General features: G+C 60.0%; 115 protein-coding genes and 1 tRNA gene (2 of these 116 only partly in view). 42 read left to right on the forward strand and 74 right to left on the reverse strand.

All coding sequences use genetic code 11. The features are described 5' to 3' along the window. From rplQ to rpsJ, 28 genes are all read right to left on the reverse strand, one after another. Positions 1-332, reverse strand: partial view of a 50S ribosomal protein L17 gene (rplQ, locus tag I6L34_RS09505; RefSeq protein ID WP_005307999.1) — the 5' portion only. 52 nt of this gene lie to the left of the window's left edge; the window shows 332 of its 384 coding nt (coding positions 1-332); its start codon is at positions 330-332; its stop codon lies beyond the left edge, outside the window. Positions 333-375: 43 nt separating this feature from the next. Further along, positions 376-1365, reverse strand: coding sequence for a DNA-directed RNA polymerase subunit alpha (gene rpoA / locus I6L34_RS09510; RefSeq protein ID WP_005307997.1), 990 nt, complete (start codon positions 1363-1365; stop codon positions 376-378). 25 nt (positions 1366-1390) lie between these two features. Beyond that, a complete protein-coding gene (gene rpsD, locus I6L34_RS09515; RefSeq protein WP_005340600.1) occupies positions 1391-2011 on the reverse strand; it encodes a 30S ribosomal protein S4 in 621 nt (206 codons plus the stop codon). A 39-nt stretch (positions 2012-2050) separates the two neighbouring features. Continuing rightward, positions 2051-2440: a 30S ribosomal protein S11 gene (gene rpsK, locus I6L34_RS09520; RefSeq protein WP_005307993.1), complete on the reverse strand. Its 390-nt coding sequence runs from the start codon at positions 2438-2440 to the stop codon at positions 2051-2053. A 14-nt stretch (positions 2441-2454) separates the two neighbouring features. Next, complete coding sequence (gene rpsM / locus I6L34_RS09525; protein ID WP_005307991.1) at positions 2455-2811, reverse strand: 30S ribosomal protein S13; 357 nt, start codon at positions 2809-2811, stop codon at positions 2455-2457. Positions 2812-2950: 139 nt separating this feature from the next. Then, positions 2951-3064, reverse strand: a complete 114-nt coding sequence (gene rpmJ / locus I6L34_RS09530) for a 50S ribosomal protein L36 (RefSeq protein WP_005319705.1) — start codon at positions 3062-3064, stop codon at positions 2951-2953. Between the two features lie 27 nt (positions 3065-3091). Further along, the gene (gene secY, locus I6L34_RS09535) at positions 3092-4420 is read right to left on the reverse strand and encodes a preprotein translocase subunit SecY (RefSeq protein ID WP_005340602.1); all 1329 of its coding nucleotides are present in this window, start codon (positions 4418-4420) and stop codon (positions 3092-3094) included. An 8-nt stretch (positions 4421-4428) separates the two neighbouring features. Further along, a complete protein-coding gene (gene rplO / locus I6L34_RS09540) occupies positions 4429-4866 on the reverse strand; it encodes a 50S ribosomal protein L15 (protein WP_005340604.1) in 438 nt (145 codons plus the stop codon). A gap of 2 nt (positions 4867-4868) precedes the next feature. Further along, positions 4869-5048: a 50S ribosomal protein L30 gene (rpmD, locus tag I6L34_RS09545; protein WP_005307985.1), complete on the reverse strand. Its 180-nt coding sequence runs from the start codon at positions 5046-5048 to the stop codon at positions 4869-4871. A gap of 6 nt (positions 5049-5054) precedes the next feature. Next, complete coding sequence (rpsE, locus tag I6L34_RS09550) at positions 5055-5555, reverse strand: 30S ribosomal protein S5 (protein ID WP_005340605.1); 501 nt, start codon at positions 5553-5555, stop codon at positions 5055-5057. Positions 5556-5569: 14 nt separating this feature from the next. Next, positions 5570-5923, reverse strand: coding sequence for a 50S ribosomal protein L18 (gene rplR, locus I6L34_RS09555; RefSeq protein WP_005340606.1), 354 nt, complete (start codon positions 5921-5923; stop codon positions 5570-5572). Positions 5924-5932: 9 nt separating this feature from the next. Beyond that, entirely contained in the window at positions 5933-6466 is a 534-nt protein-coding gene (gene rplF, locus I6L34_RS09560) for a 50S ribosomal protein L6 (RefSeq protein WP_005340607.1), read from the reverse strand. Between the two features lie 13 nt (positions 6467-6479). Beyond that, positions 6480-6872, reverse strand: a complete 393-nt coding sequence (gene rpsH / locus I6L34_RS09565) for a 30S ribosomal protein S8 (protein WP_005307980.1) — start codon at positions 6870-6872, stop codon at positions 6480-6482. A gap of 21 nt (positions 6873-6893) precedes the next feature. Further along, entirely contained in the window at positions 6894-7199 is a 306-nt protein-coding gene (gene rpsN, locus I6L34_RS09570; RefSeq protein ID WP_005340609.1) for a 30S ribosomal protein S14, read from the reverse strand. A 10-nt stretch (positions 7200-7209) separates the two neighbouring features. Beyond that, the gene (gene rplE, locus I6L34_RS09575; protein ID WP_005331162.1) at positions 7210-7749 is read right to left on the reverse strand and encodes a 50S ribosomal protein L5; all 540 of its coding nucleotides are present in this window, start codon (positions 7747-7749) and stop codon (positions 7210-7212) included. 13 nt (positions 7750-7762) lie between these two features. Continuing rightward, positions 7763-8080: a 50S ribosomal protein L24 gene (gene rplX / locus I6L34_RS09580; protein WP_005307977.1), complete on the reverse strand. Its 318-nt coding sequence runs from the start codon at positions 8078-8080 to the stop codon at positions 7763-7765. 11 nt (positions 8081-8091) lie between these two features. Next, a complete protein-coding gene (gene rplN, locus I6L34_RS09585; protein WP_005307975.1) occupies positions 8092-8460 on the reverse strand; it encodes a 50S ribosomal protein L14 in 369 nt (122 codons plus the stop codon). 147 nt (positions 8461-8607) lie between these two features. Further along, positions 8608-8856, reverse strand: coding sequence for a 30S ribosomal protein S17 (gene rpsQ / locus I6L34_RS09590; protein ID WP_005307966.1), 249 nt, complete (start codon positions 8854-8856; stop codon positions 8608-8610). After that, a complete protein-coding gene (rpmC, locus tag I6L34_RS09595; RefSeq protein WP_005307965.1) occupies positions 8856-9047 on the reverse strand; it encodes a 50S ribosomal protein L29 in 192 nt (63 codons plus the stop codon). Before rpmC ends, rpsQ begins: the two co-directional genes overlap by 1 nt. After that, positions 9047-9460: a 50S ribosomal protein L16 gene (gene rplP / locus I6L34_RS09600; RefSeq protein ID WP_005340612.1), complete on the reverse strand. Its 414-nt coding sequence runs from the start codon at positions 9458-9460 to the stop codon at positions 9047-9049. The genes rpmC and rplP overlap by 1 nt, the downstream gene beginning before the upstream one ends. Before the next feature lie 13 nt (positions 9461-9473). Next, the gene (rpsC, locus tag I6L34_RS09605; RefSeq protein ID WP_005307962.1) at positions 9474-10187 is read right to left on the reverse strand and encodes a 30S ribosomal protein S3; all 714 of its coding nucleotides are present in this window, start codon (positions 10185-10187) and stop codon (positions 9474-9476) included. 3 nt (positions 10188-10190) lie between these two features. After that, complete coding sequence (rplV, locus tag I6L34_RS09610) at positions 10191-10535, reverse strand: 50S ribosomal protein L22 (protein WP_005319741.1); 345 nt, start codon at positions 10533-10535, stop codon at positions 10191-10193. 10 nt (positions 10536-10545) lie between these two features. Beyond that, positions 10546-10824: a 30S ribosomal protein S19 gene (rpsS, locus tag I6L34_RS09615; protein WP_005307960.1), complete on the reverse strand. Its 279-nt coding sequence runs from the start codon at positions 10822-10824 to the stop codon at positions 10546-10548. A 22-nt stretch (positions 10825-10846) separates the two neighbouring features. Then, positions 10847-11668, reverse strand: coding sequence for a 50S ribosomal protein L2 (rplB, locus tag I6L34_RS09620; RefSeq protein ID WP_005340614.1), 822 nt, complete (start codon positions 11666-11668; stop codon positions 10847-10849). Between the two features lie 15 nt (positions 11669-11683). Next, a complete protein-coding gene (rplW, locus tag I6L34_RS09625) occupies positions 11684-11983 on the reverse strand; it encodes a 50S ribosomal protein L23 (protein ID WP_342690021.1) in 300 nt (99 codons plus the stop codon). Beyond that, positions 11983-12588: a 50S ribosomal protein L4 gene (rplD, locus tag I6L34_RS09630; RefSeq protein ID WP_005340616.1), complete on the reverse strand. Its 606-nt coding sequence runs from the start codon at positions 12586-12588 to the stop codon at positions 11983-11985. The genes rplW and rplD overlap by 1 nt, the downstream gene beginning before the upstream one ends. 17 nt (positions 12589-12605) lie before the next feature. Further along, positions 12606-13238, reverse strand: a complete 633-nt coding sequence (rplC, locus tag I6L34_RS09635; protein WP_005340620.1) for a 50S ribosomal protein L3 — start codon at positions 13236-13238, stop codon at positions 12606-12608. 22 nt (positions 13239-13260) lie between these two features. Then, entirely contained in the window at positions 13261-13572 is a 312-nt protein-coding gene (rpsJ, locus tag I6L34_RS09640; RefSeq protein ID WP_005307944.1) for a 30S ribosomal protein S10, read from the reverse strand. 356 nt (positions 13573-13928) lie between these two features. On the opposite strand from rpsJ, the gene I6L34_RS09645 reads away from it, so the two are divergent. Further along, positions 13929-14843: a DMT family transporter gene (locus I6L34_RS09645; protein WP_005355344.1), complete on the forward strand. Its 915-nt coding sequence runs from the start codon at positions 13929-13931 to the stop codon at positions 14841-14843. A 37-nt stretch (positions 14844-14880) separates the two neighbouring features. Here the strand turns inward: I6L34_RS09645 and envZ are convergent, their stop codons facing one another. Together envZ and ompR are read right to left on the reverse strand one after the other, a co-directional pair. After that, on the reverse strand, positions 14881-16191 hold the full coding sequence (gene envZ / locus I6L34_RS09650) for a two-component system sensor histidine kinase EnvZ (protein WP_021230784.1): 1311 nt from the start codon (positions 16189-16191) through the stop codon (positions 14881-14883). Further along, positions 16188-16910, reverse strand: coding sequence for a two-component system response regulator OmpR (gene ompR, locus I6L34_RS09655; protein ID WP_058056363.1), 723 nt, complete (start codon positions 16908-16910; stop codon positions 16188-16190). The genes envZ and ompR overlap by 4 nt, the downstream gene beginning before the upstream one ends. Positions 16911-17158: 248 nt before the next feature. Between ompR and greB the strand changes: the two genes are divergently transcribed. Together greB and I6L34_RS09665 are read left to right on the forward strand one after the other, a co-directional pair. Beyond that, complete coding sequence (gene greB / locus I6L34_RS09660; RefSeq protein ID WP_005340627.1) at positions 17159-17632, forward strand: transcription elongation factor GreB; 474 nt, start codon at positions 17159-17161, stop codon at positions 17630-17632. Between the two features lie 190 nt (positions 17633-17822). Further along, positions 17823-20132, forward strand: coding sequence for a Tex family protein (locus I6L34_RS09665; protein ID WP_216956685.1), 2310 nt, complete (start codon positions 17823-17825; stop codon positions 20130-20132). 70 nt (positions 20133-20202) lie between these two features. Here the strand turns inward: I6L34_RS09665 and I6L34_RS09670 are convergent, their stop codons facing one another. The 4 genes from I6L34_RS09670 to bioH all read right to left on the reverse strand — a co-directional run bounded on the left by I6L34_RS09670 (position 20203) and on the right by bioH (position 22405). Then, the gene (locus tag I6L34_RS09670; RefSeq protein WP_005355353.1) at positions 20203-20481 is read right to left on the reverse strand and encodes a hypothetical protein; all 279 of its coding nucleotides are present in this window, start codon (positions 20479-20481) and stop codon (positions 20203-20205) included. 85 nt (positions 20482-20566) lie between these two features. Then, positions 20567-21334, reverse strand: coding sequence for a putative metalloprotease CJM1_0395 family protein (locus tag I6L34_RS09675; RefSeq protein WP_058056364.1), 768 nt, complete (start codon positions 21332-21334; stop codon positions 20567-20569). A 1-nt stretch (position 21335) separates the two neighbouring features. Continuing rightward, positions 21336-21569 carry a flagellar basal body rod C-terminal domain-containing protein gene (locus tag I6L34_RS09680; RefSeq protein ID WP_005342675.1) on the reverse strand — a complete coding sequence of 78 codons (234 nt, stop codon included), beginning with the start codon at positions 21567-21569 and terminating at the stop codon, positions 21336-21338. 71 nt (positions 21570-21640) lie between these two features. Continuing rightward, positions 21641-22405: a pimeloyl-ACP methyl ester esterase BioH gene (bioH, locus tag I6L34_RS09685; RefSeq protein WP_075116222.1), complete on the reverse strand. Its 765-nt coding sequence runs from the start codon at positions 22403-22405 to the stop codon at positions 21641-21643. A 38-nt stretch (positions 22406-22443) separates the two neighbouring features. Here bioH and I6L34_RS09690 point away from each other — a divergent pair, with 38 nt between their 5' ends. Both I6L34_RS09690 and nfuA read left to right on the forward strand, forming a co-directional pair. Next, positions 22444-23172, forward strand: a complete 729-nt coding sequence (locus tag I6L34_RS09690) for an amidophosphoribosyltransferase (protein WP_075116221.1) — start codon at positions 22444-22446, stop codon at positions 23170-23172. Between the two features lie 80 nt (positions 23173-23252). Then, complete coding sequence (nfuA, locus tag I6L34_RS09695; protein ID WP_005340636.1) at positions 23253-23831, forward strand: Fe-S biogenesis protein NfuA; 579 nt, start codon at positions 23253-23255, stop codon at positions 23829-23831. Between the two features lie 69 nt (positions 23832-23900). Here the strand turns inward: nfuA and gpsA are convergent, their stop codons facing one another. Genes gpsA through I6L34_RS09710 form a run of 3 tightly spaced genes read right to left on the reverse strand, consistent with a single transcriptional unit; the run spans position 23901 to position 25860 of the window. Continuing rightward, entirely contained in the window at positions 23901-24905 is a 1005-nt protein-coding gene (gene gpsA / locus I6L34_RS09700; RefSeq protein ID WP_058058785.1) for an NAD(P)H-dependent glycerol-3-phosphate dehydrogenase, read from the reverse strand. Positions 24906-24907: 2 nt separating this feature from the next. Next, positions 24908-25378: a protein-export chaperone SecB gene (secB, locus tag I6L34_RS09705; protein WP_042054222.1), complete on the reverse strand. Its 471-nt coding sequence runs from the start codon at positions 25376-25378 to the stop codon at positions 24908-24910. Positions 25379-25428: 50 nt separating this feature from the next. Further along, entirely contained in the window at positions 25429-25860 is a 432-nt protein-coding gene (locus I6L34_RS09710; protein WP_005340640.1) for a rhodanese-like domain-containing protein, read from the reverse strand. A gap of 246 nt (positions 25861-26106) precedes the next feature. Between I6L34_RS09710 and gpmM the strand changes: the two genes are divergently transcribed. Together gpmM and envC are read left to right on the forward strand one after the other, a co-directional pair. Beyond that, the gene (gene gpmM / locus I6L34_RS09715) at positions 26107-27639 is read left to right on the forward strand and encodes a 2,3-bisphosphoglycerate-independent phosphoglycerate mutase (protein ID WP_216956687.1); all 1533 of its coding nucleotides are present in this window, start codon (positions 26107-26109) and stop codon (positions 27637-27639) included. 9 nt (positions 27640-27648) lie between these two features. Further along, positions 27649-29001 (forward strand): murein hydrolase activator EnvC, encoded by a 1353-nt coding sequence (gene envC / locus I6L34_RS09720; protein WP_075116220.1) that lies wholly within the window; start codon positions 27649-27651, stop codon positions 28999-29001. A 132-nt stretch (positions 29002-29133) separates the two neighbouring features. On the opposite strand, the gene I6L34_RS09725 is transcribed toward envC, so the two are convergent. After that, entirely contained in the window at positions 29134-29784 is a 651-nt protein-coding gene (locus tag I6L34_RS09725) for a Qnr family pentapeptide repeat protein (RefSeq protein WP_047436515.1), read from the reverse strand. 89 nt (positions 29785-29873) lie between these two features. Between I6L34_RS09725 and I6L34_RS09730 the strand changes: the two genes are divergently transcribed. Continuing rightward, on the forward strand, positions 29874-30881 hold the full coding sequence (locus I6L34_RS09730; protein ID WP_075116219.1) for a substrate-binding domain-containing protein: 1008 nt from the start codon (positions 29874-29876) through the stop codon (positions 30879-30881). An 84-nt stretch (positions 30882-30965) separates the two neighbouring features. Here I6L34_RS09730 and I6L34_RS09735 read toward each other — a convergent pair whose 3' ends face one another. Genes I6L34_RS09735 through I6L34_RS09745 form a run of 3 tightly spaced genes read right to left on the reverse strand, consistent with a single transcriptional unit; the run spans position 30966 to position 33919 of the window. Further along, positions 30966-31607 carry a bifunctional 4-hydroxy-2-oxoglutarate aldolase/2-dehydro-3-deoxy-phosphogluconate aldolase gene (locus tag I6L34_RS09735; protein WP_005342660.1) on the reverse strand — a complete coding sequence of 214 codons (642 nt, stop codon included), beginning with the start codon at positions 31605-31607 and terminating at the stop codon, positions 30966-30968. Positions 31608-31616: 9 nt separating this feature from the next. Beyond that, a complete protein-coding gene (gene edd, locus I6L34_RS09740; RefSeq protein ID WP_075116218.1) occupies positions 31617-33413 on the reverse strand; it encodes a phosphogluconate dehydratase in 1797 nt (598 codons plus the stop codon). Further along, positions 33410-33919: a gluconokinase gene (locus tag I6L34_RS09745; protein WP_005340649.1), complete on the reverse strand. Its 510-nt coding sequence runs from the start codon at positions 33917-33919 to the stop codon at positions 33410-33412. Before I6L34_RS09745 ends, edd begins: the two co-directional genes overlap by 4 nt. 245 nt (positions 33920-34164) lie before the next feature. Here I6L34_RS09745 and gntU point away from each other — a divergent pair, with 245 nt between their 5' ends. The 4 genes from gntU (at position 34165) to I6L34_RS09765 (ending at position 41440) form a co-directional block, all read left to right on the forward strand. Further along, positions 34165-35505: a gluconate transporter gene (gene gntU / locus I6L34_RS09750; protein WP_019445052.1), complete on the forward strand. Its 1341-nt coding sequence runs from the start codon at positions 34165-34167 to the stop codon at positions 35503-35505. A gap of 150 nt (positions 35506-35655) precedes the next feature. Then, the gene (gene pssA / locus I6L34_RS09755) at positions 35656-37005 is read left to right on the forward strand and encodes a CDP-diacylglycerol--serine O-phosphatidyltransferase (protein WP_216956689.1); all 1350 of its coding nucleotides are present in this window, start codon (positions 35656-35658) and stop codon (positions 37003-37005) included. A 189-nt stretch (positions 37006-37194) separates the two neighbouring features. After that, positions 37195-39264, forward strand: a complete 2070-nt coding sequence (gene recG / locus I6L34_RS09760; protein ID WP_216956691.1) for an ATP-dependent DNA helicase RecG — start codon at positions 37195-37197, stop codon at positions 39262-39264. Between the two features lie 58 nt (positions 39265-39322). Then, complete coding sequence (locus I6L34_RS09765; RefSeq protein WP_216956693.1) at positions 39323-41440, forward strand: AsmA family protein; 2118 nt, start codon at positions 39323-39325, stop codon at positions 41438-41440. Between the two features lie 54 nt (positions 41441-41494). Here the strand turns inward: I6L34_RS09765 and I6L34_RS09770 are convergent, their stop codons facing one another. Beyond that, positions 41495-42403: a bifunctional GNAT family N-acetyltransferase/hotdog fold thioesterase gene (locus I6L34_RS09770; protein ID WP_058056376.1), complete on the reverse strand. Its 909-nt coding sequence runs from the start codon at positions 42401-42403 to the stop codon at positions 41495-41497. 51 nt (positions 42404-42454) lie between these two features. Here I6L34_RS09770 and I6L34_RS09775 point away from each other — a divergent pair, with 51 nt between their 5' ends. After that, a complete protein-coding gene (locus I6L34_RS09775) occupies positions 42455-43135 on the forward strand; it encodes a spermidine synthase (RefSeq protein WP_058056377.1) in 681 nt (226 codons plus the stop codon). Here I6L34_RS09775 and dtd read toward each other — a convergent pair. From dtd to I6L34_RS09800, 5 genes are all read right to left on the reverse strand, one after another. Then, a complete protein-coding gene (gene dtd, locus I6L34_RS09780; RefSeq protein WP_058056378.1) occupies positions 43124-43561 on the reverse strand; it encodes a D-aminoacyl-tRNA deacylase in 438 nt (145 codons plus the stop codon). The two genes, I6L34_RS09775 and dtd, sit on opposite strands and share 12 nt — an antisense overlap. A gap of 83 nt (positions 43562-43644) precedes the next feature. Next, complete coding sequence (locus tag I6L34_RS09785; protein WP_005340664.1) at positions 43645-44517, reverse strand: virulence factor BrkB family protein; 873 nt, start codon at positions 44515-44517, stop codon at positions 43645-43647. Positions 44518-44693: 176 nt separating this feature from the next. Then, positions 44694-45935, reverse strand: coding sequence for a malic enzyme-like NAD(P)-binding protein (locus tag I6L34_RS09790; RefSeq protein ID WP_216956695.1), 1242 nt, complete (start codon positions 45933-45935; stop codon positions 44694-44696). Positions 45936-46190: 255 nt separating this feature from the next. Then, complete coding sequence (locus tag I6L34_RS09795; protein WP_058056380.1) at positions 46191-47417, reverse strand: aromatic amino acid transporter; 1227 nt, start codon at positions 47415-47417, stop codon at positions 46191-46193. 168 nt (positions 47418-47585) lie between these two features. Then, positions 47586-49019 carry a DUF2867 domain-containing protein gene (locus tag I6L34_RS09800; protein ID WP_058056381.1) on the reverse strand — a complete coding sequence of 478 codons (1434 nt, stop codon included), beginning with the start codon at positions 49017-49019 and terminating at the stop codon, positions 47586-47588. A 167-nt stretch (positions 49020-49186) separates the two neighbouring features. On the opposite strand from I6L34_RS09800, the gene I6L34_RS09805 reads away from it, so the two are divergent. Next, entirely contained in the window at positions 49187-50278 is a 1092-nt protein-coding gene (locus tag I6L34_RS09805) for a hypothetical protein (RefSeq protein ID WP_216956697.1), read from the forward strand. Between the two features lie 63 nt (positions 50279-50341). Here the strand turns inward: I6L34_RS09805 and priA are convergent, their stop codons facing one another. Next, on the reverse strand, positions 50342-52549 hold the full coding sequence (priA, locus tag I6L34_RS09810) for a primosomal protein N' (RefSeq protein WP_216956700.1): 2208 nt from the start codon (positions 52547-52549) through the stop codon (positions 50342-50344). 147 nt (positions 52550-52696) lie between these two features. Here priA and rpmE point away from each other — a divergent pair, with 147 nt between their 5' ends. Next, a complete protein-coding gene (gene rpmE, locus I6L34_RS09815) occupies positions 52697-52912 on the forward strand; it encodes a 50S ribosomal protein L31 (RefSeq protein WP_005340673.1) in 216 nt (71 codons plus the stop codon). A 100-nt stretch (positions 52913-53012) separates the two neighbouring features. Here the strand turns inward: rpmE and I6L34_RS09820 are convergent, their stop codons facing one another. Continuing rightward, positions 53013-53663, reverse strand: coding sequence for a chromophore lyase CpcT/CpeT (locus I6L34_RS09820; RefSeq protein WP_021230765.1), 651 nt, complete (start codon positions 53661-53663; stop codon positions 53013-53015). A gap of 122 nt (positions 53664-53785) precedes the next feature. Further along, positions 53786-55639, reverse strand: a complete 1854-nt coding sequence (locus I6L34_RS09825) for a methyl-accepting chemotaxis protein (RefSeq protein ID WP_075116210.1) — start codon at positions 55637-55639, stop codon at positions 53786-53788. A 146-nt stretch (positions 55640-55785) separates the two neighbouring features. On the opposite strand from I6L34_RS09825, the gene rraA reads away from it, so the two are divergent. Beyond that, the gene (gene rraA / locus I6L34_RS09830) at positions 55786-56271 is read left to right on the forward strand and encodes a ribonuclease E activity regulator RraA (RefSeq protein ID WP_005340678.1); all 486 of its coding nucleotides are present in this window, start codon (positions 55786-55788) and stop codon (positions 56269-56271) included. Between the two features lie 270 nt (positions 56272-56541). Here the strand turns inward: rraA and I6L34_RS09835 are convergent, their stop codons facing one another. The 3 genes from I6L34_RS09835 to I6L34_RS09845 form a co-directional block, all read right to left on the reverse strand. Next, positions 56542-57216, reverse strand: a complete 675-nt coding sequence (locus tag I6L34_RS09835) for a 7-cyano-7-deazaguanine/7-aminomethyl-7-deazaguanine transporter (protein ID WP_058058771.1) — start codon at positions 57214-57216, stop codon at positions 56542-56544. A gap of 159 nt (positions 57217-57375) precedes the next feature. Beyond that, positions 57376-57663 carry a DUF3630 family protein gene (locus I6L34_RS09840; RefSeq protein ID WP_058058770.1) on the reverse strand — a complete coding sequence of 96 codons (288 nt, stop codon included), beginning with the start codon at positions 57661-57663 and terminating at the stop codon, positions 57376-57378. A 10-nt stretch (positions 57664-57673) separates the two neighbouring features. Next, positions 57674-59101: a YdiU family protein gene (locus I6L34_RS09845; RefSeq protein WP_058058769.1), complete on the reverse strand. Its 1428-nt coding sequence runs from the start codon at positions 59099-59101 to the stop codon at positions 57674-57676. Positions 59102-59206: 105 nt separating this feature from the next. Here I6L34_RS09845 and I6L34_RS09850 point away from each other — a divergent pair, with 105 nt between their 5' ends. Then, positions 59207-59509, forward strand: coding sequence for a cytochrome c (locus I6L34_RS09850; RefSeq protein ID WP_005340687.1), 303 nt, complete (start codon positions 59207-59209; stop codon positions 59507-59509). 67 nt (positions 59510-59576) lie between these two features. Here I6L34_RS09850 and recQ read toward each other — a convergent pair whose 3' ends face one another. Continuing rightward, a complete protein-coding gene (gene recQ / locus I6L34_RS09855) occupies positions 59577-61412 on the reverse strand; it encodes an ATP-dependent DNA helicase RecQ (RefSeq protein WP_216956702.1) in 1836 nt (611 codons plus the stop codon). Positions 61413-61545: 133 nt separating this feature from the next. Between recQ and I6L34_RS09860 the strand changes: the two genes are divergently transcribed. Together I6L34_RS09860 and I6L34_RS09865 are read left to right on the forward strand one after the other, a co-directional pair. Beyond that, positions 61546-62010: a thioesterase family protein gene (locus I6L34_RS09860; protein ID WP_042054246.1), complete on the forward strand. Its 465-nt coding sequence runs from the start codon at positions 61546-61548 to the stop codon at positions 62008-62010. 124 nt (positions 62011-62134) lie between these two features. Then, entirely contained in the window at positions 62135-62662 is a 528-nt protein-coding gene (locus I6L34_RS09865) for a hypothetical protein (RefSeq protein WP_005356927.1), read from the forward strand. Positions 62663-62922: 260 nt separating this feature from the next. Here the strand turns inward: I6L34_RS09865 and I6L34_RS09870 are convergent. From I6L34_RS09870 to I6L34_RS09910, 9 genes are all read right to left on the reverse strand, one after another. Further along, a tRNA-Pro gene (locus tag I6L34_RS09870) sits at positions 62923-62999 on the reverse strand. Positions 63000-63154: 155 nt separating this feature from the next. Then, entirely contained in the window at positions 63155-63859 is a 705-nt protein-coding gene (locus I6L34_RS09875; protein WP_216956704.1) for an MOSC domain-containing protein, read from the reverse strand. A gap of 45 nt (positions 63860-63904) precedes the next feature. Further along, entirely contained in the window at positions 63905-64747 is an 843-nt protein-coding gene (locus I6L34_RS09880; protein ID WP_031227712.1) for an ABC transporter permease subunit, read from the reverse strand. After that, on the reverse strand, positions 64747-65652 hold the full coding sequence (locus I6L34_RS09885; RefSeq protein ID WP_005340703.1) for an ABC transporter permease subunit: 906 nt from the start codon (positions 65650-65652) through the stop codon (positions 64747-64749). The genes I6L34_RS09880 and I6L34_RS09885 overlap by 1 nt, the downstream gene beginning before the upstream one ends. Continuing rightward, positions 65649-66803, reverse strand: coding sequence for a polyamine ABC transporter ATP-binding protein (gene potA, locus I6L34_RS09890; RefSeq protein WP_005340704.1), 1155 nt, complete (start codon positions 66801-66803; stop codon positions 65649-65651). The genes I6L34_RS09885 and potA overlap by 4 nt, the downstream gene beginning before the upstream one ends. A gap of 78 nt (positions 66804-66881) precedes the next feature. Continuing rightward, positions 66882-67967, reverse strand: a complete 1086-nt coding sequence (locus I6L34_RS09895) for a polyamine ABC transporter substrate-binding protein (RefSeq protein WP_058056390.1) — start codon at positions 67965-67967, stop codon at positions 66882-66884. Between the two features lie 119 nt (positions 67968-68086). Beyond that, complete coding sequence (locus I6L34_RS09900; protein ID WP_081043449.1) at positions 68087-69184, reverse strand: extracellular solute-binding protein; 1098 nt, start codon at positions 69182-69184, stop codon at positions 68087-68089. A gap of 53 nt (positions 69185-69237) precedes the next feature. After that, on the reverse strand, positions 69238-70599 hold the full coding sequence (locus I6L34_RS09905) for an aspartate aminotransferase family protein (RefSeq protein ID WP_144715679.1): 1362 nt from the start codon (positions 70597-70599) through the stop codon (positions 69238-69240). Positions 70600-70875: 276 nt separating this feature from the next. Next, entirely contained in the window at positions 70876-72207 is a 1332-nt protein-coding gene (locus tag I6L34_RS09910) for a glutamine synthetase family protein (protein ID WP_088868211.1), read from the reverse strand. A gap of 479 nt (positions 72208-72686) precedes the next feature. Here I6L34_RS09910 and I6L34_RS09915 point away from each other — a divergent pair, with 479 nt between their 5' ends. The 9 genes from I6L34_RS09915 to malZ all read left to right on the forward strand — a co-directional run bounded on the left by I6L34_RS09915 (position 72687) and on the right by malZ (position 80974). Beyond that, complete coding sequence (locus I6L34_RS09915) at positions 72687-73073, forward strand: TraR/DksA C4-type zinc finger protein (RefSeq protein ID WP_005356952.1); 387 nt, start codon at positions 72687-72689, stop codon at positions 73071-73073. A 147-nt stretch (positions 73074-73220) separates the two neighbouring features. Beyond that, on the forward strand, positions 73221-74078 hold the full coding sequence (locus tag I6L34_RS09920; protein ID WP_042081792.1) for a hypothetical protein: 858 nt from the start codon (positions 73221-73223) through the stop codon (positions 74076-74078). A 62-nt stretch (positions 74079-74140) separates the two neighbouring features. Then, positions 74141-74587 carry a DUF962 domain-containing protein gene (locus I6L34_RS09925; protein ID WP_216956706.1) on the forward strand — a complete coding sequence of 149 codons (447 nt, stop codon included), beginning with the start codon at positions 74141-74143 and terminating at the stop codon, positions 74585-74587. A 26-nt stretch (positions 74588-74613) separates the two neighbouring features. Next, positions 74614-75108 carry a CreA family protein gene (locus I6L34_RS09930; protein WP_047436441.1) on the forward strand — a complete coding sequence of 165 codons (495 nt, stop codon included), beginning with the start codon at positions 74614-74616 and terminating at the stop codon, positions 75106-75108. Between the two features lie 74 nt (positions 75109-75182). Next, positions 75183-76172, forward strand: a complete 990-nt coding sequence (locus tag I6L34_RS09935; protein ID WP_005340720.1) for a 2-hydroxyacid dehydrogenase — start codon at positions 75183-75185, stop codon at positions 76170-76172. Positions 76173-76276: 104 nt separating this feature from the next. Continuing rightward, on the forward strand, positions 76277-77638 hold the full coding sequence (gene yegD / locus I6L34_RS09940) for a molecular chaperone (protein WP_118854446.1): 1362 nt from the start codon (positions 76277-76279) through the stop codon (positions 77636-77638). A 165-nt stretch (positions 77639-77803) separates the two neighbouring features. Continuing rightward, positions 77804-78220, forward strand: a complete 417-nt coding sequence (locus I6L34_RS09945; protein WP_005340725.1) for an META domain-containing protein — start codon at positions 77804-77806, stop codon at positions 78218-78220. A gap of 88 nt (positions 78221-78308) precedes the next feature. After that, the gene (locus I6L34_RS09950) at positions 78309-79139 is read left to right on the forward strand and encodes an HDOD domain-containing protein (RefSeq protein WP_058059399.1); all 831 of its coding nucleotides are present in this window, start codon (positions 78309-78311) and stop codon (positions 79137-79139) included. 5 nt (positions 79140-79144) lie between these two features. Next, positions 79145-80974, forward strand: coding sequence for a maltodextrin glucosidase (gene malZ, locus I6L34_RS09955; protein ID WP_005356962.1), 1830 nt, complete (start codon positions 79145-79147; stop codon positions 80972-80974). A 99-nt stretch (positions 80975-81073) separates the two neighbouring features. Here the strand turns inward: malZ and I6L34_RS09960 are convergent, their stop codons facing one another. After that, the gene (locus I6L34_RS09960; protein WP_058059398.1) at positions 81074-81607 is read right to left on the reverse strand and encodes a cobalamin adenosyltransferase; all 534 of its coding nucleotides are present in this window, start codon (positions 81605-81607) and stop codon (positions 81074-81076) included. Positions 81608-81696: 89 nt separating this feature from the next. Further along, the gene (locus tag I6L34_RS09965; RefSeq protein WP_216956708.1) at positions 81697-82839 is read right to left on the reverse strand and encodes a DUF5610 domain-containing protein; all 1143 of its coding nucleotides are present in this window, start codon (positions 82837-82839) and stop codon (positions 81697-81699) included. A 170-nt stretch (positions 82840-83009) separates the two neighbouring features. Between I6L34_RS09965 and trmA the strand changes: the two genes are divergently transcribed. Beyond that, positions 83010-84143, forward strand: a complete 1134-nt coding sequence (gene trmA, locus I6L34_RS09970) for a tRNA (uridine(54)-C5)-methyltransferase TrmA (RefSeq protein ID WP_139735457.1) — start codon at positions 83010-83012, stop codon at positions 84141-84143. A gap of 67 nt (positions 84144-84210) precedes the next feature. Here trmA and I6L34_RS09975 read toward each other — a convergent pair whose 3' ends face one another. The 6 genes from I6L34_RS09975 to I6L34_RS10000 form a co-directional block, all read right to left on the reverse strand. After that, entirely contained in the window at positions 84211-85944 is a 1734-nt protein-coding gene (locus I6L34_RS09975; RefSeq protein WP_216956710.1) for a methyl-accepting chemotaxis protein, read from the reverse strand. A 51-nt stretch (positions 85945-85995) separates the two neighbouring features. After that, the gene (mglC, locus tag I6L34_RS09980) at positions 85996-87006 is read right to left on the reverse strand and encodes a galactose/methyl galactoside ABC transporter permease MglC (protein WP_005342585.1); all 1011 of its coding nucleotides are present in this window, start codon (positions 87004-87006) and stop codon (positions 85996-85998) included. A 16-nt stretch (positions 87007-87022) separates the two neighbouring features. Next, positions 87023-88543, reverse strand: coding sequence for a galactose/methyl galactoside ABC transporter ATP-binding protein MglA (gene mglA, locus I6L34_RS09985; protein WP_041234376.1), 1521 nt, complete (start codon positions 88541-88543; stop codon positions 87023-87025). 53 nt (positions 88544-88596) lie between these two features. Continuing rightward, a complete protein-coding gene (gene mglB, locus I6L34_RS09990; protein ID WP_005340747.1) occupies positions 88597-89583 on the reverse strand; it encodes a galactose/glucose ABC transporter substrate-binding protein MglB in 987 nt (328 codons plus the stop codon). A gap of 276 nt (positions 89584-89859) precedes the next feature. Further along, positions 89860-92919 (reverse strand): beta-galactosidase, encoded by a 3060-nt coding sequence (locus I6L34_RS09995; protein WP_216956712.1) that lies wholly within the window; start codon positions 92917-92919, stop codon positions 89860-89862. A 189-nt stretch (positions 92920-93108) separates the two neighbouring features. Next, entirely contained in the window at positions 93109-94116 is a 1008-nt protein-coding gene (locus tag I6L34_RS10000) for a substrate-binding domain-containing protein (protein ID WP_041915397.1), read from the reverse strand. Between the two features lie 201 nt (positions 94117-94317). On the opposite strand from I6L34_RS10000, the gene galE reads away from it, so the two are divergent. From galE to bacA, 5 genes are all read left to right on the forward strand, one after another. After that, a complete protein-coding gene (gene galE, locus I6L34_RS10005; RefSeq protein WP_216956714.1) occupies positions 94318-95331 on the forward strand; it encodes a UDP-glucose 4-epimerase GalE in 1014 nt (337 codons plus the stop codon). 60 nt (positions 95332-95391) lie between these two features. Beyond that, the gene (locus I6L34_RS10010) at positions 95392-96450 is read left to right on the forward strand and encodes a UDP-glucose--hexose-1-phosphate uridylyltransferase (protein ID WP_216956909.1); all 1059 of its coding nucleotides are present in this window, start codon (positions 95392-95394) and stop codon (positions 96448-96450) included. Then, the gene (galK, locus tag I6L34_RS10015; protein ID WP_216956716.1) at positions 96447-97595 is read left to right on the forward strand and encodes a galactokinase; all 1149 of its coding nucleotides are present in this window, start codon (positions 96447-96449) and stop codon (positions 97593-97595) included. The genes I6L34_RS10010 and galK overlap by 4 nt, the downstream gene beginning before the upstream one ends. After that, complete coding sequence (gene galM, locus I6L34_RS10020) at positions 97592-98581, forward strand: galactose-1-epimerase (protein WP_058059579.1); 990 nt, start codon at positions 97592-97594, stop codon at positions 98579-98581. The genes galK and galM overlap by 4 nt, the downstream gene beginning before the upstream one ends. A 114-nt stretch (positions 98582-98695) precedes the next feature. Beyond that, a complete protein-coding gene (gene bacA, locus I6L34_RS10025) occupies positions 98696-99511 on the forward strand; it encodes an undecaprenyl-diphosphate phosphatase (RefSeq protein WP_005355537.1) in 816 nt (271 codons plus the stop codon). A gap of 66 nt (positions 99512-99577) precedes the next feature. Here the strand turns inward: bacA and I6L34_RS10030 are convergent, their stop codons facing one another. The 3 genes from I6L34_RS10030 to I6L34_RS10040 form a co-directional block, all read right to left on the reverse strand. Further along, positions 99578-100273 (reverse strand): ChrR family anti-sigma-E factor, encoded by a 696-nt coding sequence (locus tag I6L34_RS10030; RefSeq protein ID WP_216956719.1) that lies wholly within the window; start codon positions 100271-100273, stop codon positions 99578-99580. Then, entirely contained in the window at positions 100266-100835 is a 570-nt protein-coding gene (locus I6L34_RS10035) for a sigma-70 family RNA polymerase sigma factor (RefSeq protein ID WP_005355542.1), read from the reverse strand. The genes I6L34_RS10030 and I6L34_RS10035 overlap by 8 nt, the downstream gene beginning before the upstream one ends. 140 nt (positions 100836-100975) lie before the next feature. Further along, positions 100976-101542 (reverse strand): LON peptidase substrate-binding domain-containing protein, encoded by a 567-nt coding sequence (locus tag I6L34_RS10040; protein WP_100652269.1) that lies wholly within the window; start codon positions 101540-101542, stop codon positions 100976-100978. A 310-nt stretch (positions 101543-101852) separates the two neighbouring features. Here I6L34_RS10040 and argS point away from each other — a divergent pair, with 310 nt between their 5' ends. From argS to cysG, 8 genes are all read left to right on the forward strand, one after another. Further along, positions 101853-103598 carry an arginine--tRNA ligase gene (argS, locus tag I6L34_RS10045; RefSeq protein ID WP_216956721.1) on the forward strand — a complete coding sequence of 582 codons (1746 nt, stop codon included), beginning with the start codon at positions 101853-101855 and terminating at the stop codon, positions 103596-103598. Between the two features lie 3 nt (positions 103599-103601). Beyond that, on the forward strand, positions 103602-104447 hold the full coding sequence (locus tag I6L34_RS10050; protein WP_005340771.1) for an SPOR domain-containing protein: 846 nt from the start codon (positions 103602-103604) through the stop codon (positions 104445-104447). Between the two features lie 187 nt (positions 104448-104634). After that, entirely contained in the window at positions 104635-105168 is a 534-nt protein-coding gene (gene hslV, locus I6L34_RS10055) for an ATP-dependent protease subunit HslV (protein ID WP_005340772.1), read from the forward strand. 79 nt (positions 105169-105247) lie between these two features. After that, positions 105248-106576 (forward strand): HslU--HslV peptidase ATPase subunit, encoded by a 1329-nt coding sequence (gene hslU / locus I6L34_RS10060; RefSeq protein ID WP_033136355.1) that lies wholly within the window; start codon positions 105248-105250, stop codon positions 106574-106576. Positions 106577-106840: 264 nt separating this feature from the next. Continuing rightward, positions 106841-109387: a nitrite reductase large subunit NirB gene (nirB, locus tag I6L34_RS10065; protein WP_216956722.1), complete on the forward strand. Its 2547-nt coding sequence runs from the start codon at positions 106841-106843 to the stop codon at positions 109385-109387. Then, positions 109387-109704 carry a nitrite reductase small subunit NirD gene (nirD, locus tag I6L34_RS10070; protein WP_041202829.1) on the forward strand — a complete coding sequence of 106 codons (318 nt, stop codon included), beginning with the start codon at positions 109387-109389 and terminating at the stop codon, positions 109702-109704. The genes nirB and nirD overlap by 1 nt, the downstream gene beginning before the upstream one ends. 57 nt (positions 109705-109761) lie before the next feature. Next, positions 109762-110574 carry a nitrite transporter NirC gene (gene nirC / locus I6L34_RS10075; RefSeq protein ID WP_216956723.1) on the forward strand — a complete coding sequence of 271 codons (813 nt, stop codon included), beginning with the start codon at positions 109762-109764 and terminating at the stop codon, positions 110572-110574. 12 nt (positions 110575-110586) lie between these two features. Continuing rightward, positions 110587-111788 carry the 5' portion of a siroheme synthase CysG gene (gene cysG, locus I6L34_RS10080; protein ID WP_216956724.1) on the forward strand. Its footprint extends 199 nt past the window's final position, so the window shows 1202 of its 1401 coding nt (coding positions 1-1202); the start codon lies at positions 110587-110589; its stop codon lies beyond the right edge, outside the window.

Below are 111788 nucleotides of genomic sequence, written 5' to 3' on the forward strand. Positions count from 1 at the left end.
GCCATAGGGGCGTTGTCGCCAGCACGGAAACCGCATTTCAGAATGCGAGTATAACCGCCGGCGCGCTCCAGGTAGCGCGGGCCCAGTTCATTGAACAGCTTAGCCACGATCGCGTTGTCGCGAGTGCGGGCAAATGCCAGACGACGATTAGCAACGCTATCAGTCTTGGCAAGGGTGATCAGCGGTTCAACTACACGACGCAGCTCTTTTGCCTTAGGCAGAGTCGTCTTGATGATCTCATGACGAACCAGGGAGCTGGCCATGTTGCGGAACATAGCCTGACGATGGCTGCTGTTCCGGTTCAGTTGACGACCACTCAAACGATGGCGCATGACCTTATCCTTCTAACTAAATCTGTGAAACCCGTAATCTGGATTACTCGTCAGCGATGCTGGCGGGCGGCCAGTTCTCAAGGCGCATGCCAAGAGACAGACCACGGGAGGCCAACACGTCCTTGATCTCAGTCAGGGACTTCTTACCGAGGTTAGGAGTCTTAAGCAACTCAACTTCGGTACGCTGTACCAGATCACCAATATAGTGGATAGCTTCTGCCTTCAGACAGTTCGCAGAACGAACTGTCAGCTCCAAATCATCGACAGGACGCAGCAGAATCGGATCAAACTCGGGTTTCTCTTCTTTCTTCTCGGGCACGCTGACATCGCGCAGATCCACGAAGGCTTCCAGTTGCTCAGCCAAGATAGTGGCAGAACGACGGATGGCTTCTTCAGGATCCAGAGTACCATTGGTCTCCATGTCGATAACCAGCTTGTCCAAGTCGGTACGCTGTTCCACACGTGCTGCCTCAACATTGTAGGCAATACGAACGATGGGGCTGAACGCGGAGTCCAACAGCAGGCGACCAATAGGACGCTCTTCATCATCGTTGTGAACACGAGCAGAAGCAGGCACATAACCACGACCGCGCTGAACTTTCAGGCGCATGCTGATTTCAGCATTGGCACCCGTCAGGTGGCAGATTACGTGCTCCGGGTTTACGATCTCGACTTCATCACCGTGAGTGATATCACCAGCGGTAACGGGGCCTGTTCCAGACTTGGTCAGGGACAGAGTTACCTCGTCCTTGCCTTCCAGCTTCACAGCGATACCTTTCAGGTTGAGCAGGATTTCAAGAATGTCTTCCTGTACACCTTCTTTGCTGCTGTACTCATGCAGTACCCCGTCAATTTCGACTTCAGTAACTGCACAACCGGGCATAGATGACAGCAAAATACGACGCAGGGCGTTGCCCAGCGTGTGACCAAAGCCACGCTCGAGTGGCTCAAGAGTCACTTTCGCATGAGTCGGGCTAACTTGCTCGATGTCAACTAGCCGCGGTTTAAGAAAATCTGTTACAGAACCCAGCATTGTGTCCTCTCTTTAGAAGCTAGCTTTACTTGGAGTAAAGCTCGACGATCAGCTGTTCGTTAATGTCGGCAGACAGGTCGGAACGCTCTGGCAGACGCTTGAAAGCACCTTCCATTTTAGCGGCGTCAACCTCTACCCAAGTCGGCTTCTCACGCTGACCAGCAACTTCCAGGGAAGCTTTGATACGCGCTTGCTTCTTAGCCTTCTCACGAACGCAGATCACGTCCTCAGGGGAAACCTGGAAAGAAGGAATGTTCACAACGCGACCGTTAACCATGATGGCCTTGTGGCTCACCAGCTGACGAGATTCAGCACGGGTAGCGCCGAAGCCCATACGGTAAACAACGTTGTCCAAACGACCTTCCAGCAGCTGCAACAGGTTTTCACCGGTGTTACCCTTTTGACGGGCAGCGTCGCGGTAGTAGTTGCGGAACTGTTTTTCCAATACGCCGTAGATACGACGAACTTTTTGTTTCTCGCGCAGCTGAACACCGTAGTCGGACAGACGCGCTTTACGCGCACCGTGCTGACCAGGGGCAGTGTCAATCTTGCACTTAGAATCAATCGCACGAACACCTGACTTCAGGAAGAGGTCGGTGCCCTCACGACGGCTAAGCTTAAGCTTAGGACCGATATATCTTGCCATCTTCTTTCTCCAACAATCCTAGACCAAGTAGCTACAGCGTTATACGCGGCGCTTCTTGGGAGGACGACAACCGTTGTGCGGGATCGGAGTCACATCAGTAATGTTAGTGATGCGGAAACCAGCCGCGTTCAGGGCGCGGATGGAAGACTCACGACCGGGACCCGGACCTTTGACCATGACTTCCAGGTTCTTGACGCCATATTCTTTGGCCATCTCACCAGCGCGCTCGGCAGCTACCTGAGCAGCGAACGGGGTGGACTTACGAGAACCACGGAAACCGGAACCACCAGAAGTAGCCCAAGACAGAGCATTGCCCTGACGGTCAGTAATGGTCACGATTGTGTTGTTGAAAGATGCATGAACGTGCGCAATACCGTCGCTCACTTGCTTTTTAACGCGCTTGCGAGCACGAGTCGGAGTTTTAGCCATTTTCTACCTTCCCGTTACTTCTTGATAGCCTTGCGCGGACCCTTACGGGTACGAGCGTTGGTCTTGGTACGTTGACCACGAACAGGCAGGCTACGACGGTGACGCAAACCACGGTAGCAACCCAGATCCATCAATCGCTTGATGTTCATGGAAATCTGACGACGCAGGTCACCTTCAACGGTGAATTTACCTACTTGTTCACGCAGACTCTCGATCTGAGCTTCGTCCAGGTCTTTAATTTTCACATTCTCAGCGATACCGGCTGCGGCACAGATGGCCTTGGAGCGGGTACGACCGACGCCATAAATCGCAGTCAAAGCGATGACTGCATGCTTATGGTCAGGAATGTTAATGCCAGCGATACGGGCCACTATTCACTCCTACATATAGTAGATTACGACCACCACAAAGCCCGTGAGCGGATACGTGGCGGTCAACCAATACACAACAAAAGTTGGCTGGCTATATTAGCCAGCACAACTATTTGTTGCAAGTACTAACCGTAAAAAATTAGCCTTGGCGCTGTTTATGCTTTGGCTCGCTGCAAATCACACGCACCACACCGTGACGCTTGATGATTTTGCAGTTACGGCAGATTGCCTTAACGGAAGCACGAACTTTCATTGCTTAACTCCGTAACTACGCCGACCTTTAGCGGCCGTAGCCCTTCAGGTTGGCCTTCCTCAGGACGTCGCCATATTGATGAGACATCATATGGGTTTGTACCTGAGCCATGAAGTCCATGATAACTACCACAATAATCAGCAGCGAAGTGCCACCGAAGTAGAACTGTACGTTCCAGGCAGTCATCAAGAACTGGGGTACCAGACAGATAAAGGTTATATAGAGCGCACCTGCCAATGTCAGGCGAGTCATAACCTTATCGATGTAACGTGCTGTCTGCTCGCCCGGGCGAATCCCCGGGATAAAGGCTCCACTCTTCTTCAGATTATCTGCTGTCTCGCGGGGGTTGAACACCAACGCGGTATAGAAGAAGCAGAAGAAGATAATGGCTGCTGCATACAGCATCTCGTAAAGCGGTTGACCCGGCTGCAGGACCATAGAGACCTGTTGCAGGATATCAGCTACTTTACCCTCACCCTGACCAAACCAAGAGGTAATGGTCCCCGGGAAGAGGATGATACTGGACGCGAAAATCGCAGGAATCACACCAGCCATATTCACTTTCAACGGCAGGTGTGTGCTTTGCGCGGCGAATACCTGGCGGCCTTGTTGACGCTTGGCATAGTTAACGACGATACGACGCTGACCACGCTCCACGAACACCACAAAGTAAGTCACTGCGAAAACAATCAAGCCCAGCAACAACAACAGCAGGATGTGCAATTCCCCTTGACGTGCCTGTTCGGCCGTAGCGCCAATGGCATGCGGCAGACCAGCAACGATACCTGTGAAAATAATCAACGAGATACCATTACCAATCCCACGCTCGGTAATCTGCTCACCCAACCACATCAAAAACATGGTACCGGTGACCAGACTCACAACCGCTGTGAAATAGAAGCCTAGACCCGGATTAGTCACGAGTCCATGCATCATATTCGGCAGACCGGTTGCAATACCAATGGCCTGGAAAGTTCCCAAAACCAGCGTGCCCCAACGGGTATATTGGCTAATCTTGCGACGGCCGGATTCACCTTCTTTCTTGAGTTCAGCAAGAGCGGGGTGAACCACTGTCAGCAGCTGGATAATGATCGATGCCGAAATGTACGGCATGATCCCCAACGCAAGAATAGAAGCACGCGAGAGTGCACCACCACTGAACATGTTGAACATCTCAATGATGGTGCCCTTCTGTTGCTGGAACAACTCGGCCAGTACGGCGGCGTCAATACCAGGAATCGGCACATAAGAGCCTGCACGGAAAACGATAATCGCCCCGAGAACGAAGAGCAGACGGCTCTTCAGTTCACTCAGACCACCCTGTGCTTTAACATCCAATCCTGGTTTCTTAGCCATTGTACTGATTATTCCTCGATTTTACCGCCAGCGGCCTCGATGGCTGCGCGTGCACCTTTGGTGACGGACAGACCACGAACGGTCACAGCACGGTCAATGTTGCCTGACAGAACAACTTTAGCGAACACGATGTTCTTAGTAACAACACCGGCTTGCTTCAGAGTGCTCAGGTCGACCACATCACCTTCTACCAGGGCGATTTCGTTCAGACGCACTTCGGCAGAAACCAAAGATTTGCGAGAGAAGAAACCGAACTTCGGCAGACGGATTTTCAAAGGCATCTGGCCGCCTTCGAAACCGTTGCGGACTTTACCGCCACCGGAACGAGAGGTTTGGCCTTTAACACCACGACCACCAGTCTTGCCCAGGCCGGAGCCGATACCACGACCACGACGTTGTTTTTCAGGCTTGGAACCAGCGGCCGGAGACAGAGTGTTCAGACGCATGCTTAGCCCTCCACCTTAACCATGTAATAAACCTGGTTGATCATGCCGCGTACGCAAGGAGTATCTTCCAGCTCAACGGTGTGACCAATGCGACGCAGACCCAGACCACGCAGAGTCGCCTTGTGCTTTGGCAGACGGCCGATAGAGCTGCGAGTTTGAGTTACTTTTACAGTGTTAGCCATGTCGCATTACCCCAGAATTTCTTCAACGCGCAGACCACGCTTGGCAGCGATCTGTTCCGGTGATTGACCGTGAACCAGAGCGTCTACAGTAGCGCGAACAACGTTGATTGGGTTGGTGGAACCGTAGGTCTTGGCCAGCACGTTGTGGATACCGGCAACTTCCAGAACAGCACGCATAGCGCCGCCTGCAATGATACCAGTACCTTGGGAGGCCGGCTTCATGAACACGGTGGAGCCAGAGTGAACACCACGCACCGGGTGGTGCAGAGTGCCGTTGTTCAGCTCAACCTTGTTCAGGTTACGCTTAGCCTGTTCCATTGCTTTTTGAATAGCAGCCGGAACTTCACGGGCTTTACCGTAACCGTAACCTACACGGCCGTTACCATCACCCACCACGGTCAACGCGGTGAAGGACATGATACGACCACCTTTAACAGTTTTCGAAACACGGTTTACTGCAATGAGCTTTTCTTGCAGTTCGCCGGCTTGAGATTCGACTTTAGCCATCTTCGACTCCTAGCTTAGAACTGAAGACCAGCGTCACGTGCGGCAGCTGCCAGGGCAGCGATGCGACCGTGATACTTGAAACCGGAACGATCGAAAGATACGTTCTGAACGCCTTTGGCAATAGCACGCTCAGCGATAGCCTTACCTACAGCGGTAGCAGCATCTGCGTTACCGGTGTATTTCAGAGCTTCACTGATGGCTTTCTCTACTGTGGAAGCAGAGGCCAGAACTTCGGAACCGTTGGCTGCAATAACCTGCGCATAGATATGACGCGGGGTACGGTGAACAACCAGACGGGTAGCTCCCAGTTCCTGCATCTTTTTCCGAGCACGAGTAGCACGACGGAGACGAGCTGCTTTCTTGTCCATAGTGTTACCTTACTTCTTCTTAGCTTCTTTAGTACGCACTTGCTCGTTGGCATAGCGTACACCCTTGCCCTTGTAGGGCTCCGGAGCGCGGTAAGCACGGATATCGGCGGCGACTTGGCCAACCAGCTGCTTGTCGACGCCACGCAGAACGATTTCTGTAGCAGTCGGGCACTCAGCGGTCACACCAGCCGGCAGCGCATGCTCTACCGGGTGAGAGAAGCCCAGAGCCAGCGCAACAGCATTGCCCTTGATGGAGGCTTTATAACCTACACCAACCAGCTGCAGCTTGCGCTCGAAGCCTTGGGTAACACCGATTACCATGTTGTTGACCAATGCACGGGCAGTACCGGCCTGAGCGTCAGCACCAGCGATGCTGCCGCGCGGGGCGAACTTCAGTACATTGTCTTCTTTGGTCACTTCTACACCGGCGTGAATAGAGCGAACCAGAGAACCTTTACCACCTTTGATGGTCAGTTCCTGGCCGTTCAGAGTCACCTCTACGCCAGCAGGAATAGTGACGGGTGCCTTAGCAACACGAGACATTTCCTACCTCCTATTAAGCGACGTAGCAGATGATCTCACCGCCCATGCTTGCTTTGCGAGCAGCACGGTCAGTCATCACACCTTTAGACGTGGACACGATAGCAACACCGAGACCGCCCATAACTTTCGGCAGATCAGTAGTGCGCTTGTAAATACGCAGGCCTGGACGGCTTACGCGTTGGATCAGTTCTACAACTGGCTTGCCCTGGAAATATTTCAGTTCAATTTCCAGTTCCGGCTTCACGTCACCAGCTACGGAGTAGCCAGCGATGTAACCTTCTTCTTTCAGCACTTTGGCGATAGCCACTTTCAGCTTGGAAGAAGGCATGGAAACCGCAACTTTGCTCGCCGCCTGACCGTTACGGATGCGGGTCAGCATATCCGCGATCGGATCTTGCATGCTCATAAGTCTAACTCCCGAGATTCGTTACCAAGAAGCCTTCTTCAGGCCCGGAATTTCGCCCTTCATGGCATGCTCACGCACCTTGATGCGAGACAGGCCAAACTTGCGCAGGAAACCGTGCGGACGACCAGTAATATTGCAACGGTTACGCTGGCGGGACGGACTGGAATCACGGGGCAGCTGTTGCAGTTGCAGTACAGCATCCCAACGCGCTTCTTCAGAAGCGTTCATGTCAACGATGATAGCTTTCAGCTCGGCACGCTTGGTCGCGTACTTGGCTACCAGCTTGGCACGCTTTGCTTCGCGCGCTTTCATGGATGTTTTAGCCATAACCCTAACCTTACTTGCGGAATGGGAAGTTAAAGGCAGCCAGCAGAGCACGGCCTTCTTCATCGGTATTCGCGGAAGTGGTGATGGTGATATCCAGACCACGGACGCGATCGACTTTGTCATAGTCGATTTCCGGGAAGATGATCTGCTCACGCACGCCCATGGAGTAGTTACCACGACCGTCGAACGCTTTAGCGTTCAGGCCACGGAAGTCACGGATACGCGGTACGGAGATGCAGATCAGCCGTTCCAGGAACTCCCACATACGCTCGCCACGCAGGGTTACTTTACAACCTATCGGGTAGCCTTCACGAATCTTGAAGCCCGCAACAGATTTGCGAGCTTTGGTGATCAGCGGCTTCTGACCGGAAATGGCAGCCATATCGGCAGCAGCATTTTCCAGCAATTTCTTGTCAGAGATCGCTTCACCAACACCCATGTTCAGGGTGATTTTCTCGATCCGAGGGACTTGCATGATAGTCTTGTAACCGAACTGCTTGGACAGTTCATTTACTACATCGGATTTGTAGTAATCATGCAGTTTCGCCATCGTTAAACTCCAATTACTTCACAAGTTCGCCGGTGGATTTGAAGAAACGGACTTTTTTGCCGTCTTCAATCCGGAAACCAACGCGGTCAGCTTTGCCAGTGGCAGAGTTGAACAGCGCTACGTTTGATACATCGATGGGGGCTTCTTTGGTGACGATACCGCCAGCCTGACCCAGTGCGGGTACCGGCTTCTGGTGTTTCTTCACCTGGTTGATGCCTTCCACGATTACCTTACCTTTTGCAATCAGGACTTGAGTGACTTTGCCACGCTTGCCCTTGTCTTTGCCGGTAAGAACAATCACTTCGTCTTCGCGACGGATTTTAGCTGCCATCGTTCGACTCCTTACAGTACTTCGGGTGCCAGGGACACAATCTTCATGAACTTCTCATTACGCAGTTCACGGGTCACCGGGCCAAAAATACGAGTACCGATTGGCTGTTGGTTGTTGTTAAGCAACACAGCCGCATTGTTGTCGAAACGGATGACAGAGCCGTCCGGACGACGAACGCCTTTACGGGTGCGTACGACCACCGCGTTATACACATCACCTTTCTTCACTTTACCGCGAGGAATGGCTTCCTTGATGGAAACCTTGATGATGTCGCCGATGCCGGCGTAACGGCGGTGCGAGCCACCCAGAACCTTAATACACATTACACTGCGAGCGCCGGAGTTGTCGGCAACACCCAGCATACTTTGCATCTGGATCATCTTAGTGCTCCGCTTTGTTTACTTCTTATCCCTAATGGGATCTGGCTGCCTTCAAAAGGCGCGAAACTATAACACAGGATTTTCAGAAAAGGTAGCCTAAAAAACAAACGGCCCCTGAAAGGGGCCGCTTGGAGTACAAAGTACCGATTAGGCCTTTTCTACAACGGCAACCAGGGTCCAGGACTTGGTCTTGGACAGCGGGCGGCATTCGCGGATTTCCACGAGGTCGCCAGCTTTGCACTCGTTGTTTTCGTCATGTACGTGCAGCTTGGTAGTGCGCTTGATGATCTTACCGTAGATCGGGTGCTTTACCTTGCGCTCGATAGCAACAGTGATGGACTTGTCCATCTTGTCGCTGATTACACGACCTTGCAGAGTACGGATCTTGTCAGTCATTACGCACCTGCCTTCTCAGTCAGTACAGTCTTGATACGTGCGACGTCACGACGCACTTGTTTCAGAGTGTGAGTCTGAGCCAGCTGGCCGGTGGACGCTTGCATGCGCATGTTGAATTGCTCACGCAGCAGGCCCAGCAGCTCCTGGTTCAGTTCTTCGACGCTCTTTTGACGCAGATCTTGGGCTTTCATCACATCACCGTCTTAATTACGAAAGTGGTCTGAACAGACAGCTTAGCTGCGGCCAGGGCAAACGCTTCACGCGCCAGAGCCTCAGGTACACCGTCCATCTCGTACAGAACCTTGCCAGGCTGGATCGGGCAAACCCAGTATTCCACGTTACCCTTACCTTTACCCATACGAACTTCGAGGGGCTTTTCGGTGATGGGCTTGTCCGGGAACACACGGATCCAGATCTTACCTTGACGCTTAACGTGACGGGTCATGGCACGACGGGCTGCTTCGATTTGACGAGCAGTCAGTTGACCACGGGATGTCGCCTTCAGGCCAAAGGTACCGAAGGATACTTCGTTACCAGAGGTGGCCAGACCGCGGTTACGACCCTTGTGGGTCTTGCGGAATTTAGTACGCTTAGGTTGCAACATTTACCGAATCTCCTTACTTAGCAGCGCGGCGCTTGTTGTCACGCTTGGGCTTTGCAGGAGCTTGCTCTTGAGCAGCGGCAGCGTTAACAGCAGCCAGACCGCCCAGAACTTCGCCCTTGAAGATCCAAACTTTAACGCCGATCACACCGTAAGTGGTGTGGGCTTCAGAAGTTGCGTAGTCGATGTCGGCACGCAGGGTGTGCAACGGCACACGACCTTCACGGTACCATTCGGTACGCGCGATTTCAGCGCCGCCCAGACGACCGGAAACTTCCACTTTGATGCCCTTGGCACCCAGGCGCATTGCGTTCTGTACGGCGCGCTTCATAGCACGACGGAACATTACACGACGCTCCAGCTGGGAAGTGATGCTGTCGGCAACAAGTTTGCCATCCAGCTCCGGCTTGCGGACTTCGGAAATGTTGATCTGAGCAGGCACGCCAGCAATAGTGGCTACAGCTTTGCGCAGCTTCTCAACGTCTTCGCCTTTCTTACCGATGACAACACCCGGACGAGCGGTGTGAATGGTCACACGGATGCTCTTGGCCGGACGCTCAATGGTGATCTTGGACAAGGACGCGTTTTTCAGTTCCTTGGTCAGGAACTGGCGTACTTGAAAATCGCTGTACAGGTTGTCAGCGAAGTCTTTGGTGTTCGCGAACCAGGTAGAATTCCAAGGCTTGGTAATACCCAGGCGAATGCCATTAGGATGTACTTTCTGACCCATTGCTTATCTCCCAGCCTTAGCGTCGGATACCACTACAGTGATGTGAGCGGTACGCTTGAGGATACGATCCGCACGACCTTTGGCACGCGGACGGATGCGCTTCATGGAGGGACCTTCGTCGACCATGATAGTAGCAACACGCAGCGCGTCGATATCGGCGCCTTCGTTGTGCTCAGCGTTTGCAATGGCAGATTCCAGCACTTTCTTAACCAGCACAGCAGCCTTTTTCGGGCTGAAGGTCAGGATATTCAGAGCCTTGTCTACGGACAGACCACGTACTTGATCGGCTACCAGACGAGCTTTCTGGGCAGAAGTACGGGCATAACGGTGTTTAGCGATAGCTTCCATCATTTATCCCTTAGCGCTTCTTAGCCTTCTTATCAGCAGCATGGCCGCGATAAGTACGAGTCGGTGCGAATTCACCCAGTTTGTGACCGATCATTTCTTCGGTAACGAAAACCGGAACGTGCTGACGACCATTATGGACAGCGATGGTCAAACCGATCATGTTCGGGATGATCATTGAACGACGGGACCAGGTTTTAACCGGCTTTTTATCCCCGCTTTCCACCGCTTTCTCTACCTTCTTCAGCAAGTGCAGGTCAATAAATGGACCCTTCTTGAGAGAACGTGGCATGGTGATTCCTCTATGTTAACAATTACTTGTTACGACGACGTACGATGTACTTGTCGGTACGCTTGTTCTTACGGGTCTTGAAGCCTTTAGCCTTCTGGCCCCATGGGGACACAGGCTGCATGCCCTTGTTACGACCCTCACCACCACCGTGCGGGTGGTCAACCGGGTTCATCGCCATACCGCGAACGGTCGGACGAATACCACGCCAGCGGTTTGCACCGGCTTTACCCAGTTGACGCAACATGTGCTCGGAGTTACCGACTTCACCGATGGTAGCGCGGCACTCGGCCAGAACTTTACGTACTTCGCCGGAACGCAGACGCAGAGTTACATAGTTACCTTCACGAGCCAGGATCTGGATGAAAGTACCAGCGGAACGAGCCAGCTGGGCACCTTTACCAGGCTTCATCTCTACAGCGTGAACGGTAGAACCAACCGGGATGTTGCGCATCGGCAGGGCGTTACCTACCTTGATGGCTGCATCAGCACCAGAAGCGATCGCGTCACCAGCTTTCAGGCCTTTCGGAGCCAGGATGTAACGACGCTCACCGTCTGCATACAACACCAGAGCGATGTTAGCGGTACGGTTCGGATCGTATTCCAGGCGCTCTACTTTAGCCGGGATACCGTCTTTGTCGCGCTTGAAGTCGACGATACGGTAGTGCTGCTTGTGACCACCACCGATATGACGGGTAGTGATACGGCCGTTGTTGTTACGACCACCGGACTTGCTTTTGCTGTCCAGCAGAGCGGCGAAGGGCTTGCCCTTGTACAGCTCTTGATTGACGATCTTGACGACGTGGCGGCGGCCCGGAGAAGTAGGCTTGCACTTAACGATTGCCATTTTTGAGAACTCCTCTTACTCGGCTGCGCCCATGAAGTCGATGTCCTGACCAGCTTTCAGGGTCACATAAGCCTTTTTCCAATCGGAACGACGGCCTACGCGTGCACCTGCGCGCTTGGTCTTACCCTTCATGTTCAGGGTACGGACGGTCTCAACTTCGACCTCGAACAGTTTCGCAACTGCAGCTTTGACTTCCGCCTTGGTAGCATCAACAGCAACTTTGAACACGATAGTGTTCTGCTTTTCTGCAACCATGGTGCTCTTTTCAGAGATGTGCGGAGCCTTCAGAACTTTCAGCAGACGCTCTTCACGGATCATGCCAGCATCTCCTCGATTTGCTTAACTGCATCAGCAGTCATCAGAACCTTGTCGAAAGCGATCAGGCTGACCGGGTCGATACCGGCAACGTCACGCACGTCAACTTTGTACAGGTTGCGAGCAGCCAGGAACAGGTTCTCATCGACTTCAGCAGTCACGATCAGAACGTCAGTCAGTTCCATTTCTTTCAGCTTGGCGATCAGTTCTTTGGTCTTCGGAGCTTCGATGCCGAACTTCTCAACAACGATCAGGCGCTCTTGACGTACCAGCTCGGACAGAATGCTACGGATAGCGCCGCGGTACATCTTCTTGTTTACTTTCTGGCTGTGATCTTGCGGCTTAGCAGCAAAAGTCACACCACCGGAACGCCAGATGGGCGAACGGATGGAGCCAGCACGGGCACGACCAGTACCCTTCTGACGCCACGGCTTTTTGCCGCCACCAGACACTTCAGAGCGAGTCAGCTGCGCACGAGTACCCTGACGGGCACCAGCGGCATATGCAACGACGACCTGGTGAACCAGAGCTTCGTTGAATTCGCGCCCGAAGGTAGTCTCGGAAACTTCAAGAGCGCTCTTGGCGTCTTTCATTACCAATTCCATTACTATCTCCTCAGACGTTACGCTTTGACGGCAGGTTTGACGATCACGTTGCCGTTGGTTGCACCCGGTACTGCACCTTTGATGAGCAGCAGGTTGCGTTCAGCGTCAACACGAACCAGTTCCAGGTTCTGAGTCGTTACACGCTCAGCACCCATGTGACCAGCCATCTTTTTGCCCTTGAATACACGACCCGGAGTCTGGTTCTGACCGATAGAACCCGGAACGCGGTGAGACAAGGAGTTACCGTGGGTCATATCCTGGGTGCGGAAGTTGTGGCGCTTAACAGTACCAGCAAAGCCCTTACCTTTGGATGTGCCGGTAACGTCTACCAGCTTAACGTCAGCGAGAAGATCTACTTTCAGCTCGCTACCAACAGTGAAAGTTTCACCGTTGTTCAGGCGGAATTCCCACAGACCGCGACCGGCTTCTACACCAGCTTTGGCGAAGTGGCCAGCTTCCGGCTTGGTCACACGGCTGGCTTTCTTGGCGCCAGTGGTAACCTGAATAGCGTTGTAGCCGTCGGTTTCTACAGATTTGACCTGAGTTACACGGTTAGCTTCAACTTCGATAACAGTCACCGGGATAGAAACGCCATCTTCAGTGAAGATGCGAGTCATACCCACTTTGCGACCTACAAGACCGATTGTCATTGTTATCAACCTCTTTCCGTAATTAACCCAGGCTGATCTGGACGTCTACACCAGCTGCCAGATCCAGACGCATCAGGGCGTCTACGGTCTTGTCAGTCGGCTCAACGATGTCTACCAGACGCTTGTGAGTGCGGATCTCGTACTGATCACGCGCATCTTTGTTGACGTGCGGGGAGATCAGGACGGTGAAGCGCTCTTTGCGAGTCGGCAGCGGAATAGGACCGCGAACCTGCGCGCCAGTGCGCTTAGCAGTTTCAACGATTTCCGCAGTGGATTGATCAATCAGGCGATGATCAAAAGCCTTCAGGCGGATACGGATTCTTTGGTTCTGCATTGACAGAGCTCCAATAGATAAAAGAACATAAATCAACACCGCCCGACCGAGATTTCTCCCGCCAGAGGTGTGATTTTTCACGTTTCCCCCCATATCGGGAGGACTGTATGGCTGGCTCCTGTAAACAGGAAACTCAGCAGCAGACATATCGTCTGGCTTACCTCATGGGTAAGCGGAGGGGATTATACGGATTTTTCAAATTTGCGCAAGGGAGAACGAACAGATTATGCGCAGTTTTATGTGACAGATGGATCTCGCCTGCGGCAACGCACTCTGCTGCCAACACCCAAGTAACGACAATGTTACAAGCAGACTGGTAGACTGTGTGCTTGCCTCTGTCAGTGGAACGACATCCCATGCTCAAAGATCAAAAGAAAGCCTATCAGTATGGCCTTTGCGCCGTTGCCCTCTGGTCGACGGTCGCCACAGCCTTCAAGATCTCCCTCGCCTATTTCGAACCTGTGCAACTGTTGCTTGTGGCCGCCTTCACCTCGACTCTCACGCTGACAGCCGTCGTCGCCAAACAGGGCAAACTGCCGCTGCTGGGGAGCTACATCAAGGCCCGCCCTTTCTACTACCTGACTCTGGGCGTGCTGAATCCCTTTCTCTATTACCTGTTGCTGTTCAAAGCCTATGATCTGCTGCCTGCCCAGCAGGCACAGACCCTCAACTACACCTGGGCTATCACTCTCAGTCTGCTGGCCGTCCCCTTCCTCGGCCAGAAGCTGCGTCGGCGTGATGGCGTCGCCATCGTGTTGGGGTATTTTGGCGCACTGGTGATCGCCACCAGAGGGGATGTATTCGGCCTCCAGTTCGACAGCCCCCTCGGCGTGACGCTGGCGCTGGTCTCGACCCTCATCTGGGCCAGCTACTGGATCCTCAACACCCGCAATCAGGGCGATCCCATTGTCAGCCTGTTGCTTGGCTTTATGATCAGCCTGCCTTTTATCGTTGTGGCGACCTGGTTGCTCTCAGATTTTGCCATGACCGCCTGGCAGGGATGGGCTGGTGCCATCTATGTGGGACTGTTCGAAATGGGTTTCGGTTTCGTGCTCTGGCTGATGGCGCTGCGCCATGCCACCAACACGGCCCCCATCAGCAACCTCATTTTCATCTCGCCGTTTGCCTCGCTGGTGCTGCTCAATCTGCTGATCGGTGAAGCCATCCATCCGGCCACCCCCATCGGGTTGGCGCTCATCGTTGCCGCCCTGCTGATCCAGCAGCTCAAGTACGGCAAACGCTATCGAGCATCAGTCGAAACCAAGAGCTGACCATGCAGAAGGGCGTATCCACGGATACGCCCTTCTCTCAATCCATCCACTCCTGTGGCTGATGTTTCGGCAGCCGCATCTCGACCAGCAAGCCGCCGAGATCCGAGCTTCCCAGCCGGATAGTGCCGTGGTGCTGGGCGACTATCTTGGCCACGATGGCCAACCCCAAGCCACTACCGCCAACGGTACGCGCCACATTCCCCTGAGTAAACGGCTTGAGCACCCGGGAATAGTCCTGCTCCGGAATGCCGGGGCCATCATCGGAGAGGCGCAAGCGCACCCAGTGCCCATCGTCCTTGAGCTCGGCATGCAAACGGCTCGCCCCATAACGCTGCGAGTTGCTTGAGAGGTTGTTCAACACCCGCCGGATACTGACCGGATTGCAGGCCACCCGCACCGCCTCTTGCGGCAGCGCCAGATCGACCTCAAGCCCCTGCTCCGAGTAGATCAGCAAGGTATCGTGCACCAGCTGGGTCAGGTCGATAGGCTCCAAATCCTGCCCCTCGTCCGGGCGGATGTAGTCGATGAACTGATCGATGATGGCATTGGACTCATCAATGTCGGCGTTGATGCTCTCCTTGAGGTACTCGTCACCGGAGGACATCATCTCGGTGGCCAGCCGGATGCGGGTCAGCGGAGTGCGTAGATCGTGGGAGACCCCCGCCATCATCAGGTTACGCTCTTCGATCAGGCTCTTGATGGAGTGCGACATATGGTTGAAGGTGCGGGTCAGCCGCCGCACCTCCCTTGAGCCCAGCTCCCCCAGCGCCTCGGGGAAATGGCCCCTGGCAACAGCAACGGCACCAGCCTCGAGATCCTCGAGCGGGCGCACCAGCTGCCGGGCAAAGCGCCAGGCCGCAAACAGGGTGATCACCAGCAGCACACTCAGATAGATGATGAGGGGTTCGATATCGTCATCTTCAATCTCGGTCAGCGGGATCCGCACCCAGATTTTGCTGGCCTGCGGCGGCTGGATCCAGATGATGTAGTGATCCTGGATTTCGACCCGCACCTTGGCAGGGCCACCCAGTTCGCGACTGATGTTCTCCTCCAGATAGGGGTACGGCTTGGCCTCGTTGAAGCCATGCTGCACCGCCTCGCTCTGGGTATAGATGTCGGTACCGGTCGTCACATAGACCAGCGCCTCTGCATCTTCACTCAGCGCCAGTTGTTCTGTGTTGACCGGAAAGATCAGCTTGACCTGATTGGCCAGCAAGTGACTGATCTGCTTGACGGTCGGCGCCAGCAGATAGTTGTAGAAGGTGACGTAGGAGACCGCTTGATAGACCACCAGGACGGCGGCCAGAAACCAGAGCATGCGGGAAAACATGCTGCCGACTTTTTTCATGCACCGTCACCATCTGGCACGAACACATACCCCAGACCCCAAACGGTCTGCAGGTAGCGGGGCTGGGCCGGATCCTGTTCCAGCAGGCGGCGCAGGCGAGAGACCTGCACATCGATGCTGCGCTCGGTGGCGGTGTATTCGCGGCCACGGGCCAGATTCATCAGCTTGTCGCGGGAGAGCGGTTCACGCGGATGGCTGACCAGCACCTTGAGCACCGCAAATTCACCGCTGGTGAGCGCCATCGGCTCGCCATCCCGGCTCAGCTCGCGGGTCGCCAGATTGAGCTGGAAGGCGCCGAAGTTGACCACCTTCTCTGCAGCAGAGGGTGCCCCCGGCAGCTCGACGGTATGGCGGCGCAGCACGGCACGGATCCGCGCCAGCAGTTCGCGTGGGTTGAACGGCTTGGGCAGATAGTCATCGGCCCCCATCTCGAGCCCGACGATGCGATCCACTTCATCCCCCTTGGCAGTGAGCATCAACACCGGGATCTGGTTGCCCGCTTCCCGCAGACGGCGGCAGATGGAGAGCCCATCCTCCCCCGGCAACATCAGGTCGAGCACCATCAGGCTGAAGTTTTCACGAGTCAGCAAGCGATCGGCCTGCTCGCCATTGGCCACGCCGCGCACTACGAATCCCTGCTCGGTGAGATAGCGTTCCAACAGGGAACGTAATTTCAGGTCATCGTCCACGACCAGGATCTTGTATTGCTGCTGACTCATTGCTTTGCCTCTTCATTCTTTAGCTGCCCCCAATACTAGGGGGGGATATAGCGGGAGCAAAGCACAAATATGTTACCGGTTATTACCCATCCCGAGAGCGTGACGACCATCAAGTCACTGCGCTGGCCAGCTACTCCCTGAATGGCGCCAGCCAGCCATCACGATTTCCCTCGACAGCAAGAGGACAAAAGCTAATATTCCCGAGCAGTTAGCGATGAATACCCCTCTTTGACCAGGTCCGCATCACCATGAAGACAAAGCTGATCACCCGCGAAGGCTACAACAAGCTGAAAGAAGAGCTCGATTTCCTCTGGCGTCAGGAGCGCCCCGAGGTAACCAGAAAGGTGGCATGGGCCGCCAGCCTGGGGGATCGCAGCGAAAATGCCGACTACCAGTACAACAAGAAGCGGCTGCGGGAGATCGACCGGCGGGTGCGCTACCTGCGCAAATGCCTCGAAGAGCTGGGGATCGTCGACTATGCCCCCGCGCAGGAGGGCAAGGTCTTCTTCGGCGCCTGGGTCGAGGTGGAAAACGATGAGGGCGAGACCAAGCGCTTTCGCATCGTCGGCTATGACGAGATCTTCGAGCGCAAGGATTACATCTCCATCGACTCCCCCATGGCCCGCGCCCTGCTCAAGAAAGAGGTCGGTGATGAGGCCATCGTCCGTACGCCAGTTGGTGACGTCTGCTGGTATATCAACGAGATCAGCTACCCCAAATAGCCGGACTGCTTGCCACAGGCACATCCTGAGTCACAGGTGCAATGGCAAGATAAACGCCCCCCCTGCGACTTTATCAGTCTGACGGGTGCAGACCCCGGCGCAGGGTGGCATCCCGCAACACGACCCCATATAGTGCTCACACTTGGCGCCTGATGGCGCGGACTCGACCACAGAGGCCCTCAACAACATCATGATGCAAACCATAGAGAGACAGATTGCCGGTGAGCTCCATGCTCGCCCGGAGCAGGTGCAGGCCGCAGTGCGCCTGCTGGATGAAGGCTCGACCGTGCCCTTTATCGCCCGTTACCGTAAAGAGGTGACCGGCGGTCTGGACGACAGCCAACTACGTACTCTGGAGAGCCGCCTCGGCTATCTGCGTGAACTGGAAGATCGCCGTCAGGTGATCATTCGCTCCATCGAAGAGCAGGGCAAGCTGACCCCCGAGCTGATGCGCGAATTGAATGGCGCCGACAGCAAGACCCGACTGGAAGATCTCTACCTCCCCTACAAGCCCAAGCGCCGCACCAAGGGGCAGATGGCGATCGAAGCCGGGTTGGAGCCGCTGGCCAATCTGCTGCTCAGCGACCCGATGCAGGATCCCGAGCAAACTGCAGCCACCTTCCTCAATCTCGAACAGGGCATTGCCGACAGCAAGGCAGCCCTCGACGGCGCCCGCTATATCCTGATGGAGCGCTTCGCCGAGCAGGCCGACCTGCTGGAGAAGCTGCGCGACTACCTGTGGCAAAATGCCACCCTGCGCGCCCGCGTGGTGGCAGGCAAGGAGCAGGAAGGGGCCAAGTTCAAGGACTATTTCGAACACGACGAACCACTGCACAAGGCCCCCTCCCACCGGGTGCTGGCCATGTTGCGCGGCCGTAATGAGGGGGTCCTCAATCTGGCGCTGGTCACCGGTGACGATGAGAGTGCCAGCCCCTGCGAAGGGATCATTGCCCACCACCTCAAGCTCAATCTGCAGAACCGCCCAGCCGACAAATGGCTGCAGGGGGTGGTGAGCTGGACCTGGAAGATCAAGTTGTCGCTTCAGATGGAGACCGAGCTGATCGGCCGCATCCGCGAGTCGGCAGAGGAGGAGGCAATCAAGGTGTTCGCCATGAACCTCAAGGATCTGCTGATGGCGGCCCCGGCCGGCATGCGCTGCACCATGGGGCTGGATCCGGGCATCCGCACCGGGGTCAAGGTTGCCGTGGTGGATGCCACCGGCAAACTGGTCGATCACGCCACCATCTATCCATTCGAACCAAAACGCCAGATTGATCAGAGCCTCAAGACCCTGAGCGAGTTGTGCCAGAAGCACAAGGTCGAGCTCATCAGCATCGGCAACGGCACCGCCTCGCGGGAGACCGACCGGCTGGTCAGCGACCTGTTCGAGCGCTACCCCGCCGCCAAGGCGCAGAAGATAGTCGTGAGCGAAGCGGGGGCCTCGGTCTACTCCGCCTCCGAGCTCGCCTCCCAGGAGTTCCCGGATCTCGACGTCTCGATCCGTGGCGCCGTCTCCATCGCCCGCCGCCTGCAAGACCCGTTGGCCGAGTTGGTCAAGATCGACCCCAAGAGTATCGGGGTAGGTCAGTATCAGCACGACGTCGGCCAGAGCCAGCTGGCCCGCCGGCTGGATGCCGTGGTCGAGGATTGCGTGAACGCGGTCGGGGTCGATGTGAACACCGCCTCGGTCGCCCTGCTCAACCGGGTTTCCGGCCTCTCCCAGACGCTGGCCCAGAACATCGTCGCCTATCGGGATGAGCACGGCGCTTTCAAGAGCCGTCAGCAGTTGCTGAAAGTCAGCCGACTCGGCCCCAAAGCCTTCGAACAGTGCGCCGGCTTCCTGCGCATTCGCGGCGGCAGCAATCCCCTCGACAGCTCGGCGGTACACCCGGAGTCCTATCCGGTGGTGGAGCGGATCCTCGCCAAGCTGGAGCAGACAGTGGAGAGCCTGCTCGGCAACAGCAGCCTGCTGCGCAGCCTGAAACCGGCCGATTACACCGATGAGCAATTTGGCGTACCTACCGTCACCGACATCATCGGCGAGCTGGACAAGCCGGGCCGCGACCCGCGCCCCGAGTTCAAAACCGCTACCTTCAAGGAAGGGGTGGAGCAGATCAGCGACCTGGTGCCAGAGATGGTACTGGAAGGGGTGGTCACCAACGTCACCAACTTCGGCGCCTTCGTCGATATCGGTGTTCATCAGGACGGTCTGGTGCACATCTCCTCCCTGACCGACCGTTTCGTCAAGGATCCCCGTGAGGTGGTCAAGGCTGGCGACATTGTGCGGGTCAAGGTGCTGGAAGTGGACGCCCCGCGCAAGCGGATCAGCCTGACCATGCGCCTCGACGAAAAGGCAGGGCAACCCGCCCGCAAGTCGGCTGAAGCGCGCAACAGCAGTGCTGGCAACGCCAAACCAAGAAATGAGCCGCGCCAAAGCGCCCCTATGGGTGGCGCCATGGGCAACGCCTTCGCGGCTGCGCTCTCCAAAGCGAAAAAGTAACGAAACCGTCCGGAACGCCTCTGAATGCAAAAAGCCCCGCAAGGGGCTTTTTTACACGCGAAGCTCAGGATCACTGCGTCAGGGCAGCAAGTATGCTCTCGGGCTCTCCATGCTGGGCCAGCACCTCCCGCAGTCGATTGAATGCCTTGCAGGCCTCTTGCGGATACTTGCCGTAAGAAACGACGCCGGTGTGGCTCCAGCCAGCCGCCAGCATCACTTTCTTCTTGAAACTGGTTCCTTCAGTTCCCCCTCCCCCGAGCTGCATCAGAAACTGCTCCATCTGCAGGTGGGGAGGCGGTACACGGGAGAAGGTGGTGAAATCTTCCGCTTTGACTTCATCGAAATGCATGACAGCTCCTGTGAAATTGGAATGGGCCTGATCTTCAGGTTAGTTGCAAAACAGGCAAAGCAGCTGAAAGTTTGGCGAGGGTGATTCAGATATGCAGACTGAGGGACTGGGTAGAAGCCGGGCTGACAGCCTGTTGATAGTGGCCCGCGATGACGCTGTTGCGCTTGTCCATATAGGCACTCAGCACACCGCCCGATTTCGCGCTCTGCTCGGCCATCAGCTCTTTGCGCGCCTTGGCTTCACTCGCGGCGGCGCTGCGTGCAACGGCCAAATCCTGCGCGGAAGGCTCGGCAGGCGCCAGCGCTGCAGAGCGGATCTGCTGCATCTTGGCGATGGTAGCCGCAGGGTCACCGGGTACGACACTGGTATCGATCTGGACTTCGCCACCCGTAGCATAACGCTTGCCATCCGGCCCTTGCGTAAACTGATAGGTGGGCGAGCTGGCGTACTCTCCACCCGCAGACTGGTGAGCCTGCTCGTGAGTACGCACCTCCTTGTCACGCTCGACAAGATCCTGAACCTGCTGCTCTTGCCGCTGTTGCTGCTCCTGCTGTTTGGGATCTTGCTGCTTGCGCTGCCCATCCTCACCGGTGGCCTCGACAAAGCGATTGTCTGGCAGTGTCGTCGGCGCTAATTGTCCGGTTTCACGGCTGTTCTGGGAGCTCTGATTGCTGGAGGCCTGACCAGCTTTGGATTTCTCTTTCTGGGAGCCGACTTCAGATTCGGCAACGGAGGCTTGGCCCGCTCGGGCCTGCGGGATCAGTTCTGCCCGGCGATTATCCGTCCTCGCTGCTTCCACCTGGGGTTGCAGCTGTGTCGGGATAAGGGGAGGCAGACTGACATTGATGTTCATCTCACACCCGGATGTCGATCAGGGTTCCCATCATCTCGCTGGCAGTCTGCACTACCTTGGCGGAAGCGCCAGCCTGTTGCTCGGCCACCTTGAGATTGACAAGCTCATCGGTCACTTGCACCTGATCCCCGCTGGGGGTGTTGAGGCGGGCGATCTGATTGGATGCCTTGTCGGCAATCTGCTCGGCTCGCTGAAATCCCTGAACCCCGCTGTTGAAAGCAGAATCAATACGCATGGTGTTACTCCTCTGGTCACAGCTTAATTATCCGCCAGACCAGAGGATTAATGAAGCTTACAGGCTGTTTTTTAGCCAACAAAATCTCGAACGATTTCAATGAATTCGTCAGGGTGGGAGATAAAAGGTGCGTGTGAGGCCTTATTGAGAGTCACGCTGCAGCTGGCAGGGTAGAGATCATCCAGCAGGGGAATGGCCGCCTTGGGCACCAATGAATCCAGTCGGCCATAGATCCGCAACCAGGGCAGATCGAGCTCCTGCAGCGGTTCGCGCAGATCAATCTCGGCCAACAGCGTCAGTCCAGCCTCGAGTGCGGCAAACTCGGGCACCGGCCGCTCGGCCAGCCATTGGCGCAACTGACGGATATCGTCTCTGGCATGTTCGCTGCCCATGGCCTGGATCGCCAGAAAGCGCTCTATGGTCTGGCGAAAATCCCCCGCCAGCATCTGGTTGAAGCCGGTCAGTACCTTGGGGGCAATTCCGGGCCACTCGTCCCGCGCCATAAAGCAGGGAGAGCTGGCTACCGTGATCAGGGAGTGCAACCGATCGGGATGAGTCAGCGCCAACTGGCTTGCCACCAGACCGCCGAGCGACCAGCCAAGCAGATGGCACTTCTGCGGCAAGATGGCGGCCACCTGCTCGGCAAGCCAGGGCAGGCTGTAATCCACCTCGTCTGCCAGCGGGCTGTTGCCAAAGCCGGGCAAATCCACCAGATGAACCCGATAGTGGGACGCCAACTGTTGGGCAACACCATGCCAGACCGCACCATTCATCCCCCAACCGTGCAACAGCACCAGATCGGGCCCCTGGCCAAACTGCTCTACCGATATGCTCATCTAGACTCAAGATCCCTGTTCATGCTCTTGAGGTCAGCATGTTAAAGCGACTGCTCGCTAAAGCAAGCCCGCTGCTCGGCAACCACGGCGACTGGCAAGGGAGTTGCCTCCTCTGTCATCAGCCTTGCGATAACGAGCCCCTGCTCTGCAGCTGGTGTCGGCAGGCGCTGCACCAGTCACAGCCGAGATGCCACTTCTGCGCCGCACCGCTGGCTGACTATATAGAAGAGAGCATACCGGTCTGTGGTCGCTGCCAGCGCAGACCTCCCCCCTGGGAGCGGTTACAGGTGATTGGCGACTACCAAACCCCCTATCCCATGTTGATCCCCCGGCTTAAGTATTCCGGCCAGATCCTGCTGGCGCCGCTACTGGCACTCCTCTTGGCCGATCATCTGGATAGCAGCAATCCGCCAGAAGCGATCATTCCGGTTCCCCTTCACTGGTGGCGGCAGTGGCGGCGCGGGTTCAATCAGGCGGAGGAGATCGCGCAAGCCCTTGGCGAGTTCACCGACATTCCCTGCGACAACACTCTGTTGCAGCGCATCAAGGCGACCCCGCAACAAACAACCCTGAGCGCCGGGCAGCGGCGGCGCAATCTGCGCGGGGCATTCCGGATCCGCTCCCACAAATACCGTCATGTCGCCCTGCTCGATGACGTTGTGACCACAGGCGCCACCGCCGGTCAGCTCAGCCGTCTGCTCCATGAGAGCGGCATCACAAAGGTAGAAGTGTGGGCAATCTGTCGTACCCTGCGGCACAGCAAGTAGCCATCGGCATGCTACCCAAGCATTAATAACCGCGTTATCATGAATACCCTAGTCGTACACTCAGGTTTATGAGGATAGTGATGATCAGCATTTCCGACGCCGCCCAGGCCCATTTCCGTAAACTGCTGGAAAAACAGCCTGATGGCACCAATATCCGGGTGTTTGTGGTCAATCCGGGAACCCAGAATGCCGAGTGTGGCGTATCGTATTGCCCGCCCGATGCCGTGGACCCGGAAGATCAACACCTGCCCTTCAGCGGCTTCGACTGCATGGTCGATCCCCTGAGCGCCCCCTTCCTGGTGGATGCCACCATCGACTTCGTGACCGATCAGATGGGCTCCCAGCTCACCCTGAAAGCACCGAACGCCAAGATGCGTAAAGTGGCCGACGACGCGCCGCTGATCGAGCGCATCGAGTACGTGTTGATGTCCGAAGTGAACCCCATGCTGGCCGGTCACGGTGGCAAGGTCACCCTGGTCGAGCTGACTGAAGACAAACTGGCCATCCTGCAGTTTGGCGGCGGTTGCAACGGTTGCTCCATGGTCGATTACACCCTGAAAGAGGGGATCGAGAAGCAGCTGCTGGAGAAGTTCCCGGGCGAACTCAACGGCGTGAAAGACGCCACCGAGCACCAGCGCGGCGACCACTCTTACTACTGATTTGCAGCCCTTGCAGCAAAGAAAAGGCCCCGCCATCTGGCGGGGCCTTTTGCATGGGCAATCGGCAGATTACTCGTCCTTCTTGTCTCGCGACAGCAGGGCGATGGCCGCCTCTTTCGGGTTCTTACCCTCGTAGAGCACCTTGAAGATCTGCTCACAGATGGGCATCTCGACGCCGCAGCGGGCCGCCAGCAGATGCACCTCTTTGGTGTTGCGATACCCCTCCACCACCTGACCGATCTCGGTCATGGCGGTGTTCACATCCTTGCCAGCCCCGAGGGCCAGCCCGAAGCGACGGTTGCGCGACTGGTTGTCGGTACAGGTGAGCACCAGATCCCCGAGCCCCGCCATCCCCATAAAGGTTTTGGCATCGGCACCCAGCGCCGCACCCAGACGCTGCATCTCCACCAGACCCCGGGTGATGAGCGCGGTTCTGGCATTGGCGCCAAACCCGAGCCCGTCGGAGAGACCGGCACCGATGGCGATGACGTTCTTCACCGCCCCACCCAGCTGCAGACCGACGAAATCCGGATTGGTATAGACCCGGAACGAGCGGCCACAGTGCAGCAGATGGGAGAGATCGTCGGCGAACTCGTCGTGAGTCGAAGCGACCGAGATGGCGGTCGGCAGACCGGCAGCCAGCTCCTTGGCGAAGGTGGGACCGGAGATCACCGCCAGCGGTATCTCGTCACCCAGCACTTCACGGGCCACATCCTGCAGCAGACGGCCACTGTCCGGCTCCAGACCCTTGGTGGCCCAGGCGATACGGGTATCGGGGCGCAGGAAGGGTTTGATCCGGGTCAGTACATCACCAAATACATGGCTCGGCACGACCAACAGCAGCACGGGAGCCGCTTGTACCGCACGTTGCAGATCCGCAGTTAGCTGCAAATCAACAGGAAAAGGGACATCAGGCAGAAAAGCCTTGTTGCAGCGGTCTTGTTCCAGCTCGGCGACATGAGCAGGGTCGTGACCCCACAGCAGGGTCGGATGACCGTTGCGCGCCAGAGAAATGGCAAGGGCGGAGCCATAAGACCCCGCCCCCAAGACCGAGATAGCGATCTGGTCAGCCATTATCAGGCTTCCGCAGTCGCCTGCTGGGCCTGTGCTTGCGCCATGTGCTGGGCAAACAGGGCATCGAAGTTGACCGGTGCCAGGTTCAGCTGCGGGAAGGAACCCTTGCTCACCATGTTGGCCACGGCTTCGCGGGCATACGGGAACAGGATGTTCGGGCAGAAGGCAGCCAGGCAGTGAGCCAGTTGCGGCTCCGGCAGGTTACCGATGGTGAAGATACCAGCTTGCTGTACTTCGCACAGGAAGGCAGTTTCGGTTTCCAGTTTGCAAGTCACGGTCAGGGTCAGGACAACCTCGTACACGCTCTCAGCCAGGATGTTGGTCTTGGTATCCATATCCAGCTTGACGTCCGGCTGCCACTCTTTCTGGAAGATGTGCGGGGTGTTCGGCGCTTCGAAAGAGACATCCTTGGTGTAAACACGCTGGATGTGGAATTCCGGTTGTACTTCCTGGTTGTTGATCTCGTCAGCCATTTCGTTTGATTCCTTGTTATATGGATAAGTGGGCTCAGGCCCTGCTTAAATCAGCGTTTCTTGGTTACCGGCAGATTTTCTGCACGCCATTGGGCCATGCCACCGCCGAGCACATAAACCTGCTTGAAGCCAGCTTTGCTCAGCTGACGGCCCGCGCCGCCCGCAGTCATTCCCGACTCGCACACCACTATGATGGGGGCATCTTTATGCTTTTCAACCGGGCCCAGATTATTGCTCTGGATCTGGGTCAGCGGCAGGTGCTGGGCACCGGCCAGATGGCCCTTGGCATACTCTTCCTGACTGCGAATATCCACCACGGTGGCATTCTCGCGGTTGATCAGCAGGGTCGCGGTGTGGTTGTTGACGGTTTTTACCGGGGACAAACGGGCACGCACAGTGGTGTAAACCAGGGTGCCAGCCAGACCCAACCAGGCTGCGGTCAGCAGCGGGTTACGGGCCGCAAAATCCAAATACTCTTGCATCTTCTACTATCCAGGGACCAAGACAAGGGCCCGAGTATACATGGGGGTATTGATAAGATCAGCCATCTTGGCGGCAAAGCGCGAGCAGGCTCCCATCATCATTGGGCAGCGAGCATGGCAGGAAGGGCGTGGCTTGCGGGGCCGCGGGAGCGCCCCTTGGCTATCAGGTGACTATTTCGGCAGATGTAGTAATATTACGCTAGTTTCATTTCCCGCATTTTTTCCAATCCGAGAGGACATAGTCTTATGTCAACAGCTAAGAAACCTTTGGTTCTGGTCATCATGGACGGTTGGGGCTACAGCACCAAGCAAGAGCACAACGCCGTCGCCGCCGCCAAGACTCCCAACCTCGATCGTCTGGCCCGTGACTACACCAGCACCCTGATCTCCGGCTCCGGTCTGGACGTCGGTCTGCCGGATGGCCAGATGGGCAACTCCGAAGTGGGCCACGTCAACATCGGTGCCGGTCGCATCGTCTATCAGGAGCTGACCCGCATCTCCAAAGACATCCAGGACGGCGAATTCTTCCAGAACGTCGAGCTGGCCAAGGCTGTTGACGCTGCCGTGACCAACGGCAAAGCCGTTCACATCATGGGCCTGATGTCCCCGGGTGGCGTACACAGCCACGAAGAGCACATCATGGGCATGATCGAAATGGCTGCCAAGCGTGGCGCCGAGAAGATCTACCTGCACGCCTTCCTGGATGGCCGCGACGTTCCGCCGCGCTCCGCCCAGTCCTCCATCGAGCTGTTCGATGCCCTGTTCGCCAAGCTGGGCAAGAAGGGTCGTTTCGCTTCCATGATCGGCCGTTACTTCGCCATGGACCGTGACAACCGCTGGGATCGCGTGCAGCAAGCCTATGACCTGATGACCCAGGGCAAGGGCGAGTTCACCGCCGAGAGCGCCACCGAAGCGCTGGCTGCCGCTTATGCCCGCGATGAGAACGACGAGTTCGTCAAAGCCACCCGCATCGGCGAAGCTGCCCCGATGGAAGATGGCGATGCGCTGATTTTCATGAACTTCCGTGCCGACCGTGCCCGTGAAATCACCCGCGCCTTCGTTGACACCGACTTCACCGGCTTCGCCCGTGCAGTCGAGCCGAAACTGAACTTCGTGATGCTGACCGAATACGCGGCCGACATCAAAACTGCCTGTGCCTACCCGCCGACCGCTCTGGCCAACACCCTGGGTGAGTGGCTGGCCAAGCAGGGCAAGACCCAGCTGCGCATCTCCGAAACCGAGAAGTATGCTCACGTCACCTTCTTCTTCAACGGTGGCGAAGAGTCCTGCTTCACTGGCGAAGATCGCGAGATTGTAGCCAGCCCGAAAGTGGCGACCTATGACCTGCAGCCGGAAATGAGCTCCGAAGAGCTGACCGACAAGCTGGTTGCGGCCATCAAGAGCGGCAAGTACGACGTCATCATCTGTAACTACCCGAATGGCGACATGGTTGGTCACACCGGTGTGTTCGATGCCGCAGTCAAAGCCTGTGAAGCCGTTGACCACTGCATCGGTCGCGTCACTGACGCCCTGGCCGAAGTGGGTGGCGAGTGCCTGATCACTGCCGACCACGGCAACGCCGAGAAGATGCTGGACGAAGAGACTGGTCAGGCCCACACCGCCCACACCAATCTGCCGGTTCCGCTCATCTATTTCGGTCGCAAAGCCGAGGTAGTTGAAGGTGGCAAACTGTCCGATCTGGCCCCCACCATGCTGACCCTGATGGGTCTGCCGGTGCCGCCGGAAATGACTGGCAAGCCCCTGATGATTCTGAAATAATCCTTCCCCATGCGGGGATGCGAAGTTATTTCACAGAAAACCAGTCGCGTCGGCCTGTTGGCCGGCGCGCTGTTTTTTTGCCTGTCGTTTGGCGCCAGCAAACCGGCTTTGGCCGCCAATCAGCAGCTGGGGACCATGCAGTCCCAGATCAAGGAACAACAGCAGACCATCAAGCTCAGCAAGCAGGAGCTTGCCAAGCTCAATACCCAGCTCAAGGCTGACGAGCAGGCCATCTCGGCCGCCGCCGCCAAACTCAACCAGACCAGGCAGCAGTTGAAGCAGAACCAGCAGACGCTGGCGACCCTGCAAAAAGACAAGCTGGGGCTGGAAGTTCAAGCCAAACATCAAAAGCAGTTGCTGGCCAAGCAGGCGGAGAGCGCCTTTCAGGCGGGCAACCACGACTACCTGAAACTGCTGCTCAATCAGCAGGATCCGGCCAAACTGAGCCGCTCCCTCGACTACTACGACTACCTCAACAAGGCCCGCATCGAGGCCATCGACGCCCTGCGCGTCACCCGCGACAAGCTGGCGAAAAACCAGCAGGCAACCAAAGAGACCGAGACCAGACTGCAAACCCTGCTTGCCGAACAGCAAGAGCATCACCAGACCCTGCTGGCCAGCCAGCAGAGCCGGGCCAAGGTGCGCAACCAGTTGCAGCAGTCGGTACAGGATGACGAGCAGAAGCTCACCAAGCTGGTCAAGGCGGAGAAAGCGCTGAAAGCGCGGCTGGAAGAGCTGCGTCGCAAGCGTGAAGAGCAGGAGCGCCGTGAACGGGCCGAGCGGGAACGGCTGGCCAAGCTGAAAGCGGAGCAGGAGCGTCAGCGCAAGCTGGCCGAACAGCGCCGCGCCGAGCAACAACGACTCGCCGCCCAGCAGAATAAAACCGTCAAACCGGCAGAACCTGCCGAAGAGGTGCCCAGCAGCAAACCGGAGCGCGGCTCTGGCATCAGCAGTGCCGGTCACTACAGCGGTCTCAAGACCAATGGCAGCCTGCGCTGGCCGGTACAGGGGCCGATCCTCATCTCCTACGGTTCGCCGCGCACCGCCCAGCTCAAGTGGAAAGGCACCCTGATCGGCGCCAGCGAAGGAACCCAGGTCAAGGCGGTTGCACCGGGACAAGTGGTCTACGCCGACTGGCTCGACGGCTTCGGTATGCTGCTGGTGATCGATCACGGTAAGGGTTATATGAGCCTCTACGGTCATAATCAGTCGCTGCTGCGTCAGGTCGGCCAGAATGTGGAACAGGGTGAACCGGTGGCGCTGGTCGGTGACAGTGGCGGTCAGGACAGACCTGGCCTCTACTTCGAAATTCGCTATCAGGGCGAGGCGATCAACCCGACCAAATGGCTGGCCAAGGGTTGAGTCAACCCGACCGACAAACGCGTCACACGCTCACTAGCAAAAGCCTGCCTCACGCAGGCTTTTGTTGTTTCAGGAGCGCCCTCCCTACTGTCGGTCCCATTTGATGAAAAATTACCTAATTTTTCGCTCGGCTCAGGGGAAGACAACCAGACCGATCTGCTCCAGCAAGGTCTGCTGCTGATCCTCGTTGATCTGCACCCCTTGCAGATCGACCCGGCGCAGATCCAGCCCCGGCAGATCGCACTGGCGCAGATCGCAGCCCTGCAGCTTGAAGCTGGTCCAGTCAATCTGGCCAAACTCGGAGCCGCTGAGATCGGAACCCACCAGCGAGGCACCAAACAGGTTGGCCCCCTGCCAACGGTTGCCGGTCAGCTCGCACTTCTCCAGCAGGCAGCCCTCGAAGCTGGCGTAGCTGAAGTTGTTGCCGGTCAGATGGGCCTCGCAGAAGTAGCTTTTCGCGGTGATCTGGTTGGCGAAGCTGGCATGGCTGAAGTTGATGCCGACCGCCTGACAGTCGCGCATCTCCAGCCCCAGACACTGGCTGCGGCTGCAATCGGCCATGGTGAGATCGCAGCGCAGGAAGCTGGCCTCGCGCAGCTCGCAACCCTGCAACAGGCAGCCCCGTTCACTCTCCCGATCGTAGAAGCTGCAGTCAATGAAGCGGCTATCGCTCAAATCCAGCCAGGAGAAGTTGCATCCGATAAAGCGGCACTCCGAGAACTGCTCCCCCTCCACATCCTGTTGCTCGAACCGGACATCCACGAACTGCTTGCCTCTGATCATCGGAAAACTCCTGCAAAAACGGCTTCATATGCTGACTTTATCCGCCAAAAACGGTAATGTTACATGTAACATCCACGCTGGACACCCCTATGAGCTCCACCCGCAAGCGCCGCCCCACCCTGCAAGATATCGCCGACCAGACCGGCGTGACCAAGATGACTGTCAGCCGCTATCTGCGCGACCCGCAGACCGTAGCGGAGGGGACCCGCGAGCGGATCGCGGCTGTGGTGGAAGAGCTGGGTTATATCCCCAACCGGGCGCCGGATATTCTCTCCAACGCGACCAGCAAGGCGATCGGCATTCTGATCCCCTCCCTCTCCAACCAGGTCTTCTCGGCGGTGATCCACGGCATCGAGTCGGTGACCCGACCGGCTGGCTACCAGACCCTGCTGGCCCACTACGGCTACAGCCCGGAGCGAGAAGAGGAGCAGGTCGCATCCCTGCTCTCCTATCACGTGGATGGGCTGATCCTCTCCGACAGCCAGCACACCGAGCGCACCCGCAAGATGATCGCCACCGCTGGCATTCCGGTGGTGGAGACCATGGATCTGCCGCAAACCCCCATCGACATGGTGGTCGGTATGGACCATAGAGCCGCGGCCCGGGCCATGGTAACAGAGATGCTGCACCGGGGCCGACGCAAGGTGGTCTATCTGGGAGCGCGGCTCGACGTGCGTACCCAGCTGCGGATGGAGGGTTACTATCAGGCGATGACCGACTTCGGCCTCACCGGCCAGCATCTGCTGACCGAACAATCCTCCAGCTTCACTCTGGGGGGCGAGCTGCTGGATCAGGCGCTGGTGCGCTATCCCGACCTCGACGGCCTGTTCTGCACCAACGATGACCTGGCGGTGGGTGCTCTGCTGCAGTGTCAAGCCAAGTGGATCCCGGTGCCCCAGCAGATCGCCATCGCCGGTTGCAACGCTCTCGACATCGGCCACGCCATGACCCCCAAACTGGCCAGTATCGCCACCCCGCGGGAAGCGATCGGTCGGGAGGCGGCCACCATGCTGCTGGCTCGTCTCAGCGGCCAATCCCAACCCGACACCCGCAAGGATATCGGCTTCTCCCTCTATGTCGGGGAGAGTCTGGGGTAATCCCTTCCCTCACCCACTTAAGTCACGCTGATAGCAAACAGGCCACCCGAGGGTGGCCTGTTTGGTTTTCGGCACAACTGATGCTTAGCGTTTTACCAGCTCAACCGCTTCGCGGGAGAGGCGGGTCACCTCTTCCCAGTTGCCGCTCTTGACCGCATCGGCCGGCAGCATCCAGGAGCCGCCGACGGTGGCCACGCACTTGAGTGCCAGATAGTCGGCCACGTTTTTCGGGCCGATACCGCCGGTCGGGCAGAACTTCACCTGGGGCAGCGGCGCGGCAATGGCGGAGAGCGCCTTGGTGCCGCCGTTCGCTTCGGCCGGGAAAAACTTCAGATGGTCATAGCCCGCTTCCAGCGCCTGCATCACTTCAGACGGAGTTGCCACACCCGGGATCAGCGGTGCAGTGCTCTTGGCCGCGTGGGCCAGCAGTGCCGGGGTCATGCCTGGGGAGATGACGAAGCGGGCACCGGCAGCAACGGCGGCGTCAAACTGCTCGCAGTTGAGCACGGTACCGGCACCAACCATGGCATCCGGCATCGCCTTGGCAATGAGGGCGATGGCATCGAGCGCCACCGGGGTGCGCAGGGTGATTTCGAAGACAGAGATGCCGCCGTCGAGCAGCGCCTTGGCCATCGGCAGGGCCTGATCCAGCTCGTTGATAACCATCACGGGTACCAGCGGGGAGGCGGCAAACACCTCGGCCGGGGTCACTTTCCAGTTCTGCATAGCTCTTCCTTAGTCAAAGATGGTAGCGCCACACTCGGCGCTCGATACCGCGCGACGCATCACGCTGAACAGTTCACGGCCCCACCCCTCTTGTTCCAGAGTGAGGTCAATCTCGGCCTGGGTACGGCCACTCAAATCGGTCAGGCAGTCGAGGCTGCCGTTTACCGCGTCAACCCGTAGCAGATCGCCGTCAGCAAGCAGGCCAATGGCCCCGCCGTGCAGCGCTTCCGGGGTGACGTGGATGGCGGCCGGGATCTTGCCGGAGGCGCCGGAGAGACGGCCATCGGTGACCAGCGCCACCTTGTAACCCGCCTTCTGCAGGTTGCCGAGCACCGGCATCAGCTTGTGCAGCTCCGGCATGCCGTTGGCGGCCGGACCATTGTGGCGCACCACGATAACGGCATCCTGATTGAGATCGCCCGCCTTGTAGGCCGCTTCCACCGCATGCTGGGAGGAGAAGACCCGCGCTGGCGCTTCGATAACCCGATACTCGGGAGCCACGGCGGAGACCTTGACCACGGCGCGGCCCAGATTGCCCGCCAGCAGCTTGGTGCCGCCAGTGGCCTGGAATACGCTTCCGGAAGGTGACAACACGCTCGCATCGCCGCTCTCGCCCACCGGCTGCCATACCAGCTGGCCATCGACCAGTGCCGGACGACTGAGGTAATCCTGCATCTCGCCAAAGACCGGAGTAGCGTCCATGTGGATCAGCCCCTCTTGCGCCAGACGGCGCATCAGGCCGGGCACGCCGCCTGCCTGTTCGAAGGCGTTTACGTCGGCCGGGCCGTTCGGGTACATGCGAACCAGCAGCGGCACCACGTCGGAGAGATCGCTGATGTCATCCCAGGTCAGCACCAGACCGGCGGCGCGGGCCAGCGCCACCATGTGGATACTGTGGTTGGTGCTGCCGCCGGAGGCGAGCAGGGCCACCAGACCGTTGACCAGCGAGCGCTCGTCCAGCACCTCGCTCAGCGGGCGATAGGCCGGGGAACCCGGGATCATGGCGCTGATGCGGCGGGCCGCTTCGGCGGTCAGGGCGCGGCGCAGCTCGCTATGCGGGTGCACAAAGGCGGAGCCCGGCAGCATCAGGCCCATGGCCTCGAACACCAGCTGGTTGGTGTTGGCGGTGCCGTAGAAGGTGCAGGTGCCCGCCGCATGGTAGGCGCCGCACTCCATCTCCAGCAGAGCATCACGGCCCACTTCACCGGCGGCGTACTTCTGGCGCACCTTCACCTTCTCGTCATTGCTGATGCCGCTCGCCATCGGGCCAGCAGGAACAAATGCAGTCGGCAGGTGAGCGTGGGAGAGGGCCCCCATGATCTGACCCGGAGCGATCTTGTCGCAGATACCGAGCAGCAGGGTGGCGTCGAAGGTATTGTGAGAAAGAGAGAGCGCGGTCGCCTGGGCGATCAGGTCGCGGGAGAAGAGGGACATGTCCATCCCCGGCTGACCCTGGGTCACGCCATCGCACATGGCGGGCACGCCGCCGGCGACCTGGGCGCTGTGGCCCAGCTCGGCCAGTACCGCCTTGATCTGATCCGGATAGCCCTGATAGGGCTGGTGTGCGCTCAACATATCGTTGTAGGCGGTGACGATGCCGACGTTGGCGCGGGTCATATCGAGAATGCGACCCTTCTCGTCACTGCTGCAGGCGGCCACGGCGTGGGCCAGGTTGCCGCAGGCCAGCGCGGCGCGGGTCTTGCCCTGCTCTGCCTGACGCCGGATGCGGGCCAGAAATGCCTGACGACGGGCGACACTGCGCTCGCGGATGCGGGCGGTGACGTCGGAAATTACCTGATGAATCATTGGGCTTGCTCCAATGCTGTGACGGCGCGGTCAACCACCTGTTCGAAGGTGCCGTCTATATCAATGTGGAATACACCGGCTTCGCCATCCGGGCGCTCCAGCGTATCGAACTGACTTTGTACCATGCTTTCACGCATGAAATGGCCCTTGCGGGCACGCATCCGCTCGAGGATCAGCGGCTGGCTGCCATCGAGGAAGATGAAGCTGACCGACTCGTTGCCTTCGCGGATCTGGTCGCGGTACTTCTTTTTGAGGGCGGAACAGACAATGATGCCGGTCTCGTTCTTCTGCTCGAGACTGTAGGCGGCGTCGCGGATCCGCTCCAGCCAGGGGGCGCGATCCTCATCGTTGAGGGGGTTGCCGCCAGCCATCTTCTGGATGTTGGCCTTGGGGTGGAGATCATCACCATCGATGAACTTGGCGCCCAGCGCTTCTGCCACTTTGAGGCCCACGCTGGATTTACCGCTGCCACATACACCCATCACGATAATGCACTTACCCGCCATAATTTGACCTCTGTCCCACTTTTCAAAAAACCAGCTGTTGATGGGTTCTAATCTAGCACGTTACCGGTAACATGTTACCGGTAACGATTAAAAATGTGAAGTCTGCCACAGACTGAGCAAACCCATAGTCACCTGGGCATATGATGTTGAGCCCTTGCCATAAATCTAAATAAATCATAAAGATATGGTTTGTCGACGGATCGACAGGGTGTCACTACCGAACTTGGATTAAGGAACGCATAACAATGTCTGACCTCTCCCTGATCATGACGGCCGCCGGCTCGATCGTGCTGCTGCTCTTCCTGGTGATGAAGGCTCGTCTGCACGCCGTCGTCTCCCTCATTCTGGTCTCCATGGTGGCCGGTCTTGCCGCCGGCATGAACCCGGCCGACATCGCCGCCACCATCCAGAAAGGGATGGGCGGCACCCTCGGCTTCGTTGCCGTGGTGGTGGCACTGGGTGCCATGTTCGGCAAGGTGATGGAAGTGACCGGTGCCCTCGACCGGGTGGCTCACACCCTGCTCGGCAAGTTCGGCGTCAAGCGCGCCAACTGGGCCATGGCTCTGACCGGCTTTGTCTGTGCCCTGCCGCTCTTCTTTGACGTGGCCGTGGTGCTGCTGATCGGCGTCGCCTTCGCCATCGTCCGTCGTGGCGGCGGCAGCGTGGTGAAGATCGGTATCGCCCTGCTGGCCGGTATCGCCACTTGCCAGGCCTTCCTTATCCCGGCGCCGGGCCCGATCCTGGTCGCTTCCCAGCTGGGTGCCGACTTCGGCTACATGATCCTGTTCGGCCTGATCGCCGCCGTACCGGCGCTGATCCTGGCTGGCCCGCTGTTCGGTGACTTCATCAGCAAGATCGTCGATGTGCCGCTGCCCGCCGATGCCCAGAACAGCGTTCACGATGACAGCAAATCCCTGCCCTCCTTCGGGCTGGCCATGGGCCTCATCGGCCTGCCGCTGCTGATGATCGGCCTCAAGACCATCGTCGGCCGCTTTGTCGAGGCGGGCTCTACCCTGCACAACTGGCTGGAGTTCATCGGTCACCCCTTCACCGCCATCATGGTCGCCTGTCTGGCCGCATTCTATCTGCTGGGTATTCGCCGCGGCATGTCCCGTGACGAGGTGATGAGCGTCTGCAACAGCGCCATCCAGCCGGCGGGCGTCATCATTCTGGTTACCGGTGCCGGTGGCGTCTTCAAGCAGGTGCTGGTTGATTCCGGCGTGGGTGCCGCCCTTGGCAACATGCTGGCCGACTCCGGTCTGCCCATCGTCGCACTGGCCTTCATTCTGGCCGCCGCGGTACGGGTGATTCAGGGCTCTGCCACCGTCGCCATGCTGACCGCCTGTGGTCTGGTGCTGCCGATGCTGGAGCCGCTCGGCCTGAACGGTGCCCAGCTGGCTGCCGTCACCATCGCCATCGGCGGCGGTGCCATCGTGCTCTCCCACGTCAACGACTCCGGTTTCTGGCTGGCCAACCGCTACCTCGGCCTCTCCGAGAAGCAGACCCTGCAGACCTGGACCGTGATGGAGACCATCATCGGCACCACCGGCGGCGTGATGGCGATGATCATTTACAGCTTCCTCTGATCACTGCCGATACGCACAAAAAAGGCCTCACTTGTGAGGCCTTTTTCATCTTTCTGACGATTCTTTCTTTGGCTGAGAGGGCGAGATTGCTAGAATCGCCTATTCATCGCTCCGAGTGGAACGCTTAACCCCGTGATTTCAGGTCTCTCTATGCATTCATCGGCCCATTATCGACAACTGCTGACACGCCTGCCCCAGATCGCCGTCGCGGCAGACCAGTTTGAAGTGCTCTACAGCGCCAAGGATTTCAAGCGCCGCATTCTTGCACTCATTGCCAGTGCCACCCGGCGCATCTATCTGGTCGCGCTCTATCTGCAGGATGACGACGCGGGTCGCGAGATCCTCACCGCCCTCTACGAGGCCAAGCAGCGCAACCCGGCTCTCGACGTCAAGGTGTTCGTCGACTTCCACCGTGCCCAGCGCGGCCTGATCGGCAAGGGCAAGCAGGGTGGCAACCACCTGATGTATCAGGAGATGGCTGCCCGCTACGAGCACAAGATCGAAATCTACGGCGTACCGGTGAAGGGGCGTGAGCTGCTCGGCGTGCTGCACCTCAAGGGCTTCATCTTCGATGATGCGGTGCTCTACTCCGGTGCCAGCCTCAACGACATCTACCTGCACCAGCAGGATCGCTACCGTTTCGACCGCTATCACCAGATCATCAGTCCGGAGCTGGCCCGCAGCATGGTCAACTACGTGGATGACCTGTTCGTGAAGAGCGACGCCGTGCAGCGGCTGGATTGCAGCGACGTGCCCAGCGCCAAACAGCTGAAGGGACCGATCCGCCGCTTCAAGCTGAGTCTGCGTCAGGGGCAGTACCGCTTCGCCACCATGCCGGTCAACACCCAGGAGGTGGCCATCACCCCGATGGCGGGTCTGGGCAAACGCAACAACCAGCTCAACCAGATGATCCGCAATCTGGTGCGCTCCACCGAGCGGGAGATCTTCATCTGTACCCCTTACTTCAACCCGCCCAAGGAGTTGAGCAAGGATATCGAGGATCTGCTGCAGCGCGGCTGCAAGGTAACGATCGTGGTGGGCGACAAGACCGCCAACGACTTCTTCATCCCGCCGGAGGAGAAGTTCTCCACCATCGGCGGCCTGCCCTATCTCTACGAGACCAACCTGCGCAAGTTTGCCGAACGCAACCAGCATCACATCGATGATGGTCGTCTCAACCTGATGCTCTGGTGTTGCGAGCGCAACTCCTACCATCTCAAGGGGATCTTCGTGGATGACGAGTGGGCCCTGCTCACCGGCAACAACCTCAACCCGCGCGCCTGGGCGCTGGATCTGGAGAACGGCCTGCTGGTGCACGATCGTCGCCACCACCTGCGTCCCCAGTTCACTGCCGAGCGGGAGAACATTCTGGCCAACACCAAGCGGATCAGCCACTTCGATCAGGTAGAGCAGATCCACGACTACCCGGAACAGGTGCGCAAGCTGCTGGGACGGATCCACCGGGTCAAGGCTCATCTGCTGCTCAAGCGGATCATCTGACCCCGGGGCGCGCAGCGCCCACCCAGCCCAACGGCAATCAGACCAAGGCCTCCCGTTTTCGGCAGGCCTTTGTTATATCCGCCATCTCCCCCGCTTTGGCGACCCAGCCAGCAGCAACTCGGCTTGCATCGTCCCCTCAACAACCCCTATCATCTGGACATATTTACAGTGTTTTCGGGCATCTAATTGATGAAATTGGATAAAATTCCTCTCGATAGCCTCAAGGGTGTCGGCAGCAAGATGCAGGAGAAGCTCGAGCGGCTGGGACTGGCCACGGTACAGGACCTGCTGTTCCATCTCCCCCTGCGCTACGAGGACCGCACCCAGGTGTGGCCCATCGGCGATCTGCCGCCCGGCCTGCACGGCGCCGTCGAGGGGGAGATCCAGGACACTCAGCTGGTGATGGGGCGCCGTCGCATGCTGGTCTGCCGTATCAGCGACGGCACCGGCACCCTCACCCTGCGCTTCTTCAACTTCACCGCCGCCCAGAAGAACAGTCTGGCGACAGGCCGGCTGATGCGCTGCTTTGGCGAGGTGCGCCCCGGCAAATACGGGCTGGAGATGGCCCACCCCGAGTACAAGCTGCTCGGCGAGGAGCAGGCCGGCCAGACCGAAGAGGCGCTCACCCCCGTCTACCCGACCACTGAAGGACTGCGCCAGCTCACCCTGCGCAACCTCACCGATCAGGCGCTGGCCCAGCTCGACCTCTATGGCGTGGAGGAGCTGCTGCCCGCCGGCCTCTATCCCCACCAGATTGAGTTGGCCGCCGCTCTGAAGCTGCTGCACCGTCCGCCCCCCTCGGTGGCGCTGCCGTTGCTGGAAAGCGGCCAACATCCGGCCCAGCAGCGACTGGTGCTGGAGGAGCTGCTGGCTCACAACCTCTCGGTCTTGAAGGTGCGTGCTCAGGCACAAACCCAGCTGGCCCGCGCCCTCAAACCGGCTCCCGAGCTGGTTGAACAGCTGCTCGGCGCCCTGCCGTTCAAGCCCACCGGCGCCCAGAGCCGGGTGGTGGCCGAGATAAGCAAGGATCTGCAACAGAGTCACCCCATGATGCGGCTGGTGCAGGGTGACGTAGGCTCCGGCAAGACCCTGGTCGCAGCGCTGGCCGCCCTACAGGCCATCGGCAACGGCTGTCAGGTGGGCTTGATGGCGCCGACCGAGCTGCTGGCGGAACAGCACGCCATCAACTTCGCCAAATGGCTGGAGCCGCTCGGCATCGGAGTCGGCTGGCTGGCGGGCAAGCAGAAAGGCAAGGCGCGGGAGGAGGCGCTGGCCGCCATCGCCGATGGCAGCGTCAAGATGGTGGTGGGCACCCACGCCATCTTTCAGGAGCAGGTGGTGTTCCAGCGTCTGGCGCTGGTCATCATCGATGAACAGCACAGATTCGGGGTGCATCAGCGCCTCGCCCTGCGCGAGAAAGGGGAACGGGAGGGGGTACATCCCCATCAGCTCATCATGACCGCCACCCCGATCCCCCGCACCCTGGCGATGACCGCCTATGCCGACCTCGACACCTCGGTCATCGACGAACTGCCGCCGGGCCGAACCCCCATCACCACGGTAGCGCTGCCCGACAGCCGTCGCGGCGATGTGATCGAGCGGGTCAAACTCGCCTGCACCGAGGGCAAGCAGGCCTACTGGGTCTGCACCCTGATCGAGGAGTCGGAGGTGCTGGAATGTCAGGCTGCCGAGGATACCGCCGCCGAGCTGCAAAACCTGCTGCCCGGCCTGCATATCGGGCTGGTACACGGCCGGATGCGGCCGGTCGAGAAACAGCGGGTGATGGAGGAGTTCAAGGCAGGCATACTGCAACTGCTGGTCGCCACCACCGTCATCGAGGTGGGGGTGGATGTGCCCAACGCCAGCCTGATGATCATCGAGAACCCGGAACGGCTCGGGCTGGCGCAGTTGCACCAGCTGCGCGGTCGGGTCGGACGCGGGGCGGTAGCCTCGCACTGCGTGCTGCTCTATCATGCCCCCTTGTCCAAAACGGCCCAGAGCCGGCTCGGGGTGCTGCGTGAGACCAACGACGGCTTCCTCATCGCCCAGCGCGATCTGGAACTGCGCGGCCCGGGGGAACTGCTCGGCACCCGCCAGACCGGTCTGGCCGATCTCAAGATCGCCGATCTGGTGCGGGATCAACCGCTTATTCCGCAGGTACAGAAGATGGCGCGCTTCCTTATGGATAGGCATCCGAGTCATGTCGAACCCTTGATACGGCGCTGGCTTGGCTTGCGGGATCACTATTCCAATGCCTGACCTGCGGAATCACGCTGCCAACGCCTGATCACTCAACCAATACAGGAGGAAAGCACTTATGAATTCCTGGCTACGCGGCCTGCTCTACACCTTTGCCTTCCTGCTGCTCTTTGTCTGGGTTGCCCTCGGCCTGTTCGACGCCGAGCGCGCCAAAGGCCCCATCGCCAGCTGGATCAGCCAGCAGACCGGCGTACCGGTCACCATAGGACGACTGGTATTCAACCCGCTCCACCCCTACACCCTGCTGGCGGAGCAGGTGCGCTACGGCGATGCAGTCTCCCTCGACAAGATCTATCTGGAGATCGAGAGCATCGACTGGCTGAACCGCGATGTGCGGATCGCCCATCTCGACCTCATTCGCCCCGCCATCAAGCTGCCGCTGCCCAACCAGCTGCCCAACCTGCCGGTGCACTCCCTCTCCATCGGTGACAGCACCATAGACAGGCTGAGCCTTGAGAACGACGGGCTGACCCTGCGCGGCCTCAACGCCACCCTGAGCGACTGGGAGCTGATCGATCCGAAACGGCAGCCACAGGCCAACCTGAGCCTCAATATCGGCCAGCTGGAGACTCCGCAGTTCACCTTCGCCCGTCTCAACCTGCAAGGACGGCTGGAGGGGGAAGTGCTGCGCACCGACAAGCTGGTGACCAACCTGTTCGATGGTCTGCTGGAGACCGGCATGGTGCTGGACTGGCCCACCCGTACTCTGCAACTGCACGATCTCAAGGCGCGCGGCATGCGGGTGGAGCTGGGGGATCTGACACAACAAGGCTTCCCGCAGCGCTTCCCGTTGCAAAGCGTGTCGCTGGATCGCGGTCAGTTGGACGGCGTCAGCCTCAACGACATCAATCAGGAGCTCTCCTTCAACAACTTCAGCGGCCAGCTCACCGCCTTCAACTGGCAGGCGGGCAACCAGCCCACCGGCTATCTGAGCGGCACCCTGGGGGACATGGGCCGTGGCCTGTTCCAGCTGGAGGAGATCAAGGGCAAGCTCGCCTTCTCACCCCAGCAGATCGACGGCGAACTGCAGGGCAAGGCCTATGAAGGGGAGTTCAATGTCGAGCTCTCCCTCGATAGCCAGCAGCAGAAGCTAACCCTGAAAGACGTAGCGCTAAGCGGCATGGATATCAGCCTGCCGCAGGGTTGGTGGCAGGATTGGCAGAGCTGGCGCCCGCAGCAGGTCGATATCCGCAAGCTGGCGTTCGACAAGCTCAAGGTGCTCTCCTTCGACGATACCCTGCCCCTGTCGCTGACCGGCTGGCAGCTCTATCTGAGCGATCTCGCCCTGCGCGATAACCAGCCAGGCCCGCTGCTCGGCCGTGCCCGTATCGAGAGCAAGTGGTTCGAGCTGGTGTGGGATGGCCTCAGCGCCCGCAACGGCGAGCTGGATGGGGAGCTGACCCCCAGCTCCTGGCAACTGGGCAAACTCACCAGCTCGCTGCCGGATGAGGGCACTCTCAGCCTGAGTGGCCAGTGGGGCCGCGAGCCGGGCCAGAGCAGCCGCCTGCAGTTGCAGGCAACCAAGCTCGATCTGCAGCAGTGGGGCAAGATACTCCACTCCCCGGTCTCCTTTGCCGGCAAGGCGGACGTGAGCGCCGACCTGCAAGCCGAACACGGCAAAACGGCGGGCGAGTGGCGCCAGACCCTGCAAGGCAGCTTTGCCCTCGATGCCGACGAGCCGTTCTGGGACAAGGTGAAGATAGATCCGCTGCTGGATAAGTGGTTCAAAGGGACGACCCCGCCCACCCTGACGCCGGATCAGCTGTGGCAGGCGATGCAGGAGGGTGACACCCCCTTCTACCGCATCAGGGTGCAGGGCAAGATCGACAAGGGGCAACTACAAGTCGAGCAGGCTGGCGCCTCCACCATCACTCATCTGCTGGCGCTGCAAGGGGGGATCGATCTGGTCAACGAACAGTGGCAGCTCGATCTGGGGATCCTCAATGGCAACCGCTGCGCCGAGCTGCTCGGCCAGTGGCGCGGGCCGCTGACGGAACCCACATTGGCCTGGAGCTTCCCGCAGAAGCAGGACGCCTGCGGCTGGGAAGTGGGAGTACGCTATCCGCCGCAAGGCAACAGCGCCCCGCTCTGGCGACCGGCTCCCGCAACGAAAGCCCAAAACCAGGCCCAAGTGCAGACCCAAGCCGGGCAGACAAGCGACAGCCAGCAAGGGTAAAAACAGACAAGGCCTCATGATGAGGCCTTGTTGTTTGATGGGGAAACGACGCGGTTACTGGCCCGGGCGGCGGGGCGGCTGCACCACATAGTGACCGCAAAACTCCGCCGCCAGCTTGCCGCCGCTGAACAGCTGGATCTTGAGGCTGAAGGTGGCAGGCTCCCCCCGTTTGAGCGGCTGCAGCACGGCGGGCATCCCCTCGCGGGCCACTCGCGCCTCGGGCTCTTCATCGACCGGGCCATGATATTTGATGGTGCTCTCGGCCAGCACCGGCTCGCCCACCAGCCCCTCCTCTTTAAGCTGCAGCCAGATCAGCCCCCAGCCCGCCAGCACGCACTGGCTGTAGACACTGCCAGCGAACATGCTGCCATGCACGTTGAAGTTGGCCGCCAGATTGGCCTTGAGATGGAAGGTCTGGCCGTCGTAGTGGCTGATGTGCATCCCCATCTTCTCGCTGATGGGTACCCCGCGCGACCAGCGGGTGGTGAGATCCTGACACCACTCCGGCCGGTACTGGATAGTCTGCAACGGGCTCAGGGATTTGATCATCTGGCGATGGGGAATGCGGCCGAAGGAGACGGGGCCGCCCCCCACTTCGAGAAAGCCGCACTTGCGATAGAACTCCACCGCCTCCTGACGGGCGTTCATCACCAGCCGTTTCACCTTCTCGCTGCGGGCCAACTGCTCGAGATCTTCCACCATTTGGGCACCCAGCCCCTGGCCGCGATATTCGGGCCGCAGCGCCATAAAGCGGATCTGTGCCTCGTCGCCGCCGATAAAGAGGCGGCCTACCGCGATGGGAGTTCCATCGGGTGCCAGCATCAACCGGTGAATGGCGACCGTGTCGTATTCGTCCCGCTCGGAACCGACGGGCAGATTGAAGGGCTTACGCAGAAGTTCCCAGCGCAACTGGTAGTAGGCATCCAGCTCGGCGACTGTCTGAGGGGTGACTACCCGGTACATAGTTTCATCCTTGAGTTACACTGGTCGGAAACCATCTTGCCGTGCAAATTCATGGACTTCAATCTGCAAGCGTACCAAGCCGATCACTTGTTGCACCTCAGCGTCAAACCCCAGCGCCGCCTCACGGTACAGGAAAATGACCAGCACCGCTGGCTGGAGATAGACGGCGTGGTGCAATCCGCCATGTCGCTCGCCAACCCCGCCGCCCTCTGTCTGCCCCATCAACGGGTCATCGCCTGCCTGCTGCCGGAGCAGGCCACCAGGATCCTAGAACTAGGTCTGGGTGGCGGCGATCTCACCCGCCATCTCTGCCAACGCTGGCCAGATGCTCGCCACGAGTGCGTCGACCTCGACGAAGAGGTGCTGACAGTTTATCAGCAGTTTTTCCAGCATCAGGAGAGCGATGAACACGCTGCTCCGGCACTCCATCAGGCCGATGCCCTCGCCTTTCTGGAGCAAAGCGAGCAGCAGTACGACCTCATCCTGCTCGATCTCTTCAGTCACGATGGCAACCCGCTGCTGCTGTTTCAGGAGCGGCTCTACCGGGCGCTGGCCCCCCGGCTGAACGGCAGTCTGGTCATCAACCTGCTGCCACGCACCGCGCTTGAGCTAACCCACGCCCTGACACTGATCGAGCAGTGGATTGGCCCGGCTACCCCCTACCCGGTCGCGGGGCTCATCAACGTGATCGTCCACGTCATACCGCGGGATCAGGCATCCTCAGACCTGTAGCCAGAAGGTCACCGGGCCGTCGTTGACCAGCGCCACCTTCATGTCGGCGGCAAAACGCCCGGTTGCGGTCGGGATGCCGCTGGCAGCAGCCTTGGCCACGAAGTAGTCATAGAGGCGCTCGGCCTCGCTCGGGTGAGCTCCGCAGGAGAAGCTGGGGCGCATCCCGCTCTTGGTGTCGGCCGCCAGGGTAAACTGGGAGACCACCAGCAGGCTGCCGCCGATCTGGCTGACATTCAGGTTCATCTTGCCATTCTCGTCACTGAAGACCCGATAGCCGCTCACCTTGTGCAGCATCTTGTCGGCCTTGGCTTCGTCATCCCCCTGCTCCACCCCGAGCAGTACCAGCAGCCCCTGACCGATGGCGCCGGTCACCTCCCCCTTGACGGTCACGCTGGCCTCGCTGACCCGCTGAATCAATGCAATCACATCCCTCTCCTCTCAAAACAGAACGACCGCCTTGCAGGGGCGGTCGTCGATGCTACCAATAAACCGGTGGCCAAGGCGATGGCTTAGCCCAGCTCTTCACTGGCCGGCTTCTCGTACTCACCGAGGCAGGCCGTGGTTTCAGCCCCCAGCAGCACCACCAGCCAGCTGAGATAGACCCAGACAAACAGGATCGGGATGGTGGCCAACGCGCCATAGATGGCCTGATAGGAGGGGAAGTTGGTGATGTAGATGGCAAAGCCGCGCTTGGCCAGCTCGAACAGGGTCGCCGCTACCAGCGCACCGATAAAGGCGTGGATCAGCCGCACCTTGCAGTTCGGCACCACGGTATAGACCAGCAGGAAGGTGAGTACCGAGAAGAGGAACGGCAAGCCGCGCAACAGCAGATAACCGATACCGAACAGGCTCTCGGCGCCAAACAGCCGCAGCGAGAAGATGTAAGAGGAGATGGCGATACTGGCCCCGATAAGCACGGGCCCCAGGGTGAGGATCATCCAGTACATGGCGAAGGCCTGCGCCAGCGGGCGGCCCTGGGTCGAGCGCCAGATGTAGTTGAGGTTCTTGTCGATGGCAGAGATCAGCATCAGCGCCACCACCACCAGCGCCCCAATCCCCACTGCCGTGGTGTTGGTGGCATTGGCGACGAAACCGTCGATGTACTCCTTGAGCATGTCGCCCGCGGTCGGCACGAAGTTGTGGTAGACGAACTGCTCCATCGCCTGCTTGAGGCTCTGGAACACCGGGAAGGCGGACATCATGCCAAAGACCACGGCGATCATCGGCACCAGTGAAAGCAGGGTGACATAGGCCAGATAACCGGCGGTAACCGTCAATCTATCCTGCTGGAAACGACCCCAGACAAACTGGGCAAAGTGGCGACCATCATGGCGCAAGAAGGAGAGGGCGTGGGCCAAACGGCCGCTGACAGGCTGCTGCATCTTGATTCTCGTTAGCGTCATAGTGGCAATATTGTGTCAGAGGAGAGCGCTGTTTGACCACCTTTGAACCCAATTTGCCTCCATCTGCCCCAACCTGTCACCCGGCTGGCGTCTCTGGCTGTCGTCAGAAACAGAAATAAAAACGGCCCCGCTATGGGGCCGTTTGCAACGCCGGATTACAGCATGTAGTCCGCGGGCAGCTCGATGCGGGCGACGCCGGAGGCAACCGCTGCCAGCGCCACGGCGCGGGCAACCCGCGGCAGCAGACGGGCATCCATCGGCTTGGGAATGACGTAATCCTTGCCGAAGGCGAGCTCGCTGACCTCGGCGGCGGTCAGCACCTCGGCCGGCACCGGCTCCTTGGCCAGCGCACGGATCGCCTCGACCGCAGCAATCTTCATGGCATCGTTGATGCGGCTTGCGCGGGCATCAAGCGCACCGCGGAAAATGAAGGGGAAACAGAGCACGTTGTTGATCTGGTTCGGGTAGTCGGAGCGACCGGTACCCATGATGAGGTCGCTGCGTACGGCGTGGGCCAGCGCAGGCTTGATCTCCGGGTCCGGGTTGGAGCAGGCGAAGATCACAGGGTTGGGCGCCATCAGGGCGACCGCTTCGGCGGGCAACACATCGGGGCCTGAAACACCGACAAACACATCCGCCCCTTCGATGACATCCATCAGGGTGCGCAGCGGAGTCTCGTTGGCGAAACGCTGCTTGTACTTGTTGAGATCGCTGCGGCCGGTGTGGATAACACCCTGACGATCCAGCATGAAGATGTTGTGCGCTCTGGCGCCACACTTGATCAGCAGATCCATGCAGGCGGTGGCGGCAGCCCCCGCCCCCATGCAGACGATGCGGCTGTCACTGATCTGCTTGCCTTGCACTTCCAGCGCGTTGAGCAGGCCGGCGGCGGTGACGATGGCGGTGCCGTGCTGGTCATCGTGGAACACCGGAATGTCGCAGCGCGCGATCAGCGCCTCTTCAATCTCGAAACACTCCGGCGCCTTGATATCTTCCAGATTGATGCCACCGAAGGTATCGGCGATAGCCGCCACCGTGTCGATGAACTGCTGGCTGGTCTCGTGCTTCACCTCGATGTCGATGGCGTCGATGCCGGCAAAGCGCTTGAACAGCAGGGCCTTGCCCTCCATCACTGGCTTGGAGGCCATCGGCCCCAGATTACCCAGCCCCAGAATGGCGGTGCCGTTGGAGATGACGGCCACCAGATTGCCCTTGCCGGTATAGCGATAGGCATCGGCCGGGTTGGCAGCGATCTCGCGCACCGGCTCGGCAACACCCGGGCTGTAGGCCAGCGCCAGGTCGCGGGCGGTTTCGGCGGGTTTGGTCAGGGCGATGGCAATTTTGCCCGGTACGGGCTGGGCGTGGTAATCGAGTGCTTCTTGACGCAGATCGGACATGGGGGACCCCGATGTGGTTGGTGCAAATGAGGTGCCGACAGGGGGCACGCAGAAGGGCGGGGATCATAAAAGAAAGCGGTGGGCATGCCCAGCAGATCATGCTACTGCCAGCCAGATCAGACCAGTTATTTCAGCGCCTTACCCCACCCAAGACTACCACTTTAGTTATAGATTCTGCTGCATGGGGTAAAAATGGAGCAAAAAATGGCGGCAAGTTGGCCTTGCCGCCCTTTCTGTCAGTGCTGTAGACCTGACTCAGTTGCCCAGATAGACCGGCAACAGATTTGCCATCGACAGGAAGTGGAACAGCGCGGTCGCCAATCCGAACAGGATCAGCAGCCAGGCCATCAGCTTGCCGCCGGGGGTGACGAAGTGGGGAGTCACCTCGCCCCGCTCGGCCCGCGCCCGGGTGCGCAATACCAGCAGTGCCGGGATGATGCAGGTCCAGATGGTGGCGGCGGCACCGGCATAGCCGATGGCCAGCAGGAAGCCGAACGGGAAGAGCAGGGAGAGCAGCAGCGGCGGCAAGAAGGTGACCGCCCAGGTCTTGCTGCGACCGGCGCGGCTGTTGTCGAACTTGAACAGATCAGCCAGATAGTCGAACACCCCGAGCCCCACCCCGATAAAGGAGGAGAGGATCGCCGCCATGGAGAAGGCGTTGATGGCGCTGGCCACCTTCTCCGATTCGATCACCCCTGAAAGCGCGGAGAGCAGCACACTCACGTCTCCTCCCTTGGCAATCACGGGAGCAAAATCCTGACGGGGCAGGTTGCCGAAGATCCCCAGCAGCCAGAGCACGTAGAGCGCCAGCGCGATCAGGGTTCCCCCCAGAATGGCCCATCTGGCCTGCTGCTCGTTCTGGTAGTAGGCACGCAGGGAGGCAACAGAGTGGTGATAACCAAACGAGGTGAGCGCCACCGGCAGCATCGCCATGGCATAGGGGGCGTAGCGACTCTCGCTGCCCGCCAGATCGAGCAGGGTCGGCAGCTTGATACTGCCGAGCAGACCCGCCACACCGAGAGCGAAGCTGAGGATCATAAAGGCGATCAGCACCACCGAAATACGGTCAACGGCGCGGGTCGAGTGCCACACCACCGCAGAGAAGAGCGCCACAAACAGCACGGATGCAAGCTTGCTGTCGATCCCCAGAATGCCCTGCAGGATGGCACCAGAGGAGGTGATATAGGCGTAGAGCAGAATGCCGCCAACAAAGTAGACCGAGAGGTTGTTGAGGAGATTGAGCTTCTCCCCCAGCAGCTCGCGAGTCACGGTATTGAAGGAGACCCGCATGTCGTGGTGCTGGAAGGATTCCAGCAGCATCCAGCCGGAGAGGGTCATCATCACCATGGTGACGGTCAGCGCCAGCACCGACCAGAGGGTCCAGGCCCCCGCCCCCGAACTCGGCAGACCGAGCATGCCAGCTCCCACGCAGACGCTGGCAATGATGCAGGCGCCCCCCAAAATTGACGGTTTTTTCTTCATAATCCCTTCTTTTTCTGACTGATTATCTATCCGCGGTAAACAAGAACGCGGCATGATGCCAGCCTTTGCCATGAGACGCCTACCACTATCTGTCATAACCGGGCATGGCCGCCGCATAAAAAGTGCCCCGAACGGGGCACTCTATCAGCGGGAATGATGTGAAGATGGTTAATCCATCACCGGGATACCTGCCCTCGCTTCGGCCTGACGGGCGATGGCCTCGGTCATCCCCTGAAAGATAAAGAGGTGGAACGGCAGCATGGCGAGCCAGTAGGCCAGCCCCCAGGCGCCCTGCGGGTGCCAGTGAGCGGTGACCCGGACGCGGGTCAACCCGGACTCCTCCGGCAGGATGTTGAACTCCAGCCGCCCGACGCCCGGGGCCTTCATGTTGAACAAGAGATCGAGCCTGCGCCCCTCATCCACCCCGAGGATCTGCCAGGAGTCGAGCATATCCCCCTTCACGAAACGATCCGGATTGGTGCGGCCACGGGTGCGGGCCGGGCCGCCGATCAGATGATCCATCCATTCGCGCACCACCCACAGCTCGTTCATGTAGAAGTAACGCTGCTCTCCCCCCAGCTGCTGCAACACATGCCACACCACCTCGGGGGAGGCGAGACAGATGGCCTCGCCGCTGGCGATGCGATCGTAGAAACCATATTCGGGATGGCGCCAGCGCAGGCCGAGGGGGGTCTCCTGCCCCTGCTGTTCGGCACCCAGCTTCTGCTCCAGCGCCAGACTCTCCGCCAGCGCTTCGTCGAAGCTGAGCAGGGTCTGGGGCAGCAGGGCACGTAGCGGGCCGTCATCGGCCGGAATATCGTGCTTGAGACCCCCCACCAGCGCCTTGGCCACCGGCTGCGGCACAGAGGTGACAAACTGCAGCCACCAGGCGGAGAGGCGCGGACTCAGAAACGGGATGGGAATGATGGGGCAGCGCTTGCCGATATGAGCGGCGAACTTCTGCAACTGCTGTTGGTAGCTGAGCAGCTCGGGGCCGACCGCATTGAAGATGCGGCCATCCACCTCGTCGGCCTCCACCAGCCCGCCCAGATAGTGAAGCAGGTTGGACAGCGCAATCGGCGGCGTGCGCGAGCGCACCCATTTGGGCGTCACCATCATCGGCAGGTTGAACACCAGATCCCGCATCACCTCGAACGCCGCCGAACCGGGCCCGATGATGATGCCGGCGCGCAGCTCCACCGTCGGTACGCCGGATTCGCGAAACAGCTCGCCACAGTGGCGGCGGGAGTTGAGATGGCGGCTGTTGCACTGCTCGGGCTGGATTGCCCCGAGATAGATGATGCGACGCACCCCGGCGGCACGAGCGGCGGCAGCGAAGTTCTTTACCCCCTGCTGCTCCAACCGGTGAAAATCGGCCCCCGCCCCCATGGCATGTACCAGATAGAAGACGGTATCTATGCCCGCCAGCGCAGGCAGCAAGGTGATCGGCTTGAGGCTGTCGGCGAGGCGAAACTCGACCCCCTCAGGCAAGCGGCAGGGACGGCGCGCCCCGGCAATCACCCTGTAGCCAAGGGTTTGCAGGTGGGGCACCAGATAGGAACCGATATATCCTGCCGCTCCCATCACCAGACAATTTCTCATCCTCTCTTCCTCTTCACATGTTGCGCCCTGCACTTGGGCAAACGGGCTAGCACCCGCATGCCCATCATCCTGCCACGCCACCACCTTGCAACCTAGTACTAACCACCGCTCTGATTAGTCCGATTTGGTGTTAAGCCCTGCTTATTCACTGGTCGATAACTGACCAGATGTATAGCGCCGAGGGCGAACGTATGCGCATCGATCACTACGACCTCCAGGGAGAGGTGCAATACCGGCAACAACAGGCCCAGAGCCGCAAGGTGCGCAACCTCGGGCCAGTGCCACCCGCCGTCAATCCACCGCAGGGCAACAACACGGCCGCGGCCGGCGAACGCAGCAGCACCCTGACTCTCACCAGCGCCCTGATGCTGCAAACCGCGAGGCAATCGGCCGCCAGCCAGCAAGCAGCAACACCTCCCGCCCCGCCCGCAGCGGACGTCGGCAAAGAGCAGGATGGTATTCCCGATGATGGGCTGGATAACCGCCAGCGACTGATCAAGCTGATGATTGAGGCGATGCTGGGCCACGAAATCGAGCTGCCCAAGCCGATCAAACCCTCCGAAGAGGGGGGCGATGGAGTGACCCAAGGAGACGCCGCGGCTCAAGCCGCCGAGCCGGATCAACTGGTGGAAGTAACCGACAGCCTGCTGCAACAGGAGCAGCTCAACGTGGTGGCATCGACCAGCGTAGCGACTCGGGATGGTCAGACTATTCAGCTCGATCTCGGCTTTGTGCTCGACTGGCGCCAGCTGGAGGTGAGCCAGCGGCGCACCACCCTCAATGCCCTGAAAGACCCGCTGGTGCTCAGTCTGGATGGCAAGATCGCCGATCTGACCGAGGCTCGGGTCAATTTCGACATCGATCAGGATGGCAAGGAGGACAGCCTGCCGGGCTTGAGTGAAGGCAGCGGCTTTGTGGCGCTGGATCGCAATGGCAACGGCACCATAGACGATGGTGGCGAGCTGTTTGGTGCACGCTCCGGCAATGGCTTCGGCGAGTTGGCCACCCTGGATGAGGATGGCAACGGGGTGCTGGATGAGGGGGATAGCCAGTTTTCAGCCCTGCAGTTCTGGCATCCCGAGCACGCCCCTATCGCGCTGGTCGAACTGGGGATCGGCGCCATCCTGCTACGCCCCCTCGACACCCCCTTCAACCATCTGGGGGAGAGCGGCAATCAGGGGGTGCTGCGCCAATCCAGCCTCTATCTCACCGAACAGGGTAAAGGAGGCTGGGTGCAGCAGATCGATCTGCGGGTCTGAGCCTTGAAATGAAATCACCCATCGGTCGCTGACGATAACTGCCAGCGACCGGCTCCGGCACCATCAACTCAGCTCGGTGGGGTCGATATCCAGACTCCAGCGCACCCTTTTGGTCTCAGGCCAGCCTTCCAGCTCCTTCACCGCCCAATCCAACAGTTGGGCCAGTGGCGCTCGATTCGGCCCCTGCACCAGCAACTGCATGCGAAACTTGCCCGCCTTGCGCTCCATAAAGCCACTGATGGGCCCCAGCACCTGAACGTGGGGATAGCGGGCGCTGCGCAGGGTATCGGCGAGGCGGGCGAGGAACAGCTGCACCTCGTCGCGGCCGTTGGCCTCGGCCCTAAACAGCCCCTGATAGCTGAAGGGCGGCAGCCCCAGCAAGCGGCGCTCTTTCAGCGCCGTATCGGCGAAGTGGCCGTAACCGTTCTGGGTCAGATCCTGCAGCAGGGCATGTTCCGGATGGTGGCTCTGCAGCACTACCAACCCGGGTTTGCTGGCGCGCCCGGCACGACCCGCCACCTGGGTGTAGAGCTGGGCCAGTTTCTCGGCAGCGCGAAAATCGGCGCTGAACAGGGCGCCATCCACATCCAGCAGACCCACTAGCGTCACGTCCGGAAAGTGGTGGCCCTTGGCCAGCATCTGGGTGCCGATCAGGATCTTGTACTTGCCCGCCTTGATGTCGCCGAGATGGGTCTCCAGCTCCCCCTTGCGGCGGGTATTGTCCCGATCGATGCGCACCACCGGATATTGCGGAAACACCGTGGTGAGCAGCTGCTCCAACTGCTCGGTGCCCACTCCCGATCCGATCAGTTCGTTGCTGCCACATTCGGGGCAGTGGTGGGGCAGCGGGCGCACGCTGTCACAGTGGTGACAGTGCAGCCGTCGTCCGGCCTGATGCCAGGTGTACCAGGCATCGCAACGCTCGCAAGCGGCGCTCCAGCCGCACTGGTGGCAGATCAGAGCCGGGGCATAGCCACGGCGGTTGAGAAACAGCATCACCTGATTGCCCGCCGCCAGATGCTCCGCCATCAGCTGCTCCAACTGGGGGGAGAGCCCGGCCTGCAGCCGCACGCTCTTGATATCCAGGATCACCTGACGGGCGGTCTGGGCGTTACCGGCACGGCGAGTCAGGGTGAGATGGTGATACTTACCGGTGCGGGCGTTGTGCAGCGTCTCCAGCGACGGGGTAGCAGAGCCAAGCAGGATGGGGATACCGGCACGATGAGCCCGCATCACCGCCAGATCCCGCGCGTGGTAGCGAAAACCGTCCTGCTGCTTGAAAGAGCCGTCGTGCTCCTCGTCGATGATGATGATGCCGAGGTTGTGAAACGGGGTGAACACCGCGGAGCGGGTACCGATCAGGATGGCGGCGCCGCCGTCGCGGCAGGCCAGCCAGGCGTCGAGCCGTTCCCGATCGTTCATGGCGGAGTTCATCGCCACCACAGGCACGTTGAAGCGGCGCCGGAAGCGGTTGATGGTCTGCGGGGTAAGACCGATCTCCGGCACCATCACCAGCGCCTGCTTGCCCGCCTTGAGCAGGGGCTCGAGGATGCTTAAATACACCTCGGTTTTGCCGGAGCCCGTGATGCCGTCCAGCAGGAAGGCGCCGAACTTGTCGCTCTGGCTGGTAACGGCAGAGACGGCCAATGCCTGCTCGCCGTTGAGGCGCAGCCCCTCCCCAGGCTCGAAGCGGGCAGCCCAATCGCCGTCGTGGCTCGGCTCCAGCAAACGTTTCTCCAGTAGCCCCTTCTTCTCCAGCGCGGTGAGAGCGGCGCTCTGGATCTCCTCCTGTTTGAGGGCGGAGGGGGTCTGCGGCCCCTTGCGCAGCAAGGCGAGCGCTTGCTGCTGCTTGGCCGCCCGCTTGAGCTCGTTGAGGTCGATGGCCATGCCAGCCTCGGTAGCAAACCAGAACTCCAGCTCGCGATAGGCGGCTGGCTCCCCCTTGCGCACCAGCACCGGCAGGGCGTGAGGCAACACTTCCCCCAGCGGATGCTGGTAGTAGCTGGCGCTCCAGTTCATCAGCGCCAGAATATCCGGCCCCAGCACCGGCGTCGCATCGAGTACTCGCTTGATGGATTTGAGCTTGTTGCGGGGCACCTGGCTGTCAACCGGATGATCCACCACCAGCCCGACCAGGGTCTGGGGACCGAAAGGGATCTCGACCCGGCAACCGGGGGCAGGTAACGGCAGGGGAGAGAGATAGTCGAAGTGACGGCGTAACGGTACCGGGACAGCGACACGAACCAGATCCAGCGTTTGGGAAGAATTCACCAGGGGTTGCCTATTTTTTCTGCGAAGCCACTTGCCTGATCTCAGGCATTTCCTATATTATTCGCAGCCTTTGAAACTGTGTTCAACAATCGTGTGGTGTCCGACAAGAGATCGGATGGCGACACGGCCTATTAATTGAGGTTGTCCATGAAAGCTGGTATCCATCCTGACTACGTAGCCATCACCGCCAAGTGCTCTTGCGGTAACGTCATCAACACTTTCTCTACCATCGGTAAAGATCTGAACCTGGACGTGTGCTCCGAGTGCCACCCGTTCTACACCGGCAAGCAAAAAGAAGTTTCTAGCGGCGGCCGCGTAGACAAGTTCAACAAGCGTTTCGGTGCGATGACCACCAAGAAGTAATTTTACTTCTGAAGAATTCTGAAAAAGGCGCCCATCGGGCGCCTTTTTTACGATCCCTGTTTTTCATCCTTCATGTTCCCGCAGCCAGACGCACTCTCCCCTACTGGCCAAACCCCTTGGAACGACGCAAATAGACATACCCCTCACCCGGGCTGCCCCAGCGCGGACTCCCTGCGTTATCATAGGCGCGATCCAGCAATCTGACGCTATCGGGGCCAATCCAGATATGCTGCACCAGCGTCGTGGCACCGCCAAAATCGGTGGAGCAGTGGCCCACCCGGGTGTGACCGGCATATTCGCCGGAGGGGGTACGGGTCAACCAGATCTCGCATCCGTGGCGCAAGGAGAGCTGCTGCGGGGTCAGACTGTCGAGCAGGGCGGGATCATGCCAGGCACCGGCAAAATCGGTGGCACGGGGCATGGTCAGTTCGGCCATCAGGATCCGCCCGTCAGGGGCAGGTGAGAAGCGATAGATGCGCTGGCGGAAAGGACGGACGGAGCGCATGCTCAGATACTGCTCGGCATAGACCCAGCGATAGCCCTGATAGCCGGGCCAGATCTCCATCAGGCGAAGCTCGGCACTGGTAAAGCGGCTGTCGTAACTGGCCTGCTCCCGGCTCGTAAAGGCCCCGTTGAACCAGCTGAGCAGCGGCTCCATACCGGGCTTGAGTGGGGTAGCCTGAGGCGCCGATCCTGCCAACACCAGACAGGAACAGAGCAGCCCGAATACGGCCACCAGCAACTTTGCCATCGAATCCTTCCGAATCATCATAGTGGCGGCGATTATATGAGCGAATTTCCCCAATAACAGCCATTACGATCAAATCATTGCCACTCTGGTGCAAAAACCTCATAAGGATGCCAGTCCGCTCACTAAACCCGATATTTTGCCACCGCCTTGTTGAGCAGCTGGGCCTGCTCGTTGAGGCCCTCGCTGGATCTCGCATTTTCCTCCGCCATGATGCTCGACTCCTGGGCGATGTCGCGGATGTTGTTGACGTTGCGGTTCACCTCGTTGGCCACCAGACTCTGCTGTTCGATGGCGGCGGCAATCTGGGTGCTCATGTCCATGATGTTGGTAACATCCTGAGTGATCTGTCCCAGCAACTCCCCTGCTGTACTGGCCTGATCCGAGCTGCGGTTGCCCTGCTCGCGGCAGGTTGCCATCACCTCGACGATGCTGCCGGTCTGTTTCTGCAGCGAGCTGATGATGCCGGCGATCTCCTGGGTCGATTTCTGGGTACGGATGGCCAGATTGCGCACCTCATCGGCCACTACCGCAAAGCCGCGCCCCTGATCCCCTGCCCTGGCTGCTTCGATGGCCGCGTTGAGGGCCAGCAGGTTGGTCTGCTCGGCAATACCACGGATCACGTCAAGCACGGAGCCGATGGTCTCGCTCTCTTTTTGCAGCTGGCTCACCTCGCGGGATGAGCTCTCCAGATTGTCCGCCAGCGAGCGGATCTGCTCGACAGTGTTCTCGACCGCAGTCCGCCCCTCCATCGCCTTGTTGTTGGTCGCCTGCGCATTATTGGCCGCCTGCTCGGTGTTACGGGCGATCTCTTCGATGGTGGAACCCATCTCTGTGGAAGCGGTCGCCACCATGTCGGTCTCCTGCAGCTGACGCGCCGCCCCTTCACTGGTGCATTTGACGTTGGCCGAGAGGTGATCCGCTGCTTCGGTCAGGGTGTGCACGCTCTGCTTCACATCGCCGATCAGGTCGCGAAACCCGCCCAGCATCACGTCGAGATTACCTGCCAGCTGGGCCATTTCATCTGCCCCGCGCAGCTCTATCTTCAGGCGCAGGTCATTATCCTGACGAATGCGGTTGACGGTATCATTCACCTGAGTAATGGGACGGTCGATGCTGCGCCCCAGCAACACGCTCATGATGCCAATCAGCACCACAATCACCCCGCCACAGACCAGCATCAGGCTGTTGAGGCGAGCGCTCTGCCGCTCCAGCTCAGCGACAATGTGCTGATCGACGGCGGCAAACCCCTGTTCGGTCTGATGCACCAGATCCCGCATCTGGTTGCGCAGCCCTTCATCCTCTTTCAGCCCCAGTACCTGCATCCCCTGCACCAGCGCCACAAAATCCTGCCGGTACTGCTTGCTGGCCTGCTCCAGCTTGCCGCGACCCGCCTCCGGCAAAGTGGCAAGGCTATCCTGAAAACTCTTGTGCAAGGTTTCGAAACGCTCCAGATACTGGATATCGGAACGCAGCATGAAATCTTTCTCCGCCCGTCTCAGCTGCAACATGGTGATGAGCAACCCCTGCTGATCCAGCTGCTTGAGCCCATTCTCCACCTCATGCACCGCCGCCCTCAGCTTGCCATAGAGCCCCTCCTCCGGCCCCAGACCAATCTTCTGCTGCTGGGCCACCAGATCGTTGAAGGCTTTGCCATAGCCGCTGATCTGCTGATCCAGTCTGGTCAGCTCCCCCTCGACAGCCGCCAGATTGTCATCGGTCACCAGCTCCCGATTGTGCTGGTGAAAATCTGACAGCCCCTGATTGAAGCGCTCGACGAAGGTCATATCCTTGCGGATCAGAAAATCCTTCTCGGCCCGCCGCAGGTTGAGCATGGCGATCTCCAGCTGGTCGATATTGCGCTGAGCTTCGGTCAGGTGACGGTGCACCTGGCTGGAGTAGATAAACAGGCCGCTCAGTACCAGCATGGCAACGGCAACCAGCACGGTATTCAGGATCAACTTATGACGGATAAGCACGATGGACCTCTCGCAAACAGGCAGTGAACTGCATTGAGCTTATGCAGAAAAGCGGCGACAGGTGATCTGTGCAAGGAATATTCATTGAAATGCCACACCCACTCCTTATACTGGTTGCACCTGTTTCCAGCCGTGGATTTGACACTATGGAATACAATACTTCTGAACTGTGCGACATCTATCAGGACATGGTGGATGTGCTTGAACCCATGCTCTGCTCCTTCGGCGGCCGCGCCTCTTTCGGCGGTGTCATCACCACCGTCAAATGCTTCGAATCGAATGGTCTTATCCGTGAACTCGTCAAAGAGAACGGACTGGGACGCGTCTTGCTGATCGATGGCGGTGGCTCCATGCGCCGCGCTCTGATCGACAGCGACATCGCCACAACAGCAGCAGAGAACGATTGGGAAGGGATTGTCTGCTACGGCTGCGTCCGCGAAGTCGATATTCTGGAAGATCTGGATATCGGCATTCAGGCACTGGCAGCCATTCCGGTCGGTGCCGACAGCAAGGATGTAGGGGAGACCGATCTGCCGGTCAACTTCGGTGGCGTTACCTTCCTGCCTGATGACCACCTCTACGCCGATACCACAGGGGTGATCCTCTCCCCCGAGGCACTCGATATCGAGTAAGCCACAGACAGCGTGACGACGGGAGCCTTGGCTCCCGTTTTTTATGCCTGCAACTTGCTGAAAAATGACAAAAAAAGAGGGCCAGATAAACTGGCCCTTAACTGGAAGCAATGTGAGCAATGTCGTGCCTTCACAAGAAGTCCATCACGTTGGAACGAATGAAGTCTTTCCCGGAAAACAAGTTAACAATAATCATTCTCATTTAACTAGGCAAGTGCTATTTGCAGAAAGTGCAAAAAAATTGACCACCGCGAAGGGTGGTCAATCTGGTCAGGCTTGCCGGGTGGCCGTTTGCAGGCTGGATAATCCGGCCTCACCCACCAGCTTGCGGCTGAGGTAACGCAGCAAGACACCGTAGAGCGGCACGAACAAACCAAGGCTTATCAGCAACTTGAATACGTAATCGACGGTTGCGATCTCGACCCAGTGCTCTGCCATGAAAGGATCTGTGGTGCGCCAGAAGGCCACACTGAAGAAAGCGATGGTATCGACCAGATTACCGAACAGGGTGGAGGCCGCAGGTGCAATCCACCACTGCTTGAGCAGACGCAGCCGGTTGAACACCACCACATCCATGAACTGCCCTACCAGATAGGCCATAAAGCTGGCCAGCGCGATACGCGCTACGAACAGGTTGAACTCGGCCAGATGACCAACGCCCTGGAAGCTCCCTTCAAAGAAGAGTACGGAGAGCGCATAGGAGACCGCCAGTGCTGGCAGCATCACGGTCTGGATAATCTTGCGCGCCAGACCGGCACCGAAGATCCGCACCGTCAGGTCAGTGGCGAGGAAGATAAACGGGAAACTGAACGCACCCCAGGTGGTATGGAAGCCAAACACGGTGATCGGCAGCTGCACCAGATAGTTGCTGCTGGCAATGATCAGGATGTGGAACAACGACAGGCGAACGAGCGCCGTGTGGTACTGCGCAGGGGTCAGATTCATCTTGTGACCTTTTTGGTTAATGGGGTTAGGGAACCCATATCGCCACCATTGGCGATAATCGAGGGGCGAGATTATACGCCCCCAAACCGATAGTTCAATCTTTATGCGATTACGCTTGTCCAGGTTGGCCAGCGGCAGAGCAGGCCTTGTGGGCGATAGTCACACCTTGTGCTGTCTGGCGAGCCAGAGCAGTGCCTCCCGATCCGCCGGGCGCACCGCCTCCAGCCAGCAGCCGCTGTAGTGTTCGTACTCCAGCCGAAACTGGCTCCCTTCAAACTCCAGCAACCAGCTATGGCGGTCGGCCCCCGCATCCTGATCGAGCGGCTGCAGCTCCCACTCTCGCAGCAAGGCCTGCGCCAACAGCGGAAAAGTGTCCCAGTCGAGTGCCGGACAATCCAGCGTCACCACGCCAGCTTCGCTATCTACCTGTTTGATTTGCCAACTCATTCCCTGTCTCTCAGCTACTGCAGGAGAGCTCACCACCGCAATACCATGCCGGAGTCGGGGTGGCGAGATCCTCATATTCGGGTTGTTCATCAAAGGGGCGCTGCAAGGCGGCGAACAGCCGCTCGAACGGCTGCATATCCCCTGCGTCGGCGGCGTCTATCACCTGCTGGGCCAGCGCATTGCGCAGCACATACTTGGGATTGATGGCATCCATCTGCGCCTTGCGCACGACATCCTCGCTGCCTTCGCGCATTAGCCGCGCCCGATAGCGCTCCAGCCACGCCTGCCAAACACCTGGTCCAGACAACAGGGCCAGCAGAGACGCAGGCCACGCCCCCTCTTGCGTCACCTCACCGAGACGGCGCAGGAACAGGTGGTAATCCACTTTGTTAGCCGCCAGCAACCGGAACAGCTCGCGGAACAGCGCCGGGTCATCCTCCTCCCACACCGCCAGTCCGAGCTTGGCCCGCATCAGCTCGGAGTAGTGCAGCATCAGCTGCTGCTCGTACTGGGCCAACGCTGCAGCCAGCGCATCACCGTCTACATGGCCAGCCAGCGCCTGCGCCAGTTTTTGCAGATTCCAGTAACCGACCGCGGGCTGCTGATCCAGCGCGTAGCGGCCCGCAGGGTCCGAGTGGTTGCAGACAAAATCGGGCACGTAGGCATCGATAAAGCCGTATGGCCCGTAATCCAGCGTCAAGCCGAGCAGCGACATATTGTCGGTATTCATTACCCCGTGACAGAAGCCCGCTGCCTGCCATTTGGCAATCAACCGCGCGGTGCGGCGCACTACCTCGGCAAACAGTTCGGCACCACTCTCCAGTTCGGGGAAGTGGTGGCGCAGCAGATAGTCGATGAGCGGCGGGATCTTCTCCCCCTGCCCGCTCCAGGCGAAATACTCGATATGACCGAAGCGCAGATGGCTGGGGGCGGTGCGCAGCACAGTCGCCCCGGTCTCCACCTGCTCGCGATAAACGGGCTCCTGACTCCCCACCAATACCAGCGCACGGGTGGTCGGGATGCCGAGAGCATGGAGCGCCTCGGAGGCGAGATACTCTCGAATGCTGGAGCGCAGCACGGCGCGGCCGTCACCAAAACGGGAGAACGGGGTTTTACCCGCCCCCTTCAGGTGCAGATCCCAGCGCTGCCCATCCGGCGCCAGCTGCTCACCCAGCAGCAGCGCGCGACCATCACCAAGCCGCGGGCTATAACCCCCGAACTGATGGCCCGCATAGACCTGAGCTACCGGCTGCATGCCTGGAAGCACTTTTCCCTCGCCACAACAGGCGATCCAGTCAGCCTCGCTGACGCCTCCCAGCCCCAACTCATCCAGCAAAGCCCGGTTGAGATGAAGCAACCGGGGTTGCTGCAGCGGCTGAGGGGCTACGGGTTCACAGGCCCAGGGCAACTCGGTCACAAAAGTGTTGATCAACTTCATGGTTGTACCATTCGTCCCTGCGTATGCTCGTGTCACTCTTTATACTGCCGTCAGCCATGCTTGCGCTAACTGGCGACCATCATTTTTCAATTCAAGGAGAAGAAGATGCAAAAATGGGTATATGCCCTGCCCTTGCTGGCACTGGCGTGGGGTCATCAGGCCAAGGCTGCCGATATTGAAGCCGGCAAAGCCAAGGCGGCGGTCTGTGCCGCCTGTCACGGCGTGGAAGGCAAGGCGATGATCCCCAACTATCCCCATCTGGCGGGTCAGAATGCCGCCTATCTGGTGAAACAGTTGAAAGCGTTCAAGGATGGCACTCGCAAAGAGCCCTTGATGGACCCCTTCATGGCGCCGCTGACCGATGCGGATATCGACAATCTGGCAGCCTTCTACGCCAGCCTGAAATAACCTCGCGTCTGGCCCCAGGTTCTTCCGAGCCGCGCTTACCCTGGTCGATTAGGCAGCCTAATCGACCCTAACGACGGCAGTAGTCGATGATCAGGTCCATAAAGGCTTCGCCAAAGCGTTCCAGCTTGCGGTGACCCACACCGTTGATAGCCAGCATCTCGTCTTCGGTCATCGGCATCAGCTGAGCCATCTCCACCAGGGTCGCATCGTTGAATACCACGTAGGGCGGCACCTCTTCATCCTCGGCAATCTGCTTGCGCAGGCCGCGCAACTCCTTGAACAACCGCTTGTCATAGTTGGCATTGTCGAGCAGGCCATTGCGCTTCTCCTTGCGGCTGGAGATGGGCTGCAAGCGGGGCACCGCCAGCTCCAGCTTCACCTCGCCACGCAGCACGGGGCGGGCTGCTTCGGTCAGCTGCAGCACCAGATTGCGGGTGATGTTCTGGGTCAGCAGCCCCTTGTGGATCAGCTGGCGGATCACGCTCATCCAGTATTCATGGCTCTGATCCTTGCCGATGCCGTAAGTCGAGAGCTTGTCGTGGCCGTGATCCTTGATGCGCTGATTGAGGGAACCACGCAGCACCTCCACCACATAGCCCACCCCGAAATTCTGCCCCACCCGCCAGACGCAGGAGAGCGCCTTCTGGGCATCTTCAGTGCCGTCATAGCTCTTGGGCGGATCGAGACAGATATCGCAGTTGCCGCACGGCTTGTCGTTGTACTCGCCGAAGTAGTTGAGCAGCACCTGACGGCGGCAGGTCTGCGCCTCGGCGAAGGCGGCCATCACGTTGAGCTTGTACTGCTCCACCTGCAGCTGCTGGGGATTCTCGATGTTGTCGAGCAGGCGGCGCACTCGGCCGATATCGGCGGGATCGTAGAGCAGCAGCGCCTCGGCGGGGGTGCCATCGCGCCCGGCGCGGCCGGTCTCCTGATAGTAGGATTCGATGTTCTTCGGGATGTCGTAGTGCACCACGAAGCGCACATTGGGCTTGTCGATGCCCATACCGAACGCCACCGTCGCCACCACTATCTCGATGTCGTCCTTGAGGAAGGCATCCTGGGTCTGCTGGCGCTGCTCGAGCGGCAGCCCCGCATGATAGGGCGCGGCCTTGCAGCCGTGGCGGGATAACCGCTCGGCCACCTCCTCCACTCGGTTGCGACTGGAGCAGTAGACGATGCCGCAGTTGCCCTTCTGACTCTGCACGTAACGCAGCAGCTGCTCGGCCGCCTTGAACTTCTCCACCAGGCTGTAGCGGATATTGGGGCGATCAAAGCTGGCAGTGTGAATAAAGGGATCGTGGAGTTCCAGCCGATGCAGCATATCGCTGCGGGTCGCCTCGTCGGCAGTGGCGGTCAGTGCTACCACCGGCACCTGCGGGAACCACTGCTTGAGTCGCCCCAGCGCCGCATACTCAGGCCGGAAATCGTGGCCCCACTGGGAGACACAGTGCGCCTCATCGATGGCGAACAGCCCGAGCGGCAGCTCGGCCAGCCGATCCATAAACTCGTGCTGCAACAGTCGCTCGGGGGAGACATAGACCAGCTTGATCTCGCCGCGGCGCATGGCGGCAAAGTTCTGGATCATCTCCTCCCGGCTCAGGGCCGAGTTGATGTAGACCGCCGCCACACCGTTAGCGCGCAGGCTGTCGACCTGATCCTTCATCAGCGAAATAAGGGGAGAAACCACCACCCCGAGCCCGGGCCGCAGCAGTGCCGGGATCTGATAGCAGAGCGACTTGCCGCCGCCAGTGGGCTTGAGCACCAGTGCATCGCGCCCCGCGACGATCTGCTCGATGATTTCGAGCTGACCCGGCCGAAACTGCTGATAGCCGAAGACCGCCTGCAGCAGGGCAAGCGGACTCTCTGGCTGAGGATCTGGCAGGGTTTCGGCAATCGCGGTCATGGGCTCTCCTTTGGGGTCGCCATTCTAAAGCAGCCGCCGCCCACAATAAACCTGCCATTGCGACTGTTAAGGAACTGTTGCAGACTGGCTGGAGTTTTTACTCGGCTTTGATGACAAGGATTGGGATCAGAGAATGAAACAGATGCTCAAGAAGATGGCGCTCAGTGGCATTGCCAACCTGTTTGCCGAGAAGATGCCGTTCAACAAGCTGATCGGCATGCAGGTGACCCACTACGACTTCGACAAGGTGGAGCTGCGCATCAAGATGGACGACAAGCTGATCGGCAACCCCTTCCACAACATCCTGCACGGCGGCGTCACCGCCACGCTGCTGGATGTAGCGGGTGGCATGATCGTCGCCGCTTCCTGCATCGACGAGCTGGAGGAGTTCTCCCCCAGTTATCTCAAGGAGCGCTTCGCCCGCCTCGGCACCATAGATCTGCGGGTGGATTACCTGCGCCCGGGGCGCGGCAACGAGTTTATCGCCACCGCCCACATCATCCGGGCTGGCAGCAAGGTGGCCGTCGCCCGGATGGAGCTGCACAACGAAGAGGGCACCCACATCGCCTTCGGCACCGGCACCTATCTGGTGGGTTGAACCAAGTTAGTGCATAAAAACCATGCGGCTAATCCACTTTTAATCATTAGATTCCTTACCCCCTCTGGCCGAACAAGGTCCATACTGAGAGTCGGGATTGTGTGCAGAGGGAGGATTGCAGGCGATGAGTGCGAAACTGGCCATCAAACCATCCAGAGCTTTGTTGACACAGCTCGAGTCCATGCTCGACGAGGTGCAGACACCCGAGTGTCGCCACTGGTTGGAACAGGAGCTTGAGGGGTATTCTCTCTCCTCACCCCTGCCTTGGTATCGCATCGTTCCCTGTCGGCAACGCGGTCACTTTCTGGATCTGAAAACGGGAAAATATTTGACCTGTCACATCAACAGTCAAACGCTATGCCAACGCGATCTGGCCCAAATTCAGTTCATTTATGCCCGTGAACCCGCCGCCCACTATTTGCTGCAACGCAATTCCGGTATTGAACCCTGGCCAGAACAGCTGCTGGAAGATTATCAGGAGCAGTTGATCCCCGGCCATCTATGCCTGCAAGCCTGGCATGAGCCCGTTATTTCATTACGTGCACAACTGATGGAGGGAATAGAACATTTCATTAGTGAGTACCCCAAGCACGCGGCCTTGCTGCCTCAACACAGTTTCAAGGCTTTGCGGCATCAGCACTGGCATATCTGAGTAAGCGCCTGGCGCGCAAGGAGGGCACCATAGACAAGACCCATAGCGAGATTGCCACAATCTAGAGTGCCGGAGTCAGGATCAGACTCCACCGATGGGCCACCGAGCGGTGGCCCTTTTAATGTCTGTAGTCTTGCTTTGACCCTGCATACAGCAAGTCAGATCACTTGGCCAGGTAACAGGTCAGCAGCTAAAGAAAATCGGGAAAACAGGAAGGATAAATGCAAAAAGGCCGCTCTATTGAGCGGCCTTTTCAAATTTGGTCGGTGTGAGAGGATTCGAACCTCCGACCCCTTCGTCCCGAACGAAGTGCGCTACCAAGCTGCGCTACACACCGATGTCTGCGGGACGGGAATTTACCGAAAGCCCCGACCCGACACAAGACTTTTTTGCATTTTGCAGGAAAAAAAGTGCTGTTCGCTCAACTATTCAGCACTCTTTTCATCCGTTTACCGGGCTGCAGCCAGCTGGTGACATTCCGGCAACCGGCCGTCAGGCCAGGCGCAGGGATGCCGGCCCCAGCAGACGGCGCTGCCAGTCAGCCACAGTGCCATGCTCCAGCCAGTCGGCTGCATGCTGGCGCCAGTTGGGGGAGAGGGCCAGATTCTCCAGCAACATCAGCAGATCCGCTTCATTGCGCACCTGATTGAACAGGATATCGGCGGTGCGCTTCACCGTCAGTTCGGGATAGGGTCTGTCTACCAGCTCCATGGCCGTGTCAGGCGCGATCATGCCCTCCTCCAGCACCCGCAGCAGCCAGCCACAACGGCCATTCAGTTGCATCACCTGCGACATCTGGCCATAGCCAAAGCGCTGGTTGAGCTTGAAACAGGGGGATCTCGGCTGGCTGATCTGGATCAGCGCCTCGCCGAGTCGATAGACATCGCCAATGCAGGCTTGCGCCTCGGTCAGCCCGAGACCGGAGAGGTTCTCGCCAAAGGCGGCAGGTTGCCAGGGTGTACGTGGCGCAGGCAAGTCCAGCGCGGTTTGCCAGGTCTGCCACCAGAGATAGTGATCGGCAGGATAGTAGTGGAGCGCCCGATCCGGGCCACCGTGGTGGCGCAGGTCACACTGCTCATCCCCTTCCAGACCGGCAAAGGTACAGCGAACTGGTGCAGAGATCGGTTGCTTGTGAATAGCGCTGGTGAGGCCGGGCACCAGCTCGGTGCCACAACCGCTAAAAAGGGAGATCCGCATACTCATCCTCCAGATTGACGAGAGTAGGCGGATCTTATCATGGCGTCAGACGACGGCCTGCATCTGGGTGGTCATGGCGATCTCGGCGCGACGGCGCTTCTCCGCCCTGGCCATCAGATACCAGCTGCCGAAGGTAAAGAGCGATACCGACAACAGGATCAGGCTGGCCACCGCGTTGATCTCGGGTTTAACCCCGAGCCGCACCGCCGAGAAGACCTCCATCGGCAAGGTGGTGGAGCCCGGGCCGGAGACGAAGCTCGCCAGCACCAGATCATCCAGCGACAGGGCGAACGACATCATGCCGCCTGCCGCCAGCGAGGGGGCGATCATCGGGATGGTGATCAGGAAGAACACCTTCCACGGCTTGGCGCCGAGATCCATTGCCGCCTCCTCGATAGAGAGATCCAGCTCCCGCAACCGCGCCGACACCACGATCGCCACGTAGGCGGTACAGAAGGTGGTGTGGGCGATCCAGATGGTCAGCATGCCCCGCTCGGCGGGCCAGCCCACCAGCTGGGCCATCGCCACGAACAGCAGCAGCAGCGACAGACCGGTGATCACCTCGGGCATCACCAGCGGCGCCGTCACCATGCCGCCGAACAGGGTGCGACCACGGAAGTGGGGAATTCGGGTCAGCACGAAGGCTGCTACCGTCCCCAGCGCCACCGCGGCGATCGCGGTGTAGAAGGCAATCTCCAGCGAGCGGAACACAGACCCGATCAGCTGCTTGTTGTCGAGCAGGCCGAAGTACCACTTGAGCGACCAGCCACCCCACACCGTCACCAGCTTGGAGGCGTTGAAGGAGTAGATCACCATGATGATCATGGGCAGGTAGATAAACAGCAGCCCCAGCCAGAGCATCAGTTTGGCAAAACCGAAACGTCTCATCATGCCTTGCCCTCCAGCTCTTTGGCCTGGTTACGGTTGAAGAGGATGATCGGAATGATCAGCACCGCCAGCATCACTACCGCCAGCGCAGAGGCAACCGGCCAGTCGCGGTTGTTGAAGAACTCCTGCCACAGCACCTTGCCGATCATCAGGGTCTCCGGGCCGCCCAGCATTTCCGGAATAACGAACTCCCCCACCACCGGAATGAACACCAGCATGCAGCCGGCGATAATGCCGTTCTTGGAGAGCGGCACCGTGATCTGCCAGAAACGAGTCAGGTTGCGGGCCCCCAGGTCGGAGGCGGCCTCCAGCAGGCTCTGGTCATGCTTGACCAGATTGGCGTAGAGCGGCAGCACCATGAAGGGCAGGTAGGAGTAAACGATGCCGATATAGACCGCCAGGTTGGTGTTGAGGATCTGCAGCGGCTCGTCGATCACCCCGATCCCCAGCAAGACGCTGTTGAGCAGGCCGTTGTTGCTGAGGATCCCCATCCACGCGTAGACCCGGATCAGAATGGCGGTCCAGGTCGGCATCATGATCAGCAGCAGCAGAACGGTTTGGGTCTCCTTGTTGGCACGGGCGATGGAGTAGGCCATCGGATAGCCAATCAGCAGGCAGAGTAAAGTGCTGACGAAGGCCATCTTGAGGGAGCCCAGATAGGCCGCGATATAGAGCTCATCCTCCTGTAGCAGCAGGTAGTTGCCCATGTTGAGCAGGATGGTGAGCTGATTGTCGGCCCAGCTCACCACATCGGTGTAGGGCGGGATCGCCACATCCGCTTCCGCAAAACTGATCTTCACCACGATGACGAAGGGCAGCAGGAAGAAGAGGAACAGCCAGAAGAAGGGGATGCCGATCACCAGTCGGCGCCCCCCGACCCGCTTCAGTCGTTGCAAGAACTTCATGATTGCAGCACCACGCCGCTGTCATCTTCCCAGTAGAGGAACACCTGGTCATCCCAGGTTGGCCGCTTGCCGTGGCGTTCGGCATTGGCGATGAAAGCCTGAACGATTTTGCCCGAGGGCAGCTGGATGTGATAAACCGAGTGACCGCCCAGATAAGCGATGTCATAGACCTCACCCTTGGTCCAGTTGAAGTCCGGGTGCTCGATCTCCTCCGGTTTTTGCAGACTCATCAGCAGTTTTTCCGGCCGCAGGGCATAGGTCACCTTCTTGTTTTCGGCGCGGGAGCTGATGCCGTGGCCCACATAGATGGGCTGCTCCAGATCGGCGCAGGCGATGGTGGCGTGGTCCTGCTCATCCTCCACCAGCAGGCCGTCAAACAGGTTGACGTTGCCGATGAACTCGCACACCAGCCGACTGGCCGGAGTCTCGTAGATATCCATCGGACTGCCGATCTGCTCGATGCAGCCGAGGTGCATGATGGCGATCCGCTCCGCCATGGTCATGGCCTCTTCCTGATCGTGGGTCACCATGACGCAGGTAACCCCGACCCGCTCGATGATCTCCACCAGCTCCAGTTGCATCTTGGAACGCAGCTTCTTGTCGAGCGCCCCCATGGGTTCATCCAGCAGCAGCAACTTGGGACGCTTGGCCAGGGAACGAGCCAACGCCACCCGCTGGCGCTGGCCACCGGAGAGCTGATGCGGTTTGCGGCGGGCATACTGGGTCATCTGCACCAGCTTGAGCATCTCCTCCACCCGGGCATCGATCTCGGCCTTGGGCAGGCCATCCTGCTTGAGGCCAAAGGCGATGTTCTGGGCCACCGTCATATGGGGGAACAGGGCGTAGGACTGGAACATCATGTTGATGGGGCGTTCATAGGGGGGCATGTCGGTGATGTCGACCCCGTCGAGGAACAGCCGCCCCTCGGTCGGGCGCTCGAAACCGGCCAGCATCCGCAGCAGGGTCGATTTGCCGGAACCGGACCCGCCGAGCAGGGCGAAAATCTCCCCCTTGTGAATATTGAGAGATACGTTATCGACCGCCAGCGTTTCGTCGAACTGCTTGCTTACCCGATCAATTTTCACCAGCACTTCTTTGCGCTGCTGACTGCCCTCGAGGGCTTTCTTGTAGGCACTGGAGGCTATCGCCATTACCAAACTCCCCAACGTGATACCGGCCTTGCGGCCGATCCATAAAAGCGATTTGGCGCCCCCGAACGGGCACCAAGGTTAGGTACCGGACTTGATCTTGGTCCAACTCCGGGTGATTAGACGCTGTACCGAGCGGGGATGTGCTTCCTGCACATAGAGTCGCTCCAGCACGGCCTGAGGGGGATATACCTCCTCATTGTTGCGCACCGCCTCATCCATAAACTCGCCCGCCCTTGAGTTGGGATTCGCGTAGCCCACATAGTCGCTGACCTTGGCGATCACTTCGGGCTGCAGGACGTAGTTGATGAGAGCGTGCGCCTCTTTGACATTGGTGGCATCGGACGGGATCGCCATCATGTCGAACCAGAGATTGCCCCCCTCTTTCGGAATGCTGTAGGCAATTTTCACCCCCTTGCCAGCTTCATCGGCGCGGGCAGCGGCTTGCAGGATGTCGCCGGAAAAACCGGCCGCCACGCAGATGTCGCCATTGGCGAGATCGCCGATGTATTTGGAGGAGTGGAAGTAGGCCACATAGGGCCGCACCTTGAGCAGCAGCGCCTCGGCCTGCTTGATATCCCCCGTCGCATGACTGTTGGGATCGAGTCCGAGGTAGTTGAGGGCAGCAGGGATCATCTCGTCGGCAGAGTCGAGGAAGGCGACGCCGCAGCGAGAGAGTTTCGCCATGTTTGCCGGTTCGAAGATGGTGGCCCAGGAGTCAATCTTGTCGACCCCCAGCACCGCCTTGATTTTGTCGACGTTGTAGCCGATGCCGTTGGTCCCCCACAGATAGGGCACCGCGTACTGATGACCCGGATCCACCTTGTCGAGCTGCTTGAGCAGCACGGGATCCAGGTTGGCCAGATTGGGCAGCAGGGATTTATCCAGCTTCTGGAAGGCTCCCGCCTTGATCTGCTTGGCCAGGAAATTATTGGAGGGCACCACCAAATCGTAACCGGTCCGCCCCGTCAGCAACTTGCCTTCCAGGGTCTCGTTGGAGTCAAACACGTCATAGACGGTCTTGATCCCGGTCGCCAGCTGGAAATCGCTGAGGGTGGTCTCGCCGATATAGTCAGACCAGTTGTAGAAGTGCAGCACAGGGGCAGCCTGGGCCACATTCGCCAATCCCATGGTCAGCGCTATGGTTAGCAATCTGGTTGTATTCACGGTGTCAGTTCTCCTGTTTCAGTGGTTGACCGTCTGCGCATCCATTCGCGCGGCCCATCCGGATGGATGGCATCACTACCCTCCCGGCCGAACTGCGGACCGGGAGGGGCATTCGTTACTTACTTGCCGGACTTGATCTTGGTCCAGCTGCGGGTCATCAGACGCTGCACCTTGGCCGGCAGATCCGGGAAGGTGTAGATCTTCTGCAGGGTCGCCGCATCAGGGTAGATACCCGGATCGGTGCGGATCGCCTCATCCACCAGCGGGGTCGCCGCCTTGTTGCCGTTCGGGAACTGCACCACGTTGGTGATATTGGCGATCACCTCGGGCTTCATCAGGTAGTTGATGAAGGTGTGGGCTGCCTCGACGTTCTTGGCATCCGCCGGAATGGCGATCATGTCAAAGAAGCTGCCTGCCCCCTCTTTCGGAATGGTGTAGGTGAGCGCGACACCATTCTTGGCCTCGGCTGCCCGCGCCTTGGACTGCTGCAAGTCACCGGAGTAACCGACCGCGACGCAGAGGTTGCCGTTGGCCAGATCCGAGATGTACTTGGAGGAGTGGAAATAGGCGGTATAGGGACGGATGGAGAGGAACAGCTCCTCAGCCTTCTTCAGCTCGGCCGGTTTCTGGCTATCCGGTTTGAAGCCCAGATATTGCAGGGCAGCCGGCAGCATTTCGGTCGGTGAATCGAGGAAGGAGACGCCACACTCTTTCAACTTGGCCATGTTCTCCGGCTTGAACACCAGATCCCAGGAGTTGATCGGGGCATCGGCCCCCAGCACGGCTTTCACCTTCTCGGCGTTGTAGGCATAGCCGATGGTGCCCCACAGATAGGGGATGGAGTACTGGTTGCCCGGATCGCTCGGCTCGAGCGCCTTGAGCAGGTCGACATCCATGTTTTGCCAGTTGGAGAGCTTGGACTTGTCCAGTTTCTGGAACACGCCCGCCTTGATCTGCTTGGCCAGGAAGGGGTTGGATGGCACCACGATATCGTAGCCCGAACTACCCGCCAGCAACTTGGCTTCCAGTACCTCGTTACTGTCGAACACGTCATAGACCACCTTGATCCCCGTCTCCTTCTGGAAATTATCCAGGGTATCCGGCGCTATGTAGTCGCTCCAGTTGTAGACGTGCAGCACCTTCTCTTCAGCCATTGCTCCGGCACTTGCCATGACCAGAGCCACAGAGGCAGCGATCACTCCTGTTTTGAAAGACATCATCCTTGTCTCCTAAGCAAATTGTATGCGCATGCCAACCTGCCCGACCCACCTCAACCCTTCAGCTTTGCGGCTGTCAGATCCAGACTGCGCCTGGCCAGATCGACCAATTCATCAACCTGTTCCTCGGTGATGACCAAGGGGGGCGATATGATCATGGTATCGCCTACCGCCCTCATCACCAAGCCATTGTTAAAGCAGAACTCCCGGCAAGTCATCCCCGCATTTGCCTGAGCTGGGAAACGCCGGTTGGTCTGCTTGTCCTCAACGATTTCCAGCGCGGCGACCAATCCTTTGCCTCGGGTTTCTCCCACCAGCGGATGATCGGCCAGCTCTGCCCAGCGGCGCTGCAAATAGGGGCCGATAGTATCATGCACTCGCTTAACTATGCTCTCTTTCTGCATAAGCTGGATGTTGGCCACCGCCACTGCGCAAGAGACCGGATGGCCCGAGTAGGTGAAGCCGTGGTTGAACTCGCCCCCCTCCTCCACCAACCCCTTGGCAACCCGGTCGCTCACCATCACTGCGCCGAGCGGCAGATAACCGGAGGTGATCCCCTTGGCAAGACACATCAGGTCCGGCTTGATGCCAAACCCTTCGCTGGCAAACCAGTGGCCGGTACGGCCAAAGCCGCAGATCACCTCGTCGGCGATCAGCAGGATGCCGTAGTGATCGCAGATGCGCTGGATCTCCGGCCAGTAGCTGTCAGGCGGAATGATGACGCCGCCCGCCCCCTGGATCGGCTCGCCGATAAAAGCAGCCACCTTGTCCACCCCCAGCTCCAGAATCTTCTGCTCCAGCTGACGGGCCCGCTCCAGCCCGAACTCGTGGGCACTCATCCCCTGCCCCTCACCGAAGTGGTAGGGCTGATCGATGTGCACTATGCCGGGAATGGGCAGGCCGCCCTGGGCATGCATCCCCTTCATGCCACCCAGACTCGCCCCCGCCACGGTGGAGCCGTGATAGGCGTTGTGGCGGCTGATGATCACCTGTTTGTCAGGCTGACCCTTGCTGGCCCAGTAGTGGCGCACCATCCGCAGCACGGTGTCGTTGCACTCGGAGCCGGAACCGGTGAAGAAGACGTGGTTGAGATGGGCTGGCGTCACCTCGGCCAGCAGGGTCGCCAGCTCGATCACCGGCGGGTGAGCGGTCTGGAAGAAAAGGTTGTAATAGGGCAACTGCTGCATCTGGCGGGTAGCGGCATCCACCAGCTCCTGGCGGCCATAGCCCATATTGACGCACCACAGGCCCGCCATGCCGTCGAGAATGCGTTTGCCCTCGGAATCCTCCAGATAGACGCCGCTGGCGTTGGTAATGATGCGCGAGCCCTTCTTGTTCAGGGCCTGAAAGTCGGTAAAGGGGTGCAGGTGGTGGCTGGCATCCAGTTGTTGCCACTCACGGGTTGTCTGCTGCATTTGTTGCTCCTCGGTTCCTTCGATTTAGCAAGATTCAGTCGTCAAATAGTCAGATGGGTCGGCACGTTCGCAGCCACAGTCACTCACGGCGTGTCTGCTGCATTCGTTACTCCCCTGCGCCTTCGATTTGGCAAGATTCAATCGTTAATCAATCCAGGTCGCAGCGCTCTTTCGGCCACAACCACTCACAGGTGGCTGCCGCCACCTGACTCGCGTTCCGGTCTCTTCGATACAGGGATCGGAGAGGCCGACTCCGGCCTCCCCGTTACAGGGGGATCAAACGTTCAGCAGCAGGAACTCCCGCTCCCAGCGACTGATCACCCCGAAGTAGGTCTCGTACTCTTTACGTTTGACCGCGACAAAGGCGCGAGTGAAGCGTTCACCCAGCATCTCCTTGATGGGCTCGCACTGTTCGAGATGGCTGAGCGCCTCTTCCAGCGAGCGGGGCAGGCTGTAGGGCAGGTCATAGGCGCTCGACTTCATCTCCGGCAGCGGCTCCAGCTTCTCCATCATGCCGAGATAGCCACAAGCCAGAGTGGCGGCCAGCGCCAGATAGGGGTTGGCATCGGCACCGGCGAAGCGGTTCTCCACCCGGCGTGCACTGGGGTCGGAGAAGGGCACCCGCAGGCCACAGGTACGGTTCTCAACCCCCCACTGGACGTTGCGCGGCGCGCTCTCGCCAAAGGTGAGGCGGCGGTAGGAGTTGACGTTGGGGGCCAGCAGGGCGGTCACCGCCGGGGTGTATTTCTGCAAACCGGCGATGAAGTGCATGAACTGTTCGCTATTGCCGCCGCTCGGGGTACCGAACAGGTTGTGGCCGTTCACATCTTCCAGACTCTGGTGGATGTGCATGGCCGACCCCGGTTCGTCGCTCATCGGCTTGGCCATAAAGGTGGCATAGATGCCGTGGCGGTGTGCGGCCTCACGCATGGTGCGCTTGAACAGGAACACCTGATCCGCCAGATCGATGGCATCACCATGCAGGAAGTTGATCTCCATCTGGGCGGCGCCCGACTCGTGGATCAGGGTGTCCACTTCCAGTTCCTGCGCCTCGCAGTAGTCGTACATGTCTTCAAAGATGGGGTCAAACTCGTTGACCGCATCGATACTGAACGACTGGCGGGCGGTCTCCGGGCGGCCGTTGCGACCCACCGGCGGCACCAGCGGATAGTCGGGGTCTTCGTTACGGGTGACCAGATAGAATTCCAGCTCGGGCGCCACCACCGGCTTCCAGCCCTGCTTCTCGTAAAATGACAGAACCCGACGCAGCACGGAGCGCGGCGCGATGTCGATCAGCTTGCCGTTGACGTCGAAACAGTCGTGGATCACCTGGGCAGTGGGCTCCAGCGCCCAGGGGACAAAACGGATGGTGTTGGGGTCGGGATAGAGCTGCATGTCCCGCTCCAGCGGGTCGATCATGCTGTCGTCATCCGGATATTCGCCGGTCACCGTCTGGGTGAAAATCACCTCGGGCAGACGCATGCCCCCTTCACGCAAAAACTTGTTGGCTGGGATGATCTTGCCCCGGGCGTTGCCGGTGAAATCCGGGAACAGGCACTCCACTTCCGTGATGCGATTGCTCTCCATCCAGCCTTTGATACTGTCCATGTTAAACCCCGACTTTACGGTTGCCATTGGCAAGGGTGTCTAATATATGGAACACCCTTGTTATAAAATTGTAATCAACATCACCATAAAAGCCCGCCATCAAGGGCAATGTCAAGCGGGCGTGTTTAAAAAACTATAAATAACGGCGCATATAATGACCAAGGCGGCACCAAATACTAAACACTCAAATCCGTACGAAGCCCCCCCTCTCATCGTTGCAAAGGCGATGCCAACAGAGGGTGAAGCAGGCGCCAGATCCCGACCAATCCCCCGCAGGAACGGACCATTTTTTTGCAAGGGCGCACAATCCTTATCCTATTTGCTTTGCTTGGCTGCATTTTTTTGGTACAAGGCCCGCCCTGATTTGCACTCTCTTGCATGAAACAGGTGCAAATCGGGATACAAGGGCTTGGTCTGTAGGCAGACAGCCCCCATAAACAGGGATAATTGGGTTAGTAAACTGACTGGTAGTTAATCGTATGTGTGATTTCATGACTGAAGACCAACTGGCCTTTTACAAGGGGCAGATCGAGCGACAGATCGTCGAGCTCGAAGAGCGCCTGAACTCCCAGGCCAGCCAGGCCATCGCCACCGACACCAACGAGATGGCTGATGAAATTGACCGTGCCAGTATCGAGGAAGCCCGCCGTCTGGAGCTGAACCGCATCGAGCACGACAAGCTGCACCTGCGCAAGCTGCGGGGCGCATTGAAGCGCATCAGCGAAGGGGATTTTGGTTACTGCGAATCTTGCGGTGACGAGATCTCCCTCAAGCGGCTGCATGCCCGTCCGGAATCCCGTTTCTGCGTCGAATGCCAGAGCACCAAGGAATTTAACGATACCCACGTGTTCCGTCGCGTCGCCTGATTCTTCGAAGAACCGTCACCATTCTGGTGCAACAGACGCCAGCAAGGCAGGGCCCCGCGCTCAAACCTTGCACAACGCCTCGCAGCAAGATGGTGACAAGTTCTGTTAGACTCCGGACACCTTCCGGAATCTACAGGAGAACAGAGAGTGAAATGGCTCATCAAGCTGTGCTTGTGCCTGCCACTGCTGGCACAAGCACAGGTTCTGACGGTCAAGGTCCCCAGCCGTCCCGTCAACAATCTTGACCAGGAGTACCAGTACAAGCTGCTGGAACTGGCCCTGACCCGCTCCGGGCAACCCTTTCGCATCCAGCCTGTCGAACTCGACCTCAACCAGTTCACCCTCCAGCAGCAGCTGAGCAAGGGCAAGACCATCAACGTCTTCTGGATGGGCACCTCCAGCGCACTCGAATCCTCCCTGATTGCCGTCCCCATTCCGCTGTTTCGCGGGCTGGAAGGATTGCGGTTGTCGTTCATCCACGCGGACGCTCAGGAGAAGTTCAACCAGATCAATACCCTGGCCGACCTCAAACAGCTGAAGGCGGCGCAAGGGGTCGGTTGGGCCGATAACAAAATTCTGGAAAATGCAGGCATCCCGACCTTCTCCGGCCGATACAGCAGCCTGTTTCGCCTTATCAACGACGGCGACAAGATCGACTTCTTCCCGCGCGCCCTGGTGGAGATCTTCGCCGAGCGCAGCGAGCTTGTGGCGCAGTATCCCAACCTCGCCATCGAGCAGCATCTGCTGATCCGTTACCCCTTCGCCCAGTTCTTCTTCGTCAGCCCCGAATACCCCAAGCTGGCCAAGGCGATTCAGACCGGGCTGGAGCGGGCCTATGCCGATGGCAGCTTTATGAAGTTCTTCAATGACAACCCCAAGATCCGCGAAGCGCTCGCCAGTGCCAACCTCGATCAGCGGGTCACCATCGCCCTGCCCAATCCGGATATGACCCCATTGCTAAAATCCATTCCGGCCCAATATTGGGAGTATCCACCGCAGGGATAAGCATCACGAGCACCTGACCACGAAGGTCAGGCTGCGAGAACACAGTGCGCCAGGGAGGTGCCATGAAGGGAATCCAGGAGTGGTTTGCGGAGTATGGCCTGAGCCATCGCCATCCGATAAACGTCGCCATCCACAAGCTGGCGGTGCCGGGCATCTATCTCTGCTCGCTGGCGCTGCTCTGGTGTCTGCCACACGGGCCCTTGCCAGAGCCCCTCAACTGGGCGGCAGTGGCAGCCATTCCGGTGCTGCTGTTCTATCTGCAGCTGTCGTTTTCGCTGTTCGCGGGGATGGCCGGGCTGACCGCGCTCGGGCTGGCCTTCTGCCACCAATGGCAGGGGCCGCTGTTGTGGCCCGCCGTGGCAGCGTTCGTGCTGCTCTGGATAGCCCAGTTTGTCGGCCACAAGATCGAGGGCAAACGCCCCTCCTTCCTCGCCGACCTGCAATTTCTGCTGATAGGCCCCGCCTGGGTGCTTGCCAGCCTCTATCGTCGCCTGGGCATTCCCTATTGAGGAGTGCCGGGCCAACAGGAGAGACCATGACACATAACCACACGCGACATAACGCCCTGCGCCGCGCCCTGCCCCTGCTACTGGGGGCCCTGTTTGCCGGCCCGGCGCTGGCCGACAAGGCTGATACCGTCGGTGAAGTGAGCACAGCCTTCAAGCTCTTCGGCCCCAACCACAAGATCCTGGTGGAGGCGTTCGACGACCCGCGCATCGACGGCGTCGCCTGCTATCTGGCGCGCCCCAAGACAGGTGGCGTCAAAGGCGGGTTGGGACTGGCGGAAGATCCCTCCCACGCCTCCCTCTCATGCCACCAGATCGGCCCCATCACCCTGCCCGAAAAGCTGAAAGCGGGGGAAGAGGTGTTCGATGTCAGCACCTCGCTGGTGTTCAAGGAGCAGAAAGTGGTGCGTTTTTACGACAAGAAACGCAATGCACTGGTTTACCTGACCTACAGCACCAAACTGGTGGATGGTTCGTACAAGAGTGCAGTCAGCGCCGTTCCCATTATGCCCTGGGGACAATAACCAGCCAGTTTGTCCGGTGATAGCTGACCCATTTTGTTGTAATTTGACGACACACACGCTGCGGAGCACATACCATGAAAGTCGCCGTATTCAGTACCAAGAGCTATGACAAAGAGCATTTCAACCAGGCCAACAGCCAGTACGGCTTCGACCTGGAGTTTTTCGATGTACGGCTGGAGGCCAAAACGGCCCGACTGGCTCACGGCTTCCCGGTGGTGTGTCTGTTTGTCAATGACGATGCCGACCGCGAGGTATTGACCGAACTGGCTGCCAACGGCACCCAGGTGATCGCCCTGCGCTGCGCCGGTTACAACAACGTGGATCTGGCCGCCGCCAAAGAGCTGGGGCTGAAAGTGGTGCGGGTGCCTGCCTACTCCCCCGAGGCGACCGCAGAACACGCCGTCGGCATGATGATGTGCCTCAACCGCCGCATCCATAAGGCTTATCAGCGCACCCGCGACGCCAACTTCTCGCTGGAAGGGCTGGTCGGCTTCAACATGCATGGCAAGACCGTTGGCGTCATCGGCACCGGCAAGATCGGTCTGGCCGCCCTGCGTATCCTCAAGGGCTTCGGGGTTCGCCTGCTGGTCAACGATCCTTACCAGAATCCGGCAGCCATCGAGCTGGGTGCCGAGTACGTGGATCTCGATACTCTGTTCCGCCAATCCGATATCATCAGCCTGCACTGCCCGCTGTTCAAAGAGAACTACCACCTGTTGAACAAGGAGGCGTTCGCCAAGATGAAGGACGGGGTAATGATCATCAACACCAGCCGGGGCGGCCTGCTCGACTCCAACGCCGCCATTGAGGCACTCAAGACCTCCCGTATCGGCGCGCTGGGGCTGGACGTCTACGAAGAGGAAGAGGATCTCTTCTTCTCCGACAAGTCCAACGAGGTGATCACCGATGACGTGTTCCGCCGCCTGTCAGCCTGCCACAACGTGCTGTTCACCGGCCATCAGGCGTTCCTGACCCGTGAGGCGCTGCACGCCATCGCCGATACCACCCTCGGTAATATCCGCGCCATCGAGAGCCAGGGCCGCTGCGACAACGAAGTGGAATAAGGGCTAATCCCTTCATCCTGTTCTTCATTGCGGTGCGCCGGGTTGTGAGACCCGGCGCCTTCGGGTAGGCTAGCCCCCCTTTTTTATTCAGGAGTCTGGCACCCATGTTTATCGGATTTGATTACGGCACCTCCAACTGTGCCGTGGCCGTGATGGAACAAGGTAGCCCCAGGCTGCTGAATCTTGGTGCATCCCGCTATCTCCCCTCCACCCTGCATGCCCCCCACCGGGATGCTATCGCCGGTCTGTTGGCCGAAGGGCTGGCCCCCGCCCAGCAGGCGGAGTACCTCAAGCTGCGTGGCCCCGTGGTCACCCGCGCCCAGATGGTTCGCCGCCAGATGCGCGAAGAGGGACTGATCGACGAGCTGAGCTTTGGCGGTGCCGCGCTGGAGCGCTATCTGGAAGAGCCGGACGACGGCTACTACATCAAATCGCCGAAATCCTTCCTCGGTGCCTATGGCCTCAAGGCCCCCCAGATCGCCCTGTTTGAAGACATCGTCTGCGCCATGATGCTCCATGTCCGCCAGCAGGCGGAGCAGCAGCTCGGCGCCCCGATCCGCCAGGCGGTGATCGGCCGACCGGTCAACTTCCAGGGTCTGGCGGGGGAAGAGAGCAACCAGCAAGCTATCGCCATCCTGACCGAGGCGGCCCGTCTGGCCGGTTTCGAGCAGGTGGAGTTCCTCTACGAGCCGGTGGCCGCCGGGTTTGAATTCGAGGCGCGCCTCACCGAAGACGCCGTGGTGCTGGTGGTGGATATCGGCGGCGGTACCACAGACTGCTCCATGCTGCGGATGGGTCCCAGCTACCGCGATCAGCTGGATCGCAGCGGCGATCTGCTCGGCCACAGCGGCCAGCGGATCGGCGGCAACGACTTCGACATCCGCCTGACGGTGGAGGGGATGATGCCGCTACTCGGCATGCACGAGACCCTCAAGACCGGCAAGCCGCTGCCCCACCCGCTGTTCTGGGATGCGGCCGCCATCAACGACGTCAGCGCCCAGAGCCGCTTCTACAGCCTCGACACCGCCCGCCAGCTGCAGGACCTGCAGCTCGACAGCCAACCCGGCAGCAAGCTGGGTCGTCTGGCCAGCCTGCGGGCCCACAAGCTGAGCCACCAGCTGGTGTGGCGTGCCGAGCAGGGCAAGATCGCCCTCTCGGAGCAGGAACTCAATCGCCAGTCGCTGGCCGAGCTGGAAAAAGGGCTGGAAGCCGAACTGACCCGCGAACAGCTGGCTAACGCATCGACCCTGCTGCTGGAGAAAATTGGCGAGCTGATGGACGAAGCGATTGCCGCCGCCGGTGTGCAGCCGGATCGCATCTTCGTCACCGGTGGTAGCGCCCGCTCGCCGCTGATCGCCAGCTTTATCCGCCAGAAGCTCCCGTCCATCCCGCTTGAGGGTGGCGATGACTTCGGCTCGGTGGCCGCGGGTCTTGCCCGTTATGCCGAGCGGCTGTTCGCCAACTGAGCCCTGAGATAGCGTAAATCGATGGCAACATCACCAGGGTGTTGCCATTAAGCGACAGTCGCGCGGGACAAGGGGCGACAGAAGCGGTCGGTCGCCCCCTCTCCCGCCCTGCTCCCGACAGCCCAAAAAGGGTATTCTTGACGCTCCCCCAACCGGAGCCCCCTCATGCCCAGATTGCCCTTTTTGCTGATCCCCCTGTTACTGCTCGCTGGTTGCAGCTCGACCGCCTTTGTTCAGCAAGATCTGCAACACCACCACTGGGTACTGAGCAAACTGGATGGCGAACCGATCAAGGCCCCCCGCGACAATCCCCCCGATTTCGAGATCGGCGAGCACTTCACCGTCAATGGCATCGCCGGTTGCAACCGCTACTTCGGTCAGGGCCATCTGGAAGATGACAAGCTGTGGGTCACCAGTCTGGGCAGCACCGAAATGGCCTGCATGCCGCCGCTCGACACTATCGAACAGGCCGTACTGACCACCCTGACCGAGGGGGCAACCTTGAGCGGCACCAGTCAGAACCTGATCCTGCAGGGCAAACAGCACCGTTTGGAATACACCTTGCGCGACTGGGTGTTCTAGCGCTCACAAAGCCGCATCACAAACAGGAACATGTTGTCCGGCTGTGGCACAATATGAGGCAGAGTTCGCAACGGAGGCTGCCTCAGCCATGTCGATGGATCGCCTGTTTGACAAGATCAAACAACTCCCCACTATTCCCAAGCTGCTGCACGAGTTGATGCAGAGCTTCAACGACGAGAATGCCCGCATCGACGAGATTGCGGCCAAGATCGCCATGGATCAGGTGATCAGCGTCAAAGTGCTGCGGATGGCCAACTCGGCCGCCCTGCGCCGGGGCAACGAAGTGACCTCCATCGAACAGGCGGTGATCCGGCTCGGCTTCAACCGGCTGCGCTCCGTGGTGGTCGCCTCCGGCATCATCGGCACCTTCAAGGCCCCGCCCAGCTTCGACAAGAACAAGTTCTGGACCGAGACCTTCCAGGTCGCCACCATAGCCCGAACCCTGGCCCAGGAGGCCAAGGTGATGGATCCCGAGACCGCCTTCACCTGCGCCCTGATCCACAACATCGGCGAGCTGCTTATCCAGAGCACCTTGCCGGAAGAGGCCGAGCTCATCAACATGGCGCTCCAGAACGGCAGCAGCCGGGTCGAGGCCCAGCGGGAGATGCTGGGCTACGACTATGCCCAGCTCGGCGCCGAGCTGGCGCGGCGCTGGAACCTCTCCGAGGCCTTCGTCGATGCCATCTCCCAGCAGCTTGACCCGCTCTCCCACGATCCGGTCAGCAAGGAGGCGGTGCTGATCCGCCTCGCCGTGTTTATCTCCTTCGCCTGGAACGCGGGCGTGCCTGCCCAGGCCATCATCGCCCGCTTCCCCAAACCGCTCGCCGACCAGTTGGGACTGGATCCCAAGTCGCTGGCAGGCCAGCTCGAAACATTGCATGAACAGGGTAATGCCCTCGCCGATCTTCTGACTCAATAAGCATCATGACCCATCCGTTTCTGTTTCATCCCCAGGTGGCGCCCTGGTTCAAAGAGAGCGCCGACGCACTGCAATTGACTCTTTTTAGCGAGCTGGATGCGCCGATCCGCGAGGTGTGGCTGCGCCACGAGCCGGATAACGAGGAGTACCTGATCCCGATGACGGCAGTCTCCACCCGCGATCGGCTGCAGGTGTGGCAGGCGACCCTGCCGCTCATCAAGGGACAGGATATCCACCTCTACAGCTTCAAGTGCCTCACCGACGAGGAGCAGTGGTGGCTGCACGGGGCGGGCGTCAGCGCGTCCATGCCGCCACGGGAGCAACATTTTCGCTTCAACAGCCTGCACCAGCCACCGGCCTGGGTGCAGGATCAGGTGTTCTACCAGATCTTCCCCGACCGCTTCTGCAACGGCGATCCGTCGCTGAGCGTCAAGCATCACGAGTACGAGTACCGTGGCAAGGCGGTGATCAGCAAGGCGTGGGGTGAGCCGGTCAGTCGTCATGAAGAGGGCCACGGCGCCTGCGAATTTTACGGCGGCGATCTGGCGGGCATCGATGCCAAGCTGCACTATCTGCAATCTCTCGGGGTGACGGCGCTCTACCTCAACCCCATCTTCGATTCGCCGAGCAACCACAAGTACGACACCCAGGACTACTTCAAGGTGGATGCCCACCTCGGCAGCAACGAGCAGTTCGCCGAGCTGACCCGCAACCTGCACCAGCGCGGCATGAAGATCATTCTTGATGCGGTGGTCAACCACACCTCTACCGAGCATCCCTGGTTCTGCCCGCCACTCGGCGCCCAGAGCAACCCGGATTCGCCGTGGCGCAGTTTCTACACCTTTGACAAAGAAGGGGATTACGTCAGCTGGAAGGGCATTCGCAGCCTGCCCAAGCTCGACTTCTCCTGCGAGAAGGTGCAAGACGCCGTCTATCGGGCCGACGACGCCATCCTGCGCTACTGGATGCGCGCCCCCTACCAGATCGATGGCTGGCGCTTTGACGTCATCCACATGCTGGGGGAGCGCGGCACCGCCGAGGGCAACCGCAGCCATGTGCGGGCCATTCGCGGCGCGGTGAAGCAGGAGAACCCGGACGCCTACGTGCTCGGCGAACACTTCTTCGAGGCGAGCCAGTGGCTGCAAGGGGATCAGGAGGATGGCGCCATGAACTACTATGGCTTCGCCCACCCGATCCGCGCCTTCCTGGCGGGGCAGGATATCGCCTACCACCCCATCAAGATCAGCGCCGAAGAGCTGGATCGCTGGCTCAAGCTGGCGCGGGCCCACATCCCGTTCAAGAACCAGCTGGCCCAGTTCAACCTGCTGGACAGCCACGACACCGCCCGCTTCCTCCACCTGCTGGGTGAAGACAAACAGCGGATGCAGCTGGCCGCCACCCTGCTGCTCACCTATATCGGCGTGCCGTCCATCTACTACGGCGATGAAGTAGGGCTCTCCGGCGGCAACGACCCGGACTGCCGCCGCTGCTTCCCGTGGGATACCACAGACTGGGATCACGTGCTCCACGACCACTATCGTCGCCTGATCCAGATCCGCCGCCAGCGCCCCTCCCTGCGCCGTGGCGATATCCAGACCCTCTACGCCGGGCCCCACAGCTATGTGTTCGCCCGTACCCTGCAGAGCGATCAGGTGGTGGTGGCCTGCAACCGCCACCCGAGCGAGCCGCGCACCATCAGCCTGCCCCTGTGGCAGACCGCCAGCCCCGCCAGCCGTTTCACCGATGCCTTCAACGGTGAGAAGTTTGAAGTGGTGCAGGGCGAGGTCCAGCTGACCATTCCGGCCAACTCGGCCCGGGTGCTGATCTCCAGCTGAGCGAGCAACTGACGCGCTGAAAAACAAAACCGGAGCCCAAGGCTCCGGTTTTTTATTCCGTTCAATCCACCATGACGTTTGGCTCTTTGCCTGCCGCCATCAGTAATTGATGCTGACGTAGGGCACTTCCGGCACCTGCCAGCGCTGCTTGAGGTAGACGGTGAGCACGAAGAAGAAGTTGGCCAGCAGGTTGGCGAAGCGATAGAGAATGGGATCGAAGGCCACCTCGCTCTCTTCCAGCCGGACCAGCAGCCGCACCACCTTCTTGCTGCCGCAGCGGCACAGATGGAGGGTGGGAATGGGCTGTGGCCCCTGTGGCAGCACAAAACCTGTGACGCTGCCGCGACTCGCCTCGTTATAGTGGTCGTAACGGGCCTTGAGCCACTCAAGATCTGCATCGAAGATCCCCAGCTTGCCGCGCACCGAGCCGTTGAGATTGTAGATAAGCCGCTGCAACGCCGCGAGATCCGCCAGCATGGGCTCGGTATCGGCATCCGGCGCAAGGTGTGACAGCACGGCCCCGACCTGACAGCAGAGCTCGTCCGTGGCGATTTCAAAATCACATTTGAACGAGGTTTCGAAGATAAAGGGGTAGCAGAGCTCGCGCTTGTCTCTTGGCTTCTTGGGGTTCATGGGGCAACCGGATTGGAGAAAAGGCCAGTTTGCCAGCCCCGGGAAGGGCTGGCAAACGGCAGCTCATTACTTGCGTTACGCGCTGTGGCTCAGGCGTTCTTACTGGCGGGCTCGGTGGAGGGCTGGAACTGGTTGATCATCCGCAGCGCCTCCAGCATCCGCTGGTTGAAGCTGGTGAAGCGATCGACCTGTGCAGGTTCCCCTTCCCCTCTCGCGGCCAGCACGGCCGGGGTCAGCGCCTGTTGCTGGGATGCTGGCAGCAGGGTATCAGCCTGTTTCTGCACCTGATCCAGCTTGGGCAGGTAGTCGGCAAACGGCTTGATCAGATCCTGCAGGGAGTGCGCCCCCTGATAGGTCTGGCTCAGCTTGACGCTCTGCTTGAGCTTGAGGGAGTAGGAGGCCAACTGGCTGTCATCCAGTTTCAGCTCGCCCGCCTTGTCCAGCAGATCCTCGAAGTTGCCGGAGAAGAAGTTCCCCGCCAGCTCGTCGATCCCTTTGACCAGCTTGCCGATGGACTCCATCTCGTCGCTGCTGAGATCCCCCTCCAGCGAGAAGCTGAAGCTCTGGCTCGACTTGAGGCTGAACTGGCTGCCGCTCTCGCTGCTCTGGGACTTGGTCTGCCAGCTGTCGTTGAAGCGTAGCACCACCTTGTCGCCATCCTTGGTCTGGATCTCCAGATACCCCTGCTGGCGACTGGCCATCTCGGCCTGTCCCATGTCGGTCGGAGAGACCTTGCCGAAGAACTCCTTCTCGAACTCCTCGAGCCCTTTCTGGATCAGCTTGTAGCTCTGATCGATACCGGTTTTGATATCGTCGTTGTCAGTCGCCCACTTGCCGAGCTGCTTCTTCGCCTCGTCAAAGCCCTTGTCGACCCCCTTGCGGGCCTGCTCCATCATCCCGGTCAGGTCGTCGTCGGATTTGCCATCGGCCCGCGCGGCACCGAGTCGCCCGGTCACGAACTGCAGCACGTTGTCCGCCACCGACTGGAAGTCGAACAGGGTCTCCGGGGTGATCTCCTCGGGCTCTTTCACCTTCGGCGCCTGATAGCCCTGGCCGTTGATCTCCAGCGAGAACTGCAATGCCTGCTGGATCAGCACCTGCGCCCACTTGGGCGGCTTGTGCAAGGAGACCTCCTCCTCGCTCTTGACCTGTTTCTGCTCCGCCTGTTGGGGCGATTTGGTAGAAACACCCACTCCCTTGGGTTGGGCTGCGCCCACGCCTTCGATCTGCATAATGTGTCCTCCCACCATGCCTGTAGATCAGCTATCGGCCTGACTGAACACTTCTTGACCACAAAATGCTGGACAATCTGCGGCTGGCTTTTAAAATCGGGCCCCTTTGGGTGGCCTGTTGCCTTCCCCCGATTTCGACCCGGCCCGGCCGGTGTGCATGTGAGGTATTTATGACCCAGTCCCAACAGCCTTCCGCGAACGCTCCGGCGCCTAGAACCGCGGCCGACTATCAGGCCCAACTCGACGAAAAGCGCGCTCGCCTCACCGAGCTGTTTGCCGGCTTCACCCTCCCGGCGCTGGAAGTGCATAGCTCGCCGGCGGAGTACTACCGGATGCGCGCCGAATTTCGCATCTGGCACGAAGGGGATGACCTCTTCCACTGCATGTATGCCCCGGCGACCAAAGAGATCATCAAGATAGACCACTTCCCCACCGCCAGCCGCCTCATCAACCAGTTGATGCCGCTGCTGCTGGAGGGGCTGCGCCCACACCCGGTGCTGCGCCGCAAGCTGTTCCAGATCGACTACCTCTCCACCCAGTCCGGCCAGATTATTGTCAGCCTGCTCTATCACCGCAAGCTGGAGGCCGAATGGCAACAAGCCGCCGAAGCGCTGCAGGCCGATCTGCGCGCCAAGGGGTTCGAGCTGCAACTGATTGGCCGTGCCCACAAGCAGAAGATCTGTCTGGGGGATGACTTTGTCATCGAACAGCTAAACGTGGCGGGTCGCCAGCTAACTTACAAGCAGGTGGAAAACAGCTTCACCCAGCCCAACGCCGCCATCAACGAGCAGATGCTGGCCTGGGCGCTGGATGTGACCAAGGGGAGCGAAGGGGACCTGCTGGAGCTCTATTGCGGCAACGGCAACTTCTCCATCGCGCTGGCGCAGAACTTCCGCAAGGTGCTGGCCACCGAGATCGCCAAGCCGAGCGTCGACTCCGCCCAGTTCAATATCGCGGCCAACGGCGTCGACAACCTGATCATCCTGCGCATGTCGGCCGAGGAGTTCACCATGGCGATGCGTGGCGAGCGGGAGTTCAACCGCCTCAAGGGGGTCGATCTCAAGAGCTACCAGTGCAACACCATCTTCGTCGACCCGCCCCGCGCCGGTCTCGATGATGCCACCGTCAAGCTGGTGCAGGAGTACGACAACATCCTCTATATCTCCTGCAACCCCGAGACTCTGCAGGCCAACATGGCGGTACTGGGCGAGACCCACGAGATCGCCCGTTTCGCCCTGTTCGACCAGTTCCCCTGGACCCATCACATGGAAGCCGGGGTCTATCTGCGCCGTAAGGCCGGTTGATTCAGGCAGACAGGAAAACAACAACAGGGCCGGATGGCCCTGTTTTGTTATTGACTGAACATCGGCCTCACTCCAGCCGGAAGTGACCCACGATCTCCCGCAGCCGGTCGTAGGTCTGCTGCATCGCCGCAGAGCTGGCGACCGTCGCTTCGCCATTGTGGGTCAGCTGGCGGATCACTTCAGCGATGGCGCTCATGTTGCGATTGATCTCTTCGGCCACCGCGCTCTGCTGCTCCGCAGCCGTGGCGATATGGCTGATGAGATCGTTGATCTCCACCACTTCTCCCGCCATTAGATCCAGCGACTCGTTGACCCTGGTGGTGTTCTCGGCCGCCCCCTGACAGCTCTGCTTGGTGTTGCCCATGGCATCCACCACAGTCCGGGTGCCCCGCTGCAGGCTGGCCAACATGGTCTGGATCTCGGCTGTGCTCTGCTGGGTACGGGCCGCGAGGGAGCGCACCTCGTCCGCCACCACCGCAAAACCGCGCCCCTGTTCACCAGCGCGGGCCGCCTCGATGGCGGCGTTGAGGGCCAGCAGGTTGGTCTGTTCGGCAATGCTGCCGATAACCCCCAGCACGGAGCCAATCTGCTGCACATCCTGCTGCATCGCCTCGATGGAGCGGGCAGTGGTTTCCACTTCGTCCACCAGCGCCATCACGCTGGCCATGGCCTGATCCACCACCTGACGGGACTGGCTTGCCAGCTGCTGGCTCTGGCTGGTGAGCTGGGCGGTGCTGACCGCACTCTCGGAGACGGAGACCGCGGTGCGGCTCATCTCGTTGATGGCGGTCACCACCTGCTCGGTCTCGCGTACATGGTCCGCCAGCAGAGACTGGGCGGCGCCGGTCTGGTTGGCCAGCCCCTCGATGCCGCTGTTGAGCTGGCCGCTCGCCTGCCGCACCTCCCCCATCATCTCCTGCAGCCGCTCGATAAAGCGGTTGATCCCGGCCGAGATCTGGCCCAGGTCATCCTTGCTGGTCACCGCCAGTCGGCGGGTGAGATCGCCGCTGCCGCGGGAGAGCTCCAGCACCAGATCCCGCAACGAGAGAATGGGGCGATAGGCCACGTTGAGCGCCAGCATCGCCAGCACCATCACCACGATCGCCACGCCGCACAGTGCCATGATGATCTGGCCGTTGAGGGCCCGGGTCATGGCCCGGATGTAATCGAGGTCGATGTAACCGGTCAGCGTCCAGCTGCTGCCGCGAATATCCAGCTGGTTGGGGCGCGCTTCACTCTCCCCTTGCGGCTTGCTGTCATAGAGGTTGTTGCCCTGACTGTCGGCCAGCGAGAAGTAGCGGCCATCGCCACTCATCTTCTCCAGCAGGCTTTTGAACTCGCTCATGTCGAGGTAGTAGAGATAGGCGGAATCGGCACCGCGCGGCACCAGAATGGTGATGACCGGCTTGCCATCCACCTGTTGCAGCGGGCTGACGGCGATCTGGTTGTTGGCGGCGGGGATCAGCTTGCGCAGGGCATCGACCTTGGCGTTGTCGTTGATGACCCCGCTCACGTCAAATGCCATGTCGCCGATCACCTTGACGATGTTGTGAAAGCCGGTCTCTTGCAGGGTCTTCTTGACGTTGGTCACCCCGAAGTTGAGGTTGGCGGCCAACAGGATCTTCTGATTGATGTCGCTGGCCAGCTTCTCTTTGACCAGAGTTATCTGCTCGGTGATGTTGTGGGTGGCCTGAGTGCGAATGTAGCCACTGATGAAGTGATTCACGCTGAGTCCGGCGGTGCCGATGGTGACCAGAATGGCCAGTAGCAGCAAGAGGTAAATCTTGACCTTGAATGGCATGGGTTCCCTCCAGAAGAGAGGGCTGGCAACGCCAACCCTCCCTGCCAATCGTTATTTCTTCTTGGCGTACTTCATGGAGTCCAAGGCCACCGCCAGAATGATGATGCCGCCCTTGATGATGAACTGCCAGTAAGGGCTGACGCCGATATAGGTCAAGCCATAGTTGATCAGGGTGAAGATAAGTACGCCGGTAATCACACCCGCGACCGTTCCCACCCCGCCAGCAAACGACACGCCGCCCACCACGCACGCCGCGATGGCATCCAGCTCGTACATGAAGCCGAGGTTGTTAGTGGCGCTACCGATCCGGCCCGCTTCCAGCATGCCGCCGAAGGCGTAGAAGACCCCCGCCAGCGCATAGATCATCACCAGATTGACCGCCACGTTGACTCCGGAGACCTTGGCAGCCTCGGGGTTGCCGCCGATGGCGAAGATGTTTTTGCCAAAGCGGGTCTTGTTCCACAGCACCCAGACAAAGACGCTGGCGATGGCCGCGTAGAAGGTAAGATAAGAGAGCTTGAATCCTCCTATCCGGATAAACCCTTGAGCGAAGCTGGAAAAGCGGGGATCAAACCCGGCCACCGGCGAGGCCCCTACCGAGTCAAAGTAGAGGGAGTTGATACCGTAGACGATGATCATGGTGCCCAGAGTGGTAATGAACGGGGTGACGTTCAGGTAGGCCACAATGAGACCGTTGACCAGACCAATCAGGGCACCCACCACACAGACCAGCAGGATCACCGCAGGAATGGGCACCTCCCCCAGCGTCGGGAACACCTTGTTGACGTTGGTCAGGGCCTGCAACATGGTTGCCGCGATGAGTGCCGCCAGACCGACCTGACGACCGGCCGAGAGATCCGTCCCCTGGGTGATGATGATGCCCGCCACCCCCAGCGCTATGATGACCCGCACCGAGGACTGGGTCAGGATGTTGCTGAAGTTGGTGAGGCTCAGGAAGGAGGGCTCCTGGATCACGATGACCATAAGCAGCACCAGCAGCACCAGATAGATGGCGTTTTCCTTGAGCGCCTGCATCAGATTGAAATTTTTAGCCGACTCCATAAATGTCTTCCTGTCTCTAGAGGTACAGAGATGCCAGGCGCAGTATCTCGCTCTGGTCAGTTTCTTTGGTATTGACGATCCCGGCGACCCGGCCATTACTCATCACCATGATGCGGTCGGTAATCCCCAGCAATTCCGGCATCTCTGACGAGATGATGATGATCCCTTTGTCCTTCTTCGCCAGCTCCAGGATGAGCTGGTAGATCTCGAACTTGGCCCCGACGTCTATGCCGCGGGTGGGCTCGTCGAGCATCAGGATCTCCGGCTGGGTCAGCAGCCAGCGACCGATGATCACCTTCTGCTGGTTACCCCCGGAGAGGGAACCGATCTGGGTCTGCTGGGTCGGCGTCTTGACCCGCATGGAGTCGATCACCCACTGGGTATCGCTCTTCATCTTGTTGTCGCTGAGCAGCCCCATGGAGCCCTTGTAGCTGTCCATGTTGGCGATCAGGGAGTTGAAGGCGATATCGAGCCGGGAGTAGATACCGGTGGAGCGGCGCTCTTCCGTCACCAGCGCAAAGCCGTTGCGGATCGCTTCGTGGGCGTTGTGGTTGGCCACCTCTTTGCCGTGCAGCTTGATGCTGCCCTGACTGCGATCACGAATACCGAACAGGGTCTCGACGATGTCGGTGCGCTTGGCCCCCACCAGTCCGGCGATGCCGAGGATCTCCCCCTTGTGCAGGTTGAAGGTCACATCCTGAATAGAGGGCTGGTTCTTCGCCGTCAGGTGTTCGATCTCGAGGATCACCTCTTTCGGCTGGTTGGTCTTTTCCGGGAAGCGCTGGGTCAGTTCACGGCCGACCATCATGCCGATGATCTGATCCATGGTCATGCCCTTGAGCGGCTGGGTTGCCACCCACTGGCCATCCCGCAATATAGTGATCTCGTCACAGAGCTGGAAGATCTCTTCCATCTTGTGAGAGATGTAGACGATGCCGCACCCCTTCTCCTTCAACTTGTTGATGATCTTGAAGAGGTGGTTCACCTCTTTCTCGGTCAGCGAGGAGGTGGGTTCGTCCATGATGACGATCTTGGCGTCGTAGGAGAACGCCTTGGCGATCTCGATCATCTGCATCTGGGAGACCGACAGGGTCGCGACCTTCACCTTGGGGTCGATGTCGATATCCAGCTCATCGAATATGCGCTTGGTGTCGTCATACATCTTGCCGTGGTCGATAAACCACCCCTTGGTGGGGTAGCGGCCGAGCCACATGTTGTCCATCACGGTACGCTGCAGCACCAGGTTGAGCTCCTGATGCACCATGGAGACGCCATTTTCCAGCGCCTCTTTCGAGGAGGTGAAGTTGATCTCCTGCCCCTTGAAGAAGATCTTGCCCTGATCCTTCTCGTAAATGCCGAACAGGCACTTGAGCAGTGTGGATTTTCCCGCTCCGTTCTCGCCCATCAACGCATGCACAGAATGAGGACGGACCCGTAAATTGACATTATCGAGTGCCTTGACGCCGGGAAAGCTCTTACTGACGTCAATCATCTCCAACAGCCATTCTGATTGTTGCTGTGTTGTCATATCAGCCATCACATCTGGTTGAAAAAAGGGCAAGGGGATCTCCCTTGCCCCGGAGGAGGGAATTACTCGAATTGGGACAGGTTGTCTTTATCCACACCGACGTAGGCAACACGTACTACCTTGTCGACGATATTCCACTTGGTGCCTTCACCGGCCGGTTTGCCTTCAGCCAGGTTCTTGGTCAGCTCGAAGGTGGCTTTGGCCTGGTTAGCCGCATCGTTCAGCACGGTACCAGCCATGGCACCGCTCTTGACCATGGCCAGCGCTTCCGGCAACGCATCGACGCCGAATACCGGAATGGCAGTCTTGCCCTGGGCTTTCAGTGACTCGACCGCACCCATTGCCATGCCGTCGTTGTTGGCGATGACTACTTCGATCTTGTTGGCGTTGGGGCCGGAGATCCAGGCATCCATCTTGTCTTTCGCCATGGCGGTATCCCACATACCGGTATCCATGTGCAGTTGCTCGGTCTTGACGCCGCCATCGTTCAGGGTCTTGACCACGTAGGAGGTGCGCGCTTCGGCATCCGGGTGGCCCGGCTCCCCTTTCAGCAGCACGAACTGGATCACGCCATCCTTGTTCAGATCCCACTCCGGATGGGCTTTCCAGTGTTTGGCAATCAGCTGACCCTGGATGATCCCTGACTCCTTGGAGTCGGTGCCCACGTAGTAGGCCTTGTCGTAGCTGGCCAGATCGGTAGCGCTCGGCTCCTTGTTGTAGAAGACCACCGGGATATCTTCGCCACGGGCTTTCTCAATCACCACCGGTGCCGCAGCGGGGTCAACCAGGTTGATGGCCAGCGCCTTCACCCCTTTGGCCAGCAGCACGTCGATCTGGTCGTTCTGCTTGGACTGGTCGTTCTGGGAGTCGTTCATCAGCAGCTCCACCCCCGGAGTGGCTGCCGCCTCCTTCTCGATGGCCTTGCGCACGACCGCCATGAAGTTGTCGTCGTATTTGTAGACGGTTACCCCGATACGGGTGTCAGCCTGGGCATTGGCTCCAGCCATCATGCCCATCAGCAGGGCGGCAACTGTGGTCAGTTTTTTCATTATGTGTGCTCCGATGTGTCTATCTGTGTTGTAGGGTGGCGAGCAATTGAGCAAGCGCCAATCAATGTAATCAGTTTGTTGTCATTTCTTCTGTGATCATGACGACAAAATGAAAACGTTTACACTCTGTTACATTGAAACTTTATATTTATTTTTCAAATACATATAAATAAAAATCAGATTTGAGACTCAATCTTTCCCACAGCATTGAGGCTAGTCGTTACTGGTCTGTTGTCAAAATGGCGCACAGGCTCGACAGTCGTCTCAATAGCTGGCTTAACGGAGAGTGCAGCCCCAACGGTAACGACGCTCGAGCAGTTGATACTCGGGACGCACGCTCTGACTCCAGGAGTCATCGCCACCCACCCCCATGTGGGCGCCATCGAGACAGACCCACAGCCCCTCTTCAGCCACCAGATCGCTCTGGTGACGAGCAGCGGCCAGCTGTTGCTGACTGAAGCGGCTGGCACTGAAATGGAAGCTGCCGCTCACCGTCGTGCTGCCCAGCTGCAACTGGCGGGTATCACAGCGCAAGCCGTTGTCACTCGGGAAAATGTAAGGGGTGTGCATGGCCTCCAGCGGCAGGCTCCAGCGACCAAGATCGGCGCCCAGCAGACGATCCGGATAGTTCTCGTGCGGCCCACGCCCAAGCCATTCGACTCGCGCCGGTACCTCGGCCAGATGAAGCAGCAGACCGATCCGCGGCAGCGACGGCAGCACCTGTGCCAGCTCAGTTTCTATCTCCAGGCTCATGGCGCCATCGTCGGTAAAGCGGTGATGCCAGTGACTCACCAGCAGCGGCTCATCGTGGTGGAAGTAACCATGGCTGACCCGGATATCCCCTCCGGCGACCGCAATCCCCAGACAGCGGTGCTGCCACTGGCCGAGACCACACACCTGCCAACGGGCAATCCAGGAGTTGGGGTCGGCGTGATCCGCTTCGCTGGTGCCGATGTCGTTGTCGAGCGGCGCCCGGTAGAAGTGATCCATGATCGGCGCCAGCAGCTGCTCCTGCCCCGATCTTTGCCAACTGGTGATGCGGCCGCTCTGCTTGTCGAGCCGCCACTGACTGTTTGCGGTGGTGACCAACCAGCCATCCGGCTGCTCGCTCAGGGTGGCGGCAGCGACGGGAGCAGGCAGAGCAAGGGGGGTCGGCAGGGTGAACTGCTGACGGGCGACCTTGTGATCCGCCTGCGACCATAGGGTAGCCTGGGGCTGAACGATGGCCAGATCGAGCCAGGCCAGTGAGCCTGCCGCAAAGGGAGGCAGTGTCTCGCTCAGGGTCAACTCGACCACTCCCTGTGGCGCCAGCTCAAGGGAGAACTCCCCCTGCTGCTGCACATGACCGTTCTCGCACAGCTGCCAGCAAAGCCGCTCGTTATCGGTGGAGCGGAACAGGTATTCGCTCTCGAGCCGCACCCGCAGCGGTGTGTGCTCAAGCAGGGTGAAGCGGAACGGCTGCTGGGCACGTTTTGCCTCGAACAGGGTGGGATGGGGGGTGCGATCCGGGAACAGCAGACCGTTGCAGCAGAACTGGCGATCGTTTTGCACATCACCGAAGTCGCCGCCATAGCCCCAGTAGTGGCGGCCATCTGCGGTGTATTTGTCGAGCCCCTGATCGACCCAATCCCAGACAAACCCGCCTTGCAGACGTGGATGATCGCGAAACGCCTGCCAATAGTGGGCGTAGCCCCCCAGACTGTTGCCCATGGCGTGGGCATATTCGCAGAGGATCAGCGGTCGGTGCTCGCCGGGCAGGCCAATCCACTTGGCCAGCGCCCACTTGGGCACCGCCGGGAAGGGTTGATCCTGATGGGTTCTGGCATACATGGGGCAGATGATGTCGGTGGCCGGGGTATCGGCCCCGCCCCCCTCGTACTGCACCGGACGGCTCGGGTCGCTGCGCTTGATCCAGCCATACATGGCATCGTGGGCCGGGCCGTAACCCGACTCGTTGCCGAGCGACCAGATGATGATCGAGGGGTGGTTGAAATCCCGCGCCACCATGCGGGTCGCCCGCTCCAGAAAGGCATTGCTCCAGGCGGGATCCCGCGCCAGCCGCCCCATCGGGGTCATGCCGTGGGTCTCCAGATTCGCCTCGTCCACCACATAGAGACCGAGCCGATCGCAAAGGCGATAGAAGTCGGGGTGGTTGGGATAGTGGGAGCAGCGCACCGCATTGAAGTTGTGGCGCTTTATCAGCAGCAGATCCCGCTCCATGGTGGCACGATCGATGGCATAACCCCTGGCGGGGTGGTGTTCATGGCGGTTGGCACCGCGAACAAGCAGCGGCTGACCATTGACCCGCAGCAGGCCGCCACGGATCTCCACCACCCGAAAGCCCACATCACATGCCTCACTCTCGATAGCCTGGCCCTGCTCGTCCAGCAGGGTCAGGGTCAGACGATAGAGGTGAGGCGTCTCGGCGCTCCACTTGCGCGGCGCAGCCACGTCGAGCGAGAACTCTGCGCGATCGTCATACGCCCCTTTTTCATCAATGGCTTGGGTGCCGATCGGCTGGCGCAGGGTCGCGACGCGCTCGCCGCCGTCATAGAGATTGGCCTCTACCGAGAGGCCAGCCCCATTGGCGACCTGCAGGGCAATCTTGAGACGGCCATCCCGATAGCAGGTATCCAGCTCGGGGGTGACCCGGATATCCATCAGATGACGGGACGGTTTGTGCAGCAGGCTGACGGAGCGGAAGATCCCCGCCAGCCACCACATATCCTGATCTTCCAGATAGGAGCCGTCGGACCAGCGCAGCACCAGCACCGCCAGCCGATTGTGACCGGTGTGCAGATAAGGAGTCAGATCGAATTCGGCGGGCAGGCGGCTGTCCTGGGAGTAGCCGACCCAGCGGCCGTTGCAGAAGAGGTAGAAGGCACTGCTCACCCCGTCGAAGATGATCCGGCTCTGGCCGCTTACCAGCCAGTCGGCGGGCAGTTCGAACTCGCGGGAGTAGCAGCCAGTAGGATTGTCTGCCGGCACCCGGGGCGGATCGCAGGGAAAGGGGTATTTGATATTGGTGTAGATGGGGCCATCGGTGAGCGGCCGCGCAGCCGGATAGGCGGCATCCAGCTGCCAGTTACCCGGCACGGTAATGGGGCAAACATCCACCAGATCCTGCGCCAGCCAGCTCTCGGGCACCCGCTCGGGAGCGGCAAAGAAGGAGAAGCGCCACTCGCCATCGAGCAAGAGACGGGAGGAAGAGGCCAGATCACCCCTGGCATCCGCTTCGCTGCGCCAGCTGAACATGGGGGTATGGGCAGCCAGCCGGTTTACCGACGTAATGGCCTGAGTCTGCCAATCCTGACGCGCCACTATCTCCCTGAGCATTCACTCTCTCCCTGCTGATTGGAAAACCTATTCAGTCTAGAGAAGTATGACGCAGGGAACGGCGATCTCGCTCACACAGATGTAAACGATTACACTGATTTTGTTAAGTAAAGCGGAGTAAAAATGATTAAAAATAGGTAAAACAATAACTGTGCAAGAAACGGCCCCAAACAGGGCCACAAAAGGGGGCTATCCGGCCCGAACCGGTGCCACCGAGTGGCGATTGATCAGGGTGGGGGTATAGATCCGGCTCTGGGTCGCGTCACTCTCCCCCGCCGCCAGCTGAATGGCCAGCTTGGCCGCCTGGGCCGCCATCAGCTCGATGGGATAGCGCATGGTGGAGAGCTTGGGGCGCAAATATCTGGCATAGATGATGTCATCGAAGCCCACCACCGATACCTCCTCCGGCACTCGCAGGCCGTTGTCCGCCAGCACTGAGATGGCGCCAGCCGCCATGGCATCGTTATAAGCCACCACGGCGGTCACCTTGAGCCCCTTGGCCAGCAGGTTGAGCATGGCGCGCTCCCCCCCCTCCTCGTTCGGGGTGCCACTCTCGATAAGCTCGGGATCGGCTGCCAGACCAGCCTCCATCAGCCCATCCTGATACCCCTGCAGACGCAAGGTGGCATCCTCGATGGCGTGATCCGAGCTGATAAAGGCGATATGGCGGTGGCCCAGTTCGATCAGGTGGCGAGTCGCCGTAGCGGCCCCCAGCCGGTTGTTGAGGGCGATGCAGCGCCCCTTGAGGGCCGGAATATCGCGGTTGATCAGCACCATGCCGGGCACCCGCATGGCGTAATCGTAAAGTTCCTCGTCGCTCAGCGCCTTGCTATGCACCACCAGCGCCTCACAGCGCTTGCCGATCAGCAGCTCGATCGCTTCACGCTCCTGACGCGCCTTGTGAAAACCGTTACCCATCAGCAGGTGGAGGTTCTGCTCGACGGCGATGCCGGAGACCCCCTTCACCAGCGCACCGAAGAAGGGATCGGCCACGTCACCGACCACCACCCCCATGGTGTCGCAAGTCTGACTGACCAGTGCCCGCGCGTTGGCGTTGGGGGTGTAGCCCAGTTCAGCCATGGCCTTCTGCACCACTTCGCGAGACGCGGCGCTGGCCTTGGGAGAGTTGTTCATCACCCGTGAAACCGTTGCCACCGACACATTGGCCAAACGGGCGACATCCTTGATGGTGCTCATGCTGTTTTCACTTCTTTCACTGTGCAATAGAGGGCCATTATACCCAGCAAACCCATTGAAAACAGGGGTGAAACGCATATCTGCCGTCAGGGTGACCATAACAACAGTGTAATCGTTTACACTGTTTTGCAAGCAAGCTCACAGTTTAGTCGCCACACCCTCGGCTAGACTCCTTCCAGACACTTTTCAGTGGAGAGCAAGATGAACGTTCTGGTCACCGGCGGTTGCGGATATATCGGCAGCCACACCTGTCTGGCCTTGCAAGCGGCAGGCATGAATCCCGTGGTGGTCGACAACCTCGGCAACAGCAAACGCAGCGTGCTGGCCCGAGTCGCAGCCATCAGCGGCCAACAACCCGTTATCTATCAAGGAGATATTCGCGATGCCGCCCTGCTGGACCGGATCTTCGCCGAGCAGCAGATCGATGCTGTGATCCACTTTGCCGCCCTCAAAGCGGTCGGTGAATCGACCCGCATTCCACTGGATTACTACGAGAACAATCTCGGTGGCACCCTCACCCTGCTGCAGGCGATGAAGCGGGCCAATGTGCACAATCTGGTGTTCAGCTCCTCTGCCACCGTCTATGGCGATCCCGCCAGCCTGCCGATCCGCGAGGATTTCCCCCGCAGCGCTACCAACCCCTACGGTCGTTCCAAGCTGATCATCGAGGAGATCCTCGAGGATCTGCAACTGGCCGAACCGCACTGGAGCATGACCCTGCTGCGCTACTTCAACCCGGTCGGCGCCCACGAGTCGGGCACTATGGGGGAAGACCCCCAAGGCATTCCCAACAATCTGATGCCCTATATCACTCAGGTCGCCATCGGCCGTCGCGACTGCCTCTCTGTCTTTGGAAACGATTACCCAACTGTTGATGGCACCGGCGTGCGCGACTACATCCACGTGATGGATCTCGCCGAGGGGCACGTCAAGGCACTGCAACACTGCGCCGGCAAGGGTGGCGTGCACACCTACAACCTGGGCACCGGCCAGGGCCAGAGCGTATTGCAGCTGGTCGCCGCCTTCTCCAATGCCTGCGGCAAGCCGCTGCCGTTTCGCATCGAACCGCGTCGCCCGGGCGATATCGCCGCCTGCTGGGCCGATTCGGCCAAGGCCGAGCGTGAACTGGGCTGGCAGGCGACCCGCAACATCGACGCCATGTGCGCCGACAGCTGGCGCTGGCAATCCGCCAATCCGAACGGTTACGAGGAGTAGGCCTGCCTGCTCCCCGTTAATAAACGACTTTAATTTTCCATATCTTATTCAGGAGAGATGATGTTCAACCCCGTCGATCATCCCCACCGCCGCTTCAACCCGCTGACCGGCCAGTATGTGCTGGTCTCCCCCCACCGGGCCAAACGCCCCTGGCAGGGGCAGGTGGAGAAGGTGAGTCAGGCCCCCAAACAGGCCCACGATCCCGACTGCTTCCTCTGCGCAGGCAACACCCGGGTCACCGGCGACATCAACCCCGATTACAAGGGCACCTTCGTCTTTACCAACGACTTCGCCGCCCTGATGCAGGATACCCCGGCCGCCGATAGTGCCAACGATCCCCTGTTGAAGCTGGAAGCCGCCCGCGGCACCAGCCGGGTGATCTGCTTCTCGCCGGATCACGGCAAGACCCTGCCCGAGCTGCCGCTGCCCGCCATCGAGGGGGTGATCACCACCTGGATGGATCAGGTCGCCGAGTTGTCGGCCCAGTGGGAGTGGGTGCAGGTATTTGAAAACAAAGGGGCCGTCATGGGCTGCTCCAACCCGCACCCCCACGGCCAGATCTGGGGCAGCGACTTCCTGCCCAACGAGATCGCCCGCGAAGAGCAGCACCAGCGCGACTGGCTGGCCGAGCATGGCCGCCCCATGCTGCTGGAGTATGTAGAGCGGGAGCTGGCGGATCGCTCGCGCATCGTGGTGGAGACCGAGCACTGGCTTGCCGTCGTCCCCTTCTGGGCCGCCTGGCCGTTCGAAACCCTGCTGCTGCCCAAGGCGCACATCCCCTCCATGCTCAACCTGACCAAGGCCCAGCAACAGGATCTGGCGGTGGCGCTCAAGGAGCTCACCAGCCGCTACGACAACCTGTTCGAATGCAGCTTCCCCTACTCTATGGGCTGGCACTTTGCGCCGCCCAAATCGGATTGCCCCGAGGCGTGGCAACTGCATGCCCACTTCTATCCACCGCTGCTGCGCTCCGCCACCGTGCGCAAATTTATGGTGGGCTTCGAGATGCTGGCCGAAACCCAGCGCGACCTTACCCCCGAGCAGGCTGCCGAGCGGCTGCGTGCCCTGAGCCCCGTTCACTACACCCAGACCAGCCACACCAATGAGGAGGCCCTATGACCCCCAGCCAACGCGTCAGCACCGTTTTTGCCGAGCAATTTGCCAAAGCGCCCGATCTGCTGGTGCGCGCCCCCGGCCGCGTCAACCTCATCGGTGAACATACCGACTACAACGACGGCTTCGTGCTGCCCTGCGCCATCGACTACGAGACCTGCGTCGCCATTGGCCTGCGCGATGACAGGCAAGTACAGGTGATCGCCGCCGACTACGACAACCAGCGCGACCAGTTCGACCTCGACCAGCCCATCGAGCACCACCCCAGCCAGCGCTGGAGCGACTACATCCGCGGCGTGGTGAAGTATCTGCAGGAGCGCGGTTATGCCCTGCGCGGCCTCGATCTGGTGGTCTCCGGCAACGTGCCGCAGGGGGCGGGGCTCTCCTCCTCTGCCTCGCTGGAAGTGGCCATCGGTCAGGCCTTCAAGGAGGCGCTGGGGCTCGACATCAGCCAGGCCGAGATCGCCCTCAACGGTCAGCAGGCGGAGAACAAGTTCGTCGGCTGCAACTGCGGCATCATGGATCAGATGATCTCCGCCAGCGGCAAAACCGATCATGCCCTGCTGCTCGACTGCCGCTCGCTGGAGACCCGCCTCATCCCGATGCCCAGCGATCTGGCGGTGCTGATAGTCAACTCCAACGTGCGCCGGGGTCTGGTGGACAGCGAATACAACACCCGCCGTCAGCAGTGCGAGACCGCCGCCCGTCACTACGGGGTCAAGGCGCTGCGCGACCTCGATCTGACCGGACTGGAAGCGGGCAAGGCCGGGCTGGATGATGCTTGCTACCGCCGTGCCCGCCACATCGTCGGTGAAAACGCCCGCACCCTGGCGGCGGCCGATGCACTGGCGAGCCACGATTTGACCCGTCTCGGCGAGCTGATGGCCGAGTCGCACGCCGCCATGCGCGATGACTTCGAGATCACAGTGCCCGCCATCGACGGTCTGGTGGAGATCATCAAGGCCAGGATCGGCACAGATGGCGGCGTGCGGATGACCGGCGGCGGCTTCGGCGGCTGCGTGGTCGCCCTGCTGCGCCCGGAGAAAGTGGCCGAGGTGATCGCCGCGGTTGAAGCCGAGTATCCGACCCGCTTCGGCCTCAAGGCTGACTGCTACGTCTGCTCTGCCAGCGCCGGTGCAGGCAAGCTATGAGCAGCGCCATGACGCCATTCGAGCTGGAAAACGAGGAGGGGCTGCGCCTGCGCGGCCTCGATTTCGGCGCCACCCTCACCTCCCTCACCCTGCCGGTGGCGGGCAAACGGCGTGAAGTGCTGCTGGGCTGTGCCGACGACACCTATCCCACCCAGCAGGTGTGGCTGGGCGCGGTGGCAGGACGCTTTGCCAACCGCATCGGCGGTGCCGAGCTGGTGCGTGATGGACAGCGCTGGCCGCTGAATGCCAATCAGGCACCCAACTGTCTGCACGGCGGGCAGGCTGGCTTTCATCGCCAGCGCTGGCAAATCAGGGAGCTGGAGGCGGATCGGGTCAAGCTGGCGTTGCTCTCCCGGGCGGGGGATCAGGGCTTTCCCGGCAATCTGCGGGTCACCCTGGAGTACCGGCTGGAGCGGAGCGATCTGGTGGTCGATTTTGTGGCCAGCACAGATGCAGCGACCCCGGTCAGCCTTACCAGCCACGCCTACTTCAATCTCGATGGGCAAACCGATGGCGAAGATGTCCGTGACCACCTCATCAGCATCAATGCCGACCACTTCCTGCCGACCGACCCGATCGGTTTGCCGATCGCCATCACTCCGGTGGAGGGGCCATTCGATCTGCGCCGCGAGCGCCTGATTGGCCAGGATTGGCTGAACCATCCCCAGCAGCAACAGGCCAAGGGGTACGATCATGCGTTTCTGCTCAACGGCCCGACATCAGAATGGGCCGCTCGGATAGTCTCTGGCGACAAGCAGCTGGCGATGGAGGTCTATACCAACCAGCCCTCGCTACAGTTCTACACCGGAAACTGGCTGGCCAATACCCCGAACCGCAGCGGCCTGTCGCACCGGGATCACGACGGCTTCTGTCTTGAGGCGCAACAGCTACCGGACAGCCCCAATCGCCCCGAGCTAGGCAACCCCTGGCTGCTGCCTGGCGAGCGTTATCACCACCAGACTCGCTACCGCTTTATCCGCGACTGACTTAAAGGTTTCATGATTTTTACATAGCCTCAGCAGTCACTATCGAGCAAGATAAGCCGCCCCGAGACCCTCCCGGGGCGTTTTACATCAACGAAGTTAAGGATTGTTTGTTCGATGACTGACACTTATAGCCTGCTGGTCGCCTTTATTCTGGGCGTCGTCGAGGGGCTGACCGAGTTCCTCCCCGTCTCCTCCACCGGCCACATGATTATCGTCGGCCATCTGCTGGGCTTTGAAGGGCCCAAGGCTGCCACTTTCGAAGTGGTGATCCAGCTTGGCTCCATCCTCGCCGTGGTCGCCGTCTTCTGGCGTCGCCTGTTTGGCCTGATTGGCATCCACTTTGGCCAGAAGCCGTCCCGGGATCACGCCACCCTGTCGCTGGTACATGTCATCCTCGGCATGATGCCCGCCATCGTGGTCGGTCTGGCCATCCACAGCTGGATCAAGGCCAACCTGTTTGGCCCACAAACCGTAATGTACGCGCTGGTCGCGGGGGGCATCCTGCTGATCATCGCCGAGAAGTTCCGCCCGGCCGTCACAGCAGAAACCCTGGATGACATCAGCTACAAGCAGGCGTTCGGCATCGGTCTGTTCCAGTGTCTGGCCCTGTGGCCCGGCTTCTCCCGCTCCGGCGCCACCATCAGTGGTGGCATGCTGATGGGGATCAGCCGTCACGCCGCCGCCGAGTTCTCCTTCATCATGGCGGTGCCCATGATGGTGGCGGCCAGCGGGCTTGATCTCTACAAGAGCCGCGATTTCCTCTCGATGGCCGACTTCCCGATGTTTGCAGTGGGCTTTATCACCGCCTTCGTGGTAGCGATGTTTGCGATCAAGACCTTCCTGACATTGATACGCCGCATCGACTTTATCCCGTTCGCCATCTACCGCTTTATCGTGGCATTCGCCGTCTATCTGGTGTTTGTCGCCTGACCGGCAACCAGCAATCAAATGAAAAAAGGGACCAATCTGGTCCCTTTTTCTATGGCGTCATAGTGCTCAGTAGAGGTGCTGGCTAATGCCGTTCAGCAGCCGCGATAGCCCCTTGGTGAACTGCACAGGCGCATCCTGCACCGTGTAGCAGAGGCAGCCATCGGGCGTATGCGGGCTGTGGGAGTGGCTGGCATCGCGCCAGATGAAATCTCCCGCCTTGTAAAGGGTATCGCCATCCTGAATATTGCCCGCCAGCAGCAGGGTCAGCTCATAACCCTGATGGGTGTGCTCGGGGATGCGGCCACCCGCTTCAATATGGAGCAAGCTGGCGCGCGCCCCCATCTCGTCCAGCGGCAGACTCTGCTGACGAATGGCCCCGATATGGCGCCACTTGGGCGAGCGGTAGCGGGCCAACACCCGCGGCAAACGGTAGGCCTGACCGGCTACCTCCAGCTCGCCGTGCTGGGCTCGGGGCTGGTCATGTGTTGGCTCGGAGAGGGGCTCTGCCAGCGGCTGGGCCAGAATATCCGCCAGCATGGCGTCGAATCCGGCGTCCAGTCCCACTTCATCCCGAGAGTCCAGCTCGGGCTCTGCTGGCGAGGCAAGATATTGCTGCGCCAGCTCCTCTTCGAATGTCTTCAGTCGGGCAGCACAATCGGGGCAGAGCTCGCAGTGGGCGGAGAGCCCCACCGCCAGCGGCAGAGGGAGCTCGTCGGCGGCGAAAGCGCGCAGCATAGGGTCGGTCGGATGGGCTTTAATCATGGCCTTGCTCCACTTGCTCTTTCAGTTTCTGTAACGCCAGCCGGAGGCGGGACTTGATGGTGCCGAGCGGCACGCCGAGTCGCTCCGCCAGCTCCTGCTGGGAGAACTCCTGCAGATAGATGCCACGCACCACCTGCTGTTGCGGCTCCGGCAGGGTGCCCAGATAGTGGGCCATCTGACGGGTCAGCACCGCATCCTCCCCCCCGCTCAGATGCTCCTCTTCGGCCTGAAACTCCAGCACAGGCCACAGCTCCTCGGCACAGAGATCCTCCTTGCTGGCGCGACGACGACGCAGCATGTCGAAGCACTGGTTGCGCATCACGGTGTAGATCCAGGTGGTCGGCGCCCCCTTCTCGGGGTGGTAGAGGCGTGCCTTCTGCCACACCAGCAGCATGGTCTCCTGCACCAGCTCCATGGCGTTGGCTTCGCTGCCGAGGTGGCGCAGGCCGTAGCTGCGAATGCGCGGCGCAAAGTGTTGGAACAGGCGGGCAAAAGCAGCCTTGTCGGCCTGCTCTGCCACCCTGATCAGCAGAGATTTGAGATCGCCATCCGGGTTATCCATCACGGGCGAGGTCCTGCGTATGGTCGAGTGTGGTTGGCCAGTATATGCCATTGCGCCATCCCTTTGGTGTGCTGTCGAACATGCTGTGGTGATGACTTCTACGGCGCTGCGGCGCTGGCGGATCAGCGGGTCAGAAAAAATCAGTGACTGGCCACCAGTACCCCCTTGAGCAGGGCGATGGCGGGCTGATTGTCGGCAGCGGCCAGCAGCAGCTGCTTCTGTTCGGGGGGGATCGGCAGCACCTCCAGCCAGCGCTGGGCCACCCAGTTGCCATCGTCCCAGCAGGGGGCGGGATAGAGGGCGGCATAGTCGGGATAGTCAGCAAACACCTCTCGCAATGCCTCGACCAGCGGTTGCTGATCGGGATGGAGCCGGCGGGGCGGCCAGGCCGTCAGCGGCGTCACCTCGCCGATACGCAGGCCATCCTGCTCCTGCCACAGATCCTCTATCTGCACCCGCTCCATCCCCTGCACCGTGATCCCCAGCATGCCGTCCGGCAGCCGGTCGAAATCGATGATGGTGACCCGGGTGGCGATGGGCAGCATGTTGCGCAAGGCGTCGGGCTGGCGAGGGTCCACCATGCAGAGGGCAAAGCCGGACTCCCCCGCCTCGGCAATCATCCGCTGGTATCTCGGTTCGAAGATCCGCAGCGGCATGATGCCGCCGGGCAGCAGGTGAGCAGATAGGGGAAACAGCGCCAGTCGCATCGCAAACTCCTCGGTTGGGAACGTATGTTGATACGCCGGGCCAGAGGGAGGAGATCATTCCCGTCAGCGGAAAGGAAAAACCCTTAACAATCAGGGGAAAATAGCCTGGACAAGCCGCTTCGATATGCAGTAGAAATGGATAAGCACCGTAATTTCCGCCCAATATTCTGGAATATGGCGCCAAACGCAGTGAAATATCCGCCCGACAGCGAGCGGCGGGTCATCCCTATAGTTTTCTCGGGCCGATGCGGGTAAAATTCACGCCCTTATATATCAGTCATTTTTCGACGCGCAACCTTGGTGGTCAGTTATGAAAGAGCATATTCATCATCTACTTGAACAAACGGTAGCCAATCTCAAGTCAGCAGGCGTCCTGCCGGCGGACCTGGAAGCCCGCGTGCAAGTAGACCGATGCAAGGAAAAAGCTCACGGCGACCTGGCTACCAACCTGGCCATGCTGCTGGCCAAACCGGCCCGCAAGAATCCCCGTGAGCTGGCAGCGGCCATCATCGAGCACCTGCCTGCCTCCGACCTGATCGCCAAGGTCGAGATCGCCGGTCCCGGCTTCATCAACTTCTTCTTCGACCAGCGCTGGCTGGCCGGTCAGGTCGAGGCCATGGTGACCTCTGCCAACGCCAACGTACGGTTGCCCGCGCCACAAACCGTGGTGGTGGACTACTCCGCCCCCAACGTGGCCAAAGAGATGGCGGTGCACCACATCCGTTCCACCGTACTCGGTGACGTGGCTGCACGCGCGCTGGAATTCCTCGGCCACAAAGTGATCCGTGCCAACCACATCGGCGACTGGGGCACCCAGTTCGGCATGCTGATCGCCTATCTGGAGAAGATGTCCAACGAGCACGCCAGTGACATGGCGCTCAAGGATCTGGAAGCCTTCTACACCCAGGCCAAGCGTTGCTACGACGAAGACGAAGCCTTCGCCGAGCACGCCCGTAACTACGTGGTCAAGCTGCAGGGCGGCGACGAGTACTGCCGTACCATGTGGAAGAAGCTGGTCGACATGACCATGGAACAGAACCAGATCAACTACGACCGCCTGAATGTCTCCCTGACCAACAAGGACATCATGGGCGAGTCCATGTACAACGACATGCTGCCGGAGATCGTGGCCGACCTGAAAGCCAAGGGGCTGGCGGTCGAGAGCGAAGGCGCCACCGTTGTCTTCCTGGACGAGTTCAAGAACAAGGATGGCGAGGCCATGGGCGTCATCATCCAGAAGAGCGATGGCGGTTTCCTCTACACCACCACCGACATCGCCTGTGCCAAATACCGTTATGAAACCCTGGGCGCCGACCGTGTCATGTACTTCATCGACTCCCGTCAGCACCAGCACCTGATGCAGGCCTGGACCATCACCCGCAAGGCGGGTTATGTGCCGGAATCCGTACCGCTTGAGCACCACGCCTTCGGCATGATGCTGGGCAAGGATGGTCGTCCCTACAAGACCCGTTCCGGTGGCACCGTCAAGCTGGTTGACCTGCTGAACGAAGCGGAAGAGCGCGCCGCTGCCCTGCTGGAGAGCCGCAACAGCGACCTCTCTGCCGAAGAGAAGGCCAATGTGGTCAACGCCATCGCCATGGGCGCAGTCAAGTATGCGGATCTCTCCAAGAACCGTACTACCGACTACATCTTCGACTGGGATCTGATGCTGTCGTTTGAAGGCAACACTGCCCCTTACCTGCAGTACGCCTACACCCGTATCCAGTCCATCTTCCGCAAGGCCAACATCGATGCCGAGACGCTGACCGGCAACGTGACCCTGAACGAAGAGGCCGAAGAGGTGCTGGCCCAGAAGCTGATCCAGTTCTCCGACGCAGTCAACGGCGTGGCCGACAAAGGCATGCCGCACCTGCTCTGTACCTACCTGTACGAGTTGTCCGGCAACTTCATGACCTTCTATGAAGCCTGCCCGATCAACAAGGATGGCGTGGACGAGGCAACCCGTCAGAGCCGTCTGCTGCTGTGCGCCGCCACCGCCAAGGTACTGAAACTGGGCCTCGGCGTACTGGGCATCCATACCCTGGAGCGCATGTAATAGATGGCAACCCGGGATTATGTCGGCAGCCGCCCGCGACGTCGGGCGGGTGGCCGCAATACCAAGAAAGCGGCCCCTCGCCGCTTTCCTGTTATTCCAGTGCTGCTGGTCGTGGCACTGCTGGCAGGCTTTGGTGGCTTCCTTTACATGATCAATGGCAAGGGCAATGACGCCCCCACCATTGAGGAGCAGGTAAAGGCCAACAAGCCAAAAGCGCAGAATAACGGGCTGCCTCAGGAGAAGTGGAGCTACATCGAACGGCTTGAGAACAAGCAGGTCGATATCATAGAGCCGCCGACCCAGCCGGGTGTGCTGCCGCCACCACCGGCAGATACCATGACCCTGCAACCGGAAAAACTGCCACAGCCGGTGCCGACCGACATTCCCCAACCGGGAACGCCCATCGGCCAGCCCAAGCCCTATCAGCCCAATCCGGCGACCACCCCTTCCACCTCCGGTGCACCGGTTGCCAGCGCGCAAGAGCAGGTGATCGACCGCAAGGCAGAACGGGAACGGATGGAGCGAGAGATCCGTGCCGAGCTGGAACGGGAGCGCGCCGAAGCGGCCAAGGCCAAAGCGGCGACCCCGCCAGCCCAGACCGCAGCCGCCGACAGCGGTCGCTACATGATGCAGTGCGCCGCCCTGCGCTCGCAGGATTCCGCAGAGTCGCTCAAGGCGCGTATCGCCTTCACCGCCGGCCTCTCCTCCAGCCTGCAGGTGATCAATGGCGCCAACGGCACCGTCTACAAGGTGATGGTGGGACCCTTCAACGGCAAGGCGGCCGCCGACGCGGCCAACAGCAAGCTGCAGAGCTCCGGCATCAGCGGCTGCATTCCCAAGAAAGGGTAATCCGCTTACCGATGACGCAGGGCCGGGTGGCAACACCCGGCCCTGTTCTTTTGGTGTCACTCGCACCCACGCTCTTTACTACCCCGTTTATCCCGACCAAAGGCAGGGTTGAAAAGCCCGTTTGCCATCCCCATCTTTCTTGCCATGCACAGTCAGGCCGTCATTCGGCTCAAGCGAGGTAAGTAAAGTGACTACCATAGTTTCAGTTCGCCGCAACGGTCAGGTCGTCATCGGTGGCGATGGCCAGGTCTCTCTTGGCAACACCGTCATGAAGGGCAACGCCCGCAAGGTTCATCGTCTCTATAACGGCAAGGTGCTGGCCGGTTTCGCTGGCGGTACCGCCGACGCATTCACCCTGCTCGAGCGTTTCGAAGCAAAACTGCAGGCCCATCAGGGTAATCTGGAGCGCGCCGCCGTGGCGCTGGCCAAAGATTGGCGCACCGATCGCGCCCTGCGCCGCCTCGAAGCGCTGCTGGCCGTGGCCGACGAACACAAATCCTTCATCATCACCGGCAACGGTGACGTGGTGCAGCCGGAGCACGATCTCATCGCCATCGGCAGCGGCGGCAACTTCGCCCAGTCCGCCGCCATTGCGCTGCTGGAAAACACCGAGCTGGATGCCAGAACTATTGTCGAGAAGTCCCTCAAGATTGCGGGCGACATCTGCGTCTTCACCAATGGCAACCACACCATTGAAGTGCTGGACTATTCGGCGAAATAAGGCCGCCAAATAAGGCCGCCAGCCAAACCCCATTCTCCAAGGGGTGGGCCCTGCCCACCCCGGATACAGGAACACCATCATGTCCGAGATGACCCCGAGAGAAATCGTCCACGAGCTGGATCGTCACATCATTGGTCAGGCCGATGCCAAGCGCGCCGTTGCCGTTGCCCTGCGCAACCGCTGGCGCCGGATGCAGCTCAACGAAGAGATGCGTCATGAAGTGACCCCGAAAAACATCCTGATGATCGGCCCGACCGGTGTCGGCAAGACCGAGATCGCCCGTCGTCTGGCCAAGCTGGCCAACGCCCCCTTCATCAAGGTAGAAGCGACCAAGTTCACCGAAGTGGGCTATGTCGGCAAGGAAGTGGACAGCATCATCCGCGATCTGACCGATGCCGCCATCAAGCTGGTGCGCGAAACCGAGATGGAGAAGATGAAATACCGCGCCGAGGAAGCCGCCGAAGAGCGCATCCTCGACGCCCTGCTGCCCAACCCGCGCAACACCTGGGGTGAAGAAGAGAAAGCCGACAACTCCAACACCCGCCAGATCTTCCGCAAGAAACTGCGGGAAGGTCAGCTGGATGACAAGGAGATCGAGCTGGAGCTCTCCGCCTCCCCGATGGGCGTCGAAATCATGACCCCGCCGGGCATGGAAGAGATGGCCAACCAGCTGCAGGGGCTGTTCCAGAACCTGGGTCAGAACCAGAAGAAGAAGCGCAAGATCAAGGTCAAAGAGGCCATGAAGGCGCTGATCGAAGAGGAAGCGGCCCGTCTGGTCAATCCAGAAGAGCTGAAGCAGAAAGCGATCGCTGCGGTCGAGAACAACGGCATCGTCTTCCTCGACGAGATCGACAAGATCTGCAAGCGCGGCGAGAGCTCGGGCCCCGATGTCTCCCGTGAAGGGGTACAACGCGACCTGCTGCCGCTGGTCGAGGGCTGCACCGTCAACACCAAGCACGGCATGGTCAAGACCGACCATATCCTGTTTGTCGCCTCCGGCGCCTTCCAGATCGCCAAGCCGTCAGATCTGATCCCCGAGCTGCAGGGCCGTCTGCCGATCCGCGTCGAGCTGACCGCGCTGACCACCGATGACTTCGAGCGCATCCTGACCGAACCGAACGCCTCCCTGACCGATCAGTACAAGGCGCTGATGGCCACCGAAGGGGTCAACATCGAGTTCACCAAGGATGGCATCCGCCGTCTGGCCGAAGCGGCCTGGCAGGTCAACGAGCGTACCGAGAACATCGGTGCCCGTCGTCTGCACACCGTGATGGAGCGCCTGATGGAAGATATCTCCTACGACGCCTCCGAGAAGTCCGGCGAGACCTTTGTCATCGACACCGACTACGTCAACGCCCACCTCGGCAAGCTGATTGAAGACGAGGACCTGAGCCGCTTTATTCTGTAAGCGCAGTTCTGTTTGTAAAAAAACGCCTCCAGAAATGGGGGCGTTTTGCATTTTAAGCCCCAGCCCCCTTCTCTCTATGTCCCACTCGCACCCAGCACCAAAACACTCAACTGGTATACCTATTTTTGTATATCTTTGAATTTTATCGAATTACCCCTGACGAGATATATAAATAGACACTTGATTTGCATCAATTGCCCGCCCCGACTGACTGGGTAGCCTAGCCCCAGAATGATGTTTTATTACTCCAAACTAGAGGCAATCATGAGCAAAGTCAGACTGGTCGTTGTGGGCAACGGCATGGTGGGGCACCGCTTCATCGAAGAGTTGATCGAGCGGGCCGAGCCGGGCCGCTACGAGATCACCGTCTTCGGTGCAGAACCCCGTCCCGCCTACGATCGCGTCCATCTCTCCTCCTACTTCTCCCATCACACCAGCGAAGATCTCTCCCTCGTCAAACCCGGTTTTTACGACAAGCACGGCATCCGCCTGCTGCTCGGCGAAGCGGTGAAAAAAATCGACAGGGCCAACCGCGAAGTGCACTCCAACAAGGGCACTGTGGTCGGGTACGACAAGCTGGTGCTGGCCACCGGCTCCTACCCCTGGGTGCCGCCCATTGCGGGCAGTCAGCACCACGAGTGCTTCGTCTACCGCACCATCGAGGATCTGAAAGCCATCCGCAGCGCAGCCAAGAGCGGCAAGAGCGGGGTGGTGATCGGGGGCGGCCTGCTTGGCCTCGAAGCCGCCGGTGCCCTCAAGGCGCTGGGCCTCGAAACCCACGTGGTGGAGTTTGCTCCGGTGCTGATGGCCGAGCAGCTCGACGGTCAGGGCGGCCAGCTGCTGCGCCGCAAGATCGAATCCATGGGCGTGCAGGTGCACACCAGCAAGAGCACCAGCGAAATCCTGATGCATGGCGGCGAGCAGGCGAAACACCGCCTCGCCTTTGCCGATGGCAGCCAGCTGGAAGTGGACGTGGTGGTCTTCTCCACCGGTATCCGTCCGCAAGATACATTGGGCCGCTACGGTGATCTCGCCATCGCCGAGCGCGGCGGCATCGTCATCGACGATCACTGCCTCACCTCCGACCCCGACATCTACGCCATCGGCGAGTGCGCCGCCTGGCAGGGCCGCTTCTTCGGACTGGTAGCGCCGGGCTACAAGATGGCCCAGATCACCGTCGACCATCTGCTCGGCGGCGACAGCCGTTTCGAGGGGGCGGACATGAGCGCCAAGCTCAAGCTGCTCGGCGTCTCCGTCGGTTCCATCGGTGATGCCCACGGCCGCACCCCGGGCAGCCACAGCTATGTGTTTCAAGACGATCAGGCCGGCGTCTACAAGAAAATCGTGGTGAACGAAGACAACAGCCGATTGCTCGGCGCCGTGTTGGTGGGTGATGTGGAAGATTACGGCAACCTGCTGCAGATGATGCTCAACGCCCTGCCGCTACCGAGCCACCCGGATACCCTGATCCTGCCCGCCTACGCCGGTGCCAAACCGACGCTGGGGGTGGATGCCCTGCCGGAAAACGCCCAGATCTGCTCCTGCTTCGACGTCTCCAAGGGCGACATCGCCAAGGCGGTGGCCGAGGGTCACACCACGCTGGCAGCCATCAAGCAGCAGACCAAGGCCGGTACCGGCTGTGGCGGCTGCGTGCCGCTCATCAGTCAGGTGCTCAACGCCGAACTGGTGAAGCAGGGCATCGAGGTCAACAACCACCTCTGCGCCCACTTCCCCCACTCCCGTCAGGAGCTGTTCCATCTGGTCAAGGTGGAGGGGATCAAGAGCTTCGACGAGCTGCTGGCCAAGCACGGTCAGGGCTATGGCTGCGAGGTGTGCAAGCCAACCGTCGGCTCCATCCTCGCCTCCTGCTGGAACGAGCATGTGCTGAGCCCGCGCAATATCCCGCTGCAGGACACCAACGACATCTTCCTCGGCAACATGCAGAAGGACGGCAGCTACTCCGTCATCCCGCGCATGGCCGGTGGTGAAGTGACCCCGGAAGGGCTGCTGGCGGTGGCCGAAGTGGCCCGCGACTACAAGCTCTACACCAAGATCACCGGCGCCCAGCGCATCGGCCTGTTCGGGGCCCAGAAGGATGATCTGCCCGCCATCTGGCGCAAGCTGCTGGCGGCCGGTTTCGAGACCGGTCAGGCCTACGCCAAGGCACTGCGCATGGCCAAGACCTGTGTCGGCAGCACCTGGTGCCGCTTCGGCGTGCAGGACAGCGTCGGCCTCGGGGTCTTCCTCGAGAACCGCTACAAGGGCATTCGCACCCCGCACAAGATGAAGTTCGGCGTCTCCGGCTGCACCCGCGAATGTGCGGAAGCGCAGGGCAAGGATGTCGGCATCATCGCCACCGACGCGGGTTGGAACCTCTATGTGGGCGGCAACGGCGGCATGAAGCCGCGCCACGCCGACCTGCTGGCTTCTGACCTCGACCGCGAGACCCTCATCAAGCTGATCGACCGCTTTATGATGTTCTACGTCACCAGCGCCGACAAACTGCAGCGCACCTCGGTCTGGCTCGGCAATCTGGAAGGGGGCGTCGACTACCTGCGCGAGGTGATCGTCGACGACAAGCTGGGGCTGGCCGAGACGCTGGAGCGCGATATCCAGACCCTCATCGACAGCTACGAGTGCGAATGGTCGCGCACCCTCAACGAAGAGGAGGCACTCAAGCGATTCAGCCACTTCATCAACAGCGACAAGCGCGACCCGGACGTTCAGTTCGTCGCCGAGCGCGACCAGCACCGACCGGCGACCCCGGCCGAGCGCATCCCCGTCTACCAGATCGAGGTGGAAACCAAATGATGAAACTTGCCTGCCAACTCAACGACATCCTGCCGGGAACCGGCGTCTGTGCACTCATTGAGGGTCGCCAGATCGCTCTGTTCCGCCCGAGTGCGGCCGCCGAGGTGTTCGCCATCGACAACCGGGATCCCTTCTTCGCCGCCAACGTGCTGTCGCGGGGCCTGATCTGCGAACACGACGGCGAGCTCTGGGTCGCCAGCCCGCTCAAGAAGCAGCGCTTTCGCCTGAGCGATGGCCACTGTTTCGACAACCCCGCTATGTCGGTGCAGAGCTACCCCGTTGAAGTGCGCGACCAGCAGGTCTGGGTCGCCGTCTAACGCCGATTTCACTCTCTTTCGGGCTGCCTGAGGGCTGCCCTTTCAAGGACTCACAAGATGTACACGGAAACCATCAACAAGTGCGCCGCCAACGCGGCCCGCATCAACCGCTTCGAGCGCAGCGACAAACTCGGCTTCTGGCTCAGCTCCGCCATGGCGGGGGCCTATGTGGGCCTCGGCATCATCCTCATCTTCACCCTCGGCAATCTGGTGGATCCCGCCATCCGGCCGCTGGTGATGGGGGCCACCTTCGGCATCGCCCTGACGCTCGTCATCATCGCCGGCTCCGAGCTGTTCACCGGCCACACCATGTTCCTCACCTTCGGGGTGAAGGCGGGCAAGATCACCATGGCCGACCTGCTGCGCATTCTGCCGCAGACCTGGGCCGGCAATCTGATTGGCTCCATTGTGGTGGCGCTCATCTACTCCTACGGCGGCAGCCTGCTGCCGGATGCAGGCAGTCTGGCCCACAAGGTGGCGCTGGCCAAAACCCAGGCTCCGGCCCTGACTCTGTTTATGAAGGGGATCCTCTGCAACTGGCTGGTCTGCCTCGCCATCTGGATGGCGCTGCGCACCGAAGGAGCCGCCCGCTTCATCGCCATCTGGTGGTGTCTGCTGGCCTTTATCGCCTCCGGCTACGAGCACTCCATCGCCAACATGACCCTGTTCGCCCTCTCCTGGTTTGGTGCCCACTCCGAGGCCTACACCCTGGGCGGCATCGGCCACAACCTGCTGTGGGTGACCTTGGGCAACACCGTCTCCGGCGCTCTCTTTATGGGCCTCGGCTACTGGTATGCCACCCCCAAGGCTGAGCGCCCGGTCGCGGTGAGCGACACCACCAGCACCGCCAACCAGACCCGAACCGCCTGATCCGGAGGCCCCATGGACTACTTGCCCATCTTTTGCCGACTCGACAACAAACCCGTGCTGCTGGTCGGCGGCGGCGAGGTAGCGGAGCGCAAGGCGCGCCTGCTGCTGGATGCCGGTGCCCAGCTCACCGTGGTCGCCCCCGAGCTCGACCCCGAGCTGGCTGAACTGGCGGCCAACGGCAGCATCGAGTGGCTGGCCGGTGAATTCGCATCGGAACAACTGGCGGGCAAGTGGCTGGTGGTGGCCGCGACCGATCGGCGCGAGGTGAATGCACTGGTTTACCAGAGCGCCAACCGGGCGCGGATCTTTGCCAACGTGGTGGATGACCCGAAACGATCCAGCTTCATCATGCCGTCGATCATCGACCGCTCGCCGCTGATAGTGGCCATCTCCTCCGGCGGCAAGGCCCCGGTGCTGGCCCGCTTGCTGCGGGAAAAACTGGAAGCCCTGCTGCCGCAACATCTGGGGGCCGTGGCGACCTTTGCCGGTAGCCTGCGGGAGCGGGTCAAGGCCCGCTTCGCCAGCATGGGGGAGCGGCGTCGCTTCTGGGAGCGGCTGCTCGGGGCGGATCGGCTCGGGCAGGCACTGGCGCGGGGCGATAGCGCCTCTGCCCACCAGCTGGCCGACAATCTGTTTGCCGACGAGAGCCAGAGCGCTGGCGAGGTGGTACTGGTGGGAGCCGGCCCCGGCGATCCGGGCCTGCTCACCCTGCACGCCCTGCGCCAGATGCAGCAGGCGGACGTGGTGGTCTATGACCGGCTGGTCTCCGACGAAGTGATGGCGCTGGTGCGCCGCGACGCCAAGCAGATCTTCGTCGGCAAACAGGCAGGCAACCACTGCGTACCGCAGGAGGGGATCAACCAGCTCTTGCTGGAGGAGGCGAAGAAGGGCCAGCGGGTGGTGCGGCTGAAGGGGGGCGACCCCTTTATCTTCGGCCGTGGCGGCGAGGAGCTGGAGACGCTGGTCGGCACAGGCATCGGCTTTCAGGTGGTGCCCGGCATCACCGCGGCCAGCGGCTGCGCCGCCTACGCCGGTATTCCGCTCACCCACCGCGACCACGCCCAGAGCGTCCGATTCGTCACCGCCCACGGCAAGGGGGGTGCCCGGGATCTCGACTGGCCGCTGCTGGCCAAAGATCGGCAGACGCTGGTGTTCTACATGGGGCTCTCCTCCTGCGCCACCATCCGTGAACAGTTGCTGGCCCACGGCAAGGC

The sequence above is a fragment of the Aeromonas sp. FDAARGOS 1404 genome, from assembly GCF_019047085.1.
GTDB classification, from domain to species: domain Bacteria; phylum Pseudomonadota; class Gammaproteobacteria; order Enterobacterales; family Aeromonadaceae; genus Aeromonas; species Aeromonas veronii.

Excerpts from the sequence above, each read along its gene's own strand:
- rpoA (WP_005307997.1), bottom strand. The coding sequence starts at position 1,365 with ATGCTGGGTTCTGTAACAGATTTTCTTAAACCGCGGCTAGTTGACATC.
- rpsD (WP_005340600.1), bottom strand. The coding sequence starts at position 2,011 with ATGGCAAGATATATCGGTCCTAAGCTTAAGCTTAGCCGTCGTGAGGGC.
- rpsK (WP_005307993.1), bottom strand. The coding sequence starts at position 2,440 with ATGGCTAAAACTCCGACTCGTGCTCGCAAGCGCGTTAAAAAGCAAGTG.
- rpmJ (WP_005319705.1), bottom strand. The coding sequence starts at position 3,064 with ATGAAAGTTCGTGCTTCCGTTAAGGCAATCTGCCGTAACTGCAAAATC.
- secY (WP_005340602.1), bottom strand. The coding sequence starts at position 4,420 with ATGGCTAAGAAACCAGGATTGGATGTTAAAGCACAGGGTGGTCTGAGT.
- rplO (WP_005340604.1), bottom strand. The coding sequence starts at position 4,866 with ATGCGTCTGAACACTCTGTCTCCGGCCGCTGGTTCCAAGCCTGAAAAA.
- rpmD (WP_005307985.1), bottom strand. The coding sequence starts at position 5,048 with ATGGCTAACACTGTAAAAGTAACTCAAACTCGCAGCTCTATCGGCCGT.
- rpsE (WP_005340605.1), bottom strand. The coding sequence starts at position 5,555 with ATGGCTAAAGTCGAATCTCAAGCCGGCGAACTGCAAGAAAAGCTCATT.
- rplR (WP_005340606.1), bottom strand. The coding sequence starts at position 5,923 with ATGGACAAGAAAGCAGCTCGTCTCCGTCGTGCTACTCGTGCTCGGAAA.
- rplF (WP_005340607.1), bottom strand. The coding sequence starts at position 6,466 with ATGTCTCGTGTTGCTAAGGCACCCGTCACTATTCCTGCTGGCGTAGAG.
- rpsH (WP_005307980.1), bottom strand. The coding sequence starts at position 6,872 with ATGAGCATGCAAGATCCGATCGCGGATATGCTGACCCGCATCCGTAAC.
- rpsN (WP_005340609.1), bottom strand. The coding sequence starts at position 7,199 with ATGGCTAAAACATCCATGAAAGCGCGCGAAGCAAAGCGTGCCAAGCTG.
- rplE (WP_005331162.1), bottom strand. The coding sequence starts at position 7,749 with ATGGCGAAACTGCATGATTACTACAAATCCGATGTAGTAAATGAACTG.
- rplX (WP_005307977.1), bottom strand. The coding sequence starts at position 8,080 with ATGGCAGCTAAAATCCGTCGCGAAGACGAAGTGATTGTTCTTACCGGC.
- rplN (WP_005307975.1), bottom strand. The coding sequence starts at position 8,460 with ATGATCCAGATGCAAAGTATGCTGGGTGTTGCCGACAACTCCGGCGCT.
- rpsQ (WP_005307966.1), bottom strand. The coding sequence starts at position 8,856 with ATGACTGACAAGATCCGTACTCTGCAAGGTCGTGTAATCAGCGACAAG.
- rpmC (WP_005307965.1), bottom strand. The coding sequence starts at position 9,047 with ATGAAAGCCCAAGATCTGCGTCAAAAGAGCGTCGAAGAACTGAACCAG.
- rplP (WP_005340612.1), bottom strand. The coding sequence starts at position 9,460 with ATGTTGCAACCTAAGCGTACTAAATTCCGCAAGACCCACAAGGGTCGT.
- rpsC (WP_005307962.1), bottom strand. The coding sequence starts at position 10,187 with ATGGGTCAGAAAGTACATCCTAATGGCATTCGCCTGGGTATTACCAAG.
- rplV (WP_005319741.1), bottom strand. The coding sequence starts at position 10,535 with ATGGAAGCTATCGCTAAACACCGTTATGCCCGTACTTCTGCCCAGAAA.
- rpsS (WP_005307960.1), bottom strand. The coding sequence starts at position 10,824 with ATGCCACGTTCTCTCAAGAAGGGTCCATTTATTGACCTGCACTTGCTG.
- rplB (WP_005340614.1), bottom strand. The coding sequence starts at position 11,668 with ATGGCAATCGTTAAGTGCAAGCCTACTTCTCCGGGCCGCCGCCACGTC.
- rplD (WP_005340616.1), bottom strand. The coding sequence starts at position 12,588 with ATGGAATTGGTAATGAAAGACGCCAAGAGCGCTCTTGAAGTTTCCGAG.
- rplC (WP_005340620.1), bottom strand. The coding sequence starts at position 13,238 with ATGACAATCGGTCTTGTAGGTCGCAAAGTGGGTATGACTCGCATCTTC.
- rpsJ (WP_005307944.1), bottom strand. The coding sequence starts at position 13,572 with ATGCAGAACCAAAGAATCCGTATCCGCCTGAAGGCTTTTGATCATCGC.
- I6L34_RS09645 (WP_005355344.1), top strand. The coding sequence starts at position 13,929 with ATGCTCAAAGATCAAAAGAAAGCCTATCAGTATGGCCTTTGCGCCGTT.
- envZ (WP_021230784.1), bottom strand. The coding sequence starts at position 16,191 with ATGAAAAAAGTCGGCAGCATGTTTTCCCGCATGCTCTGGTTTCTGGCC.
- ompR (WP_058056363.1), bottom strand. The coding sequence starts at position 16,910 with ATGAGTCAGCAGCAATACAAGATCCTGGTCGTGGACGATGACCTGAAA.
- greB (WP_005340627.1), top strand. The coding sequence starts at position 17,159 with ATGAAGACAAAGCTGATCACCCGCGAAGGCTACAACAAGCTGAAAGAA.
- I6L34_RS09665 (WP_216956685.1), top strand. The coding sequence starts at position 17,823 with ATGATGCAAACCATAGAGAGACAGATTGCCGGTGAGCTCCATGCTCGC.
- I6L34_RS09670 (WP_005355353.1), bottom strand. The coding sequence starts at position 20,481 with ATGCATTTCGATGAAGTCAAAGCGGAAGATTTCACCACCTTCTCCCGT.
- I6L34_RS09675 (WP_058056364.1), bottom strand. The coding sequence starts at position 21,334 with ATGAACATCAATGTCAGTCTGCCTCCCCTTATCCCGACACAGCTGCAA.
- I6L34_RS09680 (WP_005342675.1), bottom strand. The coding sequence starts at position 21,569 with ATGCGTATTGATTCTGCTTTCAACAGCGGGGTTCAGGGATTTCAGCGA.
- bioH (WP_075116222.1), bottom strand. The coding sequence starts at position 22,405 with ATGAGCATATCGGTAGAGCAGTTTGGCCAGGGGCCCGATCTGGTGCTG.
- I6L34_RS09690 (WP_075116221.1), top strand. The coding sequence starts at position 22,444 with ATGTTAAAGCGACTGCTCGCTAAAGCAAGCCCGCTGCTCGGCAACCAC.
- nfuA (WP_005340636.1), top strand. The coding sequence starts at position 23,253 with ATGATCAGCATTTCCGACGCCGCCCAGGCCCATTTCCGTAAACTGCTG.
- gpsA (WP_058058785.1), bottom strand. The coding sequence starts at position 24,905 with ATGGCTGACCAGATCGCTATCTCGGTCTTGGGGGCGGGGTCTTATGGC.
- secB (WP_042054222.1), bottom strand. The coding sequence starts at position 25,378 with ATGGCTGACGAGATCAACAACCAGGAAGTACAACCGGAATTCCACATC.
- I6L34_RS09710 (WP_005340640.1), bottom strand. The coding sequence starts at position 25,860 with ATGCAAGAGTATTTGGATTTTGCGGCCCGTAACCCGCTGCTGACCGCA.
- gpmM (WP_216956687.1), top strand. The coding sequence starts at position 26,107 with ATGTCAACAGCTAAGAAACCTTTGGTTCTGGTCATCATGGACGGTTGG.
- envC (WP_075116220.1), top strand. The coding sequence starts at position 27,649 with ATGCGGGGATGCGAAGTTATTTCACAGAAAACCAGTCGCGTCGGCCTG.
- I6L34_RS09725 (WP_047436515.1), bottom strand. The coding sequence starts at position 29,784 with ATGATCAGAGGCAAGCAGTTCGTGGATGTCCGGTTCGAGCAACAGGAT.
- I6L34_RS09730 (WP_075116219.1), top strand. The coding sequence starts at position 29,874 with ATGAGCTCCACCCGCAAGCGCCGCCCCACCCTGCAAGATATCGCCGAC.
- I6L34_RS09735 (WP_005342660.1), bottom strand. The coding sequence starts at position 31,607 with ATGCAGAACTGGAAAGTGACCCCGGCCGAGGTGTTTGCCGCCTCCCCG.
- edd (WP_075116218.1), bottom strand. The coding sequence starts at position 33,413 with ATGATTCATCAGGTAATTTCCGACGTCACCGCCCGCATCCGCGAGCGC.
- I6L34_RS09745 (WP_005340649.1), bottom strand. The coding sequence starts at position 33,919 with ATGGCGGGTAAGTGCATTATCGTGATGGGTGTATGTGGCAGCGGTAAA.
- gntU (WP_019445052.1), top strand. The coding sequence starts at position 34,165 with ATGTCTGACCTCTCCCTGATCATGACGGCCGCCGGCTCGATCGTGCTG.
- pssA (WP_216956689.1), top strand. The coding sequence starts at position 35,656 with ATGCATTCATCGGCCCATTATCGACAACTGCTGACACGCCTGCCCCAG.
- recG (WP_216956691.1), top strand. The coding sequence starts at position 37,195 with ATGAAATTGGATAAAATTCCTCTCGATAGCCTCAAGGGTGTCGGCAGC.
- I6L34_RS09765 (WP_216956693.1), top strand. The coding sequence starts at position 39,323 with ATGAATTCCTGGCTACGCGGCCTGCTCTACACCTTTGCCTTCCTGCTG.
- I6L34_RS09770 (WP_058056376.1), bottom strand. The coding sequence starts at position 42,403 with ATGTACCGGGTAGTCACCCCTCAGACAGTCGCCGAGCTGGATGCCTAC.
- I6L34_RS09775 (WP_058056377.1), top strand. The coding sequence starts at position 42,455 with ATGGACTTCAATCTGCAAGCGTACCAAGCCGATCACTTGTTGCACCTC.
- I6L34_RS09785 (WP_005340664.1), bottom strand. The coding sequence starts at position 44,517 with ATGCAGCAGCCTGTCAGCGGCCGTTTGGCCCACGCCCTCTCCTTCTTG.
- I6L34_RS09790 (WP_216956695.1), bottom strand. The coding sequence starts at position 45,935 with ATGTCCGATCTGCGTCAAGAAGCACTCGATTACCACGCCCAGCCCGTA.
- I6L34_RS09795 (WP_058056380.1), bottom strand. The coding sequence starts at position 47,417 with ATGAAGAAAAAACCGTCAATTTTGGGGGGCGCCTGCATCATTGCCAGC.
- I6L34_RS09800 (WP_058056381.1), bottom strand. The coding sequence starts at position 49,019 with ATGAGAAATTGTCTGGTGATGGGAGCGGCAGGATATATCGGTTCCTAT.
- I6L34_RS09805 (WP_216956697.1), top strand. The coding sequence starts at position 49,187 with ATGTATAGCGCCGAGGGCGAACGTATGCGCATCGATCACTACGACCTC.
- rpmE (WP_005340673.1), top strand. The coding sequence starts at position 52,697 with ATGAAAGCTGGTATCCATCCTGACTACGTAGCCATCACCGCCAAGTGC.
- I6L34_RS09820 (WP_021230765.1), bottom strand. The coding sequence starts at position 53,663 with ATGGCAAAGTTGCTGGTGGCCGTATTCGGGCTGCTCTGTTCCTGTCTG.
- rraA (WP_005340678.1), top strand. The coding sequence starts at position 55,786 with ATGGAATACAATACTTCTGAACTGTGCGACATCTATCAGGACATGGTG.
- I6L34_RS09835 (WP_058058771.1), bottom strand. The coding sequence starts at position 57,216 with ATGAATCTGACCCCTGCGCAGTACCACACGGCGCTCGTTCGCCTGTCG.
- I6L34_RS09840 (WP_058058770.1), bottom strand. The coding sequence starts at position 57,663 with ATGAGTTGGCAAATCAAACAGGTAGATAGCGAAGCTGGCGTGGTGACG.
- I6L34_RS09845 (WP_058058769.1), bottom strand. The coding sequence starts at position 59,101 with ATGAAGTTGATCAACACTTTTGTGACCGAGTTGCCCTGGGCCTGTGAA.
- I6L34_RS09850 (WP_005340687.1), top strand. The coding sequence starts at position 59,207 with ATGCAAAAATGGGTATATGCCCTGCCCTTGCTGGCACTGGCGTGGGGT.
- recQ (WP_216956702.1), bottom strand. The coding sequence starts at position 61,412 with ATGACCGCGATTGCCGAAACCCTGCCAGATCCTCAGCCAGAGAGTCCG.
- I6L34_RS09860 (WP_042054246.1), top strand. The coding sequence starts at position 61,546 with ATGAAACAGATGCTCAAGAAGATGGCGCTCAGTGGCATTGCCAACCTG.
- I6L34_RS09865 (WP_005356927.1), top strand. The coding sequence starts at position 62,135 with ATGAGTGCGAAACTGGCCATCAAACCATCCAGAGCTTTGTTGACACAG.
- I6L34_RS09875 (WP_216956704.1), bottom strand. The coding sequence starts at position 63,859 with ATGCGGATCTCCCTTTTTAGCGGTTGTGGCACCGAGCTGGTGCCCGGC.
- I6L34_RS09880 (WP_031227712.1), bottom strand. The coding sequence starts at position 64,747 with ATGAGACGTTTCGGTTTTGCCAAACTGATGCTCTGGCTGGGGCTGCTG.
- I6L34_RS09885 (WP_005340703.1), bottom strand. The coding sequence starts at position 65,652 with ATGAAGTTCTTGCAACGACTGAAGCGGGTCGGGGGGCGCCGACTGGTG.
- potA (WP_005340704.1), bottom strand. The coding sequence starts at position 66,803 with ATGGCGATAGCCTCCAGTGCCTACAAGAAAGCCCTCGAGGGCAGTCAG.
- I6L34_RS09900 (WP_081043449.1), bottom strand. The coding sequence starts at position 69,184 with ATGTCTTTCAAAACAGGAGTGATCGCTGCCTCTGTGGCTCTGGTCATG.
- I6L34_RS09905 (WP_144715679.1), bottom strand. The coding sequence starts at position 70,599 with ATGCAGCAGACAACCCGTGAGTGGCAACAACTGGATGCCAGCCACCAC.
- I6L34_RS09910 (WP_088868211.1), bottom strand. The coding sequence starts at position 72,207 with ATGGACAGTATCAAAGGCTGGATGGAGAGCAATCGCATCACGGAAGTG.
- I6L34_RS09915 (WP_005356952.1), top strand. The coding sequence starts at position 72,687 with ATGTGTGATTTCATGACTGAAGACCAACTGGCCTTTTACAAGGGGCAG.
- I6L34_RS09925 (WP_216956706.1), top strand. The coding sequence starts at position 74,141 with ATGAAGGGAATCCAGGAGTGGTTTGCGGAGTATGGCCTGAGCCATCGC.
- I6L34_RS09930 (WP_047436441.1), top strand. The coding sequence starts at position 74,614 with ATGACACATAACCACACGCGACATAACGCCCTGCGCCGCGCCCTGCCC.
- I6L34_RS09935 (WP_005340720.1), top strand. The coding sequence starts at position 75,183 with ATGAAAGTCGCCGTATTCAGTACCAAGAGCTATGACAAAGAGCATTTC.
- yegD (WP_118854446.1), top strand. The coding sequence starts at position 76,277 with ATGTTTATCGGATTTGATTACGGCACCTCCAACTGTGCCGTGGCCGTG.
- I6L34_RS09945 (WP_005340725.1), top strand. The coding sequence starts at position 77,804 with ATGCCCAGATTGCCCTTTTTGCTGATCCCCCTGTTACTGCTCGCTGGT.
- I6L34_RS09950 (WP_058059399.1), top strand. The coding sequence starts at position 78,309 with ATGTCGATGGATCGCCTGTTTGACAAGATCAAACAACTCCCCACTATT.
- malZ (WP_005356962.1), top strand. The coding sequence starts at position 79,145 with ATGACCCATCCGTTTCTGTTTCATCCCCAGGTGGCGCCCTGGTTCAAA.
- I6L34_RS09960 (WP_058059398.1), bottom strand. The coding sequence starts at position 81,607 with ATGAACCCCAAGAAGCCAAGAGACAAGCGCGAGCTCTGCTACCCCTTT.
- I6L34_RS09965 (WP_216956708.1), bottom strand. The coding sequence starts at position 82,839 with ATGCAGATCGAAGGCGTGGGCGCAGCCCAACCCAAGGGAGTGGGTGTT.
- trmA (WP_139735457.1), top strand. The coding sequence starts at position 83,010 with ATGACCCAGTCCCAACAGCCTTCCGCGAACGCTCCGGCGCCTAGAACC.
- I6L34_RS09975 (WP_216956710.1), bottom strand. The coding sequence starts at position 85,944 with ATGCCATTCAAGGTCAAGATTTACCTCTTGCTGCTACTGGCCATTCTG.
- mglC (WP_005342585.1), bottom strand. The coding sequence starts at position 87,006 with ATGGAGTCGGCTAAAAATTTCAATCTGATGCAGGCGCTCAAGGAAAAC.
- mglA (WP_041234376.1), bottom strand. The coding sequence starts at position 88,543 with ATGGCTGATATGACAACACAGCAACAATCAGAATGGCTGTTGGAGATG.
- mglB (WP_005340747.1), bottom strand. The coding sequence starts at position 89,583 with ATGAAAAAACTGACCACAGTTGCCGCCCTGCTGATGGGCATGATGGCT.
- I6L34_RS09995 (WP_216956712.1), bottom strand. The coding sequence starts at position 92,919 with ATGCTCAGGGAGATAGTGGCGCGTCAGGATTGGCAGACTCAGGCCATT.
- I6L34_RS10000 (WP_041915397.1), bottom strand. The coding sequence starts at position 94,116 with ATGAGCACCATCAAGGATGTCGCCCGTTTGGCCAATGTGTCGGTGGCA.
- galE (WP_216956714.1), top strand. The coding sequence starts at position 94,318 with ATGAACGTTCTGGTCACCGGCGGTTGCGGATATATCGGCAGCCACACC.
- I6L34_RS10010 (WP_216956909.1), top strand. The coding sequence starts at position 95,392 with ATGTTCAACCCCGTCGATCATCCCCACCGCCGCTTCAACCCGCTGACC.
- galK (WP_216956716.1), top strand. The coding sequence starts at position 96,447 with ATGACCCCCAGCCAACGCGTCAGCACCGTTTTTGCCGAGCAATTTGCC.
- galM (WP_058059579.1), top strand. The coding sequence starts at position 97,592 with ATGAGCAGCGCCATGACGCCATTCGAGCTGGAAAACGAGGAGGGGCTG.
- bacA (WP_005355537.1), top strand. The coding sequence starts at position 98,696 with ATGACTGACACTTATAGCCTGCTGGTCGCCTTTATTCTGGGCGTCGTC.
- I6L34_RS10030 (WP_216956719.1), bottom strand. The coding sequence starts at position 100,273 with ATGATTAAAGCCCATCCGACCGACCCTATGCTGCGCGCTTTCGCCGCC.
- I6L34_RS10035 (WP_005355542.1), bottom strand. The coding sequence starts at position 100,835 with ATGGATAACCCGGATGGCGATCTCAAATCTCTGCTGATCAGGGTGGCA.
- I6L34_RS10040 (WP_100652269.1), bottom strand. The coding sequence starts at position 101,542 with ATGCGACTGGCGCTGTTTCCCCTATCTGCTCACCTGCTGCCCGGCGGC.
- argS (WP_216956721.1), top strand. The coding sequence starts at position 101,853 with ATGAAAGAGCATATTCATCATCTACTTGAACAAACGGTAGCCAATCTC.
- I6L34_RS10050 (WP_005340771.1), top strand. The coding sequence starts at position 103,602 with ATGGCAACCCGGGATTATGTCGGCAGCCGCCCGCGACGTCGGGCGGGT.
- hslU (WP_033136355.1), top strand. The coding sequence starts at position 105,248 with ATGTCCGAGATGACCCCGAGAGAAATCGTCCACGAGCTGGATCGTCAC.
- nirB (WP_216956722.1), top strand. The coding sequence starts at position 106,841 with ATGAGCAAAGTCAGACTGGTCGTTGTGGGCAACGGCATGGTGGGGCAC.
- nirD (WP_041202829.1), top strand. The coding sequence starts at position 109,387 with ATGAAACTTGCCTGCCAACTCAACGACATCCTGCCGGGAACCGGCGTC.
- nirC (WP_216956723.1), top strand. The coding sequence starts at position 109,762 with ATGTACACGGAAACCATCAACAAGTGCGCCGCCAACGCGGCCCGCATC.